Genomic DNA, 115,343 nt, shown 5'->3' with positions numbered 1-115,343 from the left:
GTCGAGGGCGAAGTCTGCGCCCTGCAGCACGACCCAGCCCAGTAGCAGGTATGCGATGGCGACACGGATGACATTGCGCCGCTTGAGCTCGTTGAACAGGCTCACCTCAATCCTCTGGGGGCCACAGGTTCATTTTCGCCAGGTACGCCTGGAAGCGCGGATCGTCGCGAAGCGGGTCGTAGATCGTCATGCGGTTGGCGTGCGCGGCGTAGGGGTCACCCACTTCGAGACCGCGCTCAAGGTCCGCCATGGCCCGCTCCTCTTCGCCCAGCAGCATGTACACGAACGCACGATCGACCGCGCCGCTGCGCCAGTTGGGGTTGGTCGCGAGGCCTTCGATGTAGGCCTGCCTGGCCGTGGGATCATGCATGGCTTCGATAAGATTGAAGCCGTCTTCGGTGTCGAATTCACCCAGGGCCGCTGCGCGCACCCACATCTCGCGGGCGTGTTCATATTCACCCAGCTGGATATAGTTAAGGGTCAGGTTGGCATAGGTCGCCAGGAATCCGGGTTCGATCTCGAGGGTGCGCTCGTAATACCGGTTGCTCTCCTCCAGTCTGCCCGCCTGCGCGGCGACCCACCCGGACACGTTCCACATCACCGGCGCCAGAGGATCCATCTGGGCGGCCTTGCGAAACTGCGCCAGGGCCGCGTCGGTATCCCGGTTTCGGACCGCCAGGTACTCGCCATACCACTGCTGTGCCGTGGGGTAGTCGGGATCGAGTTCGATGGCCCGCTCGAAGTCCCGCGCCGCGTTGTCCCAGTCGAAGTCGTACATGAACCGGATGTAGGCCCGGGTTGTCAGGGCCTGGGGCATGCCGGGTTTCAATTCCAGCGCCCGATTGACGGCGTCACGGGCAGGCGGGATGGTCTCCAGTGTGCGGGTCGGGGAATATTCCGGGATCAGCAACCAGGTATCGGCCAGCGCGGCCCAGGCCTCGGCGAAGCCCGGGTCGAGTTCGACCGCGTCCTGCAACAGGATGGCGGCCGCCTGCAGGTTCTGTGGGCCGCGGCTGTGCCACAACTGGCGGCCCTGCAGGTACTTGTTATAGGCCTCCAGGTTGTCCGTGGGCTGCGCCACCAGAAGATTTTCCTGCTCGGGGGTGAGTTGCAGCTGCAATTCTCGGGTAATGGCGCGGGCGATCTCGTCCTGCACGGCGAAGATGTCGTCCAAATCGCGGTCGTAGGTCTCGGACCAGAGGTGTGATTCGCCGTTCGTTTCGATCAGCTGGGCGGTGACCCGTACGCGATTGCCGGCCCGCCGCACGCTGCCTTCCAGGACGTGGCTGACGTCCAGCTTGCCGGCAATCTCCGCGACTGTGGCGCCCGAACCCTTGAACGAAAAAGCCGACGTACGCGCGATCACCCGCAGGTCCTCGAGACCGGAAAGCACGTTGAGAATCTCCTCCGAAATGCCGTCGGCGAAAAACTCGTTTTCGGGGTCTGGCGACATGTTCTCGAAGGCGAGGACGGCCAGCGACGTGCCGGTGTCCGGTGGTGGCCCGGCTTCTTCCTCCGACGTGGCTTCTGTCACCTGTTCGGGCACGGGCGCGGGCTCCGCCAGGAAGAATCGTTCAGCCAGCACCAGCAACAGCGCCACGGCAAGGAACGCGATAATGGCGCGGTCCAGTTTGCGGCCGGTCTGCGGCGTGATGGACTGCGACCGGTCGACCTCGTGATCACGTTTCAGGCCTTCCGGCGTCATTTCGAACGCCCAGGCGAAAAACAGCGTAATCGGCAGGCCAACCACGATGACCACGGCGAGCGCCCGGATCACCCACTCAGGTGCCCCGATCAGGTCAAGAACGAAGTCGGCGCCCTGCAGCAGGACCCATCCCATCAGTACGTAGGCGATACCCGCGCGGAATACGTTACGGCGCTTGAGTTCGGCGAGAAAGTTCATCGCCGGTCACGGTTGGCGGTCATGGGTTCCATTCCGGTTGCAGCAGCATTTCGCGGACTTCGCCGCGCAACGCATCGGCCTCCCGCTCCAGCTGTGCCAGGGCGGCCTGCACTTCCGGATCTTCGAACACGGGCTGCATGACCGGACGAGCGAGCAGGTCAGGCAGGCCGAGGTTCCTGCCGGGCGGGCGTGGGATCAGCTCATCGAGGACGACAGACTGCGCTGACTGCGGATCTTCCTCGTACCGGGCAATCCACAGCTTGGCGATCGGATTCTCAACCCAGCGTGGAAGCGCATGGTCAAGCGAAACACGGGCGTTCTGCCACATGCGGTTGACGTCTTCGGGTTCGAAAATCAGCGGCAACCACTCCAGCGCCGCCATGATGACAAGCCCGTCGGTCAGGCTGCCCGGTTGGCCATCAAAGGCCATTGCCCCGGGGCGAAGTGCGCTGAGTTCATCGAACCCTTCACGCGCTTTTCCGGCATCGGTCATCAGTTCCACGTAACCGAACACGGCGCTGGAAAAGGAGCCGTGGCGAAAATCGATGTCATCTTCGAGCATTGACCGGGCCAGCGTGAGTGCGAGAGCGTCGTCACCGTGCGCCCTGGCCCGTTCGAGTTCGACCTTGCGGCCCATCGGCGATCGCGGCGCCAGCGAAAGGACGCGGTTGGTCCAACGGTCGCCTTCCTCTGCCATGTCCAGGTCATAGAACCGTGACGCCAGCATGGCCGCCAGTTCGTGGTCGTGCGGGTCGGATTCGCTGGCCAGGCGCAGCCACTCCAGTTCACCCTTGATGTCGCCGGTATCGGCCTTGAGCTGGGCGATGTTTCCTCGGATGTTGGGATCGTCAGGCGCCTGTTCGTAAGCCTTCATGAACCAGAGGTCGGCTTCTTCAAAACGCCGCTGTTCGCGCAGGACGAAACCCTTGGCATTCAGGAGCTCTGGCTCCAGCGGGTCGATCCTGAGTCCTGCATCCAGCAGGGCCAGCGGTGTGCGATCGTCGCTGATAAAAAAGTGGGCCATCATCGCCGTGTTGGCACGAAGCCGGCTTTCCGTTGGCGCCAGTGGCAACAGGTCACGAATACGGTTGAGCGCTCCGACAAAGTCGTCGGGGCTCGAGTTGCTGTTATCCGGCAAGAGCGTAAAGCTGTTTTCCATCAGTTGCGCGACAGGGTGGTTGGGTTGCGCCACCAGGACCTGCCCCAGCAAGGGTTCTGAGAGCAGCCAGGCCTGGTCGGTATCGATCAGCCCGGTGAATGCCTTGCCCAGGTAGTTCCTCACCAGCCCCAGCTTGGCGTCGATGAAATCCGGGTCCTGGGCCAGGGCCTTCTTGAACAGCGATTCGGCCAGGGGCAGGCTGGCGTAGGTGCCCAGTGCCTGCTGTTCCAGCGCCTGAAGGTAGATGTCGTACGCCGCGGTGTTTTGCGTTTCGACCCCGTGCAGCATTTCGTCGCTGCCCAGCAGCGAGGCGTCCAGGGAGCGGGCCACGTCAGTGGCGATTTCGTCCTGGATGGCAAAGATATCGTCCAGCGGCCGCGTGTAGCTTTGCGACCAGACGTGGTAGCCGTCCTCGGCGCGAATCAACTGGGCCGTGACGCGCACCCGGTCACCGGCGCGCTGCACGCTGCCCTCCAGGATATGTGCAACGCCCAGCACCGCGGCGATCTCGCTGACGCTGGTGTTCTGGCCCTTGAAAGCGAACGACGAGGTCCTGGCCGGCACCTGCAGGTCGGGCAGCTGTGCCAGCATGTGCAGCAGCGTCTCGGTCAGGCCGTCGGAGAAATATTCATTCGCCTTGTCGTCCGACATGTTAACGAAGGGCAGCACGGCGACGGACGGCTTGTCGGGCACCTCGGTTACGTCGGTGCTGGCTGCGTCATTGGCCGGCGCCGTGGATTCGACCGCCTGTGCCGGGGCGTCAGCTCGGTCCTGCAGCACCAGCTTGTCCACCAGCAGGTAGACCACGGCCAGTGACAGCCCACCGATAATCAGGAAATTCAGCTTCTGCCCGGTCTGCGGTGTGATCGACTGCGAGCGATCCACCTGGTGTTCGCGCTTGATGCCTTCCGGCGTCAGTTCAAAAGCCCATGCGAACACCAGTGCGAGCGCAAACCCGATCGCCAGCACCAGCAGGATGCCGCTGAACAACCAGTCCGGCGCGCCGATGTTGTCGATCATGACATCGGCCACCTGGATAACCAGCCAGGCCACGATCAGGTAGGCGATGCCCACCCGGAAAACGTTGCGGCGTTTGAGTTCGGCGAACAGGCTCATGTCTGGGCTCCGGTCACAGGTTCCACTCCGGCTGCAACAGCATTTCCTGAACCTCCGCCCGGACTGCGGCGACTTCACGCGACCGTTCCGCCAGCGCCGCCTCGACCCGCGGGTCGGCGTACAGCGGGGCGTTCATGTCCGGCATCCACTTGCGGTGGCGGTAGAGGTTCTGGGCGACCGGTTCATCCAGTCGATGTTCGAGGAACTGTGCGACCGCTTCGTCGGTCCTGCCGTTGATCAGCAAGTCCAGTGTCAGCGAGCCGCTGTCTTCGTCCAGCCAGTCGAAGCCGGTGGCCTCCATGGCTTCGGAGTGCGCGTTCCATGCCGTTTGGCGATTTTCGAAGGTGTCGAAACCCGACATTAGCTGGATGGCGAACTGGCGCATGACCCGGCCCTGGAAGTCGAGTCCCGTGGCGCTGAAATCGGCGATGTCCGGGCGGGTCGCCATGAGAAACTCGTAGGCTTCCCGGGAACGCCCTTCGCGCATCATCAGGTCCGCGTAGGTCACGGCCGCGACGAAGAACGAACCATAGCGATTGGGTACCTGGTCGACGATCATCGATTGCGCCAGTGCGATGGCACGGTCGGTTTCGCCTCGGGCGAAGGCCTCTTCAAGCTGTATTCTGCGCGTGATCGGCGTTCCGGGGCCCAGGACCTGGGCGCGTGCGGCCCAGCGGGCGCCTTCCTCGGGCAATTCGAGTGCGAAAAGGATTTCCGCGATGACGGCCTGGATTTCATGGTCTTCGGGGTCGAGTTCGGCCGATATCCTCAGATGGTCCAGTGCGGCGGGCAGGTTGTTCTCCTGTCGCTCCAGTTCGGCCAGGTTGCCGTAGGAATTCGGGTTTTCCGGTGCCAGGTCGCGCGCCTTTTCAAACGCCACCCGCGCCTTCTCCAGGTTGTCCGTGTTCAGGTAGATGCCCCCAATCTGCGCATTGATAGCCGGATCCAACGGGTCGAGCATTAACCCGGCCTCGAGCACCTGCAGGGCCTCTTCGTAGTGCTCAAAGAAGCTGAGCGCGCCGGCGTTTTCGGTACGGATGAACGAATCGGTGGGGATCAGCGGCAGCAACGCCCGTTGCTCTTCGATCCGCGTCATGACCTCATCTTTCGAAGTGTTGTTGCTCCAGTCGTAGATTTCGAGGTGAAGTTCGTAGGCGCGCGCCAGGCGGCTGTCGGGGTCGCTGGTACGGATCTGCGCGAGCAGGGGTTCGACGTGGCGGCGCTCCTCCGTGACATCGATCTGGCCGGTGCGGAACTTCAGCAGGTAGTTGCGCACCAGCGCCAGGCGCGCGTCGGTGAACTCCGGATCGCGGGCCAGGGCCTGCTTGAAGTGCCTTTCCGCTTCGTCGAGGCTGCCGTATGAATAGATCGCCTGTTGCTGAAGGCCTTTCAGGTACAGGTCGTAGGCGGCGAGGTCAGTGGTTTCCACGCCGTGCAGGTCCGGGTGCTCGTTGCCCAGCAGCGAGGCGTCCAGCGCGCTGGCGACATCAGTGGCGATCTCGTCCTGGATGGCGAAGATGTCAACCAGGTCGCGGTCGTAGGTCTCCGACCAAAGGTGGAAGCCGTCGTCGGCCTTGATCAGCTGCGCGGTCACGCGCACCTTGTCGCCGGCACGCTGTACGCTGCCCTCGAGAATGTGCGCCACGCCCAGTGCGGTGGCGATTTCACCGACACTCGCGTTCTGGCCCTTGAAGGCGAACGACGAGGTTCGGGCGGCAACCTGCAGGTCGGGCAACTGCGCCAGCATGTGCAGCAGGGTTTCGGTCAGGCCGTCGGAAAAGTACTCGTTGTCTTCACTGCCGGACATGTTGACGAAGGGCAGGACCGCGACGGAGGGCTTGTCCGGTACGGCGGGCGCTTCTTCAACGGGCTCGGCGGTTGTCGCCGCAACCGGTTCCGCAGGTGCGACAGCACGGTCCTGCAACACCATCTTGTCCACCAGCAGGTAGGCCACCGCCAGTGTCAGCGCGCCGATGATGACGCGGTTCAGCTTCTGGCCGGTCTGCGGCGTGATCGACTGTGTACGATCGACTTCGTGCTCGCGTTTCAGGCCCTCCGGCGTCATTTCGAACACCCAGCTGAACACCAACACGGCGGGCAGCCCCAGGGCGGCCAGCATGAACAGGGCCTGGATCACCCAGTTGGGGGCGTCGATCAGGTCGAGGGCGAAGTCCGCGGCCTGCAGCAACACCCAGGCGATCAGCAGGTAGGCGAGCGCCACCCGGATGACGTTTCTTCTTTTCAGTTCCGCGAAAAAGCTCATAACGCGTCTCCGGCGGCCAGGCTGTCCCTTTGGCGCGCGGCGTTCTGGCGCATGCGGGCGAGGACTTCGCGGAACTGCGGTTCATCGCGCCAGGCGGCGAAAATCGGATCGGTTTCAGTCCAGGTCGCCCCGGTCTCGCCGAGCTCAATTGCCCGGTCTAGCGCTGCGAACAACCCCGGCCGGTCTCCAGTGAGCGCGGCGAGGCGGGCGGCGTGAACATGGCTGAACGGCATATCGGAGAAGTTGGCCAGGAAGTGATCAATGCCCAGCCGAACGCGGTCGATCAGGGCCTGGCGTTCCGGGCCCTCGGGAGAAATGTTAGCCAACAGGGACAGCGACCGCACTTCACCCGTCCTGGGTGGCTGGTCCGGTCGTCCGCCGGCCTTCTGCAGGGCCTCAGAGAGCACCCGTCGTGCTTCTTCATTCCGGCCCAACCGGATCAACGTTTCGCCATAGAGGGTCAGGTGGTCGGGGCTGAGCGCCTCTCCGGATCCCACCATCGCGCCGATCTCGGTGACCAGGGTTTCCATTTCGCCCTGGTATTCCTGGAAGTATCGCGCCGACCAGGTGGCCCAGCGGGAATCCGGGCCACGCGACCTGGCCTGTTCCAGCCAGTACGCCGCGCCATCCGGGTCTTCGATCCGGAGGTGCATCATGACCAGCAGGGCGGCGGGCATGACATCGCCGTCACGCAGCTCATGAACGCGCCGGGCCTGCTCAATAGCGATATCCATCCTGGCGTACCAGCGGGCAACGGTCACCCAGGACTCGTACAGGCCGGGGTTGTCCGGCTCCCTAGAAATCCAATCGGACAGCAACGCCTGGGCGGCGTCGTAGCCGCCTTCGATGGTTGCCGCCCGGACGGCCATGTCGCGGGACAGTTCGGACAGGGGGTCGACGCTCATCGCCGCGGCGGCCAGTTCGACCTGGCGTGCCGGGTCGGACTCGCCGACCAGGCTGGCCACGGCGTGGATGGCGTCGATGTTGTCGGGGTCTTCGGCCAGCACCGCCTCGGCCACGGCCAGGGCGTCAACGAACTCACCGCGGTAACTGTCCAGCAGGCTCTTTGCCATCCTGGCCTCGGCCAGGGCGGGGTCCAGTGACAGGGCCTGGTCAATGGCCGGCGTTGCGAGCGCGATGGCGTCCTCCAGCGGCAGGCTGCCGTAGTCCGAGGAGCCCATGTAGGCTTCACCCAGCCGGGCCCAGGCCGGCGCGAACTGCGGGTCGAGTTCGACCGCGCGCTTGAAGTAGTCGGTGGCCTTGGCGAACCCATCCGCGTTGAGCTCGCGCAAGTGGTGGCGGCCGAGCAGGTAGAGGTCGTAGGCCTCGAAGCTGGCTGACTGGTGGGCCACCGCGGATTCGTCCTCACCCAGCAGGGGCAGCTTCAGCGCATCGACGATGGCACGGGCGATTTCGTCCTGCACCTCGAAGATATTGTCCAGCTCACGGTCGTAGGTTTCTGACCACAGGTGGAAGCCGTCGTCGACCTTGATCAGCTGCGCAGTGATGCGTGCCTGGTTGCCGGAGCGGCGCACCGAGCCCTCCAGCACGGTGGCCACGTTCAATGCCTGGCCGATCTCATTGATATCCGCTTCTGCGCCCTTGAATTTGAACGAGGACGTGCGCGCGGCCACCTTCAGGCCGTCGACCTTGGCCAGCAGGTTCAGGAGCTCTTCTGACAGGCCGTCTGAGAAATATTCGTTCTCGGCGTTTGCGCTCATGTTGACGAAGGGCAGTACGGCAATGGACTCGTCGAGCTCGGTCGGGGTCGTGTTTTCCGGTGTTGATGGTGTCGCGGCGTCGTCGGCCGTGACGGGTGTGTCACCCCCCAGGAACTTGTCCCAGGCGAAATAGCCCAGCGCCAGGACCAGTACGCCGATGATGACGCGGTCCAGCTTGCGGCCGGTGGTACGGGTGATCGAGGTCTCCCGGTTGACCTCGTGCTCACGCTTGATGCCCTCGGGTGTGAGTTCGAACGCCCAGGCGAAGATGATTGCGAACACCAGGCCGATGGCCAGCACCACCAGCAGCGTCTTCATCACCCAGTCCGGTGAGCCGATCGCGTCGAACACCACGTCGGCCACCTGCATGACCAGCCAGGCCACGACCACGTAGGCGATGCCCACGCGGAACACGTTGCGGCGTTTGAGTTCTTCAACCAGGCTCATAGGCTTACATCCATTGCATCATCGGGCGCGACCAGCGCGCGGAAACGCGGGTCGTCTTTCATGAAGTCCCAGCGGGGGTCGTTCCAGATCGCCCGGTTGTCAGGGCGGTAGGGAGAGTTGAGTACCTGCTCGAGTTCGGCCAGAGCCTGCTCGCGATTACCGGCCAGGGCCAGTGTGCCGACACGCGCCTGGGCCATGAAGCTGCCATACAGGAAATCCTGCTCTTTCGGCATCAGGGCCACGGCTCGCGCGGATGCCGCGAGCGCCGCTTCGTGATCGCCCGCCAGGGCGTAGAGTTCGGCCAGGGTGGTCATTTCGAAGGCGTCGTGGTTGGTGCCGGTGGGTTCCAGCGCCCGCAGCACGTCGATGCCCTTTCGGGCCTCGGAGACCGCCGTTTCGTGCTGGCCCAGCAGGCGCCAGGCCCAGGCCCGGCCAACGTAATCGTGGCCCATGAACCCGCGGCTGTTCACCGCGCGTTGAACCAGCGCCGAGTTCCAGGTCGCGACGGCCTTTTCGAAGTCGTTCTCGTAATAGGGCAGCTCTGTCAGTGCGAAGTAGTAAGTGGCGCCGGCGTTGGGCAAAACCTGTTCCAGCGTTGCCCGCGCCTCGGTGATCCGGCCGCTGTACATCTCGATGGCCGCGAGGGTGGCCCTGGCATCCTGGGCGTCCGGCGCCCGGAAGATCAAGTCCCTGGCCATTGGCTCGGCCTCCTCGAACCGCGCCATGTTGCCCAGGGTTTCCACCAGCAGGGTGGGCACTCGGGCATTGTTGGGATCCAGTTCGATGGCGCGGCGCATGGCCTCCAGGGCGCCTTCCACGTCGGGGGTCCGGCGCTTGGCGACCGCCAGCCGGAACAGCAGTTCCGCGTCGCCCGGGCGCATGGCCAGTGCGCGCGCATAGGTCTGCGCGGCGGCCTGGAAATCCTGCTCAACCCGGTACTGGTATTCGGCCCGGGCGGCAACGGTTTCGGCCAGGCCCGGGCCCAGCCGCTCGGCGTTCTCCAGCGCCTCGCGCGCGGCTTCGAAACGTGCCGGGCTGCTGTCCTGGCCCATCCAGATGGACTGGCCGTTGGTTTCCACCAGGATGGCCCAGGCCTGGGCAAAGCGGGGATCCAGGTCCACGGCCTGCCGGGCCCAGTGCCCGGCCTCGATGTAGTTATCGACAACGTAGTCCGGCCGGTGCAGCGCCGCCTGCGCCTTCAGGTAGGCCTCGTAGGCGGCCATGTTGTCCGTGGGCAGCTGCCCCAGGTCGCGCTGCTCTTCCTCGGTCAGTTCGCCGCGCACCGCCGCGACGATCTGGCGGGTGATTTCCGACTGGATCTCGAAGATGTTCTCCACCGACATCTCGCGGTCAAACGTCTCGGCCCACAGGTGCTGGTCGTGGGTCACGTCGATCAGCTGGGCGTTGATGCGGATGCGGTTGCCGGCGCGCTGCACGCCGCCTTCCAGGATGGTGCCGACACGAAGCTCCTGCGCGATTTCCGGTATCGGCTTCTGCGTGTCCTTGTACTGCATCACCGATGTGCGCGAGATGACTTTCAGGCCGCCGATCTTGGCCAGTTGCGTGAGCAGGTCGTCGTGAATGCCGTCGGTGAAAAACAGGTCATCTTCGCGCTGGCTGCGGTTGGCGAAGGGCAGCACGGCGATTGAACTGGCGTCGATGGCCGGCTCGGCGGTTGCCGCGCTGGCGACAGGATCGCTCCCGGTGGTTGCGGTGTCCGTTGCCTGGGCGCCGGTCGGCGCTTCTGCGGCGCGGTCCATGAAACGCGACTCGTAGATGAAGTACGCCAGCGCCACGACCAGTAGCCCGATGATGGCGAAATCGAGCTTGCGGCCGGTCCGGCCGGTGATCGACTGGCTGCGATCGACATCCTTTTCGCGCTTCAGGCCCTCGGGGGTGATCTCGAAGGCCCAGGCGAAGAAAATGGCGAACAGCAGGCCGATGGCCAGGATCACCAACAGCGTCTGCATCACCCACGGCGGCGTGCCGATGGCGTCGAAGACCACGTCGGCCACCTGCATGACCAGCCAGGCCACCACCGCGTAGGCGATGCTCACCTTGAAAACATTGCGGCGTTTGAGCTCGACAAACAGGCTCATGGCCGGGTACTCCGGTCAGTCACAGGCATAACCTCCATCGCCGGATTCGCGGCACTGCTCCGGAAAGCCTTGCTCACGCCAGAAATCGATCAAGTGGGTGTCGACCCATTCGGTGAAGCCCGGCGAGCGGCGGAACTCGATGGCCGCCGGTTCCCACATCATGCGGGCCGTCTTGATGGTCGTGTAGCACTGCACCTGGCCGAAATCGACAGCCAGAGTATCCATGTCGCAGACCGTGATGTTGTTGGCGGCACCCCAATCCTCGAAGCGGGCCAGGCCGGCCGAATGGTCGGCGTCCGGATTCTCGATCACGGCGATCCAGTCGCGAATGGGTGCGTAGGGGAGGCGCAATGCCAGGGAGGCCACCAGGTAGGCCATGTTCAGTTGTCTGGTTTTCACGTAGTAGCTGACAAATACGTCCGACTCGGAGTGAAAGTTGTAGGGCAGCGTGGCCTCGAACTGCTGCACGCCTTCGCTCACCCGGCCCAGCGTCATCAGGGTGCTGGCGCGGTACTGCTGGCAGTTCAGGTAGGCCGGGTCGACGGCCAGGCAGGCGTCAAAATCGGCCAGGGCGCGCTGCGCGTAGCCCATGTCTTTCAGGGTAATGCCGCGCCAGAGAAAGGCGGTGGCGTTGTTCGGGTCGTTGGCGATGGCCGTGTCCAGGCTGGCGATCGCGCCCGCGTAGCCGGCGCCGGTCACCTCATGTTTCATGCCGATGACGGCGTGCGGCATCGACAGCCCGGGGTCCAGTTCCAGTGCGCGGCGCGCGGCCGCGAGCGCCAGCGACTCGTGGTCAATGCCGTCGCCGGGGAACCACGAGGTGGCCACGGAGTGCACCGCGGCCAGCGTTTCCCAGGCGCGGGCGAATTCAGGGTCAAGGTGCGTCACCTGCTGCAGCAGCTCCCAGCTCTGCGGCAGGTTTTCGCGGACGATGAACAGTTCCCGGCCGCGAAGGTACAGGTCATAGGCGTCGATGCTGGCGGTGCCCCGGGCAATGCTGACTGACTGCAGTTCCTGGCCCAACTCCACCGTCAGCGCGGCGACGATGGCATTGGCGATTTCTTCCTGTACCTGGAAAATATCGGTCAAGTCGCGGTCGTAGCTGTCCGACCACAGGTGCACGTCGGTTTCGGCGTCAATCAGCTGCGCGGTCACGCGCAACCGGTCGCCGACCTTGCGGACGCTGCCTTCGAGTACGTTAGCCACGCGCAGGGCCCGCGCGATCTGCTGGATGCTGCGGGTATCCCCCTTGAGTGCGAAAGATGACGTTCTGGAGGCAACCGCCAGGCCGTCCACCTTGACCAGTGCATTGAGGATTTCATCGGCCAGGCCGTCGGAGAAGTAGCCCTGGCTCGCGTCATCGCTGAGGTTGTCGAACGGCAGCACCGCGATCGAGTTGTCCAGTATCTCGACTGGCTCGGCTTCGGAGACAGGTGCAGGTGTATCGACGACGACCGCGGCGGGCGTCGGCACGGCTTTCGGCATGAACCGCTCCAGTGCCACCAGGCCAATGACCGCGGCCAGCAGCGCAACGATCACGTAGTCCAGTTTGCTCGTCGCGGGTTGCTCAGCCCATTGCCGCCGATCCACGTGTTTTTCCATCCGCAGACCGTCCGGCGTCAGCGCGAACGTCCACGCCAGCCACAGCGCGAGCGGGAACCCGGCGAAACACAGGAACACGACGAACTGCAGGATCCAGTCCGGCGCCGCCATGTCGTCAAGGATGATGTCCATCATCTGGACCAGCACCCAGGCAGCGACGATATAGACCATGCCCACGCGGAACACGTTGCGGTCTTTCATCTTGCCGAGCAGGCTCATTGGACCCGCTCCATCATCGCGATGAACGCCGGCGATTCACGGATGCCATCGAAGGCCGGGTCCGTGCCGACGGTGTGAACCGACACCAGGCTGGGTGGCTGAAACAGGGGCTCGAGCAGACTGACCGCATCATCACCCATGTCCGCCATGGCATAGATCCGGGCCGCTTCCAGGGCGACGCGTTTGCTTTCAACGCCGTCCGGGGGTTGTGCGTCCAATGCGCCGGTCACCCGGCGTTGTAATGGCTCGCCGACTTCACCCCGCAAGGCCGAAACACGGGCTTCCGCCAGCAGTATCCGGTAATCCTCGCCCAGCGTTTCGCGCAGGCCTTGCAGTCGAAACCAGGCCGCGTCGGCTGCGGCGCTGGACGCTTCGAAATCACCCATGAAGTGGTAAACCTGAGCGGCCTGGTCTTCTCGTAGCGCGATCAGTTGGCGCTGCACTTCCATCCGTGCATCCATTTTCTGGATGGTCGCCAACGCCTCTTCAAAACGGTCGGCGGCCAGTCGTACGGCAATATAGGTGTCGATGTTGTCCCATTCGGTGGTGTGCTGGGCGCCGGTTGACAGGCCAATCGCCGCTTCAGTGTTCCCGGTGGCTTGCAAAACCGTCAATGCCTCGAGCGCTCGCAGGAGATGGCTGTCCGGCTCCAGTGCGCGCGCCCTGGCGTGGGCGGCCATTGCCTCGTCATAGCGGTGGAGCAGTGTCAGCGTCAGGCCGTAGTCGCCCCAGTAATGGGCGATCCGCGGGTCCAGGCGCAAGCCCTGGCGATAGGCGTCGACCGTTTGTTCCCACTGGTCGCCCCGACGCGATGCCCAGGCTAGACGGTAGTAAGCGGCGGCGTCGTTGGGCGCGCGCTCAATCGCCTGGCCGAAGTTGTAAATGGCGCGTTCGTAATCCAGGTGGCCCCAGTACCAGTAGAGTCCTTCGGCCATGAACAACTCCGGAAAGTCATCGTCGAGGGCGCGCGCCCTGTTGATGGACTCCCGGGCCATGCCTCGCATTTCAGGGTCGCCACCGGAGTACCACCAGTACCGGGTCAGCTGCGCTTCGGCCAGGGTCACCCAGGCCAGTTTGAACTCCGGGTCGAGCCGCAGCGCCTCGTGCGCCAGTTCCAGCGCCGTCTGGTTGCTGAGCTGGTCCTGCTCGAAACCCAGTTGCCGTGCCTGCAAGTAGAGTTCGTAGGCTGCCACGTTTGCAGTCGGTGCCTCCGACATGGCGGCGAGTTCGCGGTCGGTCAGCGTCGCGCTCAGTGCGCCGGCAATGGCGATGGCAATCTCGGACTGGATGTCGAACAGGTTGTCGGTGGTCAGTTCGCGGTCGTAGATTTCCGCCCACAGGTGTTCGTCGGTGGTCGCGTCAATTAACTGGACATTGATACGAACCCGGTTGCCGGCGCGTTGCACGGCGCCTTCCATGATGTGGGCGACATCCAGTTCGCCGGCGATGTCCCGCAGGTTCTTGGTGGTGTCGCGGTATTCCATGACCGACGTGCGAGAGATGACGCTGAACTCGCCGATCTTGGACAGCTGGGTGAGCAGGTCGTCATGAATGCCATCGGTGAAATAGGCATCGGCGGCTTCAGCGCTGCGATTGGCGAACGGCAGCACGGCGATGGAGTTGCGGTTGGCTTCTGCCCGTTCCGTTGGCACCTGGCGAACCGGTTCCGCCGGTTCCGCCGGCGTGCCTTGTGTCACGGGGGTGGGGTTGGCGACCTCCATATCAGCCGCCTGCTTAAAGCGGGATTCCCAGATGAAGTAGGCCAGTGACAGTCCCAGCAGGGCCATGATGATGAAGTCGAGTTTACGGCCGGTTTTGCGGGTCACCGATTGCGACCGGTCGACTTCGCTTTCCAGCTTGACGCCATCCGGCGTCAGCTCGAAGGCCCAGGCGATGATCAGTGCGGGCACGAACCCGACCACCAGGATCAGCAGGATCAGTTTCGGCGCCCAGGCCGGCAACTCAAGAATGTCGGAGACCACCTCGGTGGCCTGCAGCAGCACCCAGGCCGTGACGGCATAGGCGATGGCGACCTTGAAGACGTTGCGGCGTTTGAGTTCAGCGACCAGGCTCACGGACCGGCATCCTCGGCGTCAATTTGGGCGAGGTGCTCACGTTGATCGGTCAAAATGGCTTCGACCCGGCGGTCAAGTTCCGCGAACCGGGGTTCGCGGACCAGCGGCGCCATTAACGGAAATCGGTGGTACATGTGCCAGAATTGAAAATGCCCATGCCGGAACCGTGTCTCGACCACCTGCAACGCCGAATCGAGGTCGCCACGGATGACGTAGCACCATTCGATACCCCAATTGGCTGCATGGTCAACGTATTCCGGCAACTCGTCTTCGACAAACGTGATGGTCGCCTCGATCAGTTCCTGGCCGAGCGCCGTGTCGCCGGTATGCAGCATCGACCAGCCCGCGATGCATGCGTCCTGTGGATTTCGGGTGATCGGCCCACGCCATGTCTCGCGGCTGAAGTAATCGCTGCTGTAGGCATCAAATGCGGCGCGGGTGGCTTGTGGATCTCCCTGCTGGGCGTGCAGCATGGCCTCGATCTGCCTGATGAATGGCGGTTCACCCATCTGGCTGCCAATCCACTTGATCTGCTCCAGCGCACCGGCCGGGTTGCCGTTGCCCATGGTGCGAATGGCGTCGAGCCAGGCCACGTTGAGGCTGTCCTCGTCGATTTCGACCATCTGTGCCCTCAGGTCTGCAATGGCTTCGTACTGGCCAATATCGATATACGACCACAGTAGTCCGAGATACATGCCGAGATTGTTCGGGTCGAGCTCAATGATGCGGCGCAACGTCAGGATGCGTTCGTCGATGTCACCGGCGATGCCCTGGAGTAGAGCCTGTCCACCAATGGCCGGCACGAATTCCGGGTCCATGGTGAGCAACTCATCAAGCTGTCGCTGCGCGTCTTCGTACCGTCCGGCCTGGGTGAGTGTGCCGGCGTAGGCCCGCCGAATGATGGAGGATAGAGGGTCGAGCTCCAGGGCCCGTTCCAGCATCCGGGTGGCCTCGGGTATCCGTTCAGTGTGGTCGTCCAGCCAGATGGCGTACCAGTGGTAGGCCGTGGCATAGCCGGGGCTCAGTTCTATTGCGCGCTCATAATCGGCTTGTGGGTCCTCACCTATGTCTTCAAGCAGTGAGGCCCTAGCCAAGTGGGCTTCGCCCAGCTCTGGGTCAAGGTTGAGCGCCCGGGCGGAGGCATCTTTCTGGATGTCCACGGCTTCAGTAAACGCCAGGGTGCCGTATGACTTGGACAGGTTCGCCGAATCCGCCACGCCCACCCACGCGAGTGCGAATTCCGGGTCGAGCGTTGTCGCGCGGCGAAACTCTTCAAGCGCCGCCGCCAGGTCATCCGAGCGCCGGCTACGCATCAGCTGGCGGCCCCGAAGATAGGCGTTGTAGGCCGCCAGGTCGTTAGTCGGGCGGGTTTCCAGGCGCTGGGTCTCTGCCGGAGAGAGCTCGGCCTGTAACGCCCCGGCGATACGCTCGGAGATCTCGGTCTGTATGGCGAACAGGTTGTCAGCAGTCAGCTGGCGGTCGAAGATTTCCGCCCACAGGTGCTCATCCGTGGCCGCGTCGATCAGCTGCACGTTGATGCGAACCGTGTCGCCGGAACGCTGAACGGCGCCCTCCATCACCGTGGCGACCCCCAGTTCCCTGGCAATTTCCGGAATACGCTTTGCGGTACCGCGGTAACCCGCCACGGATGTTCGTGAAATGACCTTGAGGCCACCGATGCGCGCCAGGTTGGTCAGCAGGTCATCGTGGATGCCGTCGACGAAGAACTCGTCGTCTGCGACGCGGCTGCGGTTATCGAACGGCAGCACCGCGATGGAATTGGGCTGGGTGGCCGGTGCCGCGCTGGCGCCCGCAGGCGGCGGTGTGTCGGGTGCCGTTGGCGCACCTTCGTCGGCAACGGGTATTGATTGCGGTTCCGAACGCTCTGCGAACCGGGATTCCCAGATGAAGTAGGCGGCAACCAGGACCAGCATGCCGATGATGGCGCGGTCCAGCTTGCGGCCGGTCTGGCGGGTGATCGAGGTTTCCCGCGTCACTTCCGATTCGCGCTTGATGCCCTCCGGCGTCAACTCGAAGGCCCAGGCGAAGAACAGTGCAATTGGGAAGCCGATGGCCACCAGGGTGACGACGATGGGGCCGATTTCAGGCGGGAGATCGAGCAGTTCGGACAGGACTTCGGTGAACTGGAGCAACAGCCATGCACCGACCGCGTAGGCGATGCCCACGCGGAATACGTTCCTGCGCTTTAACTCCTCCAGGAGTGCCATGCGTCGTTTCTGCCCCTCGATGAACGACTGCCCGGGCAATTATCCACGCCAATCAATGGGTTGCGCCGGGCCTGTTGTTTTCATTGGATGGCGGTGTCTGGCCGGTTCCTCTAGTTGCCTCGTGCATGCATGAATGTCGCCCTCGCGACAGGGCTCCACTATAACTAATTTCCAGTACGCCCGGGGGCGCAAATAGTTGATTTACGTGCTGATTGGTTGGCAGTCTAAATCGCGTCTAAAGCGGCGGGGCGAGCTGGAAGGCGTGGCTGCGTGATGGTGCGCCGGCTTGTTGTACCATTCCGGCATGAACGCAAAATCACTGATCCTATTCATGCTCGGCGCCGGCCTGGTCCAGGCCGCCACCGCCGAGGTCCGGCTCGACCTGCTCGAGTTGCCCGAAGGTTTCAACATCACTGTGTTTGCCGAGAACGTCGAGGGTGCGCGCCAGCTTGCCCGCGGCGACAACGGCGTACTGTTTTCCGGCTCGCGCCGCGAAGGCAAGGTGCATGCCATCGTCGATGACGACGGTGACCAGGTCGCCGACCGGGTGGTGCTGATTGCAGAAGACCTGAACATGCCGTCCGGGCTCGAATTCCGCGACGGCGCACTCTACGTGGGTGCCGTGAACCGGATCCTGCGTTACGACGATATCGAGAATCGCCTCGACAACCCGCCGGAACCGGTGGTCGTGACCGACGCGCTGCCGGACAAGTCACACCACGGCTGGAAGTACCTGCGCTTCGCGCCGGACGGCCGCCTGTTCATCCCGGTGGGGGCGCCGTGCAATATCTGCGAGGAAGACGGCTTTGCCGAGATTCGTACACTCGATCTCGAAAGCGGTGAGATGACCACTTACGCCCACGGTGTGCGCAACAGCGTCGGCCTGGCGTTTCACCCGGATACCGGCGAGCTGTGGTTCACCGATAACGGCCGCGACATGATGGGCGACGACATCCCGGACTGCGAACTGAACCATGCGCCGCAGCCGGGCATGCATTTCGGCTACCCGTACTGCCACGCCGAAGGTGTTATCGACCCCGAGTTCGGTGAAGGCCATGCCTGCGCGGACTACGTTGCACCGGTGATGGAGCTGGGCCCTCACGTGGCCCCGCTGGGCCTGGCGTTTTACACCGGCGACAACTTCCCGGCCGACTACACCGGCGACTTGATCATCGCCGAACACGGGTCGTGGAACCGCAGCGAGAAAATCGGTTACCGCCTGAAGCGCGTGATGTTCGACGACGACGGCAACGTCACCGGCCAGGAAGTGTTCGCCAGGGGCTGGCTGCAGGGCGAGGAAAGCTGGGGCCGCCCGAATGACGTGCTGGTCATGCCCGATGGCGCGCTGCTGGTCGCCGATGACCAGGCCGACGTGATCTACCGCATTACCTACGATGGCTGAATGCTGACAGTGACTTCATGACCGCGTTACAGGTCGTGGTCCTGGCCATTGTCCAGGGCCTGACCGAGTTCCTGCCCGTATCGAGTTCCGCGCACCTGGTGCTGGTCGGCCAGCTTGCGGGATGGGAGGACCAGGGGCTGGTGCTGGACGTGGCCGCCCACCTGGGCACGCTGCTGGCCGTGGTGGCCTGGTTTCACAGGGACCTGCTGCGCATGGCGGCCGCCGTGTTCGGCGCCGGCCCGGGTGAGCGTGTGCAACAGGACCGTCGACTGGCGCTGACGCTGTTGACCGCCTGCCTGCCCGTGCTGCTGGTGGGCGCGCTGGCCTTTGACGCGGTCTCCACCTATCTTCGTGATATCCGCGTGGTCGCGGCCACCACCCTCATTTTCGGGGTCCTGCTTTGGATCGCCGACCGCTTCGCACCCGCCAACAAGGCGATCGAACAGCTGGGCCTGCGCCCTGGCCTGGCCATCGGCGTCGCCCAGGTCCTGGCGCTGGTGCCCGGGGTGTCGCGTTCGGGCATCACCATTACCATGGCGCGGGCGCTGGGGTTCGACGCCCTGTCCGCAGCACGCTTCTCCTTCCTGCTGTCGATCCCCGTGATTGCCGCGGCGGGCCTTTTTGGTGCATGGGAAATCGCCAGCGGCGCGGTGAAGGTGCCCTGGGGGGCGTTCTGGGCCACCGTCATACTGTCTGCGGCCGCGGGTTGGGCCTGCATCTCCGTGTTTCTTGCCCTTCTTGAGCGCGTTGGGCTGACGCCATTCGTGATTTACCGCCTTGTTCTGGGTGTCGCACTGCTGGCTGTCATCTACAGCGCACCGTAATAGTGCAAATATTCCATGGCCGTGCCATGATGGTGCGCTCCCTGGCTCGATGGCTGGCGTGGTGTCATTCCGGCACGGCCGCATGAGCGAAAAACTGTCGCTAAAAGGTCAAAACAGGCTGCTAAGTTCGAGAAACACGCGACCCCGGTGCGAATGTCCAGAATTGTGCGAGTTGGCATCATTCCTGCATCTATATCTCGAACCAGATTGGGTCACATCAATAAACCAACAGGAGAACCGCTTTAATGAGCACGAAAGACATTCTTAAAGACATCAAGGACGACGACATCGAATTCGTCGACCTGCGATTCTGCGACACCAATGGCAAGGAGCAGCACGTGACGCTGCCGGCCAGCATGGTGGACGAGGACCTCTTCGAAGAAGGCAAGATGTTTGACGGCTCATCGATCGCGGGCTGGAAAGGCATCAACGAATCCGACATGGTGCTGATGCCGGACAAGGATTCCGTGGTCCTGGATCCGTTTTCGGAGCACAAGACGCTGATCGTCCGTTGCGACGTGCTCGAACCGGACACCATGGAAGGCTACTCGCGCTGTCCGCGTTCACTCGCGCTGCGCGCCGAGGCCTACCTGAAGTCCAGCGGCATCGCCGACACCGCCTACTTCGGCCCGGAGCCGGAATTCTTCGTGTTTGACGACGTCCGTTTCGGCGACTCCATCAAGGGCGCGCACTACGAGATCGACTCGCAGGAAGCGGCCTGGAACACCGGCACCGAGTACGACGGCGGCAACCCGGGTCACCGCACCCGCGTGAAAGGCGGCTACTTCCCGGTCCCGCCGGTGGATTCGCTGCACGACCTGCGTGCCGAGATGTGCCTGGTGCTGGAAAAGCTGGGCGTGCCCGTTGAAGTGCACCATCACGAAGTGGGCACCGCCGGCCAGTGTGAGATCGGCACCAAGTTCAACACGCTGACCCGCAAGGCCGATGAGCTGCTGCTGATGAAGTACGCCATTGCCAACGTCGCCCACGCCAACGGCCAGACCGCGACCTTCATGCCGAAACCGCTGGTGGGTGACAACGGCTCGGGCATGCACGTGCACCAGTCGTTGACCAAGGATGGCAAGAACCTGTTCTCCGGTGACGAGTACGGCGGCCTGTCGCAGACGGCGCTGCACTACATCGGCGGTATCTTCAAGCATGCGCGCGCCATCAACGCGTTCTCCAACGCGTCGACGAACAGCTACAAGCGCCTGGTCCCGGGCTTCGAAGCACCGGTCATGCTGGCCTACTCGGCCCGTAACCGTTCAGCTTCCGTGCGTATTCCGTGGGTCTCCAGCCCGAAAGCCCGTCGTATCGAAGTGCGCTTCGGCGACCCGGTGGGCAGCGGCTACCTGACCTTCGCCGCCATGCTGATGGCCGGCCTCGACGGCATCGTCAACAAGATCGATCCGGGCCCGGCGATGGACAAGGACCTGTACGACCTTGAGCCGGAAGAAGCCAAGGACATCCCGACCGTCTGCCATAGCCTGGACCAGGCCCTGGAAGCGCTGGATGCCGACCGCGAATTCCTCAAGGCCGGTGGCGTCTTCAGCGATGACCTCATCGACGGTTACATCGCACTGAAGATGGACGAAGTCACGCGTTTCCGCATGTCAACTCACCCCATCGAGTTCGACATGTACTATTCTTGCTAATAGCGTGAATGCGGCGCGCCGGGACACTGTGCCCGGCGCGTACGCACAGAAAGTGTCCTGTGTCGGGAGCTGTTCACGCCATGCATGAATGGAGAGGGGAACATGAAGGACCAGCGATTGCGCCGCGCACGATGGCTCATCCTGACCGGGGTGGCCGGAATCACGATGGCCGCGAGCCCGGTCATGGCCGATGTCTACAAGACGGTCGATGCCGACGGCAATGTCACTTACACGGACCAGCCCCCGGGCCCCGGCGCCGAGCCGATGAAACTGCGCGAGCTGAGCGTAGTCGAGCGGCCCGAGTACAAGGCGACAAAGACCGAGGCGGAGAAGGCCGCGGTGGCCGAGCAGGCCGAGAGCGGCGAGGAAAACCCACGCGAAGTCCTGCGCCGGATGCAGGCCGAGTACCGCGATTTTCGCCTGGTCAGCCCCACCCCGGAGCAGAGCTACTGGGGTACCGCGAATACCGCCACCGTCGCCTGGGACACCAGCATGGGTCTGCAACAGGGAATGAAGGTCAGGATCTATATCGATGAGCAGGTGGTCACCACGACTTCGCAGTCACTGTACAGCACGCCGCGGCTCGATCGCGGTGAGCATACCGTGCGCGCGGAACTGCTCGACGCCATGGACCAGATCGTCGCGCTGGCCGGCCCGGTCACGTTTTTCATTCACCAGCAGAACGTCAACAACGTCGTACGACCGACGCCGCGCGGCGGCTGATCGGGGCTCGCCAGTCACCCCCCGGGGGTGTCCATGAGCCTCATCGAGGAACTGGACACCGCCGTGGTGGAACTGGATGCGGCCAACTGTATCCTGCGGGTCAACGGTGCCGCCGAGCAGTGCCTCTCGGCCAACCGTGACCGCCTTGCGGGGCACCCCATCGACCGGATCTGGGGCATACCCGAACCCCTTTACGTCGCCCTGCAGGACATTCGTACCGACTATCGACCCCGGCGGCTGCACGAGTGCAAGATGGCCGGTGGCTTCTATGACTGTCACATCGGTGTGCTTGATGCTGGCCACCTGCTGCTCGAATTTCACAGCACCGGCTGGAGCCGCCAGCAACAGCAACTCCAGCAGATGGAGGTGCAGACCGGCCTGCTGAACCTGCTGCGCCGCAACCTGGGTCACGAGATCCGCAACCCGCTGGGCGGTATCCGCGGCGCGGCCCAGATGCTGGTCGCGGAACTGGAAGAACGTGAGCTGGGCACGCTGGCGCAGCTGATTATTCGTGAAGTCGACCGGGTCGAGGAGCTGATCCAGAGTTTCTGGCAGCCGCAGATGGAGCGCGAGCCGCTCGATATTCACCGTGCGCTCGAAGAGGCGCTGCAACTGCTCGAGACCGAGCATGGTTTCAAGATCAATGTCGTGCGTGACTATGACCCCAGCATTCCCGAGGTCAATGGTGATGGCACGGCAATCCGCCAGCTGTTCGTCAACCTGGCGCGCAACGCGGCGCAGTCCGGCGCCACTACCATTTCCGCCCGCACCCGTGTCGAGCATGACTCGGCACTGTTCGAGCACAGCGGTTACCTGATTCGCGTCGATGTCGAGGACGATGGCGATGGCGTGCCCGAGCGGTTACGTCCGCTACTTTTCCTGCCCATGGTGACCGGCCGGCGCGATGGCACCGGTTTGGGACTGGCGCTGGCCCAACAGATCGCGGCCGATCACGGAGGACTCATGAGCTATGACGCACTGGAGCACGGAAGCCGCTTCACACTCCGAATACCTGCACGGGAGAACGGCCATGAGTGAACGGCCGCTGGTCTGGGTCAATGATGACGACGAGGCCATCCGCTTTGTACTCGAGCGCGCGTTGTCGCGGGCCGAGTACCGGGTCTCCACGTTTTCCACCGTCGGCGAACTCAACGAGGCGCTAACCAAGGGCTCGCCGGACGTGATCCTGACCGACATCCGCCTGCCGGATGCCGACGGCCTGACGGTGCTTGATGCGCTGCGCGCCGAACAACGGGAAATCCCGGTGATCGCCATGACCGGTTTTTCCGACCTCGACCAGGCCGTCACCGCGTTCCAGAAAGGCGTGTTCGATTACCTGCCCAAGCCGTTCGACCTGGACCAGGTGTTGTCCACGGTCGCCAGTGCCGTGGTCCATCGCCCGGCCTCGACGCGGCCGGCGCCGAAGGAACCGGACAGCCGCATGATCGGCGATTCGCCGGCCATGCAGGAGGTGTTCCGCACTATCGGCCGGCTGTCGCGCTCGAACATCAGCGTACTGATCACCGGCGAGACTGGTTCCGGCAAGGAAGTGGTCGCACGGGCGCTGCACGAGCACAGCCCGCGCTCCGGCGGGCCGTTCGTGGCCATCAATACCGCGGCTATCCCGTCAGAGCTGCTGGAGTCAGAGCTGTTTGGCCACGAGCGCGGTTCGTTCACCGGCGCGCACTCGCGCCGCCACGGACGGTTCGAGGAAGCCGCCGGTGGCACGCTGTTCCTGGACGAAATCGGCGACATGCCGCTGACCCTGCAGACGCGCCTGCTGCGCGTACTGGCCGAGGGAGACTACTACCGGGTGGGTGGGCGGGACCTGCTGAAGGCGGATGTCCGCGTGATCGCCGCCACGCACCAGAACCTGGATGCGCATATCTCCGACGGCTCGTTTCGTGAGGACCTGTACCACCGCCTGAACGTCATCACCATTTCCATGCCGCCGCTGCGCGAGCGCACCAGCGACATTCCGGCGCTGGCTGAGCACTTTCTTGAGCAGGCCGCCATCGAGATGGGGTTGGAAGTGAAGACGCTGAGGCCCGAAACCATCAGCCTGCTGAAGTCACAGCCCTGGCCCGGCAATGTTCGCCAGTTGCAGAACGTCTGCCAGCAACTGTGTGTCATGGCGCCGGGTGAGCAGGTCTTCCCGGAGGACCTGCCGGCGGAACTGTCAGTGGCAGGCCCATCCCAGGGTCGTGACGATGACCCCTGGCAGGAACACCTGCGGGCCTGGGTCAGGGAAGCCCTGCCCACCGGCCAGCAAGACCTGATGGTCACGGTCCGGGATGACATGGAGCAGGTATTGTTCGAAGAGGCCCTGGATTACACCGGTGGCAAGCGCGTTGATGCCGCCAGGGTGCTGGGTGTTGGCCGCAATACCCTGACCCGTAAACTGAAGGACCGCGACGACGAAGACTGAGTGGCGCCGCCGTCGCGGCAGGGCCTGGCTCAGCTTTCCGTGGCTGCCTCGATGCGCGCCACGATGGCCTCGTGCAGGTCTTCCTGCAGCGCCTTGAAGGCCTTGTACTGGTCCTTGTCCAGGAAGCGCTTCATGCGCTCGGTGGTGTCCTTGCGGGACTGCTTCAGGTCCTTTTCCAGCCGCCGCTTCTGTTTCCTGTCCATCGACTCGATGGATTCCAGCGTGCCGTCCAGGCCATAGCGCCGGGCGATGGCGATGCGCTGGCGGACGCCGCTGCGCAGAATCTGCTCCACCTGGGTCCACTGGTAATCGCTCAGGTTCAGCTGCTCGCGAAACTCCTGCAGGCCGAGTTCAACCAGTTCCCGTGTTGACGGATTTTCATCGGGGTCGCCCTGTGCGAAGGCGGGGCTCGCGGCCAGCGCCAGCAGCATCAGGATGATGGGTGTGATTCGGGTGACGAGGTCACGCATGGGTTTGCTCTCCTTGGGTCTTGCCTGTGTCCGGTGGCTCGGACGTTCTCAGTTGTCGGTTGGTTCCGGCGGCACCCGGAGCCTGAAAGTCACGGGGCCGTCATTGACCAGTCTGACCATCATGTGGGCGCCAAATTCCCCGGTCGCGCAGGTACCCAGACGGGAACGTGCGAGCGCGAGCAGGTAGTCGAACAGCTGGCGCCCGGTCTCGGGGTCGGCCGCCGAGGTAAAGCTGGGGCGATTGCCGCTACGGGTATTGGCCGCCAGTGTAAACTGCGACACCAGCATCAGCTCGCCGCCTACCTGTTCGATATTCAGGTTCATCTTTCCGGCGTGGTCGGGAAACACGCGGTAAGCCAGCAGGCGCTCCAGCAACCGTTCGGCCTGGGCGGCGGTGTCGCCTTTTTCCACGCCCACAAGGACCACCAGCCCGGCGCCGATGGCGCCGGCTTCGCGGGTGACGTCGACCTGTTTCACAAGCACCGTGGCTTCCGATACCCTTTGCAATAATGCGATCATGCGACGCTCAATCACCCGCCCCGCCGACGGGACCACCGGAAAACGCATAGCGTATCAGGTTGGGCCGCGGGAAACTCCCCGGACTATGGAATGAAAGCACTCACCCTGAAAACCATGGCGTTCGTGTTCAGCCTGCTGCCGGCGGCCTGGCTGTCGACGCTGGCCTGGCCGCTGGGTGCGCTGGTCTGGCGCGTGTCGAAACGCCTGCGCAAGGTGAGCCTGAAGAACCTGTCGCTGTGCTACCCGGACATGGCCGAGGCCGAATGCGAGGCGCTGGCGCGGCAGTCCCTGCACCACTATGCCAACAACGGCCTGGAAACGGGCCTGGCCTGGTATTCATCGCGGCGACGCTTCGACAGCCGCTTCCTGCCCGTGGTCGGCGAGGACAGCTACCGCCAGGCACTGGCGCCCGGCAAAGGCGTCGTGCTGCTCGCGCCGCACCATGGCGCCTGGGAAATGCTGGGCCTGATGCTGTCAGACGTGCTGGCGGCGACGTTGTATAAGCCCAGCGAGGACGACGCCGTCAACCGGCTGCTGGTCGAACGGCGCGGTCGGTTCGGCGCCAACCTGGTGCCGGCGGGCCGCCAGGGGCTGAAGGCCCTGGTCAGGGGCCTGGCCGACGGTCGTGCTGTGGCGATCCTGCCGGACCAGGAGCCACGCGCCGGTGACGGCCGCTTCGCGCCGTTCTTCGGCGTGCCGGCGCTCACGGGTGTGCTGGCGCCGCGCCTGCTGGGGCGCACCGGTGCGCGGGCCCTGTTCGCGGTCTGCCTGCGAGCGCCCGGCGGACGCTACCAGACCCACTTCCTGGCCCCGCACCCGGATATCTATTCCGATGACCTGGACCGCGCCGTCGCGGCCGTGAACGAAGGGGTGGAACGCTGTATCGCGCTTGCCCCGGCCCAGTACCTGTGGGCCTACAAGCGGTTCCGGGCTCGGCCGGAGGGTGAGACGAGGTTCTACTAGCCAGGTCCCACCATGGCCCGGCCTGCCCGGGCCGGTTCAATCGCGCCAGAATGCCGGGGTCAACAGCACCAGCAGGGTGTAGATCTCCAGTCGCCCGGCCAGCATTGCGAAAGACAGGATCAGCTTGGCGACATCGCCCAGGCTGGCGTAAGAGTAAGCCACGTCGCCCAGGCCCGGGCCCAGGTTGGTAATGCAAGCCGTCACCGCCGTGAACGCCGTCAGCAGGTCCAGCCCGGTGGCGACCAGCAGCAGCGTCATCAGCGCCGTGCTGGCCGCGAACAGGAAGAAGAAGCCGGTCACGGCATCAAGCACGGACTCGGCGGCCCTGTAGCCCCCGAACTTCACTGGCAACACGGCGTGCGGGTGAATCAGGCGGTGAATCTCGCGGGTGGCGTGGCGGTAAAGCAATTGCAGGCGGATGACTTTCATGCCGCCGGCCGTGCTGCCGGCGCAGCCGCCAATAAACGCCATCGAGATCAACGCCAGCGGGATCCAGCCCTGCCACTGGTGGAATTCGGTGGTCGTGAACCCGGTCGTGGTCAATGCCGAAACCACCTGGAAACCGCCAAAACGCACGGCTTCGCCCAGCGTGCCGAAGGTGCCGTTATAGACCAGCATGAAGGCCACCAGCACCGTGAAGCCTGCCAGCAGTACTGCGTAGGTTTTCAGTTCCGAATCGTTGAAATAGGGCTGTGCGCTGGCTTTTCGCCAGGCCGAGAAGTGCAGCGCGAAGTTCATCCCCGAGATGATCATGAACACCATGGCAATGGCTTCCAGCGTGGGGCTGTCGAAATAGCCGAAGCTGGTGTCATGGGTCGAGAAGCCGCCGATGGCGACGGTGCTGAAGGCGTGACTGATCGCGTCGAACAAGGTCATGCCGCCCAGCCAGAACGACAGCGTGCAGGTGACCGTGATGCCCAGGTACAGCAGCCACAGCGCCTTGGCCGTTTCGGCGATGCGCGGCGTGAGCTTGGCGTCTTTCATGGGCCCCGGGGTCTCCGCGCGGAACAACTGCATGCCGCCAACGCGCAGCATCGGCAGGATGGCCACCGCCAGCACGATGATGCCCATGCCGCCCAGCCACTGCAGCTGCTGGCGATAGAACAGGATGCCATGCGGCAGGGTGTCGATATGGTCGAGCACTGTGGCGCCGGTGGTCGTCAGGCCGGACATGGATTCGAACAGGGCGTCCACGTAACTCATCTGCGGCTGCGGCAGCAGCAGGAACGGCAATGCACCGACCATGGCCAGCACCAGCCAGCAGGCGGCGACGATGATGAAGCCGTCGCGCAGGCGCAGGTCGCGGGCGTCCTTGCGCACCGGCCACCAGATCAGGCCGCCCACGACCACGAGTACGATGGCGGCCAGCAGGAACATGTAGGCGGCGTGGTCGTCGTAAATCCACGAGACGAACGCCGGTGGCAGCATCATCAGGCTGGACCAGGCGACCAGGGCGCCGATCACCCGCTGGATGGCGGCAAACTTCATCGTCAGACGAAGGTCGCGCTGACCTGGAACAGGGCCTCGACGGCCGGAATCTGGCGCTTGTCCGGCACGAACAGCAGCACGTGGTCGTTCTCCGCGATCACCGTGTCGTGGTGGGCGATGATGACCTCATCGCCACGGACAATGGCGCCGATGGTGGTGCCCTCGGGCAGCGGCAGGTCTTCCAGCGCCCGGCCCACCACGCGCGATGAGTGGCGGTCGCCCAGGGCCTCGGCCTCGATCGCCTCGGCTGCGCCGCGTCGCAGCGAATGAACGCGCACGATGCTGCCCCTGCGGATATGCGTGAGCAGCGAGCCGATGGTGATCTGCTCCGGGGAAACGGCGATATCAATCTCGCCCGATTCGACCAGGTCGACGTAGGCTGGTCGGTTGATGATGGCGATGACCTTGCGTGCGCCCATGCGCTTGGCCAGCATCGACGCCAGGATATTGGCCTCGTCGTCGTTGGTGAGCACGCAGAACACGTCTGCGGTCTCGATGGCCTCTTCGCGCATCAGGTTTTCGTCGGCGCAGTCGCCGATCAGCACGATGGCCTTTTCCAGCTCCTCGGCAATCGCCTCGGCGCGCTCGGGGTCGCGCTCGATGACCTTGACGTGGTGATCGCGCTCCAGCTGTCGGGCCAGCGCGCTGCCGATATGGCCACCGCCAGCCAGCACGATACGCCGCACGGCGCGGTCGCGCGGGCGTAACTCCTGCATCATCGCCGGAATGTGCCGGCGCGCGGCCAGGAAGAACACGGTGTCGTTCTCTTCGATCACGGTGTTGCCGTCCGGCACCACCAGCTGGCCCTGGCGGTAAATGGCCGCCACGCGCGCGTCGCCGCCGGCCGGCAGGTGATCCTTGAGCGTGCTCAGCTGCTGGCCGACCAGCAGGCCACCGGCATCTGCCTGGGTGGCGACCAGCTGAGCACGGCCCTCGGCAAAATCCAGCACCTGCAGCGCGCCCGGGTACTGGATCAGCCGGGCGATGTGCTGGGTGATGAGCTGTTCCGGGCTGATCAGCACGTCGATCGGCGAATGCTCGCGGCTGAACAGACTGGGGTAATCGGTGTAGGCGGCCGAGCGCACCCGCGCCACGCGGGTGGGGGTGTTGAACAGCGTGTACGCCACCTGGCAGGCGACCATGTTGACCTCGTCGGAATTGGTCACGGCGACCACCAGGTCGGCATCCTCGATACCCGCCCGCACCAGGATCTTCGGGTGCGAGGCATGGCCGTGGACCACGCGGATATCCAGGTGATCCTGCAGTTGTCGCAGTTGCTGCTGGTTGGTGTCGATAACGGTGATGTCGTTGTCTTCCGACGACAGGCTGTGGGCCACGGTGGAGCCGACCTGGCCGGCGCCCAGGATGACGATCTTCACGAAGCGGACTCGCTGGCGATGGTCTTGGGGTCAATCCCCAGTGACCGGAGTTTGCGGTACAGGTGCGTGCGCTCCATGCCGACCGCGTCTGACAGTTTACCGACGCTGCCGCCGGCCTTGCGCAGCTGGTAGACCAGGTATTCACGCTCGAATTGCTCGCGCGCTTCGCGCAGTGGCAGCTCGAAGGCGCTGGGCAGGGTCGTTGCCGGACCGCCGGAGGACTCCGTGGCCGGGTGCTTCAGTGCGTCCTCGATTTCCTGCACGCTGACCTCGCCTTCACCACCCATGATCAGCAGGCGCTGGACCACGTTGCGCAGTTCACGTTCGTTACCCGGCCAGCCATGGTTGCGCAGGCGGTTCAGTGCCGACACCGGGAAGGCGCGCCAGGCCAGGCCCTCGTTGTTGGAGAACCAGTCGGTGTACCAGCTGACCAGCTCGGGCACGTCCTGCGGGCGATCGCGCAACGCCGGCAGGTGCAGTGGCAGGACATTCAGCTGCAGGTAGAGCTGCTCAAGCAGGTCGCCATTGTCGATATGGGCCATGGGGTCGCCGGACACGCTGGCGATGACCCGGCAGCGCAGGGGCCGTGGACTGGCTTCACCCGGTCGCGACCACTGCCGCGCTTCCAGGATCGCGCTCAGCAGCACCTGGACCTCGCGGGTCAGCAGTGCCGCTTCCGGGATATAAAGCGTACCGGTGTCCGCCGCTTCCAGCGCGCCGGACTCCGCCCCATCACCGAACAGGCAAGCCACGGCATCATCGTTGACGCGCGTGGTGTCGAGCACCGTGAACGGTGAGTCGCCGCCGCCCAGGCGATGAATCCACGCGGCCAGTGTTTCCTTGCCGCTGCCTGCTTCGCCGGTGATGAAGATGGGCCGGTCGTGGCACGCGGCCTGCTCGGCCTTCTGGCGTAGCAACTGCATCTGCGGGCTGCTGCCCTGCGGCTCGGTATCCCCGCCCCTGGGGCCGGCGACTGGTCGCGGCGCGGCCTGGCGCTTGCCCAGGGCCTGCTTGACGGTGGCCAGCAGCTTGGCCAGTGAAAGGGGTTTCTGGACGAAGTCGACGGCGCCCAGCCGGGTCGCCTCAACCGCAGTTTCGAGTGTGCCGTGCCCGGAGATCATCACCACCGGGCAGTCCAGCCGGCCGCTGGCGGACCATTCCTTGAGCAGGGTGATACCGTCAACGTCCGGCATCCAGATGTCCAGCAGTACCAGGTCGGGCTCTTCTCGGTTAAACGCGGCGCGCGCCGTCTCACCGTTTTCCGCCGTTTCCACGACGTAGCCTTCGTCCTCGAGAATGTCACCCATCAGCTGGCGGATGTCGGGTTCGTCGTCGACCACCAGGATCCGTGTTTGGGCCATGCGGCTACTCACCTTCGCGTGGGCGGGTATCGCCCCGGTGTTGCAGGGAAACAACAGCAGAATAACGGAATTCAGCCCGTCATGACACCGTTTCGGGCGCCAGCGGAAGCGTAATGACGGCGCGGGCGCCGCCGTCGTGATTGACGATGGCAATCGTGCCGTCGTGGTCATCGATGATCTTGCGGCAGATGGCCAGCCCCAGGCCGCTGCCGTTGGGCTTGTGCGTGACATAGGGTTCGAACGGCTGGGCCAGCACCGAGTCGGGGAACCCCGGTCCGTTATCGTCCACGCGCAGTTCCAGGCGCGCTTCGTCGTCGTCATCAATGACCCGGGTGCGGATGCCGATGCGGGTCGGGCGGCCGTCAACGTTGGCCTCGATGGCGTTTCGGATCAGGTTGTGCAGCAGCTGCCTCAACTGGCCGGCATCCGCGGAAAGGCCCTCCGGGCCCTCACACATGTCAAGCTCGATCACCAGCCCGGGGTCGCCCTGCCGGTAGAGTTCCACGACATTGTTGACCAGGCGGTCCAGGCGCACCGGCACGCGCTCCAGGTCCGGCTCGCGGGCATAGTCGCCGAAGGCGTCGACCAGTTTTCGCAACGCCTCGACCTGGGCCACGATGGTGGTGGCCGAGCGGTCGAGCATCTCGGCGTCGCGCCCGTCCAGGCGGTCCATCAGCTTCATGCGCAGGCGCTCGGCGGCCAGGCGGATGGGCGTCAGCGGGTTCTTGACCTCGTGCGCCAGTCGCCGCGCGACTTCGGCCCAGGCGGCATCGCGCTGGGCGCGGTTGAGCACGGTGACGTCGTCGAACACCACCACGTGGCCATCGTTCGACTCGGTGGAGGCCAGCCTGGAGCCGCGGGCCAGCAGAACCAGCGGGCGGCCGTCACGTTCCAGCAGGATCTCCTCCTGCCAGCCGCCATGGCCGCGACCCAGGTGGCGGCCGATGGTGTCGGTCAGCGGTTGCAGGTCAGTTCCGCCGGCGGCCAGCTTTGCCAGGGGCTGGCCGACGCTGGCGCCGGCCGGCAGCCCGAGAATCTTCTCGGCGGCCCGGTTGACGCGGACCAGCCGACCTTCACCGTCGAGCGAGAATACGCCGGCGCTCAGGCTGCCGAGCACGGTCTCCAGGTACTCGCCCTGGGCCTGCAGCCTGGCGCGGCTGCTTTCCGCCTCGTCGCTGGCGCGCAGCAGGGCCTCGGTCATTTCATTGAACGACTGCGCCAGGAAGCCGATTTCATCGCGCCCGCCGGTTTCCACGGCTTGCCCCAGGTCGCCGGAGGCCACCCGGCGCGTGGCCAGCGCCAGGCTGGAGATCGGCGCGACCATTCGGCGCGCGGCGGTCAGCGCCGCCAGGATCGCCAGCAGCACCGTCAGGCCCAGGACCAGCGACAGGATCAGCAGGAAACTCTGCTTCAGCCAGCCACGCAGGTAGGCGATGTTCTGGTATCGGTGGTATTCCTGCTCGATATTGCTGGTGAGTGCGCTGATGGTCTCGGGCAGGGGGTACAGCGCCTGCAATAGGTAGACGCCGCCGCCAGAGCCGGTGTCAGGTAAGCGCTGCAGCACCCGGATGGTCAGGCTGCCATCGGCGCCGGGCTCCGCCGCGGCGTACTCGCCACGCTCCCGTGCCTGCAGCAGTGCGTAGTCTCCTGGCCGGTCGGGCAGGCTGGCCAGTGGGTCGAAGGCCGCGCTGGCCTCGATACGGCCGTTGGCCGACAGCACGCTGAGCTCCACCGGGCCGGCCGCCCTGACGCTGTCCAGCAGCACGCGCCGGATTGCATCGTTGTCGTCATCGGCCATATCGATGGCATTGCCCAGTTGGCGCACCTGGCCCCGGGCCTCGAAGGTGCGGCGGTCGAGGAACTCCTTGCCCAGGCGCAGGGAGTCGGCGAGGGCCGACTCGACCTCGACATCAAACCAGCTGTCCACGGTTTTGGAGAGAAACCACGCGGACACGAAATAGACGATCAGGGCCGGCGGCAACGACATGACGAGGAAGTTCCGGACCCAGCGGGCCGAGAGCCTTGCCCCTGGAACCTCGGCGCGAACGTTGCGGTAAAGGGCGACGAACCGGGACACGATGGCCAGGGCCAGCAGCGCAAGGGCAACGATGGTCAGTACCAGTACCCACAGGTAAACGCGGTTGTAGCCGCCGGCATCCTCGGGTACGTCACTGACCAGCACCAGCGAGACCAGCAGCACCAGCAGCGCGGCCAGCACCGGGGCAACACGGAACAGGCGTCGTCTCAGCCGCTTGTTTTCAATGGCCATTGCGTCCATCCGCTGTCGTGGTGCCAACGCCGGAACAGCAGCGCCGGCAACTGGATCGGCGCCGGCAGCGCGGACCGGTCAAGGCGGGCCCTGACCCGGAACTGGTAGTCGCCGGCCCGTAGTTCACCGGTGGGCAGGCGGTAGTCCAGCTTCCCGGTGGCGCGCAGGGCATGCCGCAGGCGGGGAAAGGTCTGCACGTCGTCCTGGCCCGGTCCCGTGAGCTGGAACTGCTCACTCAGTGGCAGGTAGCGCAGGGTCCAGTGGTCCCTGGCCGCCGTGACCAGGTCCCTGCTGTCGGCCTGGCGAAGCTCCGAATTCACCAGGATTTCCAGTGTCACGCCGCGCCACAGCGCCCTGCGTGCGGCATGGCTGAGTTCGATATTCAGTTGCAGGTCGACCCGGAGATCATCGCGCGCCGGGCGCAGGGTGGCGTTTCGAATTTCGAAACCATGCTCAACCGGCGCGCGCTCGCAGGCGCAAAGCAGCAGGGCGGTCAAGCTAAGCAGGCTTGCGAAGCGTCGCGTAGTAGAACCCGTCCATGCCCGTCTCGCCGGTAAGGACCTGCCGACCGGGCGATTCGTCGCCCGCCGGGTCGCTGTCCACGGACGCGGAAGGGTTGTCTTGAAGAAATCGCTGAATTTGCTGGCTATTTTCACGTTTCAGCACGGAGCAGGTCGCGTACACAAGGATACCGCCCGGCCGCAGCAGGGGCCAGAGCGCATCCAGCATCTTTGCCTGCAACGCCACCGCGGCGCCAACCTGCTCGGGGGTGCGCTGCCACTTGATTTCCGGGTGGCGGCGGATGACGCCGATGGCGCTGCACGGGGCGTCAAGGAGAATCCGGTCGAAGGGTTCGCCATCCCACCAGCCGGAAGGATCGGTGGCGTCGCCCACCTGTAGCCGGGCTTCCAGCCCCAGCCGCGCAAGGTTTTCGCGGACACGCCCCAGGCGGCGTTCATCGTTGTCCAGCGCGGTGAGCTGCAGGTTCGGCTCGCGCTCCAGCAGGTGGCAGGTCTTGCCGCCCGGGGCCGCGCAGGCATCCAGGATGCGGTCGCCGGGCCGTGGCGCCAGGTAGTGCGCCGCCAGTTGCGCGGCGGCATCCTGGACGCTCCAGTGTCCTTCGCTGAAGCCCGGGGCCTGTTCGACCGGGGCGGGTGGGTCGAGCCGCAGGGCCATATCCACTTCCGGATGCGAAGTGGCCTGGAAGCCGGCGTTGGTCAGCTGCATGGCCAGGGTGTCGCGCGTGATCCGCTGTCCGTTCGTGCGCAGCCACATGGGTGGCTGCTCGTTGTTGGCGTCGACGATCGACCGCCATTGGTCGGGCCAGTCTTTTTTCAACATCCCCAGCAGCCACGGCGGGTGCGACAGGGCCGCATCGCGGGATTCAAGCGCCGCCAGCCGCTCGTCGCGCTCGCGCAGGAAGCGGCGCAGCACGGCATTGACCAGGCCAACGGCCCAGGCCTTGCGCAGCGACCGCGCGACCTCGGCCGTGGCATGAACGGCGGCGTGTCCCGGCGTGTCTTCGCGCCAGAGCTGGTAGATGCCCAGCTGAAGCAACAGGGCGATATCCCGATCCCTGGGCTTGAGGGGGCGGTCCAGCAATTCACCGGCCAGTGCTTCGAGCGCACCGGACCAGCGCACCACGCCATTGGCCAGGCGACGGGCAAAGGCCCGCTCGCGGTCGTCGCGGGCCGACTCGAACAGGGCAGGGTCCGTCAGGGCGCCGTGATGGTTCATGACGGCGATGATGGCCCTGAGCGCGACACGCCGGGCATCTTCGCCCCTGGCGTTCTTCATTTCAGCTGCCCGGGTGCGGCCTGTGCGTTCAGCCAGTCGGTCACGCTGACGCGCCGACCGCCTTCGGCCTGCACTTCCAGCAGCCGCAGGCTGCCCTGGCCGGTGGCCACGTCGATGCCGTCGGCGCCGGCCGCAATGACCTGCCCGGGCGTGCCGGAACCGCTGTTGCGCGCCCGTGCGGACCACACCCGCAGTCGCTTGCCTTCGTGCTCACACCAGGCCACGGGCCAGGGGTTGAATGCCCGCACCTGGCGCTCGAGCGTCATGGCGTCGAGTTGCCAGTCCAGCCGGGCCTCGTCCTTGGTCAGCTTGTGGGCGTACACGGCGGCATCATCATCCTGGGGCACCGGCTCCGGTAGCGCTCCCCGGGCGAGCTGGCCCAGGCAGTGCGAAAGCGCGTCGGCGCCCAGTACCGCGAGCCGGTCATGCAGGCTCGCCCCGGTATCGTCGGGACCGATGGCGGTCGCCAGGTGGTGGAAGACGGGGCCGGTGTCCAGGCCGGGCGCCATCTGCATGATGCAGACGCCTGATTCTGTATCGCCGGCCTCGATGGCACGCTGGATGGGCGCCGCGCCACGCCAGCGCGGCAATAGCGAGGCATGGATGTTCCAGCAACCCAGGCGTGGGATGTCCAGCACCGCCTTCGGCAGGATCAGCCCATAGGCGGCTACGATCATCAGGTCGGCCTGCAGCGCTGCCAGAGGTGCATGCGCCTCGGGGTCGCGAAGGCTGGCGGGCTGCATCACCTCGACATCATGCGCAAGCGCCAGTTGCTTGACCGGGCTTTGCTGCATTTTCCGGCCACGGCCGGCACGACGGTCCGGCTGGGTCAGCACGGCCGCCACGTCCGCACCGGCCTCGAGCAGGCGGCGCAGGGGCGGGACGGCAAAGTCTGGCGTGCCCGCGTAGATGATACGCGGTGAAGGGATTCGCATTGTCAGGGGTGTCCTGCGGGTGTTCAGGCGCCGCCGGCCGGAACGGCTTGCCGGCGCGCCTTTTCGAGTTTCTTGCGGACCATCTGGCGCTTCAGCGGAGACAGGTAGTCGACGAAGAGCTTGCCCTGCAGGTGGTCCATTTCGTGCTGCAGGCAGACCGCGTCCAGGCCATCCAGGGTGGCCTCGAAGCGCTCGCCGTCGACGCCCTGGGCCTCGACCCGGATCGATTCGGCCCGCTCGACGTTGGCATAGATGCCGGGCACCGACAGGCAGCCTTCCTCGTAGACCTGGTGGCCGTCGGCCTCGATGATCTTCGGGTTGATGTACACGCGCGCTTCTTCGCGAGAATCGCTGGTGTCCATGACCAGCACTTGCTGGTGGACATCGACCTGGGTGGCGGCCAGTCCAATGCCTTTCTCGTTGTACATGGTCTCGAGCATGTCCCGGACCAGGTCGGCGAGGGCCTCGTCAAAGGTCTCCACCGCCTTGGCGATGGTTCGCAGGCGCGGGTCGGGGAATTCGAGGATTTCCATCAGGGCCATAGAAATACGTTCCGCTTAAATAATTTAGATGAACTTTCTGACAGCTTTAATTATGATAGCTAATGACGAACCATGTTCGCCACATGACAACGGCCGCACAGGTCAGCAGGCGGGACGCCTGGAAAAACGGGGAAAGGAAAGTGAAAAGGAAACTCATTTACCTCATCCTGGTGATGCTCCTGTCCGGGGCAGTGATGGCACAGGATGTGTCTGTCCGCACCGACCACCCGGATGAATACATTGTAGTTAAGGGGGACACGCTCTGGGACATTTCCGGGAAATTCCTGGATCATCCATGGCAATGGCCAGCCATCTGGCATGCCAACCAGCAGATTGAAAATCCTCACCTGATTTATCCCGGCGACAAGCTTCGCCTGGTTTATGTCGACGGCCAGCCGCGCCTGATGGTTGACCGTGGTCGTCCGACCGTACGGCTGAGCCCGGACGCGCGTGTGACCAATCGCGAGGCCGTGCCACCCATTCCGCACGAGGAGCTGGCTGGCCTGATTCGCAATATGCAGGTGGTCAGCGCCGAGCAGTTTGACGCGCTGCCCTACGTGGTCGCCAACAACGAGCAGCGCCTGCGCTCAATGCACAAGGACCGCACCTATGCGCGCGGTGTGCAGGGTAGCGTCGGCGACTATTACGCGGTCATGCGCCTGGGCAATATTTACGTGCGCCAGAAAGATGGCAACATCATCCGCGTTCGCGAGCCGGGTTATGGCCTGCATGCGCCGGTTGACCACGAGTATCACCCGGGTTTCTGGGAATCCACGGCGTATTTCAACAAGAACAAGGGTGACGTGATCGGCTTCGAACTGTACCAGGTCGCCGAAGTCATGCTGTCCAAGCAGGGCGACCCGGCCATCCTGACGATCGGCACTTCGCAAGGCGCCGTGCAGGAAGGCGACCGCATCATGCCTCTGGATCGCCTGGGTTACCCGGATGAGTATGTACCCCACGCCATGAGCGTTATTCCCGATGGCATGCGCGTGCTGGGGGTAGAGGGCAACAATCGCCTGGTCGGTCACCTGAAGATGGTGTCCATCAGTGGCGGTCGTGACCTGGGCGTCGAGCCGGGCCACGTGTTCTCGGCGTTCTCACCGGGCGCGGAAATCCGTGACCGTGTCAAATATCCTGCGGGCACGTGGACACTTCCTCCTACAGAAGGAGACAACTTTGTGACATTGCCGGACGAGTTCAATGCGCACATCATGGTGTTCCGCGTATTCGACGAAGTCAGCTACGCGCTGATCATGGCCGGTGACAAGGAAACGCTCGAGGATGACATTCTCAAGCACCCGGACGAGACGTTGTGACGCCTGGCTGATAAGCATTGTTTTCGCGGGGCGCCTCAGGGCGCCCCGTTTCGTTTAAGGCAGGAGTGACATGAGAGACTGGTTGGTGGCCCTGCGGGCGCCGGGCCTGGGACACCAGGGGCTGCGCCAGGCGCTGGAAAGGCTGGGCGATGTCCATACCCTGGTGCGTGCAGATTCGGCCACGCTGGAACGGGCTGGTATCGGCGCCGAAGCGATCGAGGCAATCCGGCACCCGGACGAGGCCCTGCTCGCCAGGGACCAGCGCTGGCTCGAGCACGAAGGGCATCACCTGCTGACCCTGGGCGACGAGGACTATCCGCCGCTGCTGCGCCGCATCGCGTCGCCACCGGCCGCGTTATGGGTGGCCGGCGACCCCGCCTTGCTGTGGACGCCGCAGGTGGCCATTGTTGGCAGTCGCAACCCGACCCGCGGTGGCTTCGACCACGCCGGTGATTTTTCCGCCACCCTGGGCGCGCATGGTTTCACCATCACCAGCGGCCTGGCCGCGGGCATCGATATCACCGCGCACCGGGCGGTGCTGGACCGGGGCCTGCCGACAATCGCGGTCATGGGTACGGGGCCGGACGTCGTGTATCCAGCCGCCCACCGCGATGACGCGGCGCGCATCGCCAGGCAGGGTGCGGTGGTCACGGAGTTCACGCCCGGCACGACGGCGCGGCCGTCGCACTTTCCCGGCCGCAACCGCATCATCGCCGGGCTGTCTCTGGGTGTCCTTGTGGTCGAGGCCGGCATGAAATCCGGCTCGCTGATCACGGCGCGCCTGGCGGCGGAGCAGGGCCGCGAGGTATTCGCGCTGCCGGGGTCTTTGCATAACCCGATGGCGAAAGGCTGCCACCGGCTGATCAAGCAGGGCGCGCGCCTGACCGAGGCCACGGAAGACATTGTCGAGGCGCTGGCACCGGTGGCCGCGGAACTCGCAGACGCGCTGCGCGAACGCCTGGGCGCGCCCGCATCCGTCCCGGCCAAAGCCGACGCGGCGGCGGCGCATGACGGTTTCGACGATGATCCCGACTACGCGCGACTACTGGAGGCCATTGGCCATGACCCGGTGGCGATTGACCGGGTGATCGAGAGCAGCGGCCTGCGCGCCCGCGAGGTCTCGTCGATGTTACTGATGCTTGAGCTGCGTGACCGTGTCGAACTGTTGCCGGGTGGCCGTGTTTGCCTGAGGGCGCCGACGACACCTTGATAACGGCATTTTTGCCGCCATTTCTTTCGACTTGTCGTACATTGCCCTGAAAACAGGAAAAATTTTTCGTTATCCATTGACGCGGGCGGCTATTTGTTGAAAGCTGGACGTGCTGGAGCTGAGAGGACTGGTCATCTGCCTGATAAAAAAAGATGACCTGCGACCAGAGGAAATAATGAAAGAAAACGTACTCGACGTACTGATGTTTCTGTTCGAGAAGTACTTCTATGACGAGCCCGAGCAAGAACCTGACCGGGCCGACATGGAAGACAACCTGCACCAGGCGGGATTCACCGCCGCCGAAATCGACAAGGCGTTTCACTGGCTGGATGGACTGGCTGAGCAACGGCATTTGCCGGAACTCAAGCTGCAGGCCGACCGCCCGATCCGCGTCTATGTTGATTCCGAGGTCAATCGCATCGAAACCGACAGCCGGGATTTCCTGATGTACCTGGAAAACATCGGCATTCTCGACGCGCAGCGCCGCGAGCTGGTCCTGGACCGGTTAATGGCCCTGGACGCCGAGGAAATCACGCTGGAAGACGTGAAGTGGGTGGTGCTGATGGTGCTGTTCAACCAGCCGGGCCAGGAAGCCAACTACGCCTGGATGGAAGACTTCATGTTTGACAGCGAACAGGAATATCGGCACTAATTAAAAAAGGGTCGCCTGGCCCGGGGTGCGACCAGTCGCCCATTCGAGGGTGACGGGATGTCGCCTGTGCTGATCATTCGGAAGCGTCAATCAAAGCTCGCGCGCTCCGTACCACGAGGAGAGCCCGCGGGTTCTTTCATATGGCAAAAAATCTGCTCATCGTAGAGTCGCCGGCCAAGGCGACTACCATCAACCGCTACCTCGGACCGGATTTCGAGGTGCTGGCGTCATACGGGCATATCCGTGACCTGCCGTCGAAGGACGGCGCGGTTGATATCGACAATGACTTCGCGATGCACTACGAGCTGTCCGATGGCAGCAAGAAGCACGTGGATCGCATTATCAAGGCCGCCAAAAAGGCCGAAGCCGTGTACCTCGCCACTGACCTTGATCGCGAAGGCGAGGCCATCTCCTGGCATATCTACGAGATCCTGCGTGAGAAGGGCCTGGTGGACGGCCGTGATTTCTACCGCGTCGAGTTCTCCGAAATTACCAAACGCGCCATCGAAGAGGCCGTCGCCAATCCGCGGGAGCTGTCGATGGACCTGGTCAACGCGCAGCAGGCCCGCCGCGCGCTGGACCACCTGGTGGGCTTCAACCTGTCACCGCTGCTGTGGCGCAAGATCAAGACCGGCCTGTCCGCCGGCCGTGTACAGAGCCCAGCGTTGCGCATGATCGTCGAGCGTGAGCGCGAGATCGAGGCCTTCGATCCGCAGGAATACTGGTCGTTCCACGCCGACATGCAAAAGGGCGACACACCGTTCGAGTCGCGCCTGGTGCAGCTCAACGGCAAGAAATACGAGCAGTTCGATATTACCGACGGCGACACGGCGGCCGGTGCGCGCGCCGCGCTGGCCGGCCACGCCGGTGTCGGCGGCACCGCGGATGCGCCCACGCCGGGCCGCCTGGTGGTCAACCGCGTCGACCGCAGCCAGCGCCAGCGCCGGCCGGCGGCGCCGTTCATCACCTCGACCCTGCAGATGGATGCCTCGCGCAAGCTGGGCTTCACCGCAAGGCGCACCATGCAGACCGCGCAGCAGTTGTACGAGGGCGTGGCCATCGATGGAGTCAACCAGGGCCTGATCACGTATATGCGTACCGACTCGGTGACGCTGTCCAACGATGCGCTGAATGACCTGCGTGGACAGATATCGCGACAGTTTGGCGCCGACTACCTGCCGGAAAAGCCGAACTTTTACGCCAACAAGTCGAAGAACGCCCAGGAGGCCCACGAGGCCATCCGCCCGACCATGGCCGACCTGACCCCGGACAAGGCGAAGCGTTACTTAAGCGAAGACCAGGCCAGGCTCTACGGCCTGATCTGGAAGCGCTCGGTGGCTTCACAGATGACGCCGGCAAAACTGGACCTGGTGGCGGTCGAATTCGATTGCGGCGCTGGTGCCACGTTCCGCGCCAACGGCTCGGTGGTGACCTTCCCCGGTTTCCTGGCGGCCTATGAAGAAAGCGCGGCCCAGGGCAAGGAAGAGAAAGAAGTACGGCTGCCGCAACTCGAGGAAGGCGACGAGGTGGTGGTCAACGACATCCGCGCCGACCAGCACTTCACCCAGCCGCCGCCCCGTTACTCGGAAGCGAGCCTGGTCAAGACGCTGGAGGAATATGGCATCGGCCGGCCGTCAACCTACGCCAGCATCATCCAGACGTTGCAGAACCGGCACTATGTCTACATCGACCGCCGCCGGTTTATCCCGACCGACACGGGTCGCGTGGTTGAGCGGTTCCTGGAAAACCATTTCGACGACTATGTCGATTACGAATTCACCGCGCGCCTGGAAGACGACCTGGACGCGGTCTCGCGCGGCGAACGCGACTGGAAGCCGTTGCTGACCGAGTTCTGGAAGCCATTCCACGAACGCATCGAGGAAAAGGCCGAGACGGTCAGCCGCGACGACGCGCGCCAGGCGCGCATCCTTGGCGACGATCCGAAGACCGGCAAACCCGTGTCGGTGCGCCTGGGTCGCTATGGCCCGCACGCGATGATCGGCACCCGCGATGACGACGACAAGCCGGCCTTCGCCGGGTTGCGCCCGGGCCAGAGCCTGGAAACCATCACGCTGGAAGAAGCCCTGGAGCTGTTCAAGCTGCCGCGTGACCTAGGCGAGACGGAAGACGGCGAGGACATCGCCGCCGGTATCGGCCGTTTCGGCCCGTTCATCCGTTACGGCAGCAAATTTGTTTCGCTGAAGGAAATCGACCCGCACGATGTCACCCTGGAGCAGGCGCTGGAGCTGATCGCGGCCAAGAAGCAGGCCGATCTGGACAAGATCCTGCGCACCTGGGAAGACAGCGAAATCCAGATCCTGAAAGGCCGCTGGGGGCCGTTCATCACGGACGGCCACAAGAACGTCCGCCTGCCGAAGGACCGCGAGCCGGAATCCTACACGTTGGAAGAATGCGAAGCGGTGCTGGAAGCCGCGCCGGAGCCCAAGCGCGGCCGGCGCAAGAAGGCCGCGAAAAAGAAGGCCAGGAAGAAGACCACGAAGAAGGCCGCGGGCAAGAAGACGTCAAAGAAGAAGGCGTCTAAGAAAAAGGCCACCAAGAAAAGCACCGCGAAGGTGCCGGCAAGCACCGAAGCCTGACACCCATGCGGCATACGCTGCTCACCCCGGAACAGGCGGCCGCCGTCATGCACGATGGCGGCGTCATCGCGTACCCCACCGAGGCCGTTTTCGGCCTGGGCTGTGATCCGCATAACGAAAAAGCGGTGCGCCGCATCCTGGCGCTCAAGCAGCGCGCGGAATCGATGGGGCTGATCCTGATCGGTAGCGACTTCACGCAGTTCAGTGGTTGGGTCGGCGATGCCAACCCGGAACCCGCGCTGGCGACCTGGCCCGGGCCGGTCACCTGGCTGTTCCCGAAAGCGGCCGACGCGCCACATTTCATTACCGGGGACCACCCCACCCAGGCCCTGCGCGTGACCGCGCACGAAGGCTGCCGGGCGCTGTGCGATGCCTTCGGCGGGCCGGTGGTGTCCACCAGCGCTAACCCCCACGGCACGCCGCCGGCGCGTTCGGCCGGCGAAGTCGAAACGTATTTCGGCGACTTCATTGATGGCATCGTTGCCGGCGCCTTGGGCGGTAAGGACAATTGCAGCGAGATTCGCGACCTGGCGACTGGCAAGATCCTGAGACCGGCATGACGACAGCCATTGAACTGAGCCCGCAGGGCATGCTCGTGCGCGACTACCTGCTGGACCTGCAGGACCGCATCTGCAACAGCCTGGCCGCTGCCGATGGCGGCGAAGGATTCGTCGAAGACGCCTGGGACCGGGCCGGCGGTGGCGGTGGCCGCACCCGCGTCATGGCGGACGGCCAGGTGTTCGAGCAGGGTGGCGTCAATTTTTCCCACGTGTTCGGCGACCAGTTGCCACCATCGGCCAGTAAGGCCCGCCCGGAACTGGCCGGGCGCGGTTTCCAGGCCATGGGCGTTTCACTGGTCATGCATCCCCGTAACCCCCACGTGCCGACGAGCCATGCCAACGTGCGCTATTTCGAGGCCAGTAACGGTGATGGCGAGCCGGTGTGGTGGTTCGGCGGTGGCTTCGACCTGACGCCGTACTACCCGGTGCTCGAAGACATCGTCCACTGGCACCAGGTCGCCAGTGACGCTTGCTGGCCCTGGGGCGAGCAGGTCTACGCGGAACACAAGGATTGGTGTGACCGGTACTTCCACAACCGCCATCGTGACGAGGCGCGTGGCGTGGGTGGCCTGTTTTTCGACGACCTGAACGAATGGGGTTTCGACCGCTGCTTCGGCTTCCTGCGCTCGGTCGGTGACGCCTACCTGGACGCCTACCTGCCCATTGTCGAGCGCCGACGCGACCAGCCCTGGTCGGAGCGCGAGCGCGCGTTCCAGCTCTATCGCCGTGGGCGCTACGTTGAGTTCAACCTGGTGTATGACCGCGGCACACTCTTTGGCCTGCAGTCCGGCGGTCGTACCGAGTCCATCCTGATGTCGATGCCGCCGCAAGCCGCGTGGCGCTACAACTGGCAGCCGGAGCCCGGTTCACCGGAGGCGGAACTGACCGACTATTTCCTGGTTCCGCGCGACTGGCTTTCGGTCAACGCAGAAGAACAACACGGAACCTAAACACCCCCCCGGTGGTCTGATTTAACGAGCCGCTTCCGTGGCTCGGTCCGCCTCCTCCCTGGGTGGACCTAAAACCGGGTTCGGTGCTTCCCCCAAAGCCGGAACCCTTCGTTAACCCCGGGCGCCCCGCGCCCGGGGTTTTTTGTTGGTGAGGAGTAATGAGAGAGGAGTGAGGAGTAAGGAGTGGGAGAGTTCTTGCTATTCACTCCTCTCTCCTCACTCCTCCCATCAATGGGCGTCGTCCCAGTTTGGGCCGTGGCCGGCGTCGACCACCAGCGGCACGTCCAACTCCGCCGCTGCTTCCATGCGCTCGATGATGCCGGCGCGGACCGTGTCCAGGTCGTCGACGGGGACTTCCAGGACCAGTTCATCGTGCACCTGCATGGTCAGGCGTGTCCGCGGCTGCTCGGAACGCAGCCAGCGATCGACGGTGATCATGGCGCGCTTGATGATGTCGGCCGCGGTGCCCTGCATGGGCGCGTTGATGGCGGCGCGCTCGGCGCCCTGGCGGCGCTGCTGGTTCGACGCGGTGATGTCCGGCAGGTACAGGCGACGGCCGAACAGCGTTTCCACGTAGCCCTGTTCCCGCGCCGTTTCGCGGGTGCGCTCCATGTAATCGCGCACCCCGGGGTAGCGGGCGAAATAGGTGTCCATGTAGTCCAGCGCCTCGCCGCGGGCGATATCCAGCTGTCGTGCCAGGCCGAAGGCCGACATGCCGTACATCAGCCCGAAGTTGATGGCCTTGGCGGCGCGGCGCTGGTCCGTGGTGACGGCTTCGGCATCCACGCCAAAGACCTCACCGGCCGTGGCACGGTGGACATCCACGCCGTCACGGAACGCGCGCAGCAGGCCCTCATCAGACGACAGGTGGGCCATGATCCGCAGTTCGATCTGCGAATAGTCGGCGGCGAGCACGCACATGCCCTCGGGGGCGATGAAGGCCTCGCGGATCCGCCGCCCGCGCGCGGTGCGGATCGGGATGTTCTGCAGGTTGGGATTGGACGACGACAGCCGCCCGGTTGCCGCCACTGCCTGGTGGTACGAGGTGTGCACGCGGCCGGTGTCCGGGTTGATCTCCTCCGGCAGCTTGTCGGTATAGGTGGACTTCAGCTTCGACAGCGAGCGGTATTCCAGGATCAGTTTCGGCAACTCGAAGTCCGCGGCCAGCTCGTGCAGCACGTCTTCGGCGGTCGACGGCTGGCCTTTCGGCGTGCGGCGCACCACCGGCAGTTCCAGCTTCTCGAACAGGATCTCCTGTAGTTGCTTGGGTGAACCCAGGTTGAATGGCTGGCCGGCGGCCTCGTGGGCGCGCTTCTCCAGGTCGATAATGTCCCTGGCCATCTCGCTGCTCTGCCGGCGCAGCAGCTCACCGTCGATCAGTACGCCGTGGCGCTCCATGCGCGCCAGAACCGGCACCAGGGGCATCTCGATGTCGCTGAACACGCTGGCCGGCGCGGCCTCTTCTGACAGCCTGGGCCACAGGTGCTGGTGCAGTTGCAGCGTGATGTCGGCGTCTTCGGCCGCGTAAGGGCCGGCCTCCTCCAGCGCCACCTGGTTGAAGGTGATCTGCTTCGCACCCTTGCCGGCGACATCTTCGTAGTGAATGGTGTTGCGACCCAGGTATTTCAGCGCCAGCGAATCCATGTCGTGGCGGCTGCCGGTGCTGTTGAAGACGTAGGACTCAAGCATGGTGTCGTAGGCCAGGCCATCGACCTCGATGCCGTAGCGGGCCAGGACGTTCATGTCGTATTTGAAGTGCTGGCCGACCAGGGCGTGGTCCGGGCTTTCGAGGATCGGGCGGAGCGCTTCAAGCACATCATCCATGGCCAGCTGTTTCGGCGCGCCGGGGTAGTCGTGGCCCAGGGGCAGGTAGGCGGCATGGCCGGGCTCGACCGCGAAGCTGAGGCCGACCAGGTTGGCGCGCATCGGGTCCAGGCTGTCGGTCTCGGTATCGAAAGCGATCAGCTCCGCGCCCCGCAGGCGCTCGACCCAGGCCTCGAACCCCGCCTGGTCGGTGACGGTGTCGTACCGGGCCTCGACCGGCGCGGTGGGTTCGTCGCCCAGTTCCTGCAGCCAGCTGTTGAACTCGTAACGCTGCAGGAACTCGCGCAGCGCCGATTCGTCGGTATCGCCCATGCGCAATGCGTCGGGCGCGCTGTCGAGCTCAACATTGTCGCGAATGGTCGCCAGTTCCCGCGATAAAGGCAGGGTCTCCAATGCGTCGCGCAGGTAGCCGCCAATTTTTCCGCCGATCTCGTCGGCGTGGGCCATGACGCCATCCAGGTCGCCCCAGGCCTGCAGCCACTTGGCCGCGGTCTTTGGCCCGCACTTTTCAACGCCCGGAATGTTGTCGGCCTTGTCGCCAGTCAGGGCCAGGAAATCGACGATACGCTCCGGTGGCACGCCAAACTTTTCCTCGACGCCGGCCCGGTCCATGCGGGTGTCGGACATGGTGTTGACCAGCGTGACCCGGTCGGTGACCAGCTGAGCCAGGTCCTTGTCGCCGGTGGAGACCACGCAGCCCAGGCCGTCAGCCTCGGCCCGGCGCGCGAGTGTGCCGATCACGTCGTCGGCTTCCACGCCCTCGACCTGGATGATCGGCAGTCCGAGCAGCTGGACCAGCTGGTGAATGGATTCGACCTGGGCGCGCAGTTCGCCGGGCATCGGCGGCCGATTGGCCTTGTAGTCAGCGTACAGTTCGTGGCGGAAGGTGGGCCCCTTGGCGTCGAACACTACGGCCACGCGGTCACTGCCGGCGTCGGTGGCTTCGCGGACCAGGCGGCGCAGCATGTTGGCCACGCCCAGCAGCGCGCCGGTGGGCTCACCCCCGGAATTGGTCAGGTTGGGCAGGGCGTGAAAGGCGCGGTACAGGTAGGACGAACCGTCCACCAGGTAGAGGGTCTTGGAATCAGGGCTGAGCATGGTTAGGGAAGCCGGGTTATGAGGTCTGCTATGCTCAGCATACTCAAACCCGGTGGGGGGATACAGGCATGATTCGACGAATCCACGAATGCGTTACTGCCAGGCTGGCCAGGTGGCCGGTGGCCCTGCTGTTGCTGGCACCTTTGCCGCTGGCCGCGCAGTCGGACGACCCGGCCGCGCCGCCGCCGATCCCGCCCATTGACGCGCCGGATCGCCCGGTCGAGGAACTGGACGAGGGCGTGCCCATCCCGCCAAAAGTGCAGGACGAAGATTCCCGCCTGGAGCCCACCGTTGATATCCGCCGCGACGAGGACGACAACCTGGTCGAGGAGTACCGCATGGACGGCCAGGTCTACATGGTGAAGATCACGCCGAAAAACGGCATTCCGTACTACTACGTCGACGACGACGGTGACGGCCGCCTGGAGTTGCGCGAGAGCGACCGCTCCGCCTACCCGGTCAAGCCGGTGTACTGGAAGATCAAGGAGTGGCATTGACCGGGACGGTCGAACGGGCCGTCGCCGTGCTGGGGCGGGCCGCGGCTTGGCTGACCCTGGCCATGGTGGTCGTGACCTTCGGTATCGTGGTGCTGCGCTACGGCCTTGATCGCGGCTGGATCTGGTTGCAGGAATCGGTCACCTGGATGCACGCGACCGTTTTCATGGTGGCCGCGGCCTGGACCTTGCAGGATGATGGTCATGTCCGCGTGGACATCTTCTATCGCCAGGCGTCACCGCGCCGGCAGGCTTGGGTCGACCTGCTGGGCACGCTGATTTTGCTGGCACCGTTCTGCATTTTCGTGCTGCTGGTCGGTTGGGATTACGTGGCCGCCTCGTGGCGAATGCGCGAGGCGTCCGGCGAGGCCGGCGGCCTGGCCGCGGTCTACCTGCTGAAGACCCTGGTCTTGGTCATGCCGCTGTTGCTCCTGGCCCAGGCCCTCGCGGCCCTGCCCCGGCAACTGGCGCACATTCGCGGCACCCAAGCGGCCGCATGACCCCGGAGCGGCTCGCGCGCCTGGACGGCGTGCTCAACCGGCGCCAGCCCGACCTGGCCATCCTGGCCGAGAACCTGCACAAGCCGCGCAACCTGTCGGCCGTGGTACGCACCTGCGACGCCGTCGGCATTCCCGAAGTCCACATCGTGCCGGGCAAGGACCGGCCCAGGCGTCACTGGCACACCTCCCAGGGGGCGGAAAAGTGGGTCACACCGGTCATTCATGACGACATCGACAGCGCCTGCGCGTCATTGAAGTCGGATGGCTTCACCATCCTTGGCGCGCACCTTTCCGACCGGGCTGTTGATTACCGGGATGTGGATTACACCGTGCCGACCGCGTTGCTGCTGGGTACCGAGGCCTTTGGCGTGACCGACGACGCGCTGGCGCGCGTGGATACCGAGATTGTCATCCCGATGATGGGCATGAGCCAGTCACTGAACGTATCGGTGGCCTGCGCAGTGGTCTTGTACGAGGCGCTGGCGCAGCGCCGTGCCGCGGGTTTGTACGAGAGCAGCCGGATGGCGCCCGCAAAACACCGGAAAACGCGGTTCGAATGGCTGCACCCGACGCTGGCGCGCTGGTGCCGCGACCACGATGTCGCCTATCCGGCCATCAACGCCGACGGTGACCTGCTTGAAGACCCGCGCAAGCGCTCGAAGCGCTAGCTTTCGCCGCGCAGAAACGCCATGACCGGCGCAGGATCGGGGCGCTTTCCGGTCCAGATCTCGAAGCTCACCACGGCCTGGCCGACCAGCATGCCCAGGCCATCGTGCGCGGCAATGTCGTTGGCCGCGCACCAGCCCAGGATGGGCGTTGCCGCGGCGCCATAGTTGAAGTCGTAACAGGTCGCGCCCGGCGCGAATAGCGCGTTTCGTAGCGGCGGCAGGTCGCCGTGGTGCCCCAGTGACGTCGCGTTCATGACCAGGTCCGCCGCCCGGGCCTGATCCAGCTGCCCGAAGCCGAACCCACGGACGTCCCCAAGGTCGGCATGGGCGCGTGCCAGGGCTTCTGCCGTGGCCGCGGTGCGGTTGTAGATGTCGATGCGCCGGGCGCCCGCGTCCAGCAGCGCCGCCAATGCGCCGCGCGTGGCGCCGCCGGCGCCCAGGATGATGATGGTCTTTCCGGCGGGTGCCAGGCCCAGCCGCTCCAGGTCGCTGACCAGGCCGGCGCCGTCGGTGTTCTCGGCATGCCAGCCGCCGTCGCGACGGACCAGGGTATTGGCGGCGCCGGCCAGTTCGACGCGCCTTGAACAGGTCGTCGCCAGCGCCCGGACTTCCTGCTTCAGCGGCGCGGTAATGTTGCCCCCCTGGCCACCCTCGGCGGCGAACGCGGCCAGCGCGTCGGCGAGGGTTCCCGCCGGGGCCTCTCGGGCGTCGTAGTGGATATCGATACCGAACTGGCGGCCGAACATCGGGTGAATCAGCGGTGATTTGGACTGCGCGACCGGCGAGCCGAAAATCGCCAGGCGCAGCGCTGGTCGCTCGCTCATCGTGCCAGCTTGAGCCAGGCCGCGGCCTGCGGGGCGAAGTAGGTGAGGATGGCGTCGGCGCCGGCGCGCTTGAAGGCCAGTAGCGACTCCATGACCACCGCCTGCTCGTCGAGCCAGCCGTTGGCCGCCGCGGCCTTGAGCATCGCGTACTCGCCGGAGACCTGGTAGACCAGCGTCGGCGCGCCGAACTCATCCTTCACCCGCCGGACGATGTCCAGGTACGGCATGCCGGGCTTGACCATGACCATGTCGGCGCCTTCGTCCAGGTCGAGGCCGGCCTCGGTGAGCGCCTCGTCGCCATTGGCCGGGTCCATCTGGTAGGTGTACTTGTTGCCGCCGCCCAGGTTGCCGGCAGAGCCGACCGCGTCGCGGAACGGGCCGTAGAACGATGACGCGTACTTGGCCGAGTAGGCCAGGATGCGGGTGTTCACATGGCCGGCGTCTTCCAGCGCGTTACGGATAGCGCCGACGCGCCCGTCCATCATGTCCGAAGGTGCGACCACGTCCGCACCGGCGGCGGCATGCGACAGCGCCTGCTTCACCAGCGCGTCGATGGTGGCGTCGTTGACCACGTACCCGTCGTCATCCAGCAGGCCGTCCTGGCCGTGCGTGGTGTACGGGTCCAGGGCGACGTCGGTGATCACACCCAGTTCCGGGTACGCGGCTTTAAGCGCAGCGACCGCGCGCTGCGCCAGGCCTTCGGGATTCCAGGCTTCGCGTCCGTCCGCGGATTTCGCGTCGGCGGCGGTGACCGGGAACAGCGCCAGCGCCGGGATACCCAGTGCGTGGGCCTCACCCGCGGCCACCAGCAGCCGGTCGATGGTCATACGCTCCACGCCGGGCATGGACGGCACCGCCTCGGCATGGTCGTCGCCGTCGAGGACGAAGACCGGCCAGACCAGGTCATCGACGGTCAGCCTGTTCTCTCGGGCCAGCCGGCGGCTGAAGTCGTCGGCGCGCATGCGGCGCATTCGGGTGATGGGGTAGCTCATTGGGGTGTCCGGTTCAGCATCGGGCGGAGGTGGGGCAGTTTAATCGACGCCATCCGGGCTGTCAGTGCCGTAGTCCATCCACGGCTTGATGGTCTCGACCCATTCTTCCAGCCCCTGCCGGCTGGTCGATGAAAATACCTGCGCCGTGGCGCCAGGGGGTAAGGCCTTGCGCACTTTCAGCAACGAGGCCTGCGCCGGGCCGCGCTTGAGCTTGTCGGCCTTGGTCAGCAGCACGTGCACGGGCAGGCCGGCGGCCGCGCTCCAGTTCAGCATCTGCTCGTCGAACGGCTTCAGCGGGTGGCGGATATCCATGACCAGGACCACGCCGCGCAGGCAGTGGCGGGTCTCCAGGTAGGTTTCCATGACCTGGGTCCAGTGCTGCTTGAGCTTCACCGGCACCTTGGCGTAGCCATAGCCGGGCAGGTCGGCGATGCGCCGCGAGATATCCAGCTCGAAAATTACGATCTGCTGCGTGCGTCCCGGGGTCTTGCTGGTTCGCGCCAGTGATTTCTGTCCTGTCAGGGTGTTCAAGGCGCTGGATTTGCCGGCATTTGAACGGCCGGCGATGGCGAATTCGAAGCCGGCGTCCGGTGGCAACTGGTGCAGGTGATGGGCGCTGGTCAGGTACTGGGCCTGTCGGAACGGGTTGTCGGCGGGCATGGTGTCGCTCCAGGCGGGCCGCCGCGCTGGTCACCAGCGCTGGAATGCGGCGATTGAAATCGGGATAATAGCGGGCCGTCCGGACCATTGTACCGACTTAGCATCCCATCGTGAGGGAACGGAGACACGAGCCATGATCGCAATTCGCTGGGCTGTAGCCAGCCTGTCCATCCTGATGAGCCTGACCGCCTTCGCCGAGGGCGACGCGGCCGCCGGGCAAAGCAAAGCTGCCACCTGCGCGGCCTGTCATGGCATTGACGGTAACAGCACCGTGGCCAACTGGCCGAAACTGGCCGGCCAGCACCCGGACTACCTGGTCCGCCAGACCACGCTGATTCGCGATGGCGAGCGCCCGGTGCCGGAAATGCAGGCCCTGGTCGCCAGCCTGGACGCGCAGGACATCGAAGACCTGGCCGCGTACTTCTCCGAGCAGGCCGCCAAGCCGGCCGCCGCCGACGAGGCGCTGGTCGCCGCCGGCGAAAAGCTCTACCGCGGTGGCAACGCCGATGAAGGCACGCCCGCCTGCCTGGCCTGCCATGGCGCGGCCGGTGAAGGCATCCCGCTCGCCGGTTACCCGAAACTGGCTGGCCAGCACGCCACCTACACGGCCAACATGCTGAAGAAATTCCGCGCCGGTGACACCTGGGGTGAAGACGACGCGCCCAGCCAGGTCATGACCGGCGTGGCCCGTTACCTGACCGACGCCGAAATCGACGCCGTCGCCAGCTACATCGAAGGCCTGCACGCCGCCGGCGAATAATTCCACGCCGCTGGACCCGCCGCGCGGAACCCCGCGCGGTTTGCGTGGTCACAGCCGGAAGCAATGGAGAGAGCCATGATCAAGACCCTGTTGACCGTAATCAGCCTGGCCGCTGCGTCCTTCCCCGCCTGGGCACAGTCCGGCGCGCCGTTTGAAGAAGGCAAGCACTACTTCACCATCGAACAGCCCGAGGGCTATCGCCCGATTGACGGCGTCAAGGTGACCGAGGTGTTCAGCTACCTGTGCAGCCACTGTGCCTCCTTCGAGCCGTACATCGAGAACTGGCACGCCAAGCAGCCGGAATCGGTGCAGTTTGACCGCATCCCGGTCGAGTTCGGCCGCGCCATCTGGTCGCTGTACGCCCGCGCCTATGTCACCGCGTCCGTGCTCGGTATCGAGAACGCCTCGCACAAGGCAATGATGGACATCATCTGGAAAGACAAGCGCCAGATGCGCAACATGGACGAGCTGGCCGAGTTCTACTCCCAGTTTGGCGTTGACGCCGAAAAGTTCGTCGCCACGTCGAAGTCGTTCGCCGTCGACATGCGCATGAAGCGTGAACAGCAGCAGGTGCGCCAGGCCGGTGTTAGCGGTACGCCGTCAATGCTGGTCAATGGCAAGTACCGTGTCAGCGCGGGTGGTGCCGTCAGCGGTTTCGACCAGATGCTGGCCGTTGTTGACTACCTGGTCGCGCAGGAAATGGCCACGGAGTCAGTGGCCCAGGTCGCCACCCCGGCGCAGTAACCACCCGGGTCTCAACGTGGGGCGCTATGCGCCCCACGCCATCCTGGCCGCCACGGCCAGCAGGCAGAATCCGAAAATCTTCCTGACCCGCGCTGGATCGGTGTGGTGCACCACGGCCGCGCCGATCGGTGCCGTCAATACGCCGGCGATGGCAATGCCGGCGAACGCCTGCAGGTCAACATAGCCGGTCACCCCCAGGCCCAGCTCGCGGCCAAGTACAACGAACGTCAATGCGCCGGCGACGGCGATCGGGTAGCCGCAGGCGGCCGCCGTGGCCACCGCGCGCTGGGGCAGGCTGCCATGCCACATCAGCCAGGGTGCCGTCAGGCTGCCACCACCGATGCCCACCATGCTCGATAACGCGCCGATGACCGTGGCCACCCCGGCCTGGATGGCTTTGCCCGGTTGCGGGCGTTGCTTTTCCGGCGTGCGCGCGACCAGCAACTGGATGCCCGCGGCGGTCACAAAGAGCGCAAAAACCAGCGCCAGCTGGCGGGTGTCCAGGTGGTCGGCGAGCACGGCGCCGATGGCCGCGCCAACCAGTAACCCCGGCACGAAACGCCCGACCTGTGGCCAGTCCACGGCCCGCCGCCGCGCGTGCGCGACGATGGAGCTGAGGGACGTGACCAGCATCACGGCCAACGAAGTCGCGACCGCCATGTGGGTGGCCAGGGGGGCGTATGCCGAGTCGCGGCTGAACAACAGGGTCAGCGCCGGCACGATCACGAGTCCCCCGCCGATGCCCAGGAATCCCGCCAGGAACCCGGCGATCGCGCCAATCACCACCAGGTCAACGGGGCTCAAGGCCGGCTCCCGTGGTGGTCGTATCCGCGTCGTGACGGGTCACGCTCGCTTGGGCGAAGTGGGCTTGTCGGCTGACCGGGCTTTGCCTATTGTGGAGGTCATGAACAGGGTGCATCTGACCAGCATAACCCAGGGCCTGGCGGCCGCGGCGCTGGCGTGCGCCCTATCGCTTTTGTCGGCGAACCAGGTATCGGCAAATCCGGCGGCGCAGGCTGTCGACCCGGCGCAACGTGCCTTGTTCATGCAGGCCTGGCAGTCGGCCAGGGCCGGCGACCGCTCGACCTTTGACGCCGCGGGCGAGCGCCTGAGCGACTACATCCTCTACCCCTATTGGCAATACGAAGATTTTCGTTACCGGCGTGCGGTGGCGGACCCGGACGAGGTCGCCGCCTTCCTCGACGCCCACGAGGACTGGGCCTTTGTCACCGCGTTGCGGCGATCGTGGCTGCGGGCGCTGGGCGAGCGCGGGCACTGGGCCGCGCTGCGGCGTTACGGGGCGACTGCGGATACCGACGAAAACCGCTGTTACCACGCCCGCGCGCGGCTGGCCGAAAACGATACCACCGGCCTGCTGGCGCAGGCGCGCGACCTGTGGGCGGTGGGCCACTCCCAGCCCGATGCCTGTGACCCGCTGTTCGCCTGGATGATGAAGCAGGGCGGCGTCGACGCCGAACTGGCCTGGACACGGATCAATCGCGCCATGGCTGAGGGCAATGCCTCGCTGACGGCCTACCTGGCCCGTTTCCTCGCCCCGGCTGACCAGGCCTGGCTCGATCGCTGGCGCCAGCTCGACCGCACCCGCTACCGCGGCCTGGACAAAGCGGCAGCCTGGCCCGATACGCCGGTCACGCGCCAGATCACCGATACATCGCTGCGCAAACTGCTGCGTCGTGACCCGGCCGAAGCCATGCGCGTGTTCACGGCGCTGGACGGCCATTTCAACTGGGGCGACCAGGCCCGTGGCGACCTGATGCGCGAAATCGCGCTGATGGCCACTGTCGACCTGGATCCGGGCGCGCGGGCCTTTATCGAGCAGGTGCCCGACGCCCACGTTGATGACCAGCTGACCCAGTGGTGGGCGCGCCTGCTGCTGGCGCAGTCCGACTGGCCGGCGCTGCTTCAGGTGATCGAGCGCATGGCGCCGGAGACCGCAGACGATGATCGCTGGCGCTACTGGAAGGGCCATGCGCTGGCGTCACTCGATGAGGGCGACCGGGCCGAAACCATTTTCTCGTCGCTGGCGCGCGAGACCAACTACTACGCATTCCTCGCTGCCGATGCCCTGCGCTGGCCCTACACGATCTGCGAAATACCGCCGGTGGTGCCTGACGATGTCGCCGGGGCGGTTGCCGGGCGCAACGACATCCGGCGGGCGCTGGAACTGCACCGCGTCGATCTGGAGAACTGGGCGCGCGCGGAATGGGGTCGCAGCATGCGGCGCCTGGATGTCGAAGAACTGCGCGCGGCTGCGGCCGTCGCCCGGGGTGAGGGCTGGTATGACCGCGCCATCTTCGCCCTTGGGGACAGTGGCGACCTGCGCTGGTACGAATGGCGATTCCCGGTGATGTTCGAGGAACCGGTGCTGGAGTCGGCGCGCCGCGAGCGGCTGGACGCCGCCTGGGTTTACGGCATCATGCGTTCCGAAAGCGCGATGATGGAGTCGGCGCGATCGTCCGCCAATGCGCTGGGCCTGATGCAGGTCACGCCAGCCACGGCCAGTACGCTGTCGCGGAAGCACGGCATCGGCTACCGCTCCAGCGCACAGTTGCTGGACGGGCCCACCAACATCCGCTTCGGCACCACCTACCTGCGTGACCTGCTGGATGACTACGCCGACAACCCGGTGCTGGTCTCCGGCGCATACAATGCCGGCCCCGGCGCGGTCGACCGCTGGCTGAAGTCCCGGCCGAAGGGCAATGCCGCGGCCTGGGTGGAAACGCTGCCGTATTACGAGACCCGGGACTACATCCCCCGGGTGCTGGCCTTCACGACCATCTACGAGTGGCGCCTGGGCCAGCCGGTGCGGCGGGTCAGCGCGCGTATGCCGGACATCGAATCCGGTAACATTGACCACGACGAAACGACCGAGGTGGTGTGCAGCGCCGGCCCGGCCGACATGGCCGCCGTCGCGCCCTGATCCGCAAATGAATCCCGTGGTTTACCTGGTGGGCGGCGCCGTCCGCGACGAACTGCTCGGCCTGCCCGTGCGCGAGCGCGACTGGGTCGTGACCGGCGCGTCGCCGGAGTGGCTGCTGGACCAGGGTTTCCGCCAGGTGGGCGCCGACTTTCCGGTGTTCCTGCACCCCGAAACCGGCGAGGAGTACGCGCTGGCCCGCACCGAGCGAAAGCGCGGCCACGGCTACCATGGCTTCACCGTGACGTTCGATCCCGGGGTCAGTATCGAGGACGACCTGGCCCGGCGCGACCTGACCATCAACGCCATCGCCCGCGCCGGGGACGGCAGCCTGGTCGACCCGCATGGCGGCCGTTCGGATCTGGACGCCCGTTGGTTGCGTCACGTGTCACCGGCATTTTCAGAAGACCCGCTGCGTGTACTGCGCGTGGCGCGATTCGCCGCGCGCTTGTCCCACCTGGGCTTCCGAGTGCACCCGGACACGCGGCAGCTGATGCGTGACATGGTCGCCAGTGGCGAGCTTGAACACCTGGTGCCGGAACGGGCCTGGGCGGAAATCAGTCGCGCCATGGGCGGTCCGCGGCCGCGCGTATTTATCGAGACCCTGCGCGACTGCGACGCGCTGGCGGTGCTGCTGCCGGAGCTCGACCGGCTGTTCGGCGTTCCACAGAACCCGGAGTATCACCCCGAGGTGGACACCGGCGAGCATGTCCTGATGGCGCTGGACATGGCCGAAGCCCTGGGCGGCTCTGCCGACGCGGTAACCGCGGTGTTACTGCACGACCTGGGCAAGGGCCTGACACCGGCCGAAGAGTGGCCGTCACACCGTGGCCATGAGCACCATGGTGCACCGCTGGTCGAAGCTGTCTGTGCCCGATTCCGATTGCCGAACCGTACCCGCGACCTGGCCGTTCGTGTCTGCCGCCACCACCTGCGCAGCCACCGCTTGCTGGAGGCGCGACCGGACACCGTGATGAAGCTGCTGGAGGCGCTGGACGCGTTCCGCCGCGATGACGTGGATGATTTCGTGCTGGCCTGCGAGGCCGATTATCGTGGCCGCGGTGGCGGCCTGGACCAACGGCCGTACCCGCAGGGGCAGCGGCTCCGCGCCGCGCTGGAGGCCGCGAAGGCCATCCATGCGCGTGATCTCGAGGGTGTCCCGCCGGGCCCGGAGATGGGCGTGGCGCTACGACGCGCCAGGGTCCAGGCGATCGCTGATCTGGCGGTCCAGCCAGGGGACGATATGCCGCGCGGGGGTCCACAGCAGTAGCAGGCCGGCGGCCACGCCGATGGTGTTGTAGATCATGTCGACCCAGTCCATGTGCCGGTAAGGCGTCAGCGACTGGGCCCACTCCAGGCCGCCACCCAGCGCCAGCATCGCCAGCGCCCAGGCCCATTTCCGACGCGGCTGGACCATGCCCCACCACCAGGTCATGGCGGTGTAGGCCAGCGTGTGCTGCACCTTGTCGATGCCGGTGACCGGCACCGGCGGGCCGACGTTGAACAGCGAGCCGGCGATGACGAAGGTCATCATGGCCGCGCCAAGCGCGAACCACCAGTGCAGCAGTCGCAGGCGGCCGGTGCCGCCGGCGGGCGCCGGAGACGTGTTGTTCAAAGGTATCCCCTCATGTCGGCCAGCCCGAAACCGCGCAAGGGCGTATCGAAATCGCGCGCCAGGGCCATGACCTGGAACTTCTCACCCATGGCGCCGGGCAGGGTCAGCATCCTCACTTCCCGGGCCAGGTCAAACCGCGCAGTGTCCGGCAGGTCCGCCATGCCCGCCAGCACGGATTCCATGCCGCAGCCGATCAGGAACTGCGCCTGCGGCGCGTAACCGGCGCAGTCCAGGCCACAGGCATCGCCGGCCTCGGCGATGGCGGTGAAGTCGACGAAGGCGGTCAGGTCCTGCAGGCCCGGCCAGAAGAACGGGTCGTCATGGGCGCGGTGACGGTAATGGCAGACCAGCGTGCCGTCACGACGTTCCGGGCGGTAGTACTCGTCGCGCGGGTGGCCGTAGTCGATCATCAGCGCCACGCCGCGCCGCAAAGTGGCCGTCACGGTGGCCAGCCAGCCCGGCAGGTCCAGGCAGAGTTCGGAAACATAGCCGTCTTCCAGGTGCCCCAGGCGCTCACCCAGGGCCGATTCGGCAGCCCCGGCCAGGCGTTCCGGCGCGTTCCGGGCATCCCAGGCGAAGCCGTCGCCGTCGATGCGCACACCCAACTGGCGGATCACGCCGTCGGCCAGCGTGAAGCGCTCTACCGCCAGGGCGTCGATGACCTCGTTGGCCAGGATGACGCCGTCCCATGGCGCGTCTGGCGGCGTGTCCAGCCACTCAACCCGATCCAGGTGCGCGGCGGCATGGGTAGCAATCGTGTCCTTCTGCACGGCACGAAGGTCGGCGCTGCGCTCGAGGATTCGATACCTTCCTGGGCCATCCTCGCCCAGCGCGTTCAGCACGCCGGCGGCCAGGCGGCCGCTGCCGGCGCCGATCTCCAGGATGTCCCACCGCCCGATTTCGTGGCCGATGTCGGCGGCCTGCGCCGCCAGGCAGCGCGAGAACACCCACCCCAGCTCGGGCGAGGTGACAAAATCGCCGTCGGCGCCAAACTTGGCCAGGCCGGCGCTGTAGTAGCCCAGCCCGGGCGTATACAGTGCGGCTTCCATGTAGTCCCGGAACGAAAGGAACCCGTCGGACTCAATGCGGGCCCGCAGTTGTCCGGTCAGCGCCCGGCTCACCTGCTTGAGCTCGTCGGGGGGTTCGGGCAGGATGGCGTTCGGTCGGACGTCAGGCATGGAGGGCAGTTTCTGTGAGCGATGCGGCAAAGTCCAGCGATGAATTCGCCCTGATCACCGGCGGCGCGCGGCGGATTGGCCGGGCCATTGTCCAGGCCCTGCACCGGCGTGGGCTGCGGGTCATCATCCATTGCCGTTCCAGCGTTGACGAGGCCAATACCCTGGCCCGCGAGCTGAACGACCGGCGGCCCGGCAGCGCCTTCGTCACGGTGGCCGACCTTGAACACCGGGATGGCCCGGACCAACTCGCGCGCTCGGTGATGGCGATCACGCCTGAGCTGGCGCTGCTGGTCAATAACGCCTCGCGGTTTCACCCGACCCCGGTAGGCGAGACGGAGTACGATGACTGGCGTGCCCTGATGGGCAGCAATGCGCGGGGTCCGTTCTTCCTTACCCAGGCACTGGCGCCATCGCTGGCCGGTGGCGCCATCGTCAACCTGCTGGATATCCATGGCCGCCGGCCGATGCGCCGCCATACTGTCTACGGCATGGCCAAGGCCGCACTGGAAATGATGACCCTGTCACTGGCCCGGGAGCTGGCGCCGGATATCCGCGTCAACGGCGTCGCGCCGGGCGCCATCCTGTGGCCAGAGGGTGAAGCGGACCCGGATACGGCGGCGAAGAACCAGGCGGCCATCCTCGAGCGCGTGCCGATGGGCCGCACCGGCACACCGGAAGACATCGCCGGCGCAGTGGCCTGGCTGGGGCTGGATGCGCCTTACGTGACCGGCCAGGTGCTGGCCGTTGATGGTGGGCGAAGCCTGTACGGCTAGCCCGGTGACGGATTCAGCGGCCGCCTAATCCCAGGCCAGGAACCCCGGGTCGATGGGTCGGAGCCCGGACTCGTCCAGCGCGATCCATTCCCTGAGCTCGGCGATGGTGCGCCCGTCCCCCGGGTAGGCCAGGTCGGGCGACAGGTCGGCAAGCGGTCGCAATACGTGCGCGAAACGAAGAATTTCGGGGCGCGGCAGGACCAGGTCCGGGTGGTTCATGATCGTGTCGTCATAGAGCAGGATGTCGACGTCGATCACGCGGTTGGAAAACTTCGGGCTGCCGCGGTCACGGCCCTGGTTGTCTTCAAGGTTGCGCAACCAGGTGCGCAGTTCCAGCGGCGTCATGGCCGTCTGCACGCCGGCCACCAGGTTAATGAAGTCCGCACCCTCGAAGCCGACCGCGCGGCTGCGGTAGAGCGGCGACAGTTCGATAACCGGGAACGCGGTTCGCAGCGCGTCGATGGCGTAGCGGACATTGCGCTCCGGGTCGACGTTGCTGCCAATGCCCAGCCAGGCGTGGTTCATGCCGTGCGCTCCCCGCGCTCGATGATCACGCCCACCGCGCTGGAGCCGCGAACGGCGCCGGGCTTGCTCAGCTTGAGTCGCAGCCAGCAGACCGGGAATTCCTCCAGCACGATACGGGCGCAATGCTCGGCCAGCGCTTCGACCAGCTGGAACTCGCTGCCCTCGACAAAGGCGATCAGGCGCTTGGCGACCGATTTGTAGTCCAGCGTGTCGGCAATATCATCCGAGCGCGCGGCGGCGCGGATATCGAAACCCATCTCCAGGTCCAGGCTGATGGTCTGGGTGATCTCGCGCTCCCAGTCGTAGACGCCGATGACCGTCTGGATACGCAGGTCCTCGATAAACACGCGGTCCATCACGCGGCCTCCCCGGGGGCGTCCAGCTGCTCCAGCGGCCAGCGCGCGCGGGCCTCGATCACGGGCCCGGTATGCTCACCGGCCAGCAGTCGCTGGCATCCCGCGAAGGCGATCATGGCGCCGTTGTCGGTGCAGAACGCCAGCCGCGGGTAGGACACCGCCCAGCCGTGTTTCTCGCCCTCGCGTTTGAGCGTGGCGCGCAGTTCCAGGTTGGCGCCGACGCCGCCGGCAATCACCAGCTGCCTGGCCCGGGTGGCGACCATCGCGCGCCGGCACTTGATCGCCATCGTGTCGACAACGGCGCGCTGGAACCCTGCCGCGATATCGGCCTGCGTGGCCGGGTCGTCGTCCTCGGCCAGGACCAGGTTCCGGGTATGGGTCTTCAGGCCGCTGAAGCTAAAGTCCAGCCCCGGCCGGTCCGTCATTGGCCGCGGAAAGCTGAAGCGGTTGGGGTCGCCCTTCTCGGCCAGGCGGGCCAGCGCGGGGCCGCCGGGGTAGCCCAGGTTCAGCAGCTTGGCGGTCTTGTCGAAGGCCTCGCCGGCGGCGTCATCCAGGGTTTCGCCCAGCAGCCGGTAGCGGCCGATACCCTTGACCTCGACCAGCATGGAATGGCCGCCGGACACCAGCAATGCCACGAAGGGGAAGGCGGGTGGCTCCGGCTCCAGCATGGGTGCCAGCAAGTGACCCTCCATGTGGTGGACGGCGATGGCCGGCTTATCCAGCGCCACGGCCAGTGCCCGCCCCGCCGATGCGCCCACGAGCAGCGCGCCGATCAACCCGGGCCCCGCGGTATAGGCGACACCGTCGATGTCGGAACGTTGCAACCCGGCCTGCGCCAGGCAATGTGAGGCCAGCGGCAGCAACTTGCGGACGTGATCACGCGAGGCGATCTCGGGGACCACGCCGCCGTACTCGGCATGCAGGTCGACCTGGCTGTGCAGCGCGTGCGCCAGCAGGCCCCGGTCGCTGTCATACAGCGCCACGCCGGTTTCATCGCAGGATGTTTCGATGCCCAGTACTCGCATGGAAGGAACGCGGCCGCGCCGCCCTGTCATTGATTCGCGGCCCATTGTAAATGAGCCCGGCGTGGGTGGGTTAACATGTGCCGCCCGCACCTTCTCGGAGACCACCATGCCAGGCACCTCGGGCATCGTCGCCTCGGGCCACCCGGACACATCGGATGCCGCACGGCAGGTGCTGGCGGACGGTGGCAACGCCTTCGACGCCGCCCTGGCCGCCCTGTGCGCGTCCACCGTGGCCGAGCCGTTGTTGTCCAGCCTGGGTGGCGGCGGTTTCCTGATGGCGCGGCCCGCCGGCGGTGAGCCGCAGGTCTTCGATTTCTTCGTCAACACACCCCTGCGGAAACGGCCCGAGGCGGAGCTGGACTTTCATCCCATCCTCGCGGACTTCGGTACCGCCGCGCAGGCGTTCCATATTGGCCTGGGAGCGATGGCGGTGCCGGGCGTCCCCGCCGGCATCGAGACGATCGCACGCGCGCTGGGGCGCTTGCCGCTGGCCGCGATCGTCGCGCCCGCGGCGCGGCTGGCCCGCGAGGGTGTCGTGGTCAACGAGCAGCAGCACCGCGTCAGCCGCATTTTGACGCCGATGCTGGAGAAGACGCCGGCGGCCATGGCCCTGCTCGCGGAACACGAAGACGCAACCCGGCCGGCGCCGGCGGGGGCAGTCGGCCGCAACCCTGCGCTGGCCGACACTTTGGAGGCCTTCGCCGCAGAAGGCGCGGCGTTGTTCTACCAGGGCGACATGGCGCGACAGCTGGCGGAGGATTGCGCCGCAATGGGTGGCCAACTGGCGGCGGAAGACCTTGCCGCCTACCGCGTGGAGCGCCGGCAGCCGATCGTCGTGGACGCGCTGGGCGCCCGGGCCTGGCTGAATCCGCCGCCGTCGCCCGGTGGCGCCTTGGTGGGCTGTTCGCTCAAGGCGCTGGAGAACACTGGACTGGCTGACTCGGCCTGGGGCAGCCGTGGCCACGCGCTGGCCCTGGCGCGCGCAATGGATTCGGCCAATCGTCGGCGGGCGAAAGAAACCGCGCTGTTCTCCCGCGGCACGACTCACCTGGGCGTGGCCGATGCAGAGGGCAATCTCGCCGCACTGACGGTGTCCAACGGCGAGGGCTGTGGCTACGTGTTGCCCGGCAGCGGTGTCCTGATGAATAACATGCTGGGCGAGGAAGACCTGAGCCCCGGTGGCTTCCACCGCTGGCCGACGGGTGTCCGGCTGGCCTCGATGATGTGCCCCACGATCGCCCGGCTTCCGGGTGGCACCGAGATCGCCCTGGGCTCGGGCGGCGCCAACCGCATCCGCGGGGCTGTGTTGCAGGTGCTGGTGAACACCACCGTGTTCGGCATGCCGCTGGCGCAGGCAATCGCCGCTCCGCGCATGCACCTGGAGGATCGCCTGCTGGGCCTGGAGGCCTGTCCGGGCGGTGGTCAAGCCTGGTCGGCGGACGCCATCAACGCGCTGGCCGCCGACTGGCCGGGGCTGGAAAGCTGGCCAGAGCCGAACCTGTTTTTCGGTGGGGTACATGCGGTCACGCGCGGACCGGTTGGACGCTTTGACGCCGTGGGCGACCCGCGCCGTGGCGGCGCGGTCAGCGCAAACGCGGATTAAACACACAGACCCTTTGCTTTCAGTGTCAGATGCGAGTTAAAATAACCGGCTACGCCCGATTTGGGCGGATAGTTGAATTGGAGTTGAAATGCCCAGCGTAAAAGTTCGCGAAAACGAGCCTTTCGAGTACGCCCTGCGTCGTTTCAAGCGGTCCTGCGAGAAGGCCGGAGTCCTGGCGGAAACCCGTCGCCGGGAGTTCTACGAAAAGCCGACCCAGGAACGCAAGCGCAAGGCTGCGGCCGCAGTGAAGCGCAATCTGCGCCGCCTGGCCCGCGAAGTCAATCGTCGCACCCGGCTGTACTGAACCTCATCGATCGCGCGGAGTCCCGCGCGTGACGGTCTCGTCGCGGAATCCCGCGGCGTTCGTGGTTGGCGGAGAGTTGTGCCATGTCACTGAAGACCCGGATATCTGAAGACGTCAAACAGGCCATGCGGGCCCGCGACAAGTCGCGCCTGTCCGTTTTGCGCCAGATCAGCGCCGCGATCAAGCAGATCGAGGTGGATGAGCGCATTGTTCTTGACGATGCCGGCGTCACCGCCGTGCTCGACAAGATGGCCAAGCAGCGGCGCGAGTCCCTGGAACAATACACTTCCGCGGGCCGTGACGACCTGGCCGCGCAGGAGCGCTTCGAGCTCGAGATCCTGGGTGAGTTCCTGCCTGAGCCACTGAGCGAGGAAGAACTCGCCGCCCTGATCGACGACGCGGTCACTTCCAGCGGCGCGTCCGGCATGCAGGACATGGGCCGGGTCATGGGTGAACTGAAGCCCCACGTGCAGGGTCGCGCCGACATGAAGGCGGTCTCGGCCGCGGTTCGCGCGCGCCTGAATGCCTGAGATGTCAGGACGGCTTCCCGACGCATTCATCGAAGAACTGCTCTCCCGGACAGATATCGTCGATGTCATCGAACGCCGCGTGTCGCTCAAGCGCGCCGGCAACGAATGGCACGCGCTGTGTCCGTTTCACGACGAAAAATCGCCCTCGTTCACCGTCAGCCCGACCAAGCAGTTCTATCACTGTTTTGGTTGCGGGGCTCATGGCTCGGCCATCGGCTTCATGATGCAGTTCGAGGGCCTGGAGTTCCGTGACGCGGTCGAGGACCTGGCCAAGGCGGCCGGCATGCAGGTGCCGCAGGCCGAAGGCGCACCGCGCCAGCGCCCGCGTACCGGGCTGTTCGAGATGATGGAGCGCGCCAGTGACTGGTTCCAGTCGCAGTTGAAGGCCCACCCGCCCGCGGTGGAGTACCTGAAGCAGCGCGGCCTGAACGGCGAGATCTGCGCCGAGTACGGCATCGGCTACGCCCCGGCCGGCTGGGACGGCCTGATGAAGGCCCTGGGTGGCGATGACACCCGCGACGGCCTGCTGCGGCGCGCAGGACTGCTGAGCGACGGCAACAAGGGCAGCTATGACAAGTTCCGCGACCGGGTCATTTTCCCGATCCACGACCGTCGTGGCCGGGTCATTGCCTTCGGTGGCCGCGCGATAAGCGACGACGGCCCGAAGTACCTGAACTCGCCGGAAACGGAACTGTTCCACAAGGGCCGCGAACTCTACGGCCTGTACCTGGCGCGCAAGCGCGGCCGCCTGGACTCGGTCCTGGTGGTCGAGGGCTACATGGATGTCGTGGCGCTGGCGCAGTTCGGCTTCGGCAATGCCGTGGCCACGCTGGGCACGGCGACCACGCCGGACCAGGCCGGGCTGCTACTGCGCGCGACCGATACCGTCGTCTACTGTTTCGACGGTGACGAGGCCGGGCGCAAGGCGGCCTGGAAGGCGCTTCGGGCCACGCTGCCCAGGCTGTCCGGCGGCAAGCAGGCGCGTTTCCTGTTCCTGCCGGACGGTGAGGACCCGGACAGCATGGTGCGCAAGCTGGGCCAGGAGAAGTTCGAGAAACTGCTGGGTTTCGCGCAGCCGCTGTCGGATTTCTTTTTCGACCACCTGACCGCGGAAGTGGACATGGAGAGCCTGGATGGGCGCGCGAAGCTGGTGCAGCTGGCGCGGCCCTACCTGGATACGCTGCCGGCCGGCGTGTTCAGGGACATGATGATGGAGCGACTGGAGTCACTGGCGCGCTATCACCTGCGCGATTCCGGTGCGGCGCGAAAAGCGCGACCGGATGCGCCTAAACCGCGTCCGGTCAAGGAGCAGGCGCGCACGCCGATGCGGTTGGCGCTGGCGCACCTGGTACAGAATCCGGCGCTTGGGCAGGCGGCCGGGGACCTGGCCGATTTGCTGGGATCTGACATGGCGGGAGCCGACCTGTTGCTTGAACTGGTTGACATCTGCCGCGAACGCCCCAATATGACGACTGCCCAGATGTTGGAATCACTACGCTCACATCCGTCCCATGATCACCTGGCCAAGTTGGCCATCTGGGACCTGCCCGGGGACGGAGAAACGTCGGCCCGCGAGTTTCTTGACGCGATCGACCGGTTGCGCCTGAAACGGGTGGAGGAAGCGTTGGCGGCGTTGCCGCGAATTATCGACCAGGACGATGGTCAAAAGGCAGATTACATGACCTTGCAGCGGCAGGCCGCCGCTCTCAAGGACCGGCTCCGGGGACGGGGCAAATGAAACGGGGAGGATGTCACGGATATCGTGTCGCCGTGGCGCTTCCCTTCGACTATATTTAGGCAGTTGACGGCTTGAAATCATGAATGAAAAGCAGACTTCGCAACTCAAAGAACTGATCACGCAGGGTAAGGAGCAGGGCTTCCTGACCTATGCACAGGTCAACGATCACCTGCCTGACGACATCGTCGATCCGGAGCAGATCGAAGACATCATCAACATGATCAACGACATGGGTATCCAGGTGCACGAGAAGGCACCGGATGCGGATTCGTTGATCCTGAATGACTCGGCCTCCAGCGATGCCGACGATGACACCGCCGCCGAGGAAGCCGCGGCCGCGCTGGCCGCCGTGGAGACCGAGATCGGCCGCACCACCGACCCGGTGCGCATGTACATGCGCGAGATGGGTACGGTCGAGCTGCTCACCCGCGAGGGCGAAATCGCCATCGCCAAGCGTATCGAGGAAGGCCTGAAGCAGGTCCACGCCTCGCTGGCGCGTTTCCCCGGCACCTACACCGTGCTGCTGGAGCAGTTCACCGATTACCAGGAAGGCAACCAGCGCCTGACCGAACTGTTCACCGATTTCATCGACCCGAACGCGGCCGACGAGCCCATCCCGCAGGCCAAGAAGCCCGGCGACAAGGATGACGACGACGATTCCGAAGAGGACAACACGCCGTCCGGCCCGGATATCGAGGAAGTGGTCGAGCGATTCACCAAGCTCGGCAAGCAGAACGACAAGTACCTGAAACTGGTCGACAAGCACGGCGCCGGTGACGACAAGGCACAGAAGGTGCTGGCCGAAATGGCCGACGAATTCATGCACTACAAGCTGCCGCCGAAGATGGTGGATCACCTGGTCGACCGCCTGCGATTTGCCGTGTCGCGCCAGCGCGACCTGGAGCGCATGATCGTGCAGATGGCCGTGGGCCAGGCGCGCATGCCCAAGCGCACCTTCATCGAAAGCTACAGTGGCAGCGAGGCCGACACCAAGTGGCTGACGCCGCTGCTGAAGGGCAAGCAGAAGTGGGCCACGGCGCTGAAAACGCATGAAAAGGAAATCAAGGCGATCCAGGCCAAGCTGGGCCAGATGGAGCTGGTGAACCGCATCACCATCGCCGAGCTGAAGGACATCAACCGCAAGATGTCCATCGGCGAGGCCAAGGCGCGCCGCGCCAAGAAGGAGATGGTCGAGGCCAACCTGCGCCTGGTGATCTCCATCGCCAAGAAATACACCAACCGCGGCCTGCAGTTCCTGGACCTGATCCAGGAGGGCAACATCGGCCTGATGAAGGCCGTCGACAAGTTCGAATACCGCCGCGGTTACAAGTTCTCGACCTACGCCACCTGGTGGATCCGGCAGGCCATTACGCGCTCGATCGCCGACCAGGCCCGCACCATCCGTATCCCGGTGCACATGATCGAGACCATCAACAAGCTGAACCGCATCTCGCGGCAGATGCTGCAGGAGATGGGCCGCGAGCCGACACCGGAAGAGCTGTCCGAGCGCATGGAAATGCCCGAAGACAAGGTCCGCAAGGTGCTGAAGATCGCCAAGGAGCCGATCTCCATGGAAACGCCCATCGGTGACGACGAAGATTCGCACCTGGGTGATTTCATCGAGGACGCGAACATTGCCTCGCCGATCGAGAGCGCCACGGGGTCCGGCCTGACCGGCACCGTGCAGGACGTGCTGTCCGGCCTGACGCCGCGCGAAGCCAAGGTGCTGCGCATGCGTTTCGGCATCGACATGAACACGGATCACACGCTGGAAGAGGTCGGCAAGCAGTTCGACGTCACCCGCGAGCGCATCCGCCAGATCGAGGCCAAGGCCCTGCGCAAGCTGCGTCACCCGACCCGCTCGGAGCAGCTGCGGAGCTTCCTCGACCTGGATTGAGGAGCGATGGGGTCAGAGTAAAGGGTCAGGGTAAATTTTACCCTGACCCTTTACTCTGACCCCACAGTTCCGCAGACTGGTTTGCCCGCTACGGCTGACCGAGGACGAATGGCCATGGAAAAGCCCGAACCGAAACTGGTGGTCAACCCCACCCTGGGCCCGGAAGAATTGCTGGAAGAACTGGCCGCGCGCCTGCAGCAGCTCTACGGCAGCCTGGACACCCTGGCGGTGCGCACCGAGAACGACGGCCTGGAACTGATCTACGATTCCCTGTGGGCCATGCTCGAAGACGTCTACCAGATCCAGTCCCTTCGCGACGCCCTGGAAGACCGACTGGGCGGCGCCGGCACGGCCATGTTTCCGGGCGACGGTCGGGATATGCGGCACTGATAACCCCGCTTGTAACCAAATGTTTGAAAATAGCCCGGTCATCCGGGCTTTTTTTGTGGGCAATTGCCTACTGGTTTTGTCGAAGTTTGCCCAATGACTGAGCAGCGTCAGGCCCAATATTATTATTGGCAGAAGTAGTTGTTTCATCTATAACCGGATATATTTCCGGATATATCGTATCAATGCAGGTAGAAACATGAGCCCGGCGCAGAAAAAAGCGGTAGAGCGCCATCGAAAAAAGTTGGCCAGCGAAGGTGTGCTTAGGCTCGAGGTCTCCGTTCCGAAAGATGACCGCGATCGCGTCCGGGAACTGGCCAAGGCTTTGCGCGAAGGCGGCCCCCGCGCCGAGCGTCTTCGATCGGCCATCCAGAACATCCTGGACTTTGATGGTCCGTACTCGTTTATCGAGTTTCTCCAGAGCGCTCCATTCGAGGACCTCGATCTGGAAGTCGAACGCCAGAAGGATCCGCCCCGGGATATCGGGTTTTGAATCTGCTGATTGATACCAACGTTCTTTCGGAGATTCGAAAGGGAAGCCGGGCAAACCCGCGGTTGCTTTCATGGTTGAAAACCATTGATGAGCGATCGATGTTCACCAGCGTTCTGACAATGGGGGAGATTCTCAAAGGTGTCGAATTGCTCAAGCACCGTGACCGGCGCCAATACAACGTACTAAGTCTTTGGCATCAGTCCCTGGTCAGGGTTTTTGAAGATCGCCTGGTACCCGTAACGCTGGAAGTGTCATCGCTGTGGGCGAGACTTCAATCCATTCGCACGCTACCTGTTATTGATGGCTATCTCGCCGCGACGGCTCTCACCCACGGGATGAGCCTGGTGACCAGGAACACCCGTGACTTCAAAGGAACCGGCGTGCCGCTCGTGAACCCCTTCAAACACAGCGCCAGCTGAGGCGTAATGCGTCACACCGCGATTCGCCTCGGTTACAATAGCCCTCGATCTATACCCCACCGGGCCCTTAGCTCAGTTGGTTAGAGCAGGCGACTCATAATCGCTTGGTCGCAGGTTCAAGTCCTGCAGGGCCCACCACTTCCAGCGTTACCCCACCCGCACCAGTATCCAGCGCGTCAGCAGCCCCACGATGATGGCCGCGGCAAAGCTCATCAGCGTTCCGATCAGGATGTATTCCGCCAGGCGGCGCTGGTCGGGTTCCTTCACCTCGCCAATTCTGAAGATGGACTTGGCGGCGGCCAGGAAGCCGATGCCCGTGGGCTCGCCGATGATGATGAACAGGAAGATCAGGCTGCGCTCGCCGATGCCGATCCAGTAACCGCCATTGGTCAGTCCACCCTCGGCCAGGCTGCGCGATTCGGCCAGGGCGTCGGTGCGTTGCTCGAGGTACTTGAGAAAGCGGCCGAGCAGGTGGCCGGCCAGCAGGGTGGCGGCGAGGCCGCCGGCCAGGATGACCAGCAGTTCAAGCGCGGTGGTGACGATGGTCTCAGTCATGGGCCAGATTCTGCAGCATCAGGCGTGCCGCGTCTTCTGCTTCGATGACTCGGTCGAAGCGAGCGGCGCGCAGGGCGCGGCTTACAGTCGAGGGCGCCACGTCCAGTTCGGCGGCCACATCGCTCTGGCGGCGGCCACGCGCGGCGGCGACATAGGTCGACTGGCGCTCGGTCCAATCGGCACGGATGGCGCCTGCCAGGTTCATCAGGGCGGTCAGCGGGACGGCGACTTCGTCGTCGATGCCGCGTGCTTCGAGCCAGGTGTCGCGGTGCTTGGCCGCGGCCAGTGCGGTGCGGGCCTGGTGGAAGCATGGGCCATCCATCATCGCGATGTCATCGACGATATCGGTCGCCAGCCCGCCGTAACCCAGTCCCCAGGAGAACCAGCCCGGTGTCGCGGCTTCGGACAGCGCGAGCAGCACGTCGAGGGTGTAGACCGGGTCGGTGGACAGGCCCTGGATCTCGTCGCCGGCGGTCAGGCGCAGCGCGGTGGTGGCCCGCCGGTCAGATTGGTTGAGCCTGTCTACGGCTGCTGTCAGCTGGCGTTGAACAGCGGCGCGTTGGTCCAGTTCTCGCGAGGCATCGAGGTCGCCGATGATGGCGAAGTAGCCCATGATGGCAGTTCCTGCGGCTCTAGTTGCATTAATTATAGCAAATGGTTCTAAATTGCATAATATTTAGCAATTACACCCTTATTGCATAAAATAATGCAACTCAACCGGCAGGGAATGCCTGGCTGGGTCAGGCGTTGCCGCCCTGGACTTCCTTCTTCTTCTGCGCCTGGATGTGTTCCAGGTTGCGGCGGTAGGTGGCCACGACCTTGTCGACACCCGTGTCATTCAGGGCGCCGGCATTGCCCGCAACGGAGAAGGTCGCGTAGATGCCGCTGGCGGACATCAGTGCGGCGCTGACGAGCTGGGGGTCCAGGCCCTCGTTCTTCATCTCGTTGGCCAGGGTAATGAATCGTTCGGTGCAGCGTTGGTGGTTTTCGCGGTCGCTCACGGCACTTCCGTCTGTGGATCAATGGGCTGCAGATTTTACCCGATTAGCGCGCGGGGGCGCATTCCAGGCCGTCCATCCGCGTTAACTGCTGCAGCGACAATGTGCCCGGCGCGAACCCTGGCTCAGTGCTGGTCCAGCTCGCCGTGCCGCCGTCACAGCCGAGTTCCAGCGTCAGCGTGCCCCAGGGCAGGTACTCCACCGTGGCCGGGTCGAAGTCGTCACCGAACACGCCGCCACGGCTGGTGAGCATCTCGGCGAACTCGAAGCGCCCGTCGACAATCCCGCCCAGGCCGAAGATCCAGCGCCGCTTGCCTTCCGGGTCGAAGCTGAACCAGTAGACGACCACCTGGTCGCCGCCCAGTACCTGCACCGTGAACCCCTCGCCGTCATGGGCCGGGTCGTACCAGGCGCCGCTGTATTGCGACTCCTGGCGAACCGGCGCCGCCAATGGCGGGCCGCAGTCGAGCCCCTGCAGGTGGGTGACCCGCTGGATGGCCTGCCGGCCCTGGCGGTTGCCGATATGCCAGTCCACGTGGCCGTTGTCGCAGCCGGAAAACAGGAACCCGACCTGGCCGACCGTCTCGCGGGTGACCTGTGCAGGGTCGAAGTCTTCACCAAAGACGCCACCACTGGTTTGCGTCAGTGCGTCGAACACCAGGCGGTTGCCGCGCTGCTGCCCGGCGCCGATATACCAGTCCTGGTTGCCGGATTCGTCGTAGGTGAACCAGTACAGCACGGCCTGGCCACCGCTGAGCATCTCGATGATGAAGCCTTCGCCGTCATGTTCCGGGTCATACCAGGCAGACGCGATGCCCGGCTCGAGTGTGAACGGCTCCGCCGCGCCCCCGGCCTGCACGCGCATGGTCAGGCTGTCATCCCAGCCGCCGATATCCGACTCGTTGTCGAAGGTGTCCTCGTACCGCACCCAGTGCCCGTCGAACCAGTCGACCACCGTGGCGGGGTCGCCGTCCAGGCCCTGGTAGGTCATGTCCCAGGCGCGGACACGCAGCGTGGCGTCGACGGGTGAGTCCAGCAGCGCGGTGTTTTCGACGGAGTCAGTGATCGTAAAGGGTATGGCGTAGGCGTCGGTGCGGTAGCGCAGGTATCCCTCCGTCGCGCCCGGCGGCGTGACGATCCACGCGGCATCGCCCCAGTCGATACCCAGCGGCGTATCCCCGGCCAGCAGTTCGATATCGACGTCCTGGTAGGCACTGCTGATGTGGCCCTGCAGCGCGGTCGCCATGCCGTTGTCATCCAGCCAGCGCATCGGCTTGTTGAACCCCAGCCAGAGCTGGTATTCACGCCCCGGCACCAGAATCTCCAGCTGCTCCCGGAACAGGTCGCGTGAATGCGGGCTGGTGACGGTCCATTGCGCCTCGAACACCGTGGCGCCCGTGGCGCCGTCCAGCACCCGGGCGACCTGGATGGCCGGTGGGCCCGACTGCCGGTAGTACGCCGCGACAAAAGTCTGTGCCAGTTCTTCACGCACCCGGCGGACTTCGGACTCGGGCAGGATGAAGCCGTCATGCACGTTGACGCCGGTGCCGCCATAGTCGCCGCCGCCGCCGGGCAGGGGCTGGTGATAGGGCTGGCCCCCCGTGGGCTCGGTCTCCAGGGTCCAGGCCGGAATCCGGTAGGTCGACATGAAGTACTCATCGGTCGCGCCAATACCGCGGTTAACCGGTACGTTGGCCGAGAATGCGTAGTGATAGCGCTTGCCGGCCGCGAAGGCCTGGTGGTGGTTGGAGAACATGCGCAACAGGCTCTGCGTCTGCGTGGCCAGCCGCGAACCGTCACCCAGCCGGCTCCAGAAGTGGACCTGTGAGTAGGAGTGCACGTCGGTGTACATCCGCAGGCGGTTTTCCGGGCCGAGCCCGGGCGCGGCGTGCAATGCCTGGGTTTCCGGCTCCGAGGCCGGGCCACTGCCGTGATAGACCAGTGAATCCGGGTCGTAGGACGAGCGCTGGCTGTTGCCGGCCCAGTAGGGCGGGTTGTTGCGGTTCAGGTCGACGCCACCCAGGTGGTCCGCGTCGGTCAGCAGGTCTTGGTCGGCATCGAGCAGGTTCTTGCGGCGCATCCGGCCGTCACGCGGTGAGCTGTCGGGGAAATCAGGGTCGCTGTCCAGGTAGTTCTGCGTCGGGTAGCGCTGGGTCTGCTGGAAACCGTCGACGTTCAGGACCGGGATCACGACCGCGTTCACGCTGTCGCGCAGGTAATCATGAATGTGGCCGTCGGCGGGCGCGGTCGCCAGTTGCTCCAGGATGCCGGTGACCACCTCCGGCGTGGACCATTCCCGCGCGTGGATACCGCCGTTGGTCAGTGTCGCCGGTTCCGGCAGGCCCCAGGGTGTTTCCAGGTCGCCGTCACCCAGCCGGTAGGCCCAGATGCTGCGGCCCTTGTGGGTCGTGCCGATGACGTGTGGGTGCACCCAGGGAGTGTCGTCAGCCAGGGCCTGGTGGCGGACGTGCAGCCCCGCGTAACTGCGGAATCCGTCAAAGGGCAGCGGCGTTTCGACCGGGATCGGCGGTGGGTAGCCGAGTGCGATCCTTGCCGGGTCATTGCCCGGGTTGGTTTCCACCCATTCTGCCAGCGTGCCGTTGTGGTTCGATTGTGTGCCGGGGCTCGGGGTCACTTTGGTGACCTGCTCGTGTTGGGCGGCGAGTGCCAGTTTAGCGGTCGCGCCCAGCAGTGGATCGTCGAGCAAGGATTCCAGGCGCGTGACCGCCTTGGCCGAGGACCGTGCGCCGGGTCCCAGTTGCGCGATGGACAGCGCGGCCAGGCGGGCGTGGTCATCGTCCGGCCTGTCTGGCCCCTCCTGTCCCTCGGGCCCGTCCAGCACGTCGAGCAACAGCGCCGCCTGTTGCGCCGCGGGCCAGCGTTGCGCCGCGGTGTAAAGCAACTGGCTGGTCGCCGGCCCGTCCAGGGCACGGAGCGCCCGCGCCAGTCCGTGGGCATCACCCCGCTGCAGGGCCACGTATCCCGCGAGTTCGGCCAGCGCCGGCTGCCGGTCCATTTCGCGCGCCAGCGATTTCGCCAGCACCGACACGGTCGGCGGGTTGGCCAGCGGCAGTGCGTCGATATAGCCGCGACGGGCTGCGGGGTCGCCCTGGTCCAGCCAGGCGGTGATCAGTTCGCCGGGCGCGTTGTTAGCCAGCCATTCACCGGCGTCCGCGGCGGCCTGCAGGCGTCGCTGCTCATGGCGGATGCCAGCGACAACCGCACGGATATTGAACAGCGGTACATTCGTGCGGGGATGGTCCTGGTGTCCGACCCAGGTCTGCGGCTCAAAAGCGGCCAGCCAGTCGAGCACGCGGGCATCCGGCGTGCCCATGGCGTTCATGCGCAAGCTGTTGGCGTAGCGCCACAGGGCGTAATCCCTGGCGGGTCCGGGCCAGTCGGCGCGTTGCGATAACGCCCCCAGCGCGTTGAGGGTTTCGGCGACGTCATCGACGGGGCTCAGTTCGGACAGCGAGCGCAAACCACTGTCGATGTCGACCGACTGTGCTGCCTGGCGCGCGGACTGCCGGTCCCAGGTCGGCGTGTCTGCCGCCTCAACCGGGCCGCAGGCGGACAGCAACAGCCACACCGCGCCCAGGCGCGCGATGCCGGTGGTGACGGGCCTGCGTGTCCGCAATCTCATACCCCGAGCCTACGCAATTGCCCGGCCCGGTTCATGTGCTATGTTTCCGGTTCCCGCCAGGACGAGTGAAATCAGGGATGAACAACCCAGGACCCGCAGCCGACACCATCGAATACCCCGGCGGCGTCATCGCCATCGACAGCGGCTTCGTGCGCCCCTTCATGGCGGCCTGTTACCTGCTCGAAGGCGAGAACGAGGTCGCCGTGATCGAGACGGGCACCCGGGCCTCGGTCGACCGGATCATGGCCACGCTGGCGGCGCGCGGTTGGGCGCCGGAGCAGGTGCGCCACGTCATCATCACCCATGTTCATCTCGATCACGCCGGCGGTGTCGGCACGCTGATGCAGCAGTTGCCGGCGGCGACCCTGCTGGTTCACCCGCGCGGTGCCCGGCACATGATTGATCCGTCCCGGCTCGAAGCCGGGGTACGCGCGGTGTATGGCGATGCGGTTTTCGAGCGCGATTATGGCGTGCTGGTACCGGTCGCGGCCGAGCGCGTGCGGGAAATGGACGATGGCAGCCGGGCCACGGTGGGGGGGCGCGAACTGCTGTTCCGCGACAGCCCCGGCCATGCCCGGCACCATTTCTGTGTCTGGGACGAGGCCACCCGCGGCTGGTTTACCGGCGATACCTTCGGGCTGTCCTACCGCGAGCTGGATACGGCGGCCGGGCCCTTCATTTTTCCGACCACGACACCAGTACAGTTCGACCCTGACGCCATGCACGCGTCACTGGAGATGTTGCTGGCCGCGCGGCCGCGCTGGATGTACCTGACGCATTTCGGCCGGGTGGGCGAGCCGCGGGCACTCGCCGCGACGCTGCACGAATGGATCGACACCTTTGTCGACCTGGCCGAGGGTCACAGTGCGTCCGAATACCGGGCCGATGCGCTCCGGCAGGGGATGCTGGCGCTGCTGTGGGATGCCGCGCTCGCGCATGGCTATTCCGGGTCGGATGATCAGTTCCGGGACGTGGTCTGGAATGACATCGTGCTCAACGTTCAGGGCCTGGAAGTCTGGTTGGACAGCCCGCCCAGGCCCTGAGCCGGTCACAAAAGTCGGCCCCGGCAGGTAGAGGGAACCTGCCGGGGCCTTTCAATGCCGCGCCGGGATCGTCGGTCAGACGATGATCAGGGAGAAATCGAGACCCCGGCCCGGCATTGAATCCAAATCGTGTTCGCCCTAGCTTTCCGCGATCAGCACCGACTGCCCGGGCTGCAGGCGCTCACCGCCGCGAACGATGACCCGGTCGCCATGGTCCAGGCCACCCAGCACCTCGACATGGGCGTCCAGGCCGATACCGGTGCTCACATCGACGCGCTCCACGGTGTTGTCCTCCTTCACCCGCATGACGAAGATGTCGTTGCCGCGCAGCACCAGGGCATCGCGGTGAATGGCGACCAGTTCGCGGGGTTCGCTGTTGGGCAGCGCCACGCGTACCGGGCTGCCGACGATCAGTGCCGTGTTGTTGACGGCCACGCGCACCTCGAACATGCGCGAACGCTGGTCGCCGACGGGAATGACATGACTGATCGGGCTCAACGATTCAGCGCCCTGGTGCTGGATGCTCAGCTCCATGCCTTCGCGCACCCAGCCGGCCACGGACAGCGGCGCCTGGGCGCGAATCTCACGGTTCTCGGTGTCCACCAGGCGGGCGACCTGCGCGCCGCGGTTGACGAACTCGCCCACCTGCACCAGTCGCTCGGCGACCACGCCTGAGAAGGGCGCCGGCACCTCCGACTGGCGGATGCGCCGCTCGATCTGGGCGATATTGACCTCGGCGCGCTTGATGGCCTGGTGTGTCATGTCGAGCTGTGAACTCGCCTCCTCGACCTGGTTGGTCGATGCGTTCGAGCTTGCCGCCAGGCGCTGCAGGCGTGACAGGTTGCCCTCCTGGAATGTCAGCTGCGCCTTCAGGCTCCCCAATTGGGCGCGGCTGTCGGCCAGGTCGAGCTCCAGGTCGCCGGCGTCGATACGGGCGATGGCGTCACCGGCGGTAATGCGGGTACCTTCACGGGCCACCCAGGTGATACGGCCGTCCGTTTCCGCGGCAATGCGCGCGTCGTTCAGGCTGACGACCGACCCGGACACCCACAGGGTTGCCGCGAAGGTGTCGCGCCTGGCCTCGTCGATCCGCACCGCTGCCGCCGGTGCTTCGCTGGGCTGGGCCACCGCCGTGACGGGTACGGTGGCGATGGACACGGTGGCCAAGAACAGGGCCATTGGGGTTGCGCGTTTCATGGTTGGTCTCCTCCTGGGCGGTCTCACGCCACGCTTTCCAGCGCGGGCGCGGTGGCCGCTGATGTGGCTTCATCGCTTGCTGGCTTTGCCTTGCCCAGTCGCAGCAGGGCCGGCAGCAGCAGCAGGGTGAAAAACAGGCTGAACACCATGCCGCCGACGATCGCCGCGGCCAGGCCTCGGTAGATCACGCTGCCCTGGCCGGGCAGCAACAACAGCGGCAGCATGCCGAAGATGCTGGTAAAGGTGCTCATGAAGATGGGCCGCAGGCGCATTTTCAGCGCCTCGGCCACGGCCTCGTCGCGGGCCATGCCTTCGCGTTCGGCGGCACGTGTGCGGTCAACCAGCAGGATGGCGTTGTTCACGACCAGGCCCAGCAGGATGATGAAGCCGATCATGGTCAGCAGGTCCATGGGCTGGAACGTGACCAGGTTCAGTGCCCGCAGCGCGACGATGCCGCCGACGCCGGCCAGCGGAATGGTCAGCACCACCAGGGCGCTGTCCTTCAGCGAACGGAACAGGCCGGCCATCAGCAGGAACAGGATGCCCAGCGCCATCAGGAAGTTCCGGCCCATGGTGCCGATGGCCTGGCTCAGGCTGTCGGCGCTGCCGCCGTACTGGATCGATCCGTCGGCGGGCAGTGCCGCGCGCATCCCGGGTTCGGCCTGGGCGCGGATGGTGGCAATGGCGGTTTCCAGCGACACATCTTCGGGCGGGCTCAGGTTGACGCTGATGGTGCGCCGGCCGTTTACGCGCCGGACCTGGCCGGGGCCGGTGGCGCGCGCCACCTGCACCAACTCGCCCAGTGGCACGACCTCGCCGCTGGGCGTGGTGACCGGTGTGGTCGCAAGCTGTTCCGGGGTTTCCCAGCCGCCGGCGCGCATGATGATGTCCTTGCGCGATTCGCCGTCAAAATGCTCGCCCAGCCACAGGCCGTTGCCGAGCATGCGCACCAGGCTGGCGACCTGCTGGCGGTCCATGCCGACCTCGTTGATACGGTCGTCGTTGGGCAGGATGCGCAACTCCGGCGAGGCCGTTTCGATTTCCGGCCGCGCCTGCACGTTGGCGCCCGGGAAGGTGTTGCGCAACTCGGTCTGCGCCTGGCCGGCTGCGGCATAGAGCCCGGCCTCGTCGGCCGACTGCAGGTGCACTGCAATGTCCCGCCCGCCGCCGAAGCCGCCAAACAGGTTGCCCTGCTGGGCGAAGCCGCGGAAATCGGGAATGCCGGTCAGCACCTCTTCGCGAACGATGGTCTCGAGTTCCCTGACCCGGTCCTGGTCCAGCACGCGCGCGCCGATGGTGCCGCCGCCGGGCCAGGTCAGGATGTAGTAGTTCTTCAGTGCCGGCTGCTTTTCACCGTCCATGTAGGGCTGCAGCCGCTCGACCAGGGTGTTCACCACTTCACGCTCGTTGGTTTCCACGTTCGATCCCGGGGGGAACTGCAGGAATGCGTCGACGGCGTCGCGCTTGACCGGCGGCAGGTAATCAAGTTGCGGGAACAGCGCCCAGGACACCAGCAGCGGCGCGCCGATCAGTGACGCAATCAGCACGACCCGGCGGGTGGGCGTGGCGCTGGTCTTCATCAGCCAGCCGGCCAGCCGGCCCCAGCGGCCGCCGTCGTTGTCGCGACTCAGGCGACGGGCTTTCAGCCAGTTGCCCGCGACCGTGGGCAGCACGGTGACGGCGACGACCAGGGAAATCACCACGGCGATGGCAATGGTCAGCGCCAGGTCAGCGAACAGCTGGCCCTCGACGTCTTCGAGGAACAGCACGGGCAGGAAAATGGCCACGGTGGTGGCCGTTGACGCGAGCAGGGCGCCCTTGACCTGCTGCGTGCCCAGCAGCGCGGCGGCGCCCGGCATTTCACCCCGCTCACGCAGGCGGACGATGTTCTCCGACACGACGATGGCGGCATCGAGCACCATGCCCACGGCGAACGCCAGGCCGGCCAGCGAAATGACATTCAGGCTTCGGCCGGTGAGCTTGAGCACGATAAACGTGGCCAGCAGGCTGATGGGGATGGCCGAGGCGATGAGCAGGGTTGCGCGGCGGTCGCGCAGGAACCACCACAGCACGCCGACGGCCAGCAGCACGCCCAGCAGCAGGTTGTTGCGGACCATGCCGACCGCGCGGTTGATGAACACGGAGGCATCGAACGACTGCTGGATATCCAGCCCCTTCGCCGCCAGCGGCCCGTCACGCAGCTCCGCGACCGCGGCCTTCACCTCGGTCAGCGTGGCCAGCACGTTGGCGCCGTTGGCGCGGTCGACGCGCAGGCCCATGGCCGGGTTGCCGTTCTGGATGGCGATGAACTGTTTCTTTCCACGGTCGATGCGCACATCGGCGATATCGCCCAGGCGGATGGGTCGGCCGTCACGCCATTCGAGCACCCGGTTCTTCAGCTGCTCGGGGTCGTAGCGGCCCTCGAAGCGCAGCGTGTACTGGCGCCGTCCGACGTCGACGAAGCCGCCGGACACATCGTTGGAACGGCCGGCCTGCGCGGCCACGGTGCCCAGTGGAATGCCAAACTCGGCGGCGCGATAGGGGTCGATGGTGATCTGCAGTTCTTCCGGCGCGCCGGCATTCAGTTCCACGCCGGCCACACCGGGGATGGACTCAAGCCGCGGCCGCACGGTGTCCTCGACATAGGCGGCATAGCGCTCGACCGGCCCTTCGGTTCCCGGCTTCAGTTGCACGAAGAACCAGCTCAGCGCCTGGTTGGCGTCACCGCCACCCATGTTGACGACGGGCGGATCGGCATCGGCCGGCAAGGGCGGCAGGCGGTTCAGGCGGCCGATGACATCCATCAGCGTGGCCTGCATGTCGGTGCCCAGGGCGAACTCCATGCCGATCCACGCGCCGCCGTTGAAGGCGTTGGATTCCATGATCTCGAGTCCGGGAAGGCCCTGCAGGACATCCTCCATCGGCTCGAGAATTTCCGATTCCACTTCCTTCGGCGAGGCCGCGCGCCAGTTGGCGTTAACGTTGATGCGCGGTGATTCGATCTCCGGGAATAACTGCAGCGGAAGCTGTGACAGGCAGAACAGGCCGAACAGGGCGACGATGGCCACGGCCACCGCCACGGCGGCGGGGTTGCGTACGGCTTTCTCTGTGATTCCCATCTCGCGCTTGTCTCCCGGTTCTGTGTTCTTTGACGCGGGAGGAGCCGAAAACGTTACCCGCGCGCTCATGGCGATGTGCCATTGGGCGCAAGCTTAGAGGGGCGACTTCAGGGAAAGTTGTGACTTTCGTCACCCGGTGAGGCGAGCGGAGCGGGCTTGGCGATGAGTCGAGCCGGGTTTCGCTTCGGCTCAGGTCAGGTACTTGAGTTTTTCCTTGTAGCTGCGCGACAGCTTGACCGTGTGGCCGCCTTCCAGGGTCAGGAAGTACTCGCCGTTGATATGCGATTGCATGGCGGTCACGCGGTTGACGTTGACGATGGTGGAGCGGTGGATGCGCTGCAGGAAATCGGCCTCGAGTTCGCTTTCGAGTTCCTTCATGGTCTTGCGCATGATGTGGGTCTCGCCGTCGGCGTGGACGCACATGTAGTCACCCGCGGCATCGATCCACTCGATGTCCTGCTGGCGCACCCAGGTGGTCTTGCCGCCGTCGCGGATCGCCAGCTTGGGCAACTCTTTCGGCTTCAGGCCGCCGGCCAGCGTGTCACCCAGGTCCTCGACCTGTGGAATCGGCTGGCCGGTGAGTTCACCCAGCAGCCGCAGCAACAGGTTCTTCTGCGACTGGGCCCGGCGCCGTCCCAGCCTGGAGCGAACTTTTTCCAGGGCCTGGTCCAGGCGTTCGTCATCAATGGGCTTGAGCAGGTAATCGACGGCGTTTACCTCGAAAGCGTCGATGGCGTATTCGTCGTAGGCGGTCACGAACAGGATGGCGGGCAGGTCGTCGTTGCGCAGTTCGCGGATGACCTCGAAACCGTTCATGCCCGGCATCTGGATGTCGAGAAACACGACATCGGGGTGGGACTGGCGAATCTTCTCGACGGCTTCGCGGCCATTGCGGGCCTCGCCGATGATCTGGATGCCGTCGCGCTTGTCCAGGCGATGCCTGAGACCACGCCGTGCGAGCGCCTCGTCGTCGACGATCAGGGCATCCAGCGTTCGGGTTGCAGCGTCAGTCATCGGGATAACGTGGCCTCGTATCCGGAATCACGGTACCCGGGCTTCCCCCCCGGGGGTGCGCCGCGTACACAACGGCGCGGAGGCAAAGCTTACCACTTTCGAAATCTTCTGCGCAGTTGGATGGCTTCGGCCAGGTGCGCGTCGGATATTTCCGCCGCGTCTTCCAGGTCGGCCACGGTGCGCGCCACCTTGACCACCCGCAGGCAGGCACGCGGTGACAGCCGCAGCTGGCCGGCGGCTTCCTCCAGCAATCGCTTGGCCCGTGCCGGCAGCGCGCAGAAGCGCCTGACGTCCGGTGCCGCCAGGTGCGCGTTGGGCCCGGCACCCCGTTTGAGCTGACGCTCGCGCGCGGTGATCACGCGTTCGCGGACGGCGGCCGACGGCTCGCCCCGTTGGCGACCGGGTGGGGCGGGGCCGGTTTCGCCGATGCCGATGACGGGTCGCTCGGGTTGCGGGACATCGACACACAGGTCGATTCGGTCGAGTAGCGGGCCGGACACCCGGGCTCGGTAGCGCGCCACCTGGTCGGCGCTGCAACGACATGCCCCCGAGGGGTCGCCGGCGTGGCCGCAGGGGCAGGGGTTCATCGCGCACAGCAACTGGAACCGGGCCGGAAACTCGGACTGTCGCGTGGACCGGGAAATGACAATGCGACCGGACTCCAGCGGTTCGCGCAGGACCTCGAGCGCGTGGCGGTTGAACTCCGGCAGTTCGTCCAGGAACAGCACGCCGTTGTGGGCCAGCGAGGCCTCGCCGGGGCGCGGTACCGGTCCGCCGCCCACCAGCGCGATGCCGCTGCAGGTGTGGTGCGGCGCCCGGAAGGGGCGCTGCCGCCAGCGTTCGGGGTCAAGCCCCGCGCCGCTGATGGACGCCAGTGCCGCCGTCTCCAGGGCTTCCGCCGTGGTCATTGGCGGCAGGATGCCGGGTAGCCGGCTGGCCAGCATGGTCTTGCCGGTGCCGGGCGGGCCGGTCAGCAGCAGGCTGTGCATGCCGGCGGCTGCGATCTCCAGCGCACGGCGGGCGCCGGGCTGGCCCTCCACGTCGGCCAGGTCCGGATGAATGACCGGGTTCGACGCGCTAGCGGGGCGAACATCGCGGAGCTTGCCGCGGCCGGCCAGCCACAACGACACGTCGGTCAGCGACGACGCCTGCAGCCGGGTGCCCCGGTCGAGCAGGGCGACTTCGGCGGCATTGGCGCCCGGTGCGACGATGGCATGACCGGCGTCCACGGCGCGCAGCGCGGCCGGCAGCGCCCCGCGAACCGCGCGCAGTTCGCCGCCCAGGGACAGTTCACCGATGAACTCGGTCTGCTCCAGCCGGGTCGCGGGCAGCTGCCTGGAGGCGACCAGGATGCCGATGGCAATGGGCAGGTCGTAGCCGCCACCACTCTTGGGCAACTCGGCAGGAGCAAGCGAGATGGTCACCCGGCGCTGCGGCATGTCGAAACCGGAGTTGCCGATGGCGGCACGCACGCGGTCGCGGGACTCGCGCACGGCGGCCTGTGGCAGGCCAACAACGGATACGCCGGGCAGCCCCCCGGCAAGGTGGACTTCGACGCAGACTCCCGGGGCGCGGATATCCGCGCTGGCCCGGGTGATGACTCGGGCAAGGCTCATGGCGCCCAGCATGCCCGTTCGGCCGCGCGGCGACGATGGGCGTCTGCCCCGTTGGCTTGTAGGAAAGCGCCGCGTTCGCGCGGCGCCGGTGGTCAGCTGTCCTTCTGGCTTTCCAGCGCCGCCAGTCGCTGCTCCAGAGATGCCAGCTCGGCTTTCGCCCGGTCCAGCGCGGCCTTCTGGATATCGAACTCCTCGCGCGTGACCAGGTCCATCGCGCCCAGGCCCTTGCTCAACACGCCACGAAACTGCTTCTCCAGGTCATCGCGCATGCGCCGTGCGCCGGGGGGCAGGGCGTCGCCGAGTTTGCGGGCCAGTTCATCAATTTTCTGCATGTCGATCATGGGGTCTCCAGGCCGGGTTCCGGCGCGACCGCTTGCCCAGCGGCGGGGGGCGCATTAAAGTCCGAGGCATCCTTAGGCAATGGGGCCCACGGGGGTTCGTATCAATGAAGATGATAACCGCGATCATCAAGCCGTTTAAGCTCGATGACGTTCGTGACGCGCTGGGAGAGATCGGCGTTCAGGGCATGACCGTGACCGAAGTCCGGGGTTTCGGGCGACAGAAGGGTCACACCGAGCTGTACCGGGGCGCCGAGTACGTGGTCGATTTCCTGCCCAAGCTGAAGCTGGAAGTCGCGATCGCTGACGAGCAGGTCGAGGCGGTGATCGAGGCGATTGCCGAGTCCGCGGCATCGGGGCGTATCGGCGACGGCAAGATCTTTGTCACTGACCTGGAACGGGTGCTGCGCATCCGTACCGGCGAAGAAGGCGACCAGGCCCTGTAGGCGCGCCGGGCCGATGGCCGGCATTCGTTTCGTCGACGGATGCGGCCAATTCAGCCGAACGGTGGTCGTTTCCGCCAAGTTTCTACCGATTCGCAGAAACTATTTCCGTCCCCGAAGCGTCTAGTACCCGTAGTGGCCCTGGTCCGGCCCCGCCCGGGCCTGGCTGGCACGACATTTGTATAAACTTCGATCAATGACAGGACAGTGAAGAGGACAGCGTGACCCAACCGGCCGACGACGGCCAGGGAACGGTTCACCGGAAACGGTTTATGGGGGATCAACAATCATTTTTCTCGGCGGTGATGGGCGAACTGACCCGCCGGAAAGTGCTCCGCACCATGGGTGGCTACGCGGTTGCCGTGTTCGTTGTGCTGCAGCTGATGGACGCCGCGGTGGAGCCGCTTCGGCTGCCGGAATGGTTTCCGACGCTGGTCGTGCTGGCGCTGATCCTGGGTTTCCCCATCGTGTTCGTCCTGGCCTGGCAGTTCGACCTGACCGGCAAGGGCGTGCGCATGACCGAGTCCGCGCGGTTGCTGCGGCCGGGCCAGACACTGGCGCTGTTCAGCTTTATGCTGGTGGCCACCGGTGCGCTGGGGCTGGGCTTCTACCAGTATTATTCCGGCGTGTTCGAAGATGCGACCTCCGCACCGGCGGCGGAAACGCAGGTCGCGCATGACTACAGCGCACCGGAAAACTCCATCGCCGTGTTGCCGTTTGTCGACATGTCGGCCGGTGGCGACCAGGCCTACCTGTCCGATGGCATGGCCGAGGAAATCCTCAACCTGCTGGCCGGGGTGGAAGGTCTTCGCGTGGCCGCCAGGACCTCGTCTTTCGCGTTCCGCGGCGCCGAAGAAGATATCTCCAGGATTGGCCGTGCCCTCAATGTACGTTCGGTGCTGGAGGGCAGCATCCGGACATCAGGCAACAAGATCCGCCTGACCGCCCAGCTCATCGATGTCGAAAGCGGATTTCACATCTGGTCGAAGAACTACGACGCCGAGCTCGATGATGTGTTCGCCATGCAGGATGAAGTGGCCAGCGCGATTGCCGGCGAGCTGGTGGATTCATTCGACGGCCTGGCGGTAAGCCCGGCCACGCGGCCCACCAACCTGGCCGCCTTCGAGGCCTATCGCACCGGCCGCCTGCACTGGTGGCGCCGGTCGCCTTCCGAACTGCAGCAGGCCATCCAGCTGTTCGCTGACGCGCTCGCGCAGGACGCGCAGTTTGCGCCCGCCTACGCGGGCATGGCCGATTCCTACATCCTGTTGTCGATGTACGGCAACCTGGACCCCATCGAGGCGGTCGAAACCGCGCTGGGTTATATCGACAAGGCGCTGGCCATCGACCCGGAATCGGCAGAGGCCTTTGCCGCCCTGGGGCTGGCGCGGTCCGAGATCGACCAGCTGGATGCCGCGGAGTCGGCATTGCGCCAGGCCATCCGCCTGGACGAGGACTACATCCCCGCACGCCTGTGGCTGTCCACGCTGTTGGGCCAGCAGGGCCGGGTGCAGGAGCAGAGCGTTGTCCTGCGCGAGGCCATGACGCTGGACCCGCTGAACGAATTGCTGGTGCTGAACTACGCGTTCAACCTGGACAAGCTGGGACGCGCCGACGAGGCGCTCGAGGTGGTCGGCAGCCTGCTGCAGATTCGCCCGGATTCCACCACCCTGCTGCGCTCGCTGTCCGGGCTGGCCATGGGCAACGGCCGGCTGGTCGAGGCCTGGGAGTATGCCAGCCGGGCGTATGACCTTGATCCGGACAACCCGGTCATCGCCCAGCAGTTGGCGTCCACGTGGATTGAGCTGGGTGAGACCGATCGTGCCGAGGCGCTGTTGCAGGAGGCGATGTCGGCCGCGGCCGACAACATGGACCTGAAGGCCCAGTACCTGAACCTGCTGTATATCGAGCATCGGCTGGAAGAGGCCGAACGCGTGGTGCAGGAAATGTTCGGCCCGGAAGTCGACCAGTTGCCGGAAAACTTCCAGCGCCAGTACCACTTCCAGATGGGCCTGATCCGCATGATCGCCGACGACATGGATCGCGCGCTGGCCGAGTTCGAGCAGGCCCTGGCGCCGGATACCGGGCACCTGTCCGATGGCGATGAGTTGTTCACGCTGGGGATGGTCGCCTACCTGCAACAACTGGCCGGCAACGAGGCCGAGGCCAACCGCCGGGTCGAGCAGGCCGAGCGCTGGGCGCGTCGTGCGCGGATCAATGGCCTGGATGGCTCCAACCTGTATTACAGCGAATCGATCCTGAGCCTGCTTCGCGGCAACGAGGAGCAGGCCATCACCAGCCTGGAAGAGGCCTACAACCGCGGCTGGCGCCAGGCCTGGGTGCTGGACCTCGATGGCCGCCTGGATCCGCTGCGGCAGCACGCGGGCTTCATTGCGCTTGCGCAGCGCATCCGAGATGACGTGGCGTCGGCGCGGCGCGAAGTGCTCGACCTGGCCATGCCGCTGGTGTCGTCCTGAGTGCGGCGGCCGCCGCGGTCGTTGCTCAGTCCCGGGTGTACCGGCTGTCCACCCATCGCCGGTCGGCGATGCTGGCGACATCGTCGTAGGCGTTCGAGCGATCGATATCCGGAAGGTCGGGCAGGTCAGTTGCCGGCGCCTGGTAGTCGAACAGCGAGAGCAGGTGCGAGATGCAGTTCAGGCGCGCTTCTTCCTTGACGTTTGAATCGACGATGTACCACGGCGCGTGGTCGGTATCGGTATGCTCGAAAATGTCATCGCGGGCGCGCGAATAGTCGTACCACTGGCGGTGGCCCGCGGTATCCATCGGGCTGAGTTTCCAGTGCTTGCGCGGGTCCTCGATGCGTTCTTCCAGCCGTTCGCGCTGGGTCTCCTGGGAAATCTCCAGCCAGTACTTGACCAGGTGGATGCCGGAATCGGTGACCGCGCGCTCGAATTCGGCGCACTCGCGCAGGAACAGCTTGATCCGGTCTTCCTCGGTAAACTTCATCACCCGTTCCACGCCGGCACGGTTGTACCAGCTGCGGTCAAACAGCGTCACCTCGCCGGCGGCCGGGAAGTGCGGAATGTAGCGCTGCGGATACCATTGCGTGGCTTCGCGGTCGGAGGGTTTTGGTAACGCGACGGTCTGAAACACGCGCTGGCTGACGCGCTCGGTGATGGTCGCGATCATGCCGCCCTTGCCGGCGGAATCCCGGCCCTCGAAGACCACGATCACGCGCTCGCCCGTTGCTTTCAGCCAGGACTGGAAGCGGCACAGTTCGACCTGCAGGTCGTAGATCAGGTGCTTGTACTTTTCGCCATTGAGTTCCATGCGCCGATGGTAGCAGAAGCCGTTCAGACCCCGGCGAATTCCGTGGCGTCGCCCACCCAGCGCCGGACCAGGCCGTTGACCTGGTGAGGATGGTTGTCCAGCAGTCCGTCGGCGATCTCCTGCACCGTGTTGAGCAGGCCGGCGTCGCGGCCCAGGTCGGCCACGCGGAACTGCAGCATGCCAGTCTGCCGTGTCCCCAGGACATCGCCCGGCCCGCGCAGTTCGAGATCCTTCTCGGCGATACGGAAGCCGTCTGTCGATTCACGCATGATGTCCAGTCGTTGCCGCGCCAGGTCGCCCAGGGGAGGGTCATAGATCAGCACGCAGGACGACTGTTTCGCGCCCCGACCCACGCGGCCCCGTAGCTGGTGCAGCTGTGACAGCCCCAGCCGTTCCGCGTTCTCGATGATCATCAGGGTGGCGTTGGGGACGTCCACGCCCACCTCGATGACCGTGGTGGCGACCAGCAGGTCGATCTCTCCCGCCTTGAACGCCAGCATCCGGGCCTGCTTGTCGGCGGCCTTCTTGCGCCCGTGCACCAGGCCGACCCGTAACCCGCCCAGCGCATCGCGCAGTTCCAGTGCCACGGCTTCGGCGGCCTGGGCCTGCACGGCGTCGGATTCCTCGATCAGCGTGCATACCCAGTAGGCCTGCCGGCCGGACTCGCAGGCGGCGGCGACCCGGCGGATGATTTCGCCGCGCCGTTCCGCCGACAGCACGGCCGTGGTCACCGGTGTGCGGCCGGGTGGCAACTCGTCGATCACCGACACTTCCATGCCGGCGTAGGCGGTCATGGCCAGCGTACGGGGGATGGGCGTGGCGGTCATGATCAGCTGGTGCGGGCGCAGCGCGCCAGCCTCGCCCTTGCGCATCAGCGCCATGCGCTGGTGGACGCCGAAGCGGTGCTGCTCATCGACGATGACCAGGCCCAGACGGGCATACTCGACGCCGTCCTGCATCAGGGCGTGGGTGCCCACCACCAGCGGCGCGCCGGCGGCGATCGCTTCCAGCACGCTGGCGCGCGCCTTGCCCGTGACCTTTCCACTCAGCCACGCGGGCTCAATTCCCAGTGGCCGCAGCCAGTCGCCGAACACGCGCAGGTGCTGCTCCGCCAGCAGTTCGGTCGGTGCCATGACCGCCACCTGGTAACCGTTGACGATGGCGCGCAGCGCCGCCAGCGCGGCCACGACCGTTTTGCCCGAGCCGACATCGCCATGCACCAGCCGCAGCATGGGGTGACGGCCGGCCAGGTCGGCGCGGATCTCTTCGCAGACCCTTGCCTGGGCCCGGGTCGGTTCGAACGGCAGTGCGGCCAGGAATTGCCGCTCCAGCTCACCGTCCTGGTCGAGCCGGGGCGCATCGTGGGCACGCTTGCGGCGGTTCAGCAGGCGCATGGCCAGGTGATGCGCCAGCAGTTCTTCGATCGCCAGCCGTTGCTGCGCCGGGTGACGGCGTTCCACCAGGGCGGCGACGTCGGCATCCGGGGGTGGGCGGTGGATGTAGTTCAGCGCTGACTCCAGCGACATCGGCCGCTGGCCGGTCATGGCGTTTTCGGGCAGCAGTTCCTGCAGCGCCAGCTTGCCTTCCGCCAGTTGGGCCAGGGCCTGGTCGGTCAGCCGGGTCCAGGTGGACTGGCCAATGCCCTCGGTGCTGGGGTAAATGGACGTGAGCCGGTCGGCCAGCGGTTTGCTTTGGCCTTCCCGTAAAAGGCTGTACGTGGGGTGGACCATTTCCAGGCCCTGGAAGCCGCCACGCGCTTCGCCGTAGCAGCGCACGGTCGCTCCGGTCGCGAACTGTTGCTTCTGGCGGGCGGTGAAATGGAAAAACCGCAGGGTCAGGCGGCCGGTGCCGTCACTGATCGACACCACCAGCATGCTGCGCCGTCCGCGCACGATGGCGGCATGGTCCACGCGCCCTTCCACCTGGGCCGGCGCGCCGGGCAGCAGCTCGCCGATGGCCCGCAGGCGGGTGCGGTCTTCATAGCGCAGCGGCAGGTGAAACAGCAGGTCGCGGACCTGGTGCAGGCCCAGGTTCGCGAGCCGCTCGGCCATTTTCGGCCCGACCCCGGCCAGGGCCGTCAGGTCATCCGCTTCAGGCATTCGCCGCGAGTACGGCTTCCATCTCCACGACCACGCCGCGCGGCAGTGCCGCCACGCCCACGGCGGCGCGCGCCGGGTAGGGCTGGGTGAAGTACTCGCCCATGATCTCGTTGACCACCGGGAAATCACCCATGTCGGTCAGGAACACGTTCAGCTTGAGGATGTTGTCCAGCCCGCCACCGGCCGCCTCGCAGACGGCGGACAGGTTGTCGAACACGCGCCGGACCTGCGCGGCGATGCCGCCGTCGACGACCTCCATGGTGGCGGGGTCCAGCGGGATCTGGCCGGACAGGAATACCAGGTCGCCGTGACGGACGGCCTGGGAGTAGGTGCCAATGGCCGCCGGCGCGGCAGCGGTATGGATGACGGTCTTCATGCGATGATTCGGCTCACTTTGAGGACATTACGGTTGCGGCGCAGGCGACGCATCACCCGGGCCATGTGGTCGCGGTCTTCAACGCTGATGGTGAAGTTCAGGGTGGCGGTTTCCGGGTTCGACTCGGGTTGTTCCACCCGTTCGATGTTGGTGCCGGCCTCGTTCAGCGTGGCGGTCAGGCTGGCCAGCACGCCAGGGACATTGCGTGTGACCAGGCGCAGTGCCACGCGGTACATGCCATGAGTCAGCGGCGCCCACTGCACCACCAGGCAGCGGTCCGGATGCTTGCGCAGTTCACGCATGTTGCGGCAGTTGGCGCGATGGACGACCACGCCCTTGCCCGCCGAAACGAAGCCGACGATGGGGTCGCCCGGCACCGGGTAACAGCAGGCGGCGAATTCAACGGCGCTGCCTTCAAGGCCGGCGATGGTCAGCGCCTCGGCGGCGCCGTCGGTGCTGGTCGAATCCGGGGCCAGCTTGGCCGCCACCACGCCGGCCAGCAGGTTGCCCAGGGCCAGGTTCGTGTACAGGTCTTCGTGACGCTCGAAATGGTTGTCCGCGACCAGGCCGTCGATCAGGTTCTGCGGGACATCCGTCACCGAGGTGCCGCGCGCATTCAGTGCGGTCTCCAGCAGGTGCATGCCCAGCGCCACGGTGTCTTTCTGCTCCAGGCTGCGGATGTAGTGCCTGATGGCGGTGCGCGCCTTGGCAGTGGCGACGAAGTCGAGCCACTCGGGCACCGGGTGGGCGTCGGCGCTGGTGACCACCTCGACGGTCTGGCCATGCGCCAGGTGTGTCGACAGCGGCACTTCGACCTTGTCCACCAGGATCGCGCTGGTGTGGTTGCCGACGTCCGTGTGGATGGCGTAGGCAAAGTCCAGCGCCGTGGCGTTACGGCGCAGGTCGATGATCTTGCCTTTCGGCGTGAACACGAAGATATCGTCCGGGAACAGGTCCGACTTGGCGCCGTCCAGGAACTCCATGGAATCGCCGGTATGGCGCTGCACGTCGACCAGCTGCATCAGCCACTCGCGGGCGCGCACCTGGGCCGAAACGGAACTGCTCTCGCCGGACTTGTACTGCCAGTGCGCGGCCGCGCCCTTCTCGGCGGTGATGTCCATTTCCTCGGTGCGGATCTGGATCTCCACCGGCAGGCCGTACGGGCTCGACAGCACCGTGTGCAGCGACTGGTAGCCATTGGCCTTGGGCAGGGCGATGTAGTCCTTGAAACGCCCGGGCTTGGGCTGGTGCAGCGCGTGCGCCGCACCCAGGGCCATGTAGCAGTGTGGCTCGGAGTGCGTGATCACGCGAAAGCCGTACACATCCGTGACTTCCGAGAACGACAGGTCGCGCGACTGCATCTTGCGGTAAATGCTGTACGGCGTCTTCTCGCGCCCGAGCACGCGGCAGGGCACGCCGACCTCGCTCATCTTGCGCTTCAGCGCCTTGCGGATGGTCTCGATCACCTCGCGACGGTCGCCGGTGACCTCCTGGACATGCTCGGCGATGGTGCGGTGGCGCCATGGGTGCCGGTGTGCGAATCCCAGGTCTTCGAGCTCCGACTTGAGCGTGTTCATGCCCAGCCGGTCGGCGATGGGGGCGTAAATGTCCAGGGTCTCGCGGGCGATGCGGCGGCGCGAGTCCGGCGACATCGAGCCCAGGGTGCGCATGTTGTGCAGGCGGTCGGCCAGCTTGATGAAGATCACGCGCAGGTCGCGCGACATGGCCAGCAGCATTTTGCGGAAGCTCTCCGCGTCCGCCTCGTGGCGGGTGCGGAACTTCATCTTGTCGAGCTTGGTGACACCGTCGACCAGGGCGGCGATCTCGTCGCCAAACTGGTCGGCGATCTCACCCTTGGTCAGCGGCGTGTCTTCGATGGTGTCATGCAGGATGGCCGCGGCCACGCTCTGGTGGTCCATGCGCAGGTTGGCGAGGATTCTCGCCACCGCCACGGGGTGCATGATGTACGGCTCGCCCGTCTTGCGGGTCTGCCCTTCGTGGGCGCGGGCCCCCACTTCGAAGGCCCGGAGTATGACGGCGACCCGGTCGGGTTCCAGGTAGGTATTCAGCAGGTCCCTGAGTTCGAGGACCGATTCCGGAAAGCTCGAGGTCGCCAGCACGTTACGGATCAGTCACTCAGAGAGTGGGATCCTCGTCGGTATCGACCGCCTCGAATACCTGGGCCGCCTCGATTTCCGCCTGCAGCACGTCCACCTTTTCGGCGTCCATCTGGCCGCCGGCGATTTCGCGCAGCGCGATCACGGTGGGTTTGTCGTTTTCTTCCTCGACCATCGGCTCCGCGCCGTGGGCGATCTGGCGCGCGCGACGGGTCGCGGTCAGCACCAGTTCAAAGCGGTTATCGACGTTGTCGAGACAGTCTTCTACGGTAATTCTTGCCATGGGTCTTTCCTGATACGGTGATTTGCGCACAAAACGCAGGGTCGAATCGGTCAATTTTATCCGTTTTCAAGCAGTTCCGCCAGCAATGCCTCGTGGCGCGGTCCGCCCGGCGGATGGCCGTGCCGGCAGGCCTCGATTATCGTGCCCAGTTCCGCCAGCGCGGCGTCGAAATCATCGTTGACGACGACGAAATCGAACTCGCCGCAATGCGAGATTTCCGCGCGGGCTTTCTCCATGCGCCCGGCGATGACTTCGGCGCTGTCCTGGCCGCGCCGGCCCAGGCGCTCACGCAGCGCCGCCAGTGACGGCGGCAGGATAAATATGCCGTGACAGCCGGGGAAGCGCTCGCGCACCTGGCGGGCGCCCTGCCAGTCGATTTCCAGGATCACGTCGCGGCCGCTGTCGAGTACGGCACGGGTCGTGCCTTCGTGGGTGCCGTAGCAGTTGCCGAAGACATTCGCCCACTCCAGGAACTCGCCCGCCTCGACCATGCGCGCAAAGGCCTCCGGCGCGGTGAAGTGATAGTGCCTGCCGTCGACTTCGCCGGGCCGGGCCGGGCGGGTGGTGTAGGACACCGAGAGCGCGAGTTGTTCGTCGCTGTCGACCAGCGCGTTCACCAGGCTGGTCTTGCCGGCGCCGGATGGCGCGGCGACCACGAACAGCTCACCGCTACTCGACATTCTGGACCTGCTCGCGCATCTGATCGACCAGCACCTTCAGCTCCACGGCGGCCTGGGTGGTGCGCGGGTCGACGGACTTGGAGCTCAGCGTGTTCGATTCGCGGTTGAATTCCTGCATCAGGAAATCCAGGCGGCGACCCACCGGGTCGTCCTGGCCCAGGGTGCGGGTGGTCTCGGACACGTGGGCATCCAGGCGGTCGAGTTCCTCGTCGACGTCCATCTTCTGCGCCAGCACCGCGACTTCCTGCTCCAGGCGGTCGGCGTCGATGTTCTGTGCCAGTTCGGCCACGCGGTCGCGCATGCGCGACCGCAGCGCGTCGCGGATGTCCGGCAGCCAGGAACGGATCTCGCCGGTCCAGTGGGCGATGCCGTCCAGGCGCTCGCGCAACATGCCGTCAATCTGGGCGCCCTCGCGCTCGCGGGCCGACCGCAGCTTGACCGCGGCTTCCTCGAGCAGTTCAAGGGCGGCGGCCTGCAGTGGTGCCGGGTCGGGCAGTTGCTCGGTGACCAGCCCCGGCCAGCGCATCAGCGCGCTCAGGTCCGGCGCCTGGTCCAGGCCCGCCGAGGCGGCCAGGTCGGCATGCATTTTCAGCAGGCCCGCGGCCATGTCACCGTTCAGCTCCAGGCGCGCGCCGCTGCTTCCCGGGGCCTCGTGGTAGCGCAGGGTGACGTCGATCTTGCCGCGCCCGACATGTTTGGCCAGGCACTCGCGTACCTTGGGTTCGAGCACCCGGAACTCCTCGGGCAGGCGCATGCCGAACTCCAGGTAACGGTGGTTTACGCTGCGCAGTTCCCAGCTCAGCCGTCCGAAAGGGTAGTGGCGTTCCAGGCTGGCAAAGCCGGTCATGCTCCTGATCATGGTGGTGTCCGCTTGGTCGGGGGTGGCACAATGTTACCGGCGCGCCGCGTGGCGGGGAACCCGCAATGGTCCGGCCCGATGAGCGCGCTTCCTGAATCACAGCACCTGGAGGCCCCATGAGACCCAGCGGCAGAGCGGCGGACGAGCTGCGTTCCGTCAGTATTGAGCGAAACTTCACCATGCATGCCGAGGGCTCAGTCCTGATCAGCTGCGGAAACACGCGGGTGCTGTGCACCGCCTCGGTGGAAGAGAAGGTGCCGCCGTGGCTGCGTGGCAAGAACGAAGGCTGGGTGACTGCGGAGTACGGCATGTTGCCGCGCTCCACCGGCAGCCGCATGCGCCGCGAGGCCACCGCCGGCAAGCAGGGCGGCCGGACGCTGGAGATCCAGCGCCTGATCGGCCGTTCGCTGCGCGCGGTGGTGGACCGTCGCGCGCTGGGTGAGCGCACCATCACGCTCGACTGCGATGTGCTGCAGGCCGATGGTGGTACCCGTACCGCGGCCATCACCGGTGCCTACGTGGCCCTGGTGGATGCCTGCAACGGCCTGGTGCAGAAAGGGCGGCTGAAATCCAGCCCGGTGCACGGTCAGGTGGCGGCGGTCTCGGTCGGCATCTTTGGTGACACGCCCGTACTTGACCTGGATTACCCGGAAGATTCTGGCGCGGAAACCGACATGAACGTGGTGATGAACGACGGCGGCGGTTTCATCGAGTTGCAGGGCACGGCGGAGGGACATGCATTCCGGCGTGACGAACTCGACGCGCTGGTCGACCTGGCCGAGAAGGGTATCCGCGAACTGATGGTCGCGCAGGATGAGGCGCTGGCGTGAGCGATGGCGCCGCAACGCCGGTGGAGCTGGTGCTCGCCAGCGGCAACGCCGGCAAGCTGAAGGAACTGGCGGCCATGCTGGCGCCACTGGGCTACCACCTGCGCGCGCAGTCGGACTGGGATACCCCGGAAGCGCCGGAAGACGCGCCCACGTTCATCGAAAATGCCCTGCTGAAGGCCCGTAACGCTTCGCGCCATACCGGTCGCGCGGCAATTGCCGACGACTCCGGCCTGGTGGTTCCCGCGCTGGGCGGCGAGCCCGGTATCTTCTCCGCGCGCTACGCCGGCGCCCATGGCGACGATGCGGCCAACAATGCGCGCCTGCTCGAGAACATGAACGGCCTGGCGGGCGACGACCGCGCGGCCTACTTCTTCTGCGCCGTGGTGCTGACGCGTTCGGCATCTGACCCGGCCCCGGTGCTGGCGACGGCGCGCTGGCACGGCCATATCCTGGCCGCGCCACGGGGCAAGGGCGGCTTCGGCTACGACCCGCTGTTCCGCGTGGGCGGGCGAGACGAGACCTCGGCCGAGCTCGACCCGGCGGAAAAGAACCGGCTCAGCCATCGCGGCCAGGCCGTGCGCGCCCTGGTGGCCGCGCTGGATGCCTGAAACCGCGTGTCCGCCGGTCTCTCCCTTCCGCCGTTGGGCCTGTACGTGCACCTGCCCTGGTGCGTGCGCAAGTGCCCTTACTGCGACTTCAATTCCCACGCCCTGAAGGGGGAGCTGCCCGCGGAAGACTACATCCGCGCCCTGCTGGATGACCTGGAACAGGACCTGCCGCTGGCCTGGGGCCGGCCGGTGTCGAGCGTGTTCTTCGGCGGCGGCACGCCCAGCCTGTTCAACGCAGCGCAGATGGATGAGCTGCTATCGGGCATCCGCGCCCGCATTGCCCTGGCACCCGGCTGCGAGGTGACACTGGAGGCCAACCCGGGCACCGTCGAGCACGACCGTTTCAGCGCCTACCGCGACGCCGGCATCAACCGCGTGTCGCTGGGGGTGCAGAGCTTTAACGATGCCCACCTGAATAAACTGGGCCGCATCCACGGCTCGGCCGAGGTCGATCGCGCCATCGGGTCGCTGCACGACGCCGGCCTGGACAACTTCAACATCGACCTGATGTACGCCCTGCCGGGGCAGACCGTGGTGCAGGCGCTCGAAGATATCGATCGTGCCGTGGCGGCGGCGCCGGCCCACGTGTCCCATTACCAGTTAACCCTGGAGCCGAACACCGCGTTCGCCGCGGCGCCGCCACGTGGCATTCCCGACGACGACACCAGCTGGGACATGCAGGAGCAAAGCGCGGCCCGGCTGGTCGAGGGTGGGTTTGCGCAATACGAGGTGTCGGCCTGGGCCAGGCCCGGGCAGTCGAGCCGCCATAACCTGAATTACTGGCGCTTTGGCGACTACCTGGGCATCGGCGCCGGCGCGCACGCCAAGCTCACCGACCCCGCCGGCGGGCGTATCCTGCGACTGGCCAAGTCGCGGCACCCGAAGCGCTATCTCGCCGGTGACCGGCTGGCCGAAACCCGTGAAATCGACGTGGAAGAGCGCGTTTTCGAGTTCTTCCTGAACGGCCTGCGCCTGCGTGACGGCTTCGCCCGCGATGCATTCGAGGCCCGGACCGGGCTGGGCTGGGAGACCGTTGCCGATCGCGTCGGGCAGGCGGTCGAACGCGGCCTGCTTGAGCCTGGCGGCGCGGGTTATGCGCCGTCCGCGCTGGGCTGGCGTTTCGTCAACGACCTGCAGGCGCTTTTCCTGCCCGGAAAGGACTGATCATGGGCGTGGAAAATGCTTGTGTCGGGTGGCGTTTGCCGTTAATATGCCCGGCTCTCTGAAACCCGCGATTGCAGGAATGACGTCATGAAAGCTGGCATTCACCCTGAATATCGTAAGGTGGTCTTCCAGGACGTGTCTTCGGACTTCTCGTTCCTGACCCGCTCTACGATGAACACGAACGAAACCATCAAGTGGGAAGATGGCGAGGAATACCCCCTGATCAAGGTGGATATTTCCAGTGCATCCCACCCGTTCTACACCGGCAAGCACAAGGTGCTGGATTCCGGCGGTCGAGTCGACCGCTTCAAGCGCCGGTACCAGAAGTAAGGTTCCGATCACGCAAAAGCCCGGCATGGCCACCGCCTGCCGGGCTTTTTTAAGTTAATTTGCAGGAGTTGTCCGTGTCCGACAAGCCCGTCATTCTCACCGATGAAGCTTCCGGTAAGTCCGTCGAACTGCCCGTTATCCGTGGTGCCGAAGGCGAACCCACGCTGGCCATCAAGGGCGTGCCGAAAGAACTGGGGTATTTCACCTACGACCCCGGTTTCACCGCCACCGCCAGTTGCTCCAGCGCCATCACCTTCATCGACGGCGGCAACGGCATCCTGCGTTACCGTGGTTACCCCATCGAACAGCTGGCCAAGCAGTCCAGCTTTATCGAGGTGGCGTACCTGCTACTGAACGGCGAGCTGCCCAACCGTGCGGAGTTCACCGAGTTCCGCAAGGACATCACGTACCACACGATGGTGCACGAGAAGCTGAACAACTTCATGGCCGGCTTCCATTACGACGCGCACCCGATGGCGATGATGTCCGGCGTGGTGGGCTCGCTGGCGTCGTTCTACCACGACCGCCTGGACATGCGTGATCCCGAACAGCGGATGCTGGCGGCCAAGCGCCTGATCGCCAAGATGCCGACCATCGCGGCGGCCTGTTACCGCCACCACATGGGCTGGCCGTCGTCCTACCCGCAGAACCGCCTGGGTTACACCGAGCGCTTCCTGGACATGATGTTCAGCGTGCCGGCCGAGGACTACCAGGTCAGCGAAGTGGCCGCCCGTGCCATGGACCTGCTGTTCATCCTGCACGCCGACCACGAGCAGAACGCCAGCACCTCGACGGTGCGCCTGGTGGGCTCCACCGGAGCCAACCCGTACGCCTGCGTGGCCTCCGGCATCGCCGCCCTGTGGGGCCCGGCGCACGGCGGCGCCAACGAGGCGGTGCTGACCATGCTGGAACAGATCGGCGATGTCTCGCAGATCGGCAAGTACATCAACAAGGCCAAGGACAAGAACGACCCGTTCCGCCTGATGGGCTTCGGTCACCGCGTGTACAAGAACTTTGACCCGCGCGCGGCCATCATCCGCGAAGCGGCGCATGCCGTGCTCGACGACCTGGGCGTGTCCGATCCGCTGATGGACCTGGCCCGCGAGCTGGAGCAGATCGCGCTGAAGGACGACTACTTCGTCGAGCGCAAGTTGTACCCGAACGTCGACTTCTACTCGGGCATCATCTACAAGGCGCTGGGTATTCCCACCAGCATGTTCACGGTGATGTTCGCGATCGCGCGCACCACGGGCTGGGTGGCGCACTGGCTGGAACAGAGTGCCAACCCCACGCCCATCGGCCGCCCGCGCCAGGTGTACACCGGCGCGACCGAGCGCAACTACGTGGGTATCGACAACCGTTGATGCCCCGCCGGTGGCCTGGGCAGGTGATGCTCAGGCCGCCAGCAGTTCTTCCACTTCCGGCAGGCCCGCACGTTTTTGCGGGCGCCCGTCCACGGGGCTGGGTGGCGCCTGGCGCAGGTCCACGGTGCCAAACAGCGCCAGTTCGACCGACACCCCTTCAAACTCGGTGACCAGCAACTCGATGTCGCGGAAGCTGCCATCGTGCCAGCGGATTCGCCGCTGTTCCTGGTGAAACGGCACGCCGATTTCCAGCAGGTAGAGAATGACCATGTCCGGCGGGTCGTTGAACAGCTGCAGGGAAATCCTCGAATGACTGTCGGCCGTGCCATCGAGCACGGGGCCTACCAGCCTGGGCCGGTAGCTTTCCAGGTTGCGCATCAGCCCGGCTGCGGTCGCGCGCAGGGACTGTAATTGCTCTGAGTGGGATTCTCCGCCATAGAAGCCCTGGTAGGCGCGCAGGGCTTCCTCGACCTCGATGTTGCTGGGCAGGGCAACGCGCGGATTGACGCCGATGCGTTCGGCGGCCTTGCGCTTGGCCATCTTGAAGTTGTGCTGGCCCTCGGTGGCCATGATGCGGGCCGCCTCGATGGCGACGTCGCGGCGCAGCATCTGCAGTTTCCGCATGCTGCGGGAGACACGGGCGCCGCCGTTGTCCTGGCGGTCAATAGATGTCGTACGGGTCCTCTTCCTGCGCGGCATCCTGACGGACTCCTTGCTGGTGATCTTCCATGTCGGGAAGATGCCCTGCCTCGAATACTTCCATGATTCCACCCGGACTTTCAAGTGCCGCGAGCAAACCGGTATCCGGATTGATCTTGGCCTGCACCAGGCCGGGTGGCAGCGGTGCCGGTGTATCAGGGACACCCTCGAGCGCCACGCGCATGAAATCGATCCAGATGGGCAGGGCGGCGCGGCCGCCCACTTCGGCCCGGCCCAGCGGGTCGTGACTGTCGAAGCCGACCCAGACGGTCGTGACCAGTTCGCTGTTGTAACCCGAGAACCAGGCGTCGCGCTGGTCGTTGGTGGTGCCGGTCTTGCCGGCCAGGTCGTTGCGCCCCAGTTCCATGGCCTTCTTGCCGGTGCCGCGGCGGATCACGTCCATCATCATCGAGCGCACCAGGTAGGCGTTCTGCTCGGATATCGCGCGCGGCGCCGGTTCGATGGGCAGGTTGTCGGGCACTTCCGGCCAGGCCTCGGGCGCCAGGTCGTCATCGAGTTCGTCTTCGCCGGTCACCGCGGCTTCCAGCGGGCGGTAGTCCGGCGTCGGGTCGATGGCGGCCGCGTTGCCGTCCGCGTCTTCGTGGCCGGTATCGGCGGGCTCGGCGAGCGGCGCCGCGGCCAGCGCATCGGCCATGGCCTTTTCGCAATCCGGGCAGACGGTGGGCGGGTTGGCGCGGTAGATCACGCGGCCATCGTCATCCTCGATGGTGTCGACAAAGTACGGGTCGACGCGATAGCCGCCGTTGGCAAACACGGCGTAGCCGCGGGCCATGGACAGCGGCGGCAGGTCCGCAGTGCCCAGCGCCATCGACAGGTTGGCCGGCAGGGCGCCGACATCGAAGCCGAATTCGCTGATGTATTCGCGCGCGTAACTGATGCCGATATCGCGCAACAGGCGAATGGAAACCAGGTTGCGTGAGTTCACCATGGCCTCGCGCAGCCGGGTGGGGCCGAAAAACTTCTCGCTGAAGTTCTGCGGCTTCCAGGTGCGCTCCAGTTCCGTGTCTTCGAACACGATGGGCGCGTCGTTGATCAGGCTGGCGGTGGTGAAGCCGCGCTCCAGCGCCGCCGAGTAAACGAACGGCTTGAACGACGAGCCCGGTTGGCGGACGCTCTGGGTAATGCGGTTGAACTTGCTGCGCGAAAAATCGAAACCGCCGACCAGTGCGCGAATCGCGCCGTCGTCCGGGTCGATGGACACCAGTGCCGCTTCCGCGTCGGGAACCTGGCCCAGCTGCCAGCGGCCGTCGTCCTGGCGCCGAACCCGCACGATGTCACCCGGCTGGACCACTTCGTCGACCGTTTTCGGATCCACGCCATAACGGTCACGGCTGATGAATTTTTTCGCCCAGGCCATGTCTTCCAGCGCCAGGGCCACGGTCTGCCCGTCGGCCAGGTAGACCAGCGCCGATTCGGCGTCGGCCTCGGTGACCAGACCGGGCACCAGGCCCGCGACCGCGCGGTAGGGACTGAGGGCCTCGTCCCAGGCGGCCGGCCCGGTGGCCGTGCCCAGGTCGATGCGCGCTTCTGCGCCGCGGTAGCCGTGGCGGTGGTCGTAGTCTTCCAGCCCGGCACGGATGGCCTCGTTGGCCGCCGCCTGCATGTCCGACCGCACCGTGGTGAAGACCCGGTAGCCACCGGTGTAGGCCTCTTCGCCCATGCGCCCGTAGACTTCGGCGCGGACCATTTCGGCCAGGTAGGGCGCGCTGACCTCGGTGGTGGCGCCGTGGTAGAAGGCGTTGTCGGCTTCGGCCACGGCGGCGTCGTGCTCAGCCTGGCTGATGTAGTCCAGTTCCAGCATCCGCGACAGCACGTAATTGCGCCGTTCCAGCGCACGCTCGGGCGAGGTAATGGGGTTGATCCTCGAGGGCGCCTTGGGCAGCGCGGCGATCATCGCGCTCTGCGCCAGCGTCAACTGGTCCAGGGTCTTGCCGTAATAGACATCGGCCGCGGCACCGACACCGTAGGCGCGGTGCCCCAGCAGGATCTTGTTCAGGAACAGCTCGAGAATCTCGTCCTTGGTAAATTCGCGCTCGATCTTCAGCGCAAGGAAGATTTCCTTGGTCTTTCGGGTAAAGGTTTTTTCCAGCGTCAGGAAGTAATTCCGCGCCAGCATCTGCGTGATGGTACTGCCGCCGATGGATTTTTCACCCGTGGTCGCCAGTGTCCACACGGCCCGGGTCAGGCCCTGCCAGTCGACACCCGGGTGCTCGAAAAAGCGCGCGTCTTCGCCAGCGATAAAGGCGTACTTCAGGTTGTCCGGGACGTCTTCAATGCGAACCGGGATGCGGCGTTTCTCGCCGAAGACATTGATCAGCTTGCCGTCGGCGCTGTACACCCGCAAAGGGACCTGCAGGCGAACGTCCCTGAGGGCTTCGACGTCGGGCAGGGTGGGCGCGATGGTGTAATAGACCGCGCCCAGCGCGATGGCGCCGACCACGATTCCGAGCACACCCAGCCGGAAAATCCATTTCAATAGTTTCTTCAATCCGTTAACCTGCTATGCTAGAGACGCGATGAACAGGAAGTTCTCGCGGTCATTGTGCCCTCTGGGGCGCTGAGATGACAGTCGAAACGGGCACAGTCGAAGGATAAGGATGTCATTGGGGGATAATCGTGTGCTGCTCACCTGAACACATTCTTAGACTCCAAGTCGGCGCCAGGTTCCGTCATGCGGAACTTAACCCGTGGCATGCCCGTGCGGCACAAAATTCATGCAGCGGGCATTGAGAATAACGGGGCTTTCTGTTAAAAACGATTTAAGAAAGTTTCAATAAACCATTGGGCCTAAAGCCTTATGGCACAAAATTAAGGGATTAAAGCGTTGAAACTGTTCGGGAACAAAAAGGCGCCAGTGATTGGGCTGGACATCGGATCTTCCTTTGTTCGTGCCCTGCAGCTGTCGGAAACGGGGGGTGGATTCCGGGTCGAGCACTTCGGCATGGAGCCACTGCGGGAAGGTGTTGTCGTCGACAAGTCCGTACAGGACATCGAGGCGATATCCAATGCCATTGAGCGCGCCGTACGCAATTCCGGTACGCGGACCAAGGTCTGCGCTATTGCCGTATCCGGCCCCGCGGTATTCACCAAGACCATCTCACTGCCTTCCGACCTGGCCGAGTCCGATGTCGAAAGCCAGGTGCAGATCGAGGCCAACCAGTATGTCCCCTACCCGCTCGACGAAGTGAGCCTGGACTTCAATGTCCTGGGCCCGTCGGCGCGTAACCCGGACCTGGTCGATATCCTGCTGGCCGCGAGCAAGAGCGAAAACGTCGAGAGCCGCCAGGACGCCCTCGAGTCCGCCGGCCTGGTCGCCCGGGTCGTCGATGTCGAGGCCTTCGCCATCGCCAATGCCTTTGACCTGATCCGCGAGCGTGACCACCTGAGCAAAAACGAAGCGGTCGGTATTTTCGATATCGGTCGCGACCTGACGACGCTGCTGGTGATTCGCGGCGGTCGCGTCATTTACACGCGTGAGCATCCCTTCGGCGGTCACCAGCTGCTGGAAGAGGCCATGCGCCGCTATGACATGACGCCGGAGCAGGCCAGCTTCTTCGAGCGGGGTGAAGATGGCCCGGAAGACTTCGAAAGCGAAGTGCTCGAGCCGTTCCAGCTGAACATCGTCCACCAGGTCAGCCGCGCACTGCAGTTCTTCGCTTCGAGCAACGAATACTCACCCATCAGCACCATCTACCTCGCGGGCGGCACCGCTTCGCTGAAGGGGCTGGCGCCGATGGTCCAACAGGAATTGGGCCTGACCACCCGCGTGGCTGACCCACTCTCCGGAATGGATATCGCGCCGTCGGTGGCCGTGTCCGCGCTCAAGCGCAACACGCCCAGCCTGATGGTCGCGCTTGGCCTGGCACTGCGGGGGTTTGACTGATGGCAAGAATCAATCTCTTACCGTGGCGCGAGGAACAGCGGCAGGAGCGCCAGAAGAAATTCATGGTCTCCGCGCTGATGACGGCCATCCTGGGCGTGGTCCTGGTGTTCATCGTCGGCATGTTCTTCGACCAGCGCATTGCCCACCAGGAAATGCGTAACCGCACCATCCAGGCGGAGATCGCCCGCCTCGAAAGCCAGATTCGCAAGATCGAACAGCTCGAACAGACCCGCGCACGGCTGCTGTCACGCAAGCGCATTATCGAGCGCCTGCAGGCCAGCCGCTCACTCACCGTGGAGTTGCTTGACCAGCTGGCCAAGACCATCCCGGTGGGCATTACGCTGAATTCGATTACCCAGCAGGGCATGGCCGTGTCGCTGGCCGGCACCAGCCAGTCCAACGCCCGCGTCTCCGCCTACCTGCAATCGCTCGCGGACAACGACCTGTTTGTCGAGCCTGACCTTTCAATTGTTCGCGCGGCGGATCGGCCGGCCAGTTCGGTCGAGCCCTACGATTTTGAGATCCGCGTGAAACTGCGGCCCATCGCCGAGGAAGAAGACGTTGCCGTCGGCGCCGGCACAGGGGGGGCGCAGTAATGTTGGAAGATCTTCGCAATACCGATTTTTCGGATATTGGCAGCGCGACGCCCGCGGTACGCGCGTTCCTGCTGGTATTGATCCTGGTTGTCCTGCTGGTGGCGGGTTATTTCCTCCTGGTCAAGGAGAAGACCGAGGTGCTCGAGCGTGTCGAGCAGCAGGAATTCGCCTTGCGCTCCGACTTCGAGGAGAAACAACGTAAGGCGGCTAACCTGCCGGACTACGAGCAGCAGCTCGAAGAAATGCAGGAGTTGCTGGAAACCATGTTCCGGCAGCTTCCGGGCAAAACCGAGATGGACAAGTTGCTGGTCGATATCTCGCAGACCGCGCTGGCGGCCGGTATCGATGTCCAGCTGTTCGAGCCGCTGGCAGAAGTGCAGCAGGACTTCTACGCCGAACGGCCAATCTCCATTCGCATGATGGGTAATTTTCATGAGTTTGGTGAGTTCGTCAGCGGTGTGGCCGGCCTGCCCCGAGTGGTCATCCTGACGATGCACAATGTTTCGCTGCGTCGGGCCACGGGTTCCGCCGCCGCCGAAGGACGCCTGATCCTCGAGGGCCAGGTGAAGACCTACCGATACCTGGATGAAAACGAGATTAGCCAGGCCCAGGCCGGAGGTGCGCAATGAAGTCCGTCAACCGCACCATGACCCGGGCGCTGCTTGTGATCACCGCGACCACGGTTCTTGCTTCGTGCAGCCGCGACATGGGCGAGCTTGAACAGTACATCGCCGAGGTCAAGGCGCGACCAGCGCAGCCGATTCCGCCGATTCCGCCGGTGAAGACCTACAAGCCGTACGCCTACGAAGGCACCAATGGCCGCGACCCGTTCCAGTCGTCAACCAGCCAGGGCCGTGAATCAGCCGCGGCATCGAGCGGCGACGCCGATGGTCCGAAGCCCGACTTCGACCGGCCCAAGGAATACCTTGAACGCTATGAACTCGATACGCTCACCATGGTGGGCACGTTCAGCCGCGACAACGCGTACTGGGGACTGGTTCGTGATCCGGATGGCGTGGTTCATCGCGTGACCGTGAACGATTACATGGGCAAGAACCACGGCCGGATCGTCCAGATCACGGAAGCGGCTATCGACTTGTCCGAATTTATCCCGAACGGGGACAGCGGATGGCTGGTGCGCGAAGCATCCATCGCGCTTGAAGGGAACTGAACAGCAGGGAAGCGCTGATAACGCGTGGCCCGAAATGAGGGTAATGCAATGACCAATAACAGGATCGCGGCAGCAACATCGCCGACCGACATGTGGGGAAGGACCATGAGCACGATCAAGACCGGTTACCGCACCGCCTGGTGCCTTGCGTTGACGCTGTTCGCGTCGTCGGCGCTGGCGCAGACCCAGGTGACTTCGACGGACTACAGCACGGGTGATGACGGCACTGTCACCATCACCATGCAGACCTCGGGGAGCGAGCCGGCGGTCAGCGTGTTCGCGACCGACAGCCCGCCGCGCATCGTGCTCGACATGTCGGATACCACCAGCACGGTCGACTCGACCCCTGTGCAGGTCAATTCCGGAAACGTTTCCTCGTATTCGACGCTGTCTGCCGGTGGGCGGACCCGCGTACTGGTTGAACTCAGCCAGTCAGCCGAGTTCGATTACAGCACCTCGGGCGGGCGAGTGAGCCTGACCGTCGCCAACGGCCAGGCCGTGGCCGCCGCTGCATCGACGGAAGCACGCCGCAGCCTGGGTAGCTACAACGTCAACGCCATCGACTTCCGTCGTGGCGAAGACGGCCAGAGCCGGGTTATCGTCGGCCTGGACGGCGAGGGCGCAAGCGTGGCCGTGAATGCCGGCGCCGGCACCCTCAACGTCGAAATCTTCAATTCCGACCTGCCGGAGAACCTGAACCAGGTCCTGGACGTGGTCGACTTTGCGACGCCGGTGCAGATTATCGACGTCAGCCAGCGCAATGAATCCGTGCGCCTGGAAATGATGGTGGCCGGTGTCTACGAGCACCTGGCGTACCAGTCAGGCAACGACGTGATTATCGAAGTGCAGGCAGTTGAGCCGCTGTCACAGTCCGGTCCGGAAGAAGTGCAACTGTATGAAGATCGCGAGTACACCGGTGCCCGCGTGACCTTCAACTTCCAGGATATCCCGGTCCGCTCGGTACTGCAGCTGATTGCCGACGTGTCCGACCTGAACATCGTGGTCGCCGACAACGTGTCCGGCAACCTGACCCTGCGCCTGACCAACGTGCCCTGGGACCAGGCGCTGGACATCATTCTCGACGCCCGCAACCTGGACAAGCGCGAGAACGGCAACGTGATCTGGATCGCGCCGACGTCCGATATCGCCGCGCGTGAGCAGGAACTGCTGCAGGCGCAGCAGGACCGCCGCGAGCTGGAGCCGCTGGTGACCGCCATGCTGAGCGTCAGCTACGCCACCGCGGAGGACATGAAGCTGCTGATCGAGGAGTCTTCTCAGTCCGGCGGTCCGGGCGGACCCGGCCTGGGACAGAACCTGGACGACCGCGGCCTGCTGTCGACCCGTGGCTCGGTGTCCATCGACCCGCGGACCAACACGCTGCTGATCACCGATACCCAGGACCGCATCGAAGCGATCCAGAACCTGGTCACCGAGCTCGACCGCCCGGTCCGCCAGGTGCAGATCGAATCGCGCATCGTGATTGCTTCCAGCGACTTCAGCCATGAGCTGGGTGTCCGCTTCGGTGTCAACGCGCTGCACGACGGCAGCAACATCCTGGCCATCGGCGGTGACGGCGATGCCGCCGATCTGATCAACCCGGCCACCAACCCGCGGGATGACGGCCTGATCGACATTCCGGGCACGCCGGATCGCTACAACGTCAACCTGCCGGTGACGACCAGCGGGGCCGGCACCATCGGCCTGTCGTTCCTGACCGGTAACTTCCTGATCGACCTTGAGCTGTCGGCACTGGAAGCCGAGGGCGAGGGTGAGGTGATCTCGACCCCGCGCGTGGTGACCGCCAACCAGGCGGAAGCCTTCATCCAGCAGGGTGTCGAGATTCCGTACGAAGAATCAACGTCTTCAGGTGCGAGCTCGGTGCAGTTCAAGGAAGCCGTGCTGGAGCTGCGTGTGACGCCGCTGATTACACCGGACAACCGCGTCCAGCTGGACCTGAACGTCAAGCAGGACACGGTGGGTGAGATCTTCCAGACCGGCCGCGGCGGTTCCGTACCGTCCATCGATACCCGTGAGCTGGGCACCAGCGTCCTGGTCAACAACGGCGAGACGGTGGTCCTGGGTGGTATCTTCCAGGATGAGCGTTCGCGCAGCACGGACAAGGTGCCTTACCTGGCGGATATCCCCGGCGTCGGCAACCTGTTCAAGCGCCGCTCGAACAGCACGCAGAAGCGTGAGCTGCTGATCTTCGTGTCACCGACCATCGTCGAGGACCGGCCGCTGGTGAACTGATCAGCCCCGATCCATTGCGAGTCACAGAGGCGGCCCGGTTTTCCGGGCCGCCTTTTTTTGTGGCTACCGGTGACTTCACGGCGCGGTCGAAAACACGTTAGGCTTCTGGCCAATTCAGCGAAGAGAACGACATGACGCTGTTCAAGCTGCAGCCGGGTACGACCCCCCTGCTGGTCAACGTGCCGCATTCGGGCACGGTCCTGCCCGAAGCCATCGCCGCGCGGATGACGCCGCTGGCACGGACCCTGCCGGATACCGACTGGTACGTCGACCGGCTCTACGATTTCGCCACGGCCATGGGCGCCGGGATGCTGGTGGCCAGTCACTCCCGTTACGTGGTCGACCTGAACCGGCCACCGGACGATGCCGCGTTGTACAACACGCGCACGACCGGCCTGGTGCCGGTGGAAACCTTCGACGGTGAAGCCCTTTACCGTCCCGGCCAGGCGCCGGATGCGGACGAGATTGCCGAGCGCAGGGACCGCTACTGGGCGCCCGTACATGACGCGCTGGCAGCGGAACTGGCGCGGCTCCGAGCGCAACACGGCTATGCCATCCTGCTGGACGCGCACTCAATCCGCGGCGAGGTGCCCGCGCTGTTCGACGGTGTCCTGGCCGACCTGAACCTGGGCAGTCACGGCGGGCGCAGCGCCGCGCCCGGGCTGGTGGACCTGTCCATGGACGTGTTCAGGCAGTCCGCGAGTCACACGGCCGTCCTGGATGGCCGCTTCAAGGGCGGCTACAACACCCGGCACTACGGGCAACCCGGGCAGGGCATCCACGCGTTGCAGATGGAAATGCCCCAGCGGCTTTACATGAGCGAGGCGCCACCGGCCTGGGAAGACGCGCGCGCAGCTGGTGTCGTGCCGTTGTTGCGGCAATGGCTGCAGGCCCTGTTGGACTGGAGGCCGGAGGAATGAAACCCGGCGCGGTCGTCTGCGCGCACGCGCTGCTACCCGATGGCTGGGCCAGGGACGTCCGGCTGACCCTGGACGCAAACGGCATGATCGAGCAGGTCGAGACGGGCCTGCCAGCCGGAGGCGGTCGAACGGACGACGTGCGCCTTGACGGCGTCGTCATACCCGGCATGCCCAATCTTCACAGCCACGCCTTCCAGCGCCTGATGGCCGGGTTGAGCCATGCCGGCCAGCCGGGCCAGCAGGACAGCTTCTGGACCTGGCGGGAGACCATGTACGCGATGGCCCTGCGGGTGAGCCCCGGGCAGCTGCAGGCCTGTGCGGCCGGGCTCTACGTCGAGATGCTGAAGGCTGGCTACACGGCCTGCGCGGAGTTTCATTACCTCCACCATGCCCCAGATGGCCAGCCCTACGATGACCCGGCCGAACTGGGGCACCGGGTGCTGGCCGCGGCGCAGGACAGCGGTATCGGGCTGACCCTGTTGCCGGTGTTCTACCGGCGTTCCGGCTTCGAGGCGGAAGAGGTCAATCCGCGCCAGCGGCGGTTTCGAAACACGGTTGACGGCTTCACGCGAATGTTCGACTCGCTGGCAGGGCACACCAGGGGCCGGCCCAACACGGTTTTGGGGCTTGCCCCGCATTCACTGCGCGCCGCCAGCGCCGACGACATCAACGCCATCGTGTCGCTTGCGCCCTCGGGGCCGGTGCATATCCATATCGCCGAGCAGCGCCAGGAGGTGGAAGACTGCCAGCGGGTGCTGGGCGCCCGCCCGATTCGCTGGTTGCTGGACCAGTTCGACGTCGACCGGCGCTGGTGCCTGGTGCATGCCACCCACGGCGACGCCGGCGAACTGGCCGATGCGGCCCGCTCGGGCGCGGTGGCGGGGCTGTGCCCGACCACCGAGGCCGACCTGGGAGACGGCATCTTCGCCGCGGCCGACTGGCGCGCCGCGGGTGGCGCGCTTGGCATCGGCTCCGACAGTAACCTGCGAATCTGTCCGGCCGAGGAACTCAGGCTGCTTGAATACACGCAGCGCCTGGTCAGTGGCCGGCGCAACGTGATGGCGGAGGCCGGTGCCAGTACCGGACGATGGCTCTGGTCTCGCGCGGCCATGGGCGGTGCACAGGCCCTGGCCCAGCCAGTCGGCCAGATCGCGCCCGGCTACCGCGCAGACCTTGTCGAACTGGATCGCGAACATCCCCGCCTGCGCGACCTTGAGGGCGATACGGTGCTCGACAGTTACGTCTTCAGTGGCGGCCAGGACATGATTGCGTCGGTCTCCGTGGCTGGTGAGCGCGTGGTCGAGCAGGGGGTTCATCGCGATGAGTCCGCACTGCTCACCGCCTTCAACGCGACGTTGCGTCAGTTGAGAGCCTCAACATGAGCCATGCCGACCTGCCGTTTGCACCGGCCAGCGAACGAAACCGCGTACCCATACTCGATGCCGTCGGCCCCCGGCTGGGTGCGCCTGCGCGCCTGCTGGAAATCGGCGCCGGTACCGGCCAGCACGCCGTGTACATGGCCGCGGCCCTGCCGCATATCGACTGGTGGCCAACCGATCGCTCCGACGCATTACCCGGCCTGCAGGCGCGGCTGGACTTCGAGGCGCCTGCCAACGTCCACGCGGCCCAGGCACTGGATGTGTTGGCCGACCCCTGGCCGGAAGGCCCGTTCGACATCGTCTACAGCGCCAATACCGCACATATCATGCCGTGGGCGGGTGTCGAGGCCATGGCGGCCGGAATCGATAATGTGCTGGCCTCCGATGGGCGTTTTTTCCTGTACGGGCCATTCAATATTGACGGTGCTTACACCTCGGACGGCAATCGAGATTTCGACCGTGATCTGCGCCGCCGCGACCCAAACATGGGCATTCGCGATGTCGAGGCGCTTGAAACCCTGCTCGGTGGCTACCAGATGGCATTGACGGAACGGCTACCCATGCCAGCGAACAACCAGCTCCTGGTGTTCAGCCGCTTAAGGAATTCATCATGAACGAAGCTGACTACGCGTCATTACTGGCCCAGGCCCGCGGACTGCTGTCCACCTATCCGCACCGCATCGCCAGCGCGGCCAACCTGGCTGCGTTGCTGTACGAGGCGCTGGAGGATGTGAACTGGGCGGGGTTCTATTTCCTCGAGGGTGACACCCTGGTGCTGGGGCCATTCCAGGGCAAGCCCGCCTGCGTGACCATCCCCGTCGGGCGGGGTGTCTGCGGCATGGCGGTGGCACAGAACGCCATCCAGCGTATTGCCGATGTGCATGCCTTCGACGGTCACATCGCCTGCGACGCGGCTTCGCGTTCCGAGTTGGTGATTCCGCTATCGATCAACGGCGAAACAGTGGGCGTGCTGGATATCGACAGCCCGGTCCCGGACCGTTTCAGCGCCGTCGACGAGGCGGGAATCGCCGCGCTGGCGCGCGCCTGGGAAGCGTCCCTGGCCTGAACGGGCCGGTCGCCGGCTACAGATCCTTGCGCGTGACCCAGTGGGCCAGCCGCCCGTCATGCTCGCCGCCGTCGAAACCAGCAGCGAAATCGAACACGCCCAGTGTGCCGGTGGCCATGCGCTGGTGCCTGCGGTAATCCGCGTCACTCATCAGCCCCAGTGACAGGCTCTCGAAGCCCGGGTTGTGGCCGACCAGCAACGCGCTGTCGGCGCCCGCCAGCGCCTCGGTGGCCAGGTGGTGTATCTGCCCGGTGCTGGCATGGTAGAGGCTGTCCAGGTAGCTGACGGCCGGTGCATCGTCGCCCCAGGCCCGCAGCAGCGGCGCCAGTGTCTCCACCGTCCTGGCGGCGGTCGAACACAGCACGCGCTCCGGTACGGCCACGTTGTCGGTCATCCAGGCCGCCAGCTTCTGCATGTGCCGCTGGCCCTTTTCGGCCAGTACGCGGCTGAAATCGTCGCAGCCCGGCTCCCAGGTCACGGCTTTCGCGTGTCGAAGGAGCATCAGTCGCTGGGTCATGCGGGGCCTCCATTGTCTTCAGTGCCCGTGGCGCCAGTGCCCGGCTGGGGCTCTTCAAGCCAGGGAAACAGTGCCGGGTCGTAATTGCCACCACTGAGAATGACACCGACCGAGCGGCCGCGAAACACCTCGGGATGGCTCGCGATCACCGCGAGGGTGACCGCGGCGGAGGGCTCCACGCGCAGCCCGGTGGTCTCGAACAACAGTCGCATGGCGGCGACGATGGCCTCGTCATCGGCCAGCAGCACCTGGTCCACCTTGTCGCTGATGATGGCGTAGTTCGACGCGCCAACCAGCGCGCGCAGGCCATCGGCGACGGTATCGGGAGACCAGCTTTCAACACGGTGGCCATCGGCCACGCTGGCGTTCGTATCAGCGGCGCCGGCGGGTTCGGCGCCGATGACGGCCGTGCCGGGGCGCAAAGCGCGCGCGGCAATGGCCGTTCCAGCCAGCAACCCACCGCCACCCACCGGGGTCATGATGATGTCGAGCGAATCCACCTGCTCGAACAGTTCCATGGCCGCGGTACCCTGGCCGGCGATGATATCGGCATGGTCGTACGGCGGAATGGGCACCTTGCCCTCGGCCACCAGCGCCGCCAGGCCCTGCTCACGGGGTGCCTGGCCGGGCTCGCAACTGATCACGGTTCCGCCCTCGTTTTCGACCGACCGGACCTTGCGCCCAACAGCGTTGCTGGGCATGACGATATAGGCCTTGCGGCCATCAAGGCGCGCGGCGCGGGCCAGCGCGGCGCCGTGGTTGCCGCTGGAGTGCGTGGCCACATCGCGCGTATCACCCGCCTCGCGCAATCGCGTCACCGAGTTGGTGGCCCCGCGCACCTTGAACGCGCCGGTGGGTTGCAGTTGCTCGCATTTCAGCCACACGTGGCAGCCGAGAGCGGCATCCAGCGCGTCGTGATGGGCAACGGGGGTCTCCAGGACCTTGCCGCGCACACGCTCGCGTGCGGCCTGCAGGTCATTGATGTCGGGTAGGGTCATGTCCATGGCAACGGTATAATACGGAACTTTTGCATGGGCCGGTGGCCTATGGTCGAGGAATGATAATGAGCAAGGGCCAGCGCCCCCAGTCCGTCCAGCGCGCGGACTACACACCCTACCCGTGGCGGCTTGACCAGGTCGAACTGCACGTTGGCGTGCATGACGACCATACCCTGGTGCAGGCCGCGATCGACTTCGAATCCGTGTCCGGCGAGCCGGGCGATATCGCCCTGGATGCCGTCGACCTGGAGATTATTGCCATAGAACTCGATGGTGAAGTGGTCGCCGAAGATCGTATCACCCGGGAGGGCGAGCGCCTGGTCATCCACGACGCGCCGGCGCGCTGCCGCGTGGTCACGAAGCAACGCATCCACCCCGAGGCCAATACCGCACTGGAAGGGCTGTATGGTGCCGGCCGTCATTTCCTGACCCAGTGCGAGCCCGAGGGCTTTCGCAAGATTGCCTGTTTCCCGGACCGCCCGGACGTCATGGCGCGTTACACCGTGACCATCGAGGCCAACCGTGAGCGTTTCCCGGTGTTGCTGTCGAACGGCAACCTGGTGGCCGAGGGTGACGCCGGCAACGGCCGCCACTGGTGCCGCTGGGAGGACCCGTTCCCCAAGCCGTCCTACCTGTTCGCACTGGTGGCCGGTGATTTTGTCTTCACCGAGGACCACTTCACCACCTGCAGCGGTCGCGAGGTCACGCTGCGGATCTATGTCGAAGACGGCAACCTGGACCGCTGTGACTACGCGATGGCGTCGCTGATCAATGCCATGCGCTGGGACGAGGAGCGGTTTGGGCTGGAATACGACCTGGACATCTACAACATCGTCGCCACCAGCGAATTCAACATGGGCGCGATGGAGAACAAGTCGCTCAATATCTTCAATACCCGGTACGTGCTCGCGCGCCCGGATACCGCCACCGACATCGACTACCAGGGTATCGAGGGTGTCATCGGTCACGAATACTTCCACAACTGGACCGGTAACCGTGTCACCTGCCGGGACTGGTTCCAGCTCACGCTCAAGGAAGGCCTGACCGTATTCCGGGACGAGGAGTTTTCCGCCGACATGCAGTCCCGCGCGGTCAAGCGCATCCAGGATATCCGCGACCTGCGCCTGCGCCAGTTCCCGGAAGACGCGGGCCCGATGTCGCACCCGATCCGCCCGGATCACTACGTCGAGATCAACAATTTCTACACCGCCACCGTCTACCAGAAAGGCGCCACGGTCATTCGCATGTACCACACCCTGCTGGGTGAGGAAGGCTTCCAGGAGGGCATGCGGCTGTATTTTGAGCGCCACGACGGCCAGGCCGTGACCTGCGACGACTTCCTGGCCGCGATGGCGGATGCCAATGACGTCGACCTGTCGGCCTTTTCCCGCTGGTACGCCCAGTCCGGCACGCCCGTGGTCACGGTGGACACGACATGGGACGCCGCAGCGGGCACGCTGCGCGTGACGCTGGAGCAACAGACCCCGGCCACCCACGACCAGGCCGACAAGCAGCCCCTGGTGATCCCGTTCGCCATCGGCCTGCTGTCACGGGCCGGCGAACCGCTGGCGCTTACCGTCGACGGTGAGGCGGTGGACGGCGACACCGCCGTGTTGCTGCTCGAAAAAGCGCGCCAGTCGTACGAATTCAGTGGCCTGGCCGAGGCACCGGTGCCCTCGTTGTTGCGTGACTTCTCCGCGCCGGTGAAGGTCCGCTACGACTACACCGAGGCCGAGCTGGCGACGCTGATCGCCCATGACAGCGACCACTTCGCCCGCTGGGAGGCGGCCCAGCGCCTTGCGGCCGGCACCATTCTCGACCAGGTCGCGGTACTCGCGGCCGGGGGTGAGCTGAACCCGCCCAGGGCGCTGGACACGGCATTTGCCGGGCTGCTGGATGATTCCGATGCCGACCCGGCACTGGTCGCCGAGGCTCTGACCCTGCCCACCGAGGAAGGGCTGGGAGAGATGATGGAAGGCCAGGTCGACGTCGACGGCATCCACGCTGCACGGCAGTTCACCCGCCGCTCGCTGGCACAATCGCTGGGGCCGCGCCTGCGGGAGCGCTATACCGCCCTGGATGACGGTGCGTCTTACAACTATGGAAGCGATTCGATCGCCCGGCGTTCGCTGAAGAATGTCTGCCTGTCCTACCTGGCCCTGACCGACCGCGGCGTCGGCCTGGTCCACCGACAGCTGGAGCACTGCGACAACATGACCGACAGCCTGGCCGCACTGCGCTCCCTGGTCATCGATGACCTGCCCGGGGCGCCGGAGGCATTGGCGGATTTCGCCGAGCGTTGGGATGCCGATGCCCTGGTCATGGACAAGTGGTTCGTGATCCAGGCCATACGCCCGGGTCACGATACCGTTGGCACGGTCCGAGATTTGATGGGCCACCCGCGTTTCAGCCTGCGCAACCCGAACAAGGTGCGCGCGCTGATCGGCGCCTTCGCCATGCTCAACCCCACCGGGTTTCACGCACCGGACGGCGAAGGTTACCGGTTCCTCGCCGACCAGGTCATCGCACTCGATCGCATCAATCCCCAGGTCGCCGCACGCCTGGCCGGCTCGTTCAATCGCTGGCCGCGTTACGACGCGCCCCGGCGCGAACGGATGAAGGCCGAGCTGGCACGCATCGCCGATACCGATGGCCTGTCCAATGACGTCTATGAAATCGTCAGCAACGCGCTTGATTGAGCCATGAGGCGCGCGAGGGCTATCCTTTGTGGCCTGCTTGCCGCGGTGCTGCTGGCCGGTTGCGCGGCTCAGGGCCAGGTCGAGGAGGCCGGTGAGCTCTACATCAACGGGCTGACGTTCGAGAACCGCGCCCGCTCGTACATCACGGCCATCCGGCTGGTCGTGCCCGAAACCGGTGGCTTCGTGTCCTGCGGCAACATCGCGCCGGGAAACACCTGTTCGACCACGTTTCCGCACCGGGTCTGGCAGGGGCTGCCGATTGAAGTGACCTGGAGCCAGAACGGCCAGATCTGGTCGACGGGGTTGATGAACGTGAACCCATCCGCCGAGGTGTTCGAGCACGGAGAGGCCGAGGTGAAGGTGATCATTCCGGCGCCGGGATCCGCCAGTGTGACGCTGTTGCCGTTCGATGGCTGAATGGATGCCGCGGCGCCGTTCAGCTTACGTTCAAACTTCACGTGCTAGTCTGTTCACCATGTCATCGTGTGCCCCGGTTGGGGCCGGGATCCGAAACATGTTCCGAATAAGCCTGCTGTTGATTGCTGCCGCCCTGTCCGGGGGCTGCGTCACGTATCACTACCCGGTGCCCGCCCCGGGCGAGGCCGTCCAGGGTGAAGCGGAGTATTCGGGTTACTACAACGACTACGCGCCGGTGACCACGACCGTCACCTACGCTTCGGCACCGTATTACCCCTACTGGTCCATGGACTACTTCTACCTGGGTTATGGCTACGGCAACACGACCATTTCCGTGGGCTTCGGTGGTGCGTGGTCGCCCTGGTACAGCGGCTATCGCTGGCCGTATTACGGTGGCTGGGCCTACCCTTACCCGGCTTACTACCCCGTGTACTACCCGGTCTACCGTCCATGGCCACGTCACTACTGGGCCGGCAACGACTACTACTGGCGCCACAAGTGGGACCGGCATGACCGCCACCCGCCGCCGCGCCATTCCGGCCCGGGCAACCCCGGCCGCCCCGGTGGCCCGCCGGGCCACAACGCGCCCGGTCAGGCGGACTACGCGCCGTATCGCGACCAGGATCCCGGTCGCCGGGGACCCGGCGCGTTCACCAGCGCCGACAGGGGCCGTCAGGTGCTCGAAACCAGTGGTGACGGCGATTGGCGTCCGGGCACGTCCCGAAGTGTCGAAGGTGTCGCCACCAATGTGCGCAGTGCCGGCAATGCCAAGCCCGGTCGATCACGCACGCACCCGGTGTCCGTGGCGCGGCCGGTCGAAAGCAGCCCGGTGCAGATTTCGCGCTCGCCGACACGGGTGATTTCGACGAGCCGCAAGCCGGTGAGCGTTGCGCCGTCCAACCCCGTCCGCAACCCGGGCGTGGTCACGCGGCGAACCTCGGGTAGTCCGGTGTCGGTGGCCGGAGATGTCCGCTCACGGTCGGCCACCAAGCCGACCTCGTCCAGGACCCAGCCCGTCAGCCGGGCGCCGGTCATTCGCAGCCAGCCCGTGGGCCGCGCGCCGGTGTCGCGTAGTTCATCGGGGGTGAAATTCAAGAGCCCGGCCGGTAACGCCCGGTCGTCGGGTCCGTCGAACTCGCGACAGGTCAGTTCGCGCCCGTCGAAGAGTTCAGGGTCCAGCCGCTCGCCCAGTCGCGGCAGCGTCAGCCTGGATCGCGACTAGGCAAGCCGGTATGGCCAGGGCCTGGCGTCAACACGCCAGGCTCCCTTTTTTCGTTGTTTTTCATTACAATACGCGCCCTTCGAGTCTGAGGCAGTAGCAGCAGTGAGCAGCGCGAATTTCGACGTTATCGTGATCGGTGGTGGTCACGCCGGTACCGAGGCCGCACTGGCCGCGGCGCGGACCGGTGCGCGTACGCTGTTGCTGACCCACAGCATCGAAACCATCGGGCAGATGAGCTGCAACCCGGCCATCGGCGGCATCGGCAAGGGACACCTGGTGCGCGAGATCGACGCCCTGGGCGGTGTCATGGCGCAAGCCGCCGACGCCGCGGGTATCCAGCTGCGTACCCTTAACGCCCGCAAGGGCCCCGCCGTACGCGCCACGCGCGCGCAGTGCGACCGCAACCTGTACCGGGCCTTTATCCGCCAGGCCGTGGAAAACCAGCCCAACCTCTCGATATTCCAGCAGGCCGTCGATGACCTGTTGATCGAGGGGGACCGGGTCACCGCCTGCCGCACCGCCGGCGGCATGGTATTCCACGCGCCCGCCATTGTGCTGACCACGGGGACCTTCCTGGGCGGGCGGATTCACGTGGGGGAGGTGTCACGCCCGGGAGGCCGCGCCGGCGATCCACCGTCGGTCACGCTGGCCGAGCGGCTGCGCGAACTGCCGCTGGATGTCGGCCGCCTGAAGACAGGTACGCCACCGCGCATCGACGGCAAGTCAGTCGATTTCAGCCACCTGGCCGAGCAACCGGGGGATGACCCCATGCCGGTGTTCTCCTACCTGGGCAGCGTGGCCGACCACCCCGAGCAGGTGTGTTGCTGGATTACGCACACCAGCGAGCGGACCCACGACATCATCCGCGGTGCGTTGCATCGCTCGCCGATGTACGCCGGGGCCATCGAGGGCTCAGGGCCGCGCTACTGCCCCTCCATCGAGGACAAGGTGGTTCGTTTTGCCGACCGCGATTCGCACCAGATCTTCATCGAGCCCGAAGGCCTGCACACGCGCGAGCTCTACCCCAACGGCATTTCCACCAGCCTGCCCTACGATGTGCAGCAGGCCTTCGTGCATAGCATTCCCGGTTTCGAGAACGCGCATATCACCCGCCCGGGATACGCGATCGAGTACGACTTTTTCGACCCGCGCGGCCTGCACGCCAGCCTGGAAACGAAAGCCGTGAGCGGCCTGTTCTTCGCCGGCCAGATCAACGGCACCACGGGCTACGAAGAGGCCGCCGCTCAGGGGCTGCTGGCCGGCGTCAACGCTGCCCGCCAGGCCCGCGGCGATGCGCCGTGGACGCCGCGCCGCGACCAGGCTTACATGGGCGTTCTCGTCGATGACCTGGTCACCCAGGGCACGCGTGAGCCCTACCGGATGTTCACCAGCCGCGCCGAGTACCGGTTGGCGCTGCGCGAAGACAATGCCGACCTGCGCCTGACTGACACCGGCCGCGAACTGGGCCTGGTCGACGACGCCCGCTGGACCGCGTTCAATCGCAAGCGCGATGCCATCGAGGCCGAGCGCGCCCGGCTCGCCGATATCTGGGTGGCGCCGGGGAACGCCCTTGGCAAGGCCATTGTCGAGCGCTTCGACCTGTCGCTGGGCCGGGAGTGCAAGGCACTGGACCTGCTCAAGCGGCCGGAGCTGGACTACGACGCGCTGGTGTCCGTCGCGGGTATCGGCCCCGGCGTTGATGACGCGCGCGTCGCCGAGCAGGTCGAGGTGCAGGTGCGCTACGCCGGCTACCTCGACCGCCAGGCCGGCGAGATCGAGCGCAATCGCCGCAATGAAGACCGCGAGATCCCCGACGGTTTTGATTACGATGCCGTGCGCGGCTTGTCGTCCGAGGCGCGGGAAAAGCTGCGCGCCATCCAGCCCGGCACGCTGGGCCAGGCGCTGCGCATTCCGGGCATGACGCCGGCCGCGGTCAGCCTGCTGCTGATTCACCTGAAAAAGCAGTCCGGAGAGAGAAAAACCGCCTGACGTCAGTCAGTTGCGTCGCGTTACGATAAACCAACAGCCGGTTTACCTGAATTTAACCGCCCATGGCTATGCTTTGAACTGCAAGTTGACTGTGCCTAGTGCATCGCACCTCTGTACAGGCAGTCCCCACACTTCTATGCCTAAGGCGATGCACCATTAGACCCCGGCCGCGAGCCGGGGTTTTTTTTGCCCGCCCGTTGACCCTTACGGGACAGACGGCTACGCGGGTGCGTCGTGGCGGTGGGGGACTCACGGGACACGCTCAAGTCCGTCCATGGATCGCTTGGACGTGGCCATCCATGGCCACGTACAGTCCCGTGAGTCCCCCA

At 65.4% G+C, this 115,343-nt stretch carries 99 protein-coding genes and 1 tRNA gene (1 of these 100 running past the window's edge); 51 read left to right on the top strand and 49 right to left on the bottom strand.

What is annotated here, in order from left to right; translation table 11 throughout:
- The 9 genes in view from F3N42_RS08470 to F3N42_RS08430 are tightly spaced (at most 19 nt apart) and all read right to left on the bottom strand, a layout consistent with a single transcriptional unit that may run on beyond the window.
- On the bottom strand, positions 1-105 hold the 5' end (the start) of the coding sequence (locus tag F3N42_RS08470; RefSeq protein ID WP_150863997.1) for a hypothetical protein. It extends 1,770 nt beyond the left edge of the window; 105 of the gene's 1,875 nt are visible here — the first part of the coding sequence; it begins with the start codon at positions 103-105; its stop codon lies beyond the left edge, outside the window.
- Between the two features lies 1 nt (position 106).
- A complete protein-coding gene (locus F3N42_RS08465; protein WP_150863996.1) occupies positions 107-1,903 on the bottom strand; it encodes a tetratricopeptide repeat protein in 1,797 nt (598 codons plus the stop codon).
- Positions 1,904-1,922: 19 nt separating this feature from the next.
- Positions 1,923-4,178 carry a hypothetical protein gene (locus F3N42_RS08460; protein WP_150863995.1) on the bottom strand — a complete coding sequence of 752 codons (2,256 nt, stop codon included), beginning with the start codon at positions 4,176-4,178 and terminating at the stop codon, positions 1,923-1,925.
- A 13-nt stretch (positions 4,179-4,191) separates the two neighbouring features.
- Positions 4,192-6,441, bottom strand: a complete 2,250-nt coding sequence (locus F3N42_RS08455) for a hypothetical protein (protein ID WP_150863994.1) — start codon at positions 6,439-6,441, stop codon at positions 4,192-4,194.
- Positions 6,438-8,609, bottom strand: coding sequence for a hypothetical protein (locus F3N42_RS08450; protein ID WP_150863993.1), 2,172 nt, complete (start codon positions 8,607-8,609; stop codon positions 6,438-6,440). Before F3N42_RS08450 ends, F3N42_RS08455 begins: the two co-directional genes overlap by 4 nt.
- Positions 8,606-10,708 (bottom strand): tetratricopeptide repeat protein, encoded by a 2,103-nt coding sequence (locus tag F3N42_RS08445; protein WP_150863992.1) that lies wholly within the window; start codon positions 10,706-10,708, stop codon positions 8,606-8,608. The genes F3N42_RS08450 and F3N42_RS08445 overlap by 4 nt, the downstream gene beginning before the upstream one ends.
- 15 nt (positions 10,709-10,723) lie before the next feature.
- Positions 10,724-12,529 carry a hypothetical protein gene (locus F3N42_RS08440; RefSeq protein WP_150863991.1) on the bottom strand — a complete coding sequence of 602 codons (1,806 nt, stop codon included), beginning with the start codon at positions 12,527-12,529 and terminating at the stop codon, positions 10,724-10,726.
- Complete coding sequence (locus F3N42_RS08435; RefSeq protein ID WP_150863990.1) at positions 12,526-14,604, bottom strand: tetratricopeptide repeat protein; 2,079 nt, start codon at positions 14,602-14,604, stop codon at positions 12,526-12,528. Before F3N42_RS08435 ends, F3N42_RS08440 begins: the two co-directional genes overlap by 4 nt.
- Positions 14,601-16,832 (bottom strand): tetratricopeptide repeat protein, encoded by a 2,232-nt coding sequence (locus F3N42_RS08430; RefSeq protein ID WP_150863989.1) that lies wholly within the window; start codon positions 16,830-16,832, stop codon positions 14,601-14,603. Before F3N42_RS08430 ends, F3N42_RS08435 begins: the two co-directional genes overlap by 4 nt.
- 304 nt (positions 16,833-17,136) lie before the next feature.
- Here F3N42_RS08430 and F3N42_RS08425 point away from each other — a divergent pair, with 304 nt between their 5' ends.
- The 6 genes from F3N42_RS08425 (at position 17,137) to ntrC (ending at position 23,864) form a co-directional block, all read left to right on the top strand.
- Positions 17,137-18,234: a PQQ-dependent sugar dehydrogenase gene (locus tag F3N42_RS08425; RefSeq protein ID WP_150863988.1), complete on the top strand. Its 1,098-nt coding sequence runs from the start codon at positions 17,137-17,139 to the stop codon at positions 18,232-18,234.
- A gap of 17 nt (positions 18,235-18,251) precedes the next feature.
- Complete coding sequence (locus F3N42_RS08420; RefSeq protein ID WP_150863987.1) at positions 18,252-19,058, top strand: undecaprenyl-diphosphate phosphatase; 807 nt, start codon at positions 18,252-18,254, stop codon at positions 19,056-19,058.
- Between the two features lie 245 nt (positions 19,059-19,303).
- Complete coding sequence (glnA, locus tag F3N42_RS08415) at positions 19,304-20,713, top strand: glutamate--ammonia ligase (RefSeq protein ID WP_150863986.1); 1,410 nt, start codon at positions 19,304-19,306, stop codon at positions 20,711-20,713.
- Between the two features lie 102 nt (positions 20,714-20,815).
- Positions 20,816-21,436 carry a DUF4124 domain-containing protein gene (locus tag F3N42_RS08410; protein ID WP_191621311.1) on the top strand — a complete coding sequence of 207 codons (621 nt, stop codon included), beginning with the start codon at positions 20,816-20,818 and terminating at the stop codon, positions 21,434-21,436.
- 33 nt (positions 21,437-21,469) lie between these two features.
- On the top strand, positions 21,470-22,474 hold the full coding sequence (locus tag F3N42_RS08405; RefSeq protein ID WP_150863984.1) for a two-component system sensor histidine kinase NtrB: 1,005 nt from the start codon (positions 21,470-21,472) through the stop codon (positions 22,472-22,474).
- Entirely contained in the window at positions 22,467-23,864 is a 1,398-nt protein-coding gene (ntrC, locus tag F3N42_RS08400; RefSeq protein WP_150863983.1) for a nitrogen regulation protein NR(I), read from the top strand. The genes F3N42_RS08405 and ntrC overlap by 8 nt, the downstream gene beginning before the upstream one ends.
- A 29-nt stretch (positions 23,865-23,893) precedes the next feature.
- On the opposite strand, the gene F3N42_RS08395 is transcribed toward ntrC, so the two are convergent.
- Together F3N42_RS08395 and dtd are read right to left on the bottom strand one after the other, a co-directional pair.
- A complete protein-coding gene (locus tag F3N42_RS08395; RefSeq protein ID WP_150863982.1) occupies positions 23,894-24,334 on the bottom strand; it encodes a hypothetical protein in 441 nt (146 codons plus the stop codon).
- A gap of 48 nt (positions 24,335-24,382) precedes the next feature.
- Positions 24,383-24,853, bottom strand: a complete 471-nt coding sequence (dtd, locus tag F3N42_RS08390) for a D-aminoacyl-tRNA deacylase (protein WP_150863981.1) — start codon at positions 24,851-24,853, stop codon at positions 24,383-24,385.
- A 90-nt stretch (positions 24,854-24,943) separates the two neighbouring features.
- Here dtd and F3N42_RS08385 point away from each other — a divergent pair, with 90 nt between their 5' ends.
- The gene (locus F3N42_RS08385; protein ID WP_150863980.1) at positions 24,944-25,816 is read left to right on the top strand and encodes a lysophospholipid acyltransferase family protein; all 873 of its coding nucleotides are present in this window, start codon (positions 24,944-24,946) and stop codon (positions 25,814-25,816) included.
- A gap of 36 nt (positions 25,817-25,852) precedes the next feature.
- Here F3N42_RS08385 and F3N42_RS08380 read toward each other — a convergent pair whose 3' ends face one another.
- The 8 genes from F3N42_RS08380 to def form a co-directional block, all read right to left on the bottom strand.
- Positions 25,853-27,304, bottom strand: coding sequence for a TrkH family potassium uptake protein (locus F3N42_RS08380; protein WP_150863979.1), 1,452 nt, complete (start codon positions 27,302-27,304; stop codon positions 25,853-25,855).
- 2 nt (positions 27,305-27,306) lie between these two features.
- The gene (trkA, locus tag F3N42_RS08375; RefSeq protein WP_150863978.1) at positions 27,307-28,683 is read right to left on the bottom strand and encodes a Trk system potassium transporter TrkA; all 1,377 of its coding nucleotides are present in this window, start codon (positions 28,681-28,683) and stop codon (positions 27,307-27,309) included.
- Entirely contained in the window at positions 28,680-30,044 is a 1,365-nt protein-coding gene (locus tag F3N42_RS08370) for a sigma-54-dependent transcriptional regulator (RefSeq protein ID WP_150863977.1), read from the bottom strand. The genes trkA and F3N42_RS08370 overlap by 4 nt, the downstream gene beginning before the upstream one ends.
- Before the next feature lie 79 nt (positions 30,045-30,123).
- Positions 30,124-32,313 carry a sensor histidine kinase gene (locus F3N42_RS08365; protein ID WP_191621310.1) on the bottom strand — a complete coding sequence of 730 codons (2,190 nt, stop codon included), beginning with the start codon at positions 32,311-32,313 and terminating at the stop codon, positions 30,124-30,126.
- A complete protein-coding gene (locus F3N42_RS08360; RefSeq protein WP_191621309.1) occupies positions 32,289-32,810 on the bottom strand; it encodes a DUF4390 domain-containing protein in 522 nt (173 codons plus the stop codon). Before F3N42_RS08360 ends, F3N42_RS08365 begins: the two co-directional genes overlap by 25 nt.
- A gap of 1 nt (position 32,811) precedes the next feature.
- Positions 32,812-34,110 (bottom strand): 16S rRNA (cytosine(967)-C(5))-methyltransferase RsmB, encoded by a 1,299-nt coding sequence (gene rsmB / locus F3N42_RS08355; RefSeq protein WP_150863974.1) that lies wholly within the window; start codon positions 34,108-34,110, stop codon positions 32,812-32,814.
- Complete coding sequence (gene fmt / locus F3N42_RS08350) at positions 34,107-35,045, bottom strand: methionyl-tRNA formyltransferase (protein WP_150863973.1); 939 nt, start codon at positions 35,043-35,045, stop codon at positions 34,107-34,109. Before fmt ends, rsmB begins: the two co-directional genes overlap by 4 nt.
- Positions 35,046-35,068: 23 nt before the next feature.
- Positions 35,069-35,587, bottom strand: coding sequence for a peptide deformylase (gene def / locus F3N42_RS08345; protein WP_150863972.1), 519 nt, complete (start codon positions 35,585-35,587; stop codon positions 35,069-35,071).
- A gap of 140 nt (positions 35,588-35,727) precedes the next feature.
- Between def and F3N42_RS08340 the strand changes: the two genes are divergently transcribed.
- The 6 genes from F3N42_RS08340 (at position 35,728) to hemF (ending at position 42,875) form a co-directional block, all read left to right on the top strand.
- Positions 35,728-36,906: a LysM peptidoglycan-binding domain-containing protein gene (locus F3N42_RS08340; protein WP_224784823.1), complete on the top strand. Its 1,179-nt coding sequence runs from the start codon at positions 35,728-35,730 to the stop codon at positions 36,904-36,906.
- 70 nt (positions 36,907-36,976) lie between these two features.
- Positions 36,977-38,116 (top strand): DNA-processing protein DprA, encoded by a 1,140-nt coding sequence (gene dprA, locus F3N42_RS08335; RefSeq protein WP_150863971.1) that lies wholly within the window; start codon positions 36,977-36,979, stop codon positions 38,114-38,116.
- A 175-nt stretch (positions 38,117-38,291) separates the two neighbouring features.
- A complete protein-coding gene (locus F3N42_RS08330; RefSeq protein WP_150863970.1) occupies positions 38,292-38,768 on the top strand; it encodes a DUF494 family protein in 477 nt (158 codons plus the stop codon).
- 140 nt (positions 38,769-38,908) lie between these two features.
- Positions 38,909-41,365 carry a DNA topoisomerase I gene (locus F3N42_RS08325; RefSeq protein ID WP_150863969.1) on the top strand — a complete coding sequence of 819 codons (2,457 nt, stop codon included), beginning with the start codon at positions 38,909-38,911 and terminating at the stop codon, positions 41,363-41,365.
- Positions 41,366-41,370: 5 nt separating this feature from the next.
- The gene (locus F3N42_RS08320; protein WP_150863968.1) at positions 41,371-41,925 is read left to right on the top strand and encodes an L-threonylcarbamoyladenylate synthase; all 555 of its coding nucleotides are present in this window, start codon (positions 41,371-41,373) and stop codon (positions 41,923-41,925) included.
- Positions 41,922-42,875 carry an oxygen-dependent coproporphyrinogen oxidase gene (gene hemF, locus F3N42_RS08315; protein WP_224784822.1) on the top strand — a complete coding sequence of 318 codons (954 nt, stop codon included), beginning with the start codon at positions 41,922-41,924 and terminating at the stop codon, positions 42,873-42,875. Before F3N42_RS08320 ends, hemF begins: the two co-directional genes overlap by 4 nt.
- Positions 42,876-43,103: 228 nt before the next feature.
- Here hemF and polA read toward each other — a convergent pair whose 3' ends face one another.
- Complete coding sequence (polA, locus tag F3N42_RS08310) at positions 43,104-45,797, bottom strand: DNA polymerase I (protein ID WP_150863967.1); 2,694 nt, start codon at positions 45,795-45,797, stop codon at positions 43,104-43,106.
- A gap of 68 nt (positions 45,798-45,865) precedes the next feature.
- Here polA and F3N42_RS15745 point away from each other — a divergent pair, with 68 nt between their 5' ends.
- Genes F3N42_RS15745 through trmH form a run of 3 tightly spaced genes read left to right on the top strand, consistent with a single transcriptional unit; the run spans position 45,866 to position 47,459 of the window.
- Positions 45,866-46,294 (top strand): DUF2782 domain-containing protein, encoded by a 429-nt coding sequence (locus F3N42_RS15745; RefSeq protein ID WP_224784821.1) that lies wholly within the window; start codon positions 45,866-45,868, stop codon positions 46,292-46,294.
- Positions 46,285-46,791 carry a TRAP transporter small permease subunit gene (locus tag F3N42_RS08300; protein ID WP_406600460.1) on the top strand — a complete coding sequence of 169 codons (507 nt, stop codon included), beginning with the start codon at positions 46,285-46,287 and terminating at the stop codon, positions 46,789-46,791. Before F3N42_RS15745 ends, F3N42_RS08300 begins: the two co-directional genes overlap by 10 nt.
- Positions 46,788-47,459, top strand: a complete 672-nt coding sequence (gene trmH, locus F3N42_RS08295) for a tRNA (guanosine(18)-2'-O)-methyltransferase TrmH (protein ID WP_150863966.1) — start codon at positions 46,788-46,790, stop codon at positions 47,457-47,459. The genes F3N42_RS08300 and trmH overlap by 4 nt, the downstream gene beginning before the upstream one ends.
- Here the strand turns inward: trmH and aroE are convergent.
- The 3 genes from aroE to yihA are packed head-to-tail and all read right to left on the bottom strand — an operon-like array spanning position 47,456 to position 49,935.
- Positions 47,456-48,283 (bottom strand): shikimate dehydrogenase, encoded by an 828-nt coding sequence (gene aroE, locus F3N42_RS08290; RefSeq protein ID WP_150863965.1) that lies wholly within the window; start codon positions 48,281-48,283, stop codon positions 47,456-47,458. The genes trmH and aroE overlap by 4 nt on opposite strands.
- Positions 48,280-49,275 (bottom strand): porphobilinogen synthase, encoded by a 996-nt coding sequence (hemB, locus tag F3N42_RS08285; protein WP_150863964.1) that lies wholly within the window; start codon positions 49,273-49,275, stop codon positions 48,280-48,282. Before hemB ends, aroE begins: the two co-directional genes overlap by 4 nt.
- 39 nt (positions 49,276-49,314) lie before the next feature.
- Positions 49,315-49,935 (bottom strand): ribosome biogenesis GTP-binding protein YihA/YsxC, encoded by a 621-nt coding sequence (gene yihA / locus F3N42_RS08280; RefSeq protein ID WP_150863963.1) that lies wholly within the window; start codon positions 49,933-49,935, stop codon positions 49,315-49,317.
- A gap of 133 nt (positions 49,936-50,068) precedes the next feature.
- On the opposite strand from yihA, the gene F3N42_RS08275 reads away from it, so the two are divergent.
- Both F3N42_RS08275 and F3N42_RS08270 read left to right on the top strand, forming a co-directional pair.
- On the top strand, positions 50,069-50,695 hold the full coding sequence (locus F3N42_RS08275; RefSeq protein WP_224784818.1) for a c-type cytochrome: 627 nt from the start codon (positions 50,069-50,071) through the stop codon (positions 50,693-50,695).
- 75 nt (positions 50,696-50,770) lie between these two features.
- On the top strand, positions 50,771-51,439 hold the full coding sequence (locus F3N42_RS08270) for a thiol:disulfide interchange protein DsbA/DsbL (protein WP_191621308.1): 669 nt from the start codon (positions 50,771-50,773) through the stop codon (positions 51,437-51,439).
- Between the two features lie 24 nt (positions 51,440-51,463).
- Here F3N42_RS08270 and F3N42_RS08265 read toward each other — a convergent pair whose 3' ends face one another.
- The gene (locus F3N42_RS08265; RefSeq protein WP_191621307.1) at positions 51,464-52,243 is read right to left on the bottom strand and encodes a sulfite exporter TauE/SafE family protein; all 780 of its coding nucleotides are present in this window, start codon (positions 52,241-52,243) and stop codon (positions 51,464-51,466) included.
- Positions 52,244-52,343: 100 nt separating this feature from the next.
- Here F3N42_RS08265 and F3N42_RS08260 point away from each other — a divergent pair, with 100 nt between their 5' ends.
- Complete coding sequence (locus F3N42_RS08260) at positions 52,344-54,380, top strand: transglycosylase SLT domain-containing protein (protein WP_150863960.1); 2,037 nt, start codon at positions 52,344-52,346, stop codon at positions 54,378-54,380.
- A gap of 7 nt (positions 54,381-54,387) precedes the next feature.
- Positions 54,388-55,647: a multifunctional CCA addition/repair protein gene (locus F3N42_RS08255; RefSeq protein WP_150863959.1), complete on the top strand. Its 1,260-nt coding sequence runs from the start codon at positions 54,388-54,390 to the stop codon at positions 55,645-55,647.
- On the opposite strand, the gene F3N42_RS08250 is transcribed toward F3N42_RS08255, so the two are convergent.
- Together F3N42_RS08250 and F3N42_RS08245 are read right to left on the bottom strand one after the other, a co-directional pair.
- Complete coding sequence (locus F3N42_RS08250; protein WP_150863958.1) at positions 55,564-55,992, bottom strand: VanZ family protein; 429 nt, start codon at positions 55,990-55,992, stop codon at positions 55,564-55,566. The two genes, F3N42_RS08255 and F3N42_RS08250, sit on opposite strands and share 84 nt — an antisense overlap.
- Positions 55,989-57,170: a class I SAM-dependent methyltransferase gene (locus F3N42_RS08245; protein WP_150863957.1), complete on the bottom strand. Its 1,182-nt coding sequence runs from the start codon at positions 57,168-57,170 to the stop codon at positions 55,989-55,991. Before F3N42_RS08245 ends, F3N42_RS08250 begins: the two co-directional genes overlap by 4 nt.
- 14 nt (positions 57,171-57,184) lie before the next feature.
- On the opposite strand from F3N42_RS08245, the gene F3N42_RS08240 reads away from it, so the two are divergent.
- Positions 57,185-57,943 carry a pteridine reductase gene (locus tag F3N42_RS08240; RefSeq protein ID WP_150863956.1) on the top strand — a complete coding sequence of 253 codons (759 nt, stop codon included), beginning with the start codon at positions 57,185-57,187 and terminating at the stop codon, positions 57,941-57,943.
- 24 nt (positions 57,944-57,967) lie between these two features.
- Here F3N42_RS08240 and folK read toward each other — a convergent pair whose 3' ends face one another.
- From folK to tsaD, 3 genes are read right to left on the bottom strand one after another with little or no spacing between them, the layout of a single operon-like run.
- Entirely contained in the window at positions 57,968-58,468 is a 501-nt protein-coding gene (gene folK / locus F3N42_RS08235; RefSeq protein WP_150863955.1) for a 2-amino-4-hydroxy-6-hydroxymethyldihydropteridine diphosphokinase, read from the bottom strand.
- On the bottom strand, positions 58,465-58,824 hold the full coding sequence (gene folB, locus F3N42_RS08230) for a dihydroneopterin aldolase (RefSeq protein WP_150863954.1): 360 nt from the start codon (positions 58,822-58,824) through the stop codon (positions 58,465-58,467). Before folB ends, folK begins: the two co-directional genes overlap by 4 nt.
- A complete protein-coding gene (gene tsaD, locus F3N42_RS08225) occupies positions 58,824-59,849 on the bottom strand; it encodes a tRNA (adenosine(37)-N6)-threonylcarbamoyltransferase complex transferase subunit TsaD (RefSeq protein ID WP_150863953.1) in 1,026 nt (341 codons plus the stop codon). Before tsaD ends, folB begins: the two co-directional genes overlap by 1 nt.
- Positions 59,850-59,955: 106 nt before the next feature.
- On the opposite strand from tsaD, the gene F3N42_RS08220 reads away from it, so the two are divergent.
- The 9 genes from F3N42_RS08220 (at position 59,956) to F3N42_RS08180 (ending at position 67,358) form a co-directional block, all read left to right on the top strand.
- Entirely contained in the window at positions 59,956-61,452 is a 1,497-nt protein-coding gene (locus F3N42_RS08220) for a gamma-glutamyltransferase family protein (RefSeq protein WP_150863952.1), read from the top strand.
- 88 nt (positions 61,453-61,540) lie between these two features.
- The gene (gene rpsU / locus F3N42_RS08215; RefSeq protein WP_150863951.1) at positions 61,541-61,756 is read left to right on the top strand and encodes a 30S ribosomal protein S21; all 216 of its coding nucleotides are present in this window, start codon (positions 61,541-61,543) and stop codon (positions 61,754-61,756) included.
- A gap of 83 nt (positions 61,757-61,839) precedes the next feature.
- Complete coding sequence (locus F3N42_RS08210) at positions 61,840-62,286, top strand: GatB/YqeY domain-containing protein (RefSeq protein WP_150863950.1); 447 nt, start codon at positions 61,840-61,842, stop codon at positions 62,284-62,286.
- A gap of 1 nt (position 62,287) precedes the next feature.
- Positions 62,288-64,024, top strand: coding sequence for a DNA primase (gene dnaG, locus F3N42_RS08205; RefSeq protein WP_191621306.1), 1,737 nt, complete (start codon positions 62,288-62,290; stop codon positions 64,022-64,024).
- Between the two features lie 79 nt (positions 64,025-64,103).
- Entirely contained in the window at positions 64,104-65,921 is a 1,818-nt protein-coding gene (gene rpoD, locus F3N42_RS08200) for an RNA polymerase sigma factor RpoD (protein ID WP_150863948.1), read from the top strand.
- A gap of 114 nt (positions 65,922-66,035) precedes the next feature.
- Positions 66,036-66,311 (top strand): hypothetical protein, encoded by a 276-nt coding sequence (locus tag F3N42_RS08195; RefSeq protein ID WP_150863947.1) that lies wholly within the window; start codon positions 66,036-66,038, stop codon positions 66,309-66,311.
- A 196-nt stretch (positions 66,312-66,507) separates the two neighbouring features.
- A complete protein-coding gene (locus F3N42_RS08190; protein ID WP_150863946.1) occupies positions 66,508-66,801 on the top strand; it encodes a hypothetical protein in 294 nt (97 codons plus the stop codon).
- Entirely contained in the window at positions 66,798-67,220 is a 423-nt protein-coding gene (locus tag F3N42_RS08185) for a type II toxin-antitoxin system VapC family toxin (protein ID WP_191621305.1), read from the top strand. The genes F3N42_RS08190 and F3N42_RS08185 overlap by 4 nt, the downstream gene beginning before the upstream one ends.
- Positions 67,221-67,281: 61 nt before the next feature.
- Positions 67,282-67,358: transfer RNA gene (locus F3N42_RS08180), tRNA-Ile, on the top strand.
- 9 nt (positions 67,359-67,367) lie between these two features.
- Here the strand turns inward: F3N42_RS08180 and F3N42_RS08175 are convergent.
- The 4 genes from F3N42_RS08175 to F3N42_RS08160 all read right to left on the bottom strand — a co-directional run bounded on the left by F3N42_RS08175 (position 67,368) and on the right by F3N42_RS08160 (position 72,416).
- Entirely contained in the window at positions 67,368-67,775 is a 408-nt protein-coding gene (locus F3N42_RS08175; protein ID WP_150863944.1) for a hypothetical protein, read from the bottom strand.
- A complete protein-coding gene (locus F3N42_RS08170) occupies positions 67,768-68,388 on the bottom strand; it encodes a SatD family protein (RefSeq protein ID WP_150863943.1) in 621 nt (206 codons plus the stop codon). Before F3N42_RS08170 ends, F3N42_RS08175 begins: the two co-directional genes overlap by 8 nt.
- Before the next feature lie 127 nt (positions 68,389-68,515).
- Entirely contained in the window at positions 68,516-68,776 is a 261-nt protein-coding gene (locus F3N42_RS08165) for a DUF3144 domain-containing protein (protein ID WP_224784817.1), read from the bottom strand.
- A gap of 43 nt (positions 68,777-68,819) precedes the next feature.
- Positions 68,820-72,416 carry a M14 family zinc carboxypeptidase gene (locus tag F3N42_RS08160; RefSeq protein ID WP_150863942.1) on the bottom strand — a complete coding sequence of 1,199 codons (3,597 nt, stop codon included), beginning with the start codon at positions 72,414-72,416 and terminating at the stop codon, positions 68,820-68,822.
- Between the two features lie 77 nt (positions 72,417-72,493).
- Here F3N42_RS08160 and F3N42_RS08155 point away from each other — a divergent pair, with 77 nt between their 5' ends.
- On the top strand, positions 72,494-73,459 hold the full coding sequence (locus tag F3N42_RS08155) for an MBL fold metallo-hydrolase (protein WP_150863941.1): 966 nt from the start codon (positions 72,494-72,496) through the stop codon (positions 73,457-73,459).
- Between the two features lie 138 nt (positions 73,460-73,597).
- Here F3N42_RS08155 and F3N42_RS08150 read toward each other — a convergent pair whose 3' ends face one another.
- The 5 genes from F3N42_RS08150 to F3N42_RS08130 all read right to left on the bottom strand — a co-directional run bounded on the left by F3N42_RS08150 (position 73,598) and on the right by F3N42_RS08130 (position 80,746).
- A complete protein-coding gene (locus F3N42_RS08150) occupies positions 73,598-74,656 on the bottom strand; it encodes an efflux RND transporter periplasmic adaptor subunit (RefSeq protein WP_150863940.1) in 1,059 nt (352 codons plus the stop codon).
- 23 nt (positions 74,657-74,679) lie between these two features.
- Complete coding sequence (locus F3N42_RS08145; protein ID WP_150863939.1) at positions 74,680-77,775, bottom strand: efflux RND transporter permease subunit; 3,096 nt, start codon at positions 77,773-77,775, stop codon at positions 74,680-74,682.
- Between the two features lie 189 nt (positions 77,776-77,964).
- A complete protein-coding gene (locus tag F3N42_RS08140) occupies positions 77,965-78,789 on the bottom strand; it encodes a LytR/AlgR family response regulator transcription factor (RefSeq protein WP_150863938.1) in 825 nt (274 codons plus the stop codon).
- Between the two features lie 89 nt (positions 78,790-78,878).
- On the bottom strand, positions 78,879-80,405 hold the full coding sequence (locus F3N42_RS08135) for a YifB family Mg chelatase-like AAA ATPase (RefSeq protein WP_150863937.1): 1,527 nt from the start codon (positions 80,403-80,405) through the stop codon (positions 78,879-78,881).
- Between the two features lie 92 nt (positions 80,406-80,497).
- Positions 80,498-80,746 (bottom strand): accessory factor UbiK family protein, encoded by a 249-nt coding sequence (locus tag F3N42_RS08130; protein WP_150863936.1) that lies wholly within the window; start codon positions 80,744-80,746, stop codon positions 80,498-80,500.
- A 104-nt stretch (positions 80,747-80,850) separates the two neighbouring features.
- Between F3N42_RS08130 and F3N42_RS08125 the strand changes: the two genes are divergently transcribed.
- Both F3N42_RS08125 and F3N42_RS08120 read left to right on the top strand, forming a co-directional pair.
- The gene (locus tag F3N42_RS08125) at positions 80,851-81,189 is read left to right on the top strand and encodes a P-II family nitrogen regulator (RefSeq protein WP_150863935.1); all 339 of its coding nucleotides are present in this window, start codon (positions 80,851-80,853) and stop codon (positions 81,187-81,189) included.
- 269 nt (positions 81,190-81,458) lie between these two features.
- Positions 81,459-83,663 carry a tetratricopeptide repeat protein gene (locus F3N42_RS08120; RefSeq protein WP_150863934.1) on the top strand — a complete coding sequence of 735 codons (2,205 nt, stop codon included), beginning with the start codon at positions 81,459-81,461 and terminating at the stop codon, positions 83,661-83,663.
- Between the two features lie 25 nt (positions 83,664-83,688).
- Here F3N42_RS08120 and ppk2 read toward each other — a convergent pair whose 3' ends face one another.
- From ppk2 to F3N42_RS08085, 7 genes are read right to left on the bottom strand one after another with little or no spacing between them, the layout of a single operon-like run.
- Positions 83,689-84,477 (bottom strand): polyphosphate kinase 2, encoded by a 789-nt coding sequence (ppk2, locus tag F3N42_RS08115; protein WP_150863933.1) that lies wholly within the window; start codon positions 84,475-84,477, stop codon positions 83,689-83,691.
- Positions 84,478-84,500: 23 nt separating this feature from the next.
- Positions 84,501-86,576 (bottom strand): ATP-dependent DNA helicase RecG, encoded by a 2,076-nt coding sequence (gene recG, locus F3N42_RS08110; RefSeq protein ID WP_150863932.1) that lies wholly within the window; start codon positions 86,574-86,576, stop codon positions 84,501-84,503.
- Positions 86,569-86,952 carry a RidA family protein gene (locus tag F3N42_RS08105; RefSeq protein ID WP_150863931.1) on the bottom strand — a complete coding sequence of 128 codons (384 nt, stop codon included), beginning with the start codon at positions 86,950-86,952 and terminating at the stop codon, positions 86,569-86,571. The genes recG and F3N42_RS08105 overlap by 8 nt, the downstream gene beginning before the upstream one ends.
- Complete coding sequence (locus F3N42_RS08100) at positions 86,949-89,072, bottom strand: RelA/SpoT family protein (RefSeq protein WP_224784815.1); 2,124 nt, start codon at positions 89,070-89,072, stop codon at positions 86,949-86,951. Before F3N42_RS08100 ends, F3N42_RS08105 begins: the two co-directional genes overlap by 4 nt.
- A gap of 16 nt (positions 89,073-89,088) precedes the next feature.
- On the bottom strand, positions 89,089-89,352 hold the full coding sequence (gene rpoZ, locus F3N42_RS08095) for a DNA-directed RNA polymerase subunit omega (RefSeq protein WP_150863929.1): 264 nt from the start codon (positions 89,350-89,352) through the stop codon (positions 89,089-89,091).
- A gap of 56 nt (positions 89,353-89,408) precedes the next feature.
- Positions 89,409-90,032 (bottom strand): guanylate kinase, encoded by a 624-nt coding sequence (gene gmk / locus F3N42_RS08090; RefSeq protein ID WP_150863928.1) that lies wholly within the window; start codon positions 90,030-90,032, stop codon positions 89,409-89,411.
- Positions 90,022-90,891, bottom strand: coding sequence for a YicC/YloC family endoribonuclease (locus F3N42_RS08085; RefSeq protein WP_150863927.1), 870 nt, complete (start codon positions 90,889-90,891; stop codon positions 90,022-90,024). The genes gmk and F3N42_RS08085 overlap by 11 nt, the downstream gene beginning before the upstream one ends.
- 116 nt (positions 90,892-91,007) lie before the next feature.
- On the opposite strand from F3N42_RS08085, the gene rph reads away from it, so the two are divergent.
- The 5 genes from rph to F3N42_RS08060 all read left to right on the top strand — a co-directional run bounded on the left by rph (position 91,008) and on the right by F3N42_RS08060 (position 95,187).
- Positions 91,008-91,721, top strand: coding sequence for a ribonuclease PH (gene rph, locus F3N42_RS08080; RefSeq protein ID WP_150863926.1), 714 nt, complete (start codon positions 91,008-91,010; stop codon positions 91,719-91,721).
- A complete protein-coding gene (gene rdgB, locus F3N42_RS08075; protein WP_224784814.1) occupies positions 91,718-92,329 on the top strand; it encodes an RdgB/HAM1 family non-canonical purine NTP pyrophosphatase in 612 nt (203 codons plus the stop codon). The genes rph and rdgB overlap by 4 nt, the downstream gene beginning before the upstream one ends.
- Before the next feature lie 6 nt (positions 92,330-92,335).
- Positions 92,336-93,493, top strand: a complete 1,158-nt coding sequence (hemW, locus tag F3N42_RS08070) for a radical SAM family heme chaperone HemW (protein WP_150863925.1) — start codon at positions 92,336-92,338, stop codon at positions 93,491-93,493.
- Positions 93,494-93,580: 87 nt separating this feature from the next.
- Complete coding sequence (locus F3N42_RS08065; RefSeq protein ID WP_150863924.1) at positions 93,581-93,823, top strand: type B 50S ribosomal protein L31; 243 nt, start codon at positions 93,581-93,583, stop codon at positions 93,821-93,823.
- Positions 93,824-93,897: 74 nt separating this feature from the next.
- Positions 93,898-95,187: a citrate synthase gene (locus F3N42_RS08060; RefSeq protein ID WP_150863923.1), complete on the top strand. Its 1,290-nt coding sequence runs from the start codon at positions 93,898-93,900 to the stop codon at positions 95,185-95,187.
- Between the two features lie 30 nt (positions 95,188-95,217).
- On the opposite strand, the gene F3N42_RS08055 is transcribed toward F3N42_RS08060, so the two are convergent.
- On the bottom strand, positions 95,218-95,886 hold the full coding sequence (locus tag F3N42_RS08055; RefSeq protein ID WP_150863922.1) for a nucleotidyltransferase: 669 nt from the start codon (positions 95,884-95,886) through the stop codon (positions 95,218-95,220).
- Entirely contained in the window at positions 95,849-98,395 is a 2,547-nt protein-coding gene (locus F3N42_RS08050; RefSeq protein ID WP_150863921.1) for a penicillin-binding protein 1A, read from the bottom strand. Before F3N42_RS08050 ends, F3N42_RS08055 begins: the two co-directional genes overlap by 38 nt.
- Before the next feature lie 336 nt (positions 98,396-98,731).
- On the opposite strand from F3N42_RS08050, the gene F3N42_RS08045 reads away from it, so the two are divergent.
- The 9 genes from F3N42_RS08045 (at position 98,732) to F3N42_RS08005 (ending at position 107,172) form a co-directional block, all read left to right on the top strand.
- Positions 98,732-99,790, top strand: a complete 1,059-nt coding sequence (locus F3N42_RS08045; RefSeq protein WP_150863920.1) for a pilus assembly protein PilM — start codon at positions 98,732-98,734, stop codon at positions 99,788-99,790.
- The gene (locus F3N42_RS08040; protein WP_150863919.1) at positions 99,790-100,386 is read left to right on the top strand and encodes a PilN domain-containing protein; all 597 of its coding nucleotides are present in this window, start codon (positions 99,790-99,792) and stop codon (positions 100,384-100,386) included. Before F3N42_RS08045 ends, F3N42_RS08040 begins: the two co-directional genes overlap by 1 nt.
- On the top strand, positions 100,386-101,015 hold the full coding sequence (pilO, locus tag F3N42_RS08035) for a type IV pilus inner membrane component PilO (protein ID WP_150863918.1): 630 nt from the start codon (positions 100,386-100,388) through the stop codon (positions 101,013-101,015). Before F3N42_RS08040 ends, pilO begins: the two co-directional genes overlap by 1 nt.
- Positions 101,012-101,557: a pilus assembly protein PilP gene (locus F3N42_RS08030; protein WP_150863917.1), complete on the top strand. Its 546-nt coding sequence runs from the start codon at positions 101,012-101,014 to the stop codon at positions 101,555-101,557. The genes pilO and F3N42_RS08030 overlap by 4 nt, the downstream gene beginning before the upstream one ends.
- A gap of 105 nt (positions 101,558-101,662) precedes the next feature.
- The gene (pilQ, locus tag F3N42_RS08025) at positions 101,663-103,807 is read left to right on the top strand and encodes a type IV pilus secretin PilQ (RefSeq protein ID WP_191621304.1); all 2,145 of its coding nucleotides are present in this window, start codon (positions 101,663-101,665) and stop codon (positions 103,805-103,807) included.
- 131 nt (positions 103,808-103,938) lie between these two features.
- Entirely contained in the window at positions 103,939-104,727 is a 789-nt protein-coding gene (gene hutG, locus F3N42_RS08020; RefSeq protein ID WP_150863915.1) for an N-formylglutamate deformylase, read from the top strand.
- Entirely contained in the window at positions 104,724-106,109 is a 1,386-nt protein-coding gene (locus F3N42_RS08015; protein ID WP_150863914.1) for a formimidoylglutamate deiminase, read from the top strand. Before hutG ends, F3N42_RS08015 begins: the two co-directional genes overlap by 4 nt.
- Positions 106,106-106,720, top strand: a complete 615-nt coding sequence (locus tag F3N42_RS08010) for a DUF938 domain-containing protein (protein ID WP_150863913.1) — start codon at positions 106,106-106,108, stop codon at positions 106,718-106,720. The genes F3N42_RS08015 and F3N42_RS08010 overlap by 4 nt, the downstream gene beginning before the upstream one ends.
- Complete coding sequence (locus F3N42_RS08005; RefSeq protein WP_150863912.1) at positions 106,717-107,172, top strand: GAF domain-containing protein; 456 nt, start codon at positions 106,717-106,719, stop codon at positions 107,170-107,172. The genes F3N42_RS08010 and F3N42_RS08005 overlap by 4 nt, the downstream gene beginning before the upstream one ends.
- 16 nt (positions 107,173-107,188) lie before the next feature.
- Here F3N42_RS08005 and F3N42_RS08000 read toward each other — a convergent pair whose 3' ends face one another.
- A complete protein-coding gene (locus F3N42_RS08000) occupies positions 107,189-107,689 on the bottom strand; it encodes a SixA phosphatase family protein (RefSeq protein WP_150863911.1) in 501 nt (166 codons plus the stop codon).
- Positions 107,686-108,693, bottom strand: coding sequence for a threonine ammonia-lyase (locus F3N42_RS07995; RefSeq protein ID WP_224784812.1), 1,008 nt, complete (start codon positions 108,691-108,693; stop codon positions 107,686-107,688). The genes F3N42_RS08000 and F3N42_RS07995 overlap by 4 nt, the downstream gene beginning before the upstream one ends.
- Before the next feature lie 59 nt (positions 108,694-108,752).
- On the opposite strand from F3N42_RS07995, the gene pepN reads away from it, so the two are divergent.
- From pepN to mnmG, 4 genes are all read left to right on the top strand, one after another.
- On the top strand, positions 108,753-111,386 hold the full coding sequence (gene pepN / locus F3N42_RS07990) for an aminopeptidase N (RefSeq protein WP_150863909.1): 2,634 nt from the start codon (positions 108,753-108,755) through the stop codon (positions 111,384-111,386).
- 3 nt (positions 111,387-111,389) lie between these two features.
- Positions 111,390-111,803, top strand: coding sequence for an outer membrane protein assembly factor BamD (locus tag F3N42_RS07985; RefSeq protein WP_150863908.1), 414 nt, complete (start codon positions 111,390-111,392; stop codon positions 111,801-111,803).
- A gap of 97 nt (positions 111,804-111,900) precedes the next feature.
- Entirely contained in the window at positions 111,901-113,025 is a 1,125-nt protein-coding gene (locus tag F3N42_RS07980) for a hypothetical protein (RefSeq protein WP_150863907.1), read from the top strand.
- A gap of 102 nt (positions 113,026-113,127) precedes the next feature.
- Positions 113,128-115,014: a tRNA uridine-5-carboxymethylaminomethyl(34) synthesis enzyme MnmG gene (gene mnmG / locus F3N42_RS07975; protein ID WP_150863906.1), complete on the top strand. Its 1,887-nt coding sequence runs from the start codon at positions 113,128-113,130 to the stop codon at positions 115,012-115,014.
- Positions 115,015-115,343: the final 329 nt, after the last annotated feature.

Origin of the sequence: Marinihelvus fidelis, assembly GCF_008725655.1 — a bacterium.
GTDB lineage: Bacteria > Pseudomonadota > Gammaproteobacteria > Xanthomonadales > SZUA-36 > Marinihelvus > Marinihelvus fidelis.
The sequence above is the reverse complement of the archived record's forward strand: the minus strand, read 5'-3'. Positions and strand labels throughout refer to the sequence as shown.

Excerpts from the sequence above, each read along its gene's own strand:
- F3N42_RS08465 (WP_150863996.1), bottom strand. The coding sequence starts at position 1,903 with ATGAACTTTCTCGCCGAACTCAAGCGCCGTAACGTATTCCGCGCGGGT.
- F3N42_RS08460 (WP_150863995.1), bottom strand. The coding sequence starts at position 4,178 with ATGAGCCTGTTCGCCGAACTCAAACGCCGCAACGTTTTCCGGGTGGGC.
- F3N42_RS08455 (WP_150863994.1), bottom strand. The coding sequence starts at position 6,441 with ATGAGCTTTTTCGCGGAACTGAAAAGAAGAAACGTCATCCGGGTGGCG.
- F3N42_RS08450 (WP_150863993.1), bottom strand. The coding sequence starts at position 8,609 with ATGAGCCTGGTTGAAGAACTCAAACGCCGCAACGTGTTCCGCGTGGGC.
- F3N42_RS08445 (WP_150863992.1), bottom strand. The coding sequence starts at position 10,708 with ATGAGCCTGTTTGTCGAGCTCAAACGCCGCAATGTTTTCAAGGTGAGC.
- F3N42_RS08440 (WP_150863991.1), bottom strand. The coding sequence starts at position 12,529 with ATGAGCCTGCTCGGCAAGATGAAAGACCGCAACGTGTTCCGCGTGGGC.
- F3N42_RS08430 (WP_150863989.1), bottom strand. The coding sequence starts at position 16,832 with ATGGCACTCCTGGAGGAGTTAAAGCGCAGGAACGTATTCCGCGTGGGC.
- F3N42_RS08425 (WP_150863988.1), top strand. The coding sequence starts at position 17,137 with ATGAACGCAAAATCACTGATCCTATTCATGCTCGGCGCCGGCCTGGTC.
- F3N42_RS08420 (WP_150863987.1), top strand. The coding sequence starts at position 18,252 with ATGACCGCGTTACAGGTCGTGGTCCTGGCCATTGTCCAGGGCCTGACC.
- glnA (WP_150863986.1), top strand. The coding sequence starts at position 19,304 with ATGAGCACGAAAGACATTCTTAAAGACATCAAGGACGACGACATCGAA.
- F3N42_RS08410 (WP_191621311.1), top strand. The coding sequence starts at position 20,816 with ATGAAGGACCAGCGATTGCGCCGCGCACGATGGCTCATCCTGACCGGG.
- F3N42_RS08405 (WP_150863984.1), top strand. The coding sequence starts at position 21,470 with ATGAGCCTCATCGAGGAACTGGACACCGCCGTGGTGGAACTGGATGCG.
- ntrC (WP_150863983.1), top strand. The coding sequence starts at position 22,467 with ATGAGTGAACGGCCGCTGGTCTGGGTCAATGATGACGACGAGGCCATC.
- F3N42_RS08395 (WP_150863982.1), bottom strand. The coding sequence starts at position 24,334 with ATGCGTGACCTCGTCACCCGAATCACACCCATCATCCTGATGCTGCTG.
- dtd (WP_150863981.1), bottom strand. The coding sequence starts at position 24,853 with ATGATCGCATTATTGCAAAGGGTATCGGAAGCCACGGTGCTTGTGAAA.
- F3N42_RS08385 (WP_150863980.1), top strand. The coding sequence starts at position 24,944 with ATGAAAGCACTCACCCTGAAAACCATGGCGTTCGTGTTCAGCCTGCTG.
- F3N42_RS08380 (WP_150863979.1), bottom strand. The coding sequence starts at position 27,304 with ATGAAGTTTGCCGCCATCCAGCGGGTGATCGGCGCCCTGGTCGCCTGG.
- F3N42_RS08370 (WP_150863977.1), bottom strand. The coding sequence starts at position 30,044 with ATGGCCCAAACACGGATCCTGGTGGTCGACGACGAACCCGACATCCGC.
- F3N42_RS08365 (WP_191621310.1), bottom strand. The coding sequence starts at position 32,313 with ATGGCCATTGAAAACAAGCGGCTGAGACGACGCCTGTTCCGTGTTGCC.
- rsmB (WP_150863974.1), bottom strand. The coding sequence starts at position 34,110 with ATGAAGAACGCCAGGGGCGAAGATGCCCGGCGTGTCGCGCTCAGGGCC.
- fmt (WP_150863973.1), bottom strand. The coding sequence starts at position 35,045 with ATGCGAATCCCTTCACCGCGTATCATCTACGCGGGCACGCCAGACTTT.
- def (WP_150863972.1), bottom strand. The coding sequence starts at position 35,587 with ATGGCCCTGATGGAAATCCTCGAATTCCCCGACCCGCGCCTGCGAACC.
- dprA (WP_150863971.1), top strand. The coding sequence starts at position 36,977 with ATGAGAGACTGGTTGGTGGCCCTGCGGGCGCCGGGCCTGGGACACCAG.
- F3N42_RS08330 (WP_150863970.1), top strand. The coding sequence starts at position 38,292 with ATGAAAGAAAACGTACTCGACGTACTGATGTTTCTGTTCGAGAAGTAC.
- F3N42_RS08325 (WP_150863969.1), top strand. The coding sequence starts at position 38,909 with ATGGCAAAAAATCTGCTCATCGTAGAGTCGCCGGCCAAGGCGACTACC.
- F3N42_RS08320 (WP_150863968.1), top strand. The coding sequence starts at position 41,371 with ATGCGGCATACGCTGCTCACCCCGGAACAGGCGGCCGCCGTCATGCAC.
- hemF (WP_224784822.1), top strand. The coding sequence starts at position 41,922 with ATGACGACAGCCATTGAACTGAGCCCGCAGGGCATGCTCGTGCGCGAC.
- polA (WP_150863967.1), bottom strand. The coding sequence starts at position 45,797 with ATGCTCAGCCCTGATTCCAAGACCCTCTACCTGGTGGACGGTTCGTCC.
- F3N42_RS15745 (WP_224784821.1), top strand. The coding sequence starts at position 45,866 with ATGATTCGACGAATCCACGAATGCGTTACTGCCAGGCTGGCCAGGTGG.
- trmH (WP_150863966.1), top strand. The coding sequence starts at position 46,788 with ATGACCCCGGAGCGGCTCGCGCGCCTGGACGGCGTGCTCAACCGGCGC.
- aroE (WP_150863965.1), bottom strand. The coding sequence starts at position 48,283 with ATGAGCGAGCGACCAGCGCTGCGCCTGGCGATTTTCGGCTCGCCGGTC.
- hemB (WP_150863964.1), bottom strand. The coding sequence starts at position 49,275 with ATGAGCTACCCCATCACCCGAATGCGCCGCATGCGCGCCGACGACTTC.
- yihA (WP_150863963.1), bottom strand. The coding sequence starts at position 49,935 with ATGCCCGCCGACAACCCGTTCCGACAGGCCCAGTACCTGACCAGCGCC.
- F3N42_RS08275 (WP_224784818.1), top strand. The coding sequence starts at position 50,069 with ATGATCGCAATTCGCTGGGCTGTAGCCAGCCTGTCCATCCTGATGAGC.
- F3N42_RS08270 (WP_191621308.1), top strand. The coding sequence starts at position 50,771 with ATGATCAAGACCCTGTTGACCGTAATCAGCCTGGCCGCTGCGTCCTTC.
- F3N42_RS08260 (WP_150863960.1), top strand. The coding sequence starts at position 52,344 with ATGAACAGGGTGCATCTGACCAGCATAACCCAGGGCCTGGCGGCCGCG.
- F3N42_RS08255 (WP_150863959.1), top strand. The coding sequence starts at position 54,388 with ATGAATCCCGTGGTTTACCTGGTGGGCGGCGCCGTCCGCGACGAACTG.
- F3N42_RS08245 (WP_150863957.1), bottom strand. The coding sequence starts at position 57,170 with ATGCCTGACGTCCGACCGAACGCCATCCTGCCCGAACCCCCCGACGAG.
- folK (WP_150863955.1), bottom strand. The coding sequence starts at position 58,468 with ATGAACCACGCCTGGCTGGGCATTGGCAGCAACGTCGACCCGGAGCGC.
- folB (WP_150863954.1), bottom strand. The coding sequence starts at position 58,824 with ATGGACCGCGTGTTTATCGAGGACCTGCGTATCCAGACGGTCATCGGC.
- tsaD (WP_150863953.1), bottom strand. The coding sequence starts at position 59,849 with ATGCGAGTACTGGGCATCGAAACATCCTGCGATGAAACCGGCGTGGCG.
- F3N42_RS08220 (WP_150863952.1), top strand. The coding sequence starts at position 59,956 with ATGCCAGGCACCTCGGGCATCGTCGCCTCGGGCCACCCGGACACATCG.
- rpsU (WP_150863951.1), top strand. The coding sequence starts at position 61,541 with ATGCCCAGCGTAAAAGTTCGCGAAAACGAGCCTTTCGAGTACGCCCTG.
- F3N42_RS08210 (WP_150863950.1), top strand. The coding sequence starts at position 61,840 with ATGTCACTGAAGACCCGGATATCTGAAGACGTCAAACAGGCCATGCGG.
- dnaG (WP_191621306.1), top strand. The coding sequence starts at position 62,288 with ATGTCAGGACGGCTTCCCGACGCATTCATCGAAGAACTGCTCTCCCGG.
- rpoD (WP_150863948.1), top strand. The coding sequence starts at position 64,104 with ATGAATGAAAAGCAGACTTCGCAACTCAAAGAACTGATCACGCAGGGT.
- F3N42_RS08195 (WP_150863947.1), top strand. The coding sequence starts at position 66,036 with ATGGAAAAGCCCGAACCGAAACTGGTGGTCAACCCCACCCTGGGCCCG.
- F3N42_RS08190 (WP_150863946.1), top strand. The coding sequence starts at position 66,508 with ATGAGCCCGGCGCAGAAAAAAGCGGTAGAGCGCCATCGAAAAAAGTTG.
- F3N42_RS08175 (WP_150863944.1), bottom strand. The coding sequence starts at position 67,775 with ATGACTGAGACCATCGTCACCACCGCGCTTGAACTGCTGGTCATCCTG.
- F3N42_RS08170 (WP_150863943.1), bottom strand. The coding sequence starts at position 68,388 with ATGGGCTACTTCGCCATCATCGGCGACCTCGATGCCTCGCGAGAACTG.
- F3N42_RS08160 (WP_150863942.1), bottom strand. The coding sequence starts at position 72,416 with ATGAGATTGCGGACACGCAGGCCCGTCACCACCGGCATCGCGCGCCTG.
- F3N42_RS08155 (WP_150863941.1), top strand. The coding sequence starts at position 72,494 with ATGAACAACCCAGGACCCGCAGCCGACACCATCGAATACCCCGGCGGC.
- F3N42_RS08150 (WP_150863940.1), bottom strand. The coding sequence starts at position 74,656 with ATGAAACGCGCAACCCCAATGGCCCTGTTCTTGGCCACCGTGTCCATC.
- F3N42_RS08145 (WP_150863939.1), bottom strand. The coding sequence starts at position 77,775 with ATGGGAATCACAGAGAAAGCCGTACGCAACCCCGCCGCCGTGGCGGTG.
- F3N42_RS08140 (WP_150863938.1), bottom strand. The coding sequence starts at position 78,789 with ATGACTGACGCTGCAACCCGAACGCTGGATGCCCTGATCGTCGACGAC.
- F3N42_RS08135 (WP_150863937.1), bottom strand. The coding sequence starts at position 80,405 with ATGAGCCTTGCCCGAGTCATCACCCGGGCCAGCGCGGATATCCGCGCC.
- F3N42_RS08130 (WP_150863936.1), bottom strand. The coding sequence starts at position 80,746 with ATGATCGACATGCAGAAAATTGATGAACTGGCCCGCAAACTCGGCGAC.
- F3N42_RS08125 (WP_150863935.1), top strand. The coding sequence starts at position 80,851 with ATGAAGATGATAACCGCGATCATCAAGCCGTTTAAGCTCGATGACGTT.
- F3N42_RS08120 (WP_150863934.1), top strand. The coding sequence starts at position 81,459 with ATGGGGGATCAACAATCATTTTTCTCGGCGGTGATGGGCGAACTGACC.
- ppk2 (WP_150863933.1), bottom strand. The coding sequence starts at position 84,477 with ATGGAACTCAATGGCGAAAAGTACAAGCACCTGATCTACGACCTGCAG.
- recG (WP_150863932.1), bottom strand. The coding sequence starts at position 86,576 with ATGCCTGAAGCGGATGACCTGACGGCCCTGGCCGGGGTCGGGCCGAAA.
- F3N42_RS08105 (WP_150863931.1), bottom strand. The coding sequence starts at position 86,952 with ATGAAGACCGTCATCCATACCGCTGCCGCGCCGGCGGCCATTGGCACC.
- rpoZ (WP_150863929.1), bottom strand. The coding sequence starts at position 89,352 with ATGGCAAGAATTACCGTAGAAGACTGTCTCGACAACGTCGATAACCGC.
- gmk (WP_150863928.1), bottom strand. The coding sequence starts at position 90,032 with ATGTCGAGTAGCGGTGAGCTGTTCGTGGTCGCCGCGCCATCCGGCGCC.
- F3N42_RS08085 (WP_150863927.1), bottom strand. The coding sequence starts at position 90,891 with ATGATCAGGAGCATGACCGGCTTTGCCAGCCTGGAACGCCACTACCCT.
- rph (WP_150863926.1), top strand. The coding sequence starts at position 91,008 with ATGAGACCCAGCGGCAGAGCGGCGGACGAGCTGCGTTCCGTCAGTATT.
- F3N42_RS08065 (WP_150863924.1), top strand. The coding sequence starts at position 93,581 with ATGAAAGCTGGCATTCACCCTGAATATCGTAAGGTGGTCTTCCAGGAC.
- F3N42_RS08055 (WP_150863922.1), bottom strand. The coding sequence starts at position 95,886 with ATGCCGCGCAGGAAGAGGACCCGTACGACATCTATTGACCGCCAGGAC.
- F3N42_RS08040 (WP_150863919.1), top strand. The coding sequence starts at position 99,790 with ATGGCAAGAATCAATCTCTTACCGTGGCGCGAGGAACAGCGGCAGGAG.
- pilO (WP_150863918.1), top strand. The coding sequence starts at position 100,386 with ATGTTGGAAGATCTTCGCAATACCGATTTTTCGGATATTGGCAGCGCG.
- F3N42_RS08030 (WP_150863917.1), top strand. The coding sequence starts at position 101,012 with ATGAAGTCCGTCAACCGCACCATGACCCGGGCGCTGCTTGTGATCACC.
- pilQ (WP_191621304.1), top strand. The coding sequence starts at position 101,663 with ATGAGCACGATCAAGACCGGTTACCGCACCGCCTGGTGCCTTGCGTTG.
- hutG (WP_150863915.1), top strand. The coding sequence starts at position 103,939 with ATGACGCTGTTCAAGCTGCAGCCGGGTACGACCCCCCTGCTGGTCAAC.
- F3N42_RS08015 (WP_150863914.1), top strand. The coding sequence starts at position 104,724 with ATGAAACCCGGCGCGGTCGTCTGCGCGCACGCGCTGCTACCCGATGGC.
- F3N42_RS08010 (WP_150863913.1), top strand. The coding sequence starts at position 106,106 with ATGAGCCATGCCGACCTGCCGTTTGCACCGGCCAGCGAACGAAACCGC.
- F3N42_RS08005 (WP_150863912.1), top strand. The coding sequence starts at position 106,717 with ATGAACGAAGCTGACTACGCGTCATTACTGGCCCAGGCCCGCGGACTG.
- F3N42_RS08000 (WP_150863911.1), bottom strand. The coding sequence starts at position 107,689 with ATGACCCAGCGACTGATGCTCCTTCGACACGCGAAAGCCGTGACCTGG.
- F3N42_RS07995 (WP_224784812.1), bottom strand. The coding sequence starts at position 108,693 with ATGGACATGACCCTACCCGACATCAATGACCTGCAGGCCGCACGCGAG.
- pepN (WP_150863909.1), top strand. The coding sequence starts at position 108,753 with ATGAGCAAGGGCCAGCGCCCCCAGTCCGTCCAGCGCGCGGACTACACA.
- F3N42_RS07985 (WP_150863908.1), top strand. The coding sequence starts at position 111,390 with ATGAGGCGCGCGAGGGCTATCCTTTGTGGCCTGCTTGCCGCGGTGCTG.
- F3N42_RS07980 (WP_150863907.1), top strand. The coding sequence starts at position 111,901 with ATGTTCCGAATAAGCCTGCTGTTGATTGCTGCCGCCCTGTCCGGGGGC.